This window comes from Tenacibaculum piscium (assembly GCF_021390755.1).
Classification (GTDB): domain Bacteria; phylum Bacteroidota; class Bacteroidia; order Flavobacteriales; family Flavobacteriaceae; genus Polaribacter; species Polaribacter piscius.
On the sequence record NZ_JAJGWR010000003.1, the window covers coordinates 230,686 to 346,028 of the forward strand.

Genomic DNA, 115,343 nt, shown 5'->3' on the forward strand with positions numbered 1-115,343 from the left:
GCGTTCCTTGTGCTAATCCTTGTTTTGGAACTTGGAAATTTTGATGTGTTACTGTTTCAATTTTTCCTTTATGAGAAAGTATTTTATAACTTATATCATCAATTTGTTTGGTCGTTTTATTAATTACTTTATAAGTATAAATGTTGCTAATAATATTACCTTTTTTATGCTGATACAACTGCCCTGGTAATCGTAGAATAGTTGCTTCTACATCATTTCTTAAAAATAACATTCCTATTAAAACAGCAATTAAAATACCTAAAACAGCGGTATAACCTTTCATTCTGGCAGTAAACTCAAAAGGTGTTTTCTTTTCAATATTTTCTTCACTAGCAAAACGAATTAATCCTTTTGGTAGCCCTACTTTTTCCATCATGTGATCGCACTCATCAATACAAGCGGTACAATTCACACACTCTAATTGTGTTCCGTTTCTAATATCAATCCCCGTAGGGCAAACGTTTACACATTGAAAACAATCAATACAATCTCCTTTTCCTGTGGTGGCTCTATCTTCTTTTTTACTGAATTTTCCACGTCCTTTCTCACCCTCTCCACGTACGTGATCATAGGCAACATTAATTGTTTTGTTATCTAATAAAACTCCTTGTAACCTTCCATAAGGACACGCAATAATACATACTTGTTCTCTAAACCATGCAAAGATAAAGTAGAAAACTCCTGTAAAAATCAACAATGAAATTAAGGTACTTACGTTGTCTAGCGGATTACCTGTTACATAGTCAATAACGGTATCACCTCCGATTAAATATGCCAAAAATACATTGGCAATTAAAAAAGAAATGATAAAAAAGATAAACCATTTTAACAGTCGTTTCTTAATTTTCTCAGCATTCCAAGGTTGTTTTTCAAGTCGGATTTGTTTTCCTCTATCACCATCGATCCAATATTCTATCTTTCTAAAAACCATTTCTAAGAAGATGGTTTGCGGACAAATCCATCCGCAGAAAATCCGCCCAAAAACAACGGTAAATAAAATAATAAATACCACGCCGACAATCATCGAAATCACTAATAAATGAAAATCTTGTGGCCAAAAAGGAAATCCGAAAATATTAAATTTTCGTTTGATGACATTGAATAATAAAAACTGATTTCCATTAATTTTGATAAATGGTGCTGCTAATAAAATTGTCAATAAAAAATAACTTACGTACGACCTATATTTATAAAATCGTCCGCTTGGCTTTTTAGGATACACCCAAGCACGCTTACCTTCCTTATTGATGGTACCTATACTATCTCTAAATTGTTCGTCCTTGGGTGTTTCCATGATCAACTATTAAAAAAAATCAATTATACTTATTATTTGTTATTATTTAGATTATTCTACAACAGTTTCTACTGTTGCTTCCACTACTGGTTTAGAATCATCTTTATATAATTCTCCTTGAGGTGCTTTTGGATTTGCTGGCGTAGTACCGTGTAAAGACACAATATAACTTGCTACTTTTTGCATATCGATAGGTTTTAAGGTTTTATTCCAAGCAACCATTCCTTTTCCATCTCTACCTCCGTTAGAAATAGTTGAGAAAATATTTTTAATTCCACCACCTAAAATCCAGTAATTATCAGTTAAGTTAGGACCGATACCTCCACCACCATCAGCAATATGACAGGCAGCACAGTTTAAATTAAAAACTGCTTTTCCTCTTTTTAAATCACTTTCTGATGTTAAAACAGTAACAGTTTCAGCATCAATAACAGCTTCTTTTGAGGTTGATTTATAAGCCGCTAATTCTCTTTTTGCAATGGCTACAGATTCTTCATATTCCATTACTTGCGTGTATCCATCTAAAACTTCAAATCGAACTAAATAAACTACTGCAAAAATTATAGTTGCATAAAATAACCCAACCCACCACGGCGGTAATGTATTGTCTAATTCTTTAATTCCATCATAATTATGGTCAAGAATAATTTCTTGTTCTTTTTCAAGTCCTTTGGCTTTTGTCCATTTTGATATTATTTGCTTTGCCCAAGCTAAATTATCGATATCTTCTGGATTAATTCCTGCTTTAATCATGGCTATTTCTTCCACTTTTTGAACACCAGTAATTGTAAGTACTTCTTTGGCTAAAAGCACTAATCCGAAGGCAATTAATCCTAACCAAACTAATGGATTTTCTAAAATATCATACGGATTTTTGTATGAAGTAATTGCTTTGGCTAATGCAAAAGGTGTTAAAAAAGTAAACAAAAATGATATTGCCGATTGAACTCTTGTATAGTTCTTTGGCATTGCATCATTTGCTTTATTTACAACGGTGTTCGATAATACTTCTTTTAGAAATACCACTAATCCAAAACCTATTGTAATATACCAAACTATCGGATTTTCTAAAAAGTTAAACGGTTCTTTATATGCCTTAAATGCCGCTGCTAAAATAAATGGCATTGAAAAAACAAAAAGAAAAGATACTATTGATTGTATATATTTTTTCATAATAATTTGTTTTAATCATTTAAAGGTAAGTCGCTTACCTTACTTATATATTCTTTTTTAGCTGTAAATACCCACCAAAATAATACCACGAAAAAGGTAAAGAATATTGTTAATGAAATCAAAGGGTATATTTCGATACCTGCAATGCTCTCCATATGATTTTTCACGAATTTTAACATCTGTGTTTTTATTTAGAACTTAATTGTTTTTGAACATCTTTTACTTTAATATCGGTACCTAAGCGTTGTAAATAAGCAATTAAAGCGACAATTTCTCTATCTTTCATTTCGATAAATTCTTGTCCGTTTTCTTCAGCATATTTTTTATCCGAAGCATAGTTTTTAGCAAAATCAGGATCTTGGTGTAAGTTCTCTTGAATTTTAGCTCCTTGTGCATCCATACTTGCTTGTGCGTTTGCAATTTCCTCTTCAGAATAAGGAACCCCTAAAGTTACCATTACCCTCATTTTTGCTTGCGTATCACTTTTATCTAATCGATCTCTAACAATCCATTTATATGATGGCATGATAGAACCTGGTGACGTACTTTGCGGATCGTACATGTGATTTAAATGCCAGCTATCAGAATATTTACTTCCGATTCTATGTAAATCTGGTCCTGTACGTTTAGAACCCCATAAGAACGGGTGATCATATACAAATTCTCCAGCTTTAGAGTATTCTCCATAACGCTCTACTTCCGACCTGAATGGACGTACCATTTGAGAGTGACATCCTACACATCCTTCACGAATATAAAGATCTCGACCTTCTAATTCTAATGGTGAATATGGTTTAACACTTGCTATTGTTGGTATATTCGATTTCACTAATAAAGTTGGTACAATTTGAACAATACCTCCAATTAAAATGGCAATAGTTGCAAAAATTGTTAATTTAATTGGTTTTCTTTCTAACCAAGTATGCCATGCTTCTCCTTTTGTTCTATGTTTAGATACTTTGGTTAACGGAACTGCTTCTGCTAAATCATCCGTAACATCACTTCCTGAACGTATCGTTTGCACCATGTTGTAAATCATCACAAATGCTCCAATAATAAACATACTTCCTCCAATAGCACGCATCCAATACATTGGAATTATTTCTGCTACTGTTTCTAAAAAGTTACCATACGCTAATGTTCCATCAGGATTAAATTGTTTCCACATTGATGCCTGTACAAAACCTGCAACATACATCGGTAATGTATACATAATAATTCCTAAAGTTCCTATCCAGAAATGGAAGTTTGCTAAAGCGGTAGAATATAATTTTGTTTTGAATAATCTTGGTACCATCCAGTAAATCATCCCGAAGGTAAAGAAACCATTCCAAGCTAATGCTCCTACGTGAACGTGTGCAATAATCCAGTCACTAAAGTGTGCAATAGCATTTACATTTTTTAAAGATAACATTGGTCCTTCAAAAGTTGCCATACCGTAACCCGTAATTGCAACTACGAAGAATTTTAAAACAGGATCAGTACGTACTTTATCCCAAGCACCACGAAGTGTTAATAATCCGTTTATCATTCCACCCCAAGATGGCGCTAATAACATAATTGAAAAGGCAACTCCTAAATTTTGAGCCCATGTTGGTAAAGCCGTATATAATAAATGGTGAGGTCCTGCCCAGATATAAATAAATATTAATGACCAAAAGTGAACAATTGATAATCGGTAAGAATATACAGGTCTGTTTGCTGCTTTAGGAACAAAATAATACATCAATCCTAAAAATGGCGTTGTTAAGAAAAATGCTACCGCATTATGTCCGTACCACCATTGTACCAAGGCATCTTGTACCCCTGCGTATACTGAATATGATTTGAAAAAACTTACAGGTAATGCTAAACTATTAAAGATATGTAAAACAGCTACCGTTACAAAAGTTCCTAAATAAAACCAAATAGCAACATATAAATGACGCTGTCTTCTTTGAAGAATCGTCCAAATCATGTTAACTCCAAAGGCTACCCAAACAATTGCAATAGCAATATCGATAGGCCATTCTAATTCAGCATATTCTTTAGAACTACTATATCCTAAAGGTAATGTTATCGCGGCGGCGACAATAATTGCCTGCCATCCCCAAAAATTAAGATTACTTAAAAAATTACTCGCCATACGTGCCTTGAGCAATCGCTGTAACGAATAATAGACTCCTGCATAAATAGCGTTTCCTACAAATGCAAAAATTACCGCATTGGTATGTAATGGTCTTAAACGTCCAAAACTTAACCACGAAATTCCGTCTGTTACATTTGGGAATAAAAACATAAATGCTAATAATAAACCTACCGAGAAACCTACAATTCCCCAAAATAGTGTAGCATAAATGAATTTTTTTACGATTTTATTATCGTAATAAAATTGTTGCATTTCCATAATCTAATTTAATTTAATATCTATTGTTAGTTATTGATTTTCTGTTTCTTCTTTCACTAATTCGTCATCAAAAAGGATACGAACAGAGGGTGTATACGAATCATCGTATTGGCCGCTTTTTACCGAAACAATAAATGCAATAAAAAAAATTAGTGCCACTAAAATACTTAGTGTTAGTAATAAGTAAATAACGCTCATATCTTGCCTGATAATTGTTACACAAAGATAATTGTGAAGATTTTCTTAAAACATGATATTTATCATATAATATACCAAGCAAAGAGTATTAATTTACAATCGAAATTTTGCTAGCCTACTACTAAAGAAATAAAACACTAATTTACAAGTACATAACCATATTTTTAAATAAAAAAAGGTGTTTTTTATATCAATTTATTGCATAAATAATGCAATAAAATTATTTTATAAATGAAAAAAAAAGCTAGAAAAAATAAAAAAGAATTGAACCTATTAACCACCTCTTTTCTTCAAAAATATTTCTTGAATTTCATTATTACAAAAGAAATATAATCTGATGAAAAAAGTAGTTACTATTTTAAAAGAATTCTTCATTTTGATACTATTTAAACAAAAAAGAAGAAAGAAAAAAGAAGAAAAAACAACTAAAGTCGTTGAAAATAAACTAAAAATAGAACAAGAAAAAACAATATTAATTAAAAATATGGTTGCTAAAAAAATAAAAGAATTAGATTTTAAAGAGAAATTAAAGAGCTAAATTTTATTTAATAGCCTCTTTCTTCTCTGCTAATAAAGATTCATATTCTCTAATTTTATCATATAATTTCTGAAGTTCTCTTTGTTGCTCAAAATTAGAAAATAAACCTGCGATAGCATCTATTTTAGGTTCTCTTCTGAAGGCCTCGATATGCACTAAAATATAATCTAATATTACCTCATTTTTTGTATTCTGTAAGCTAATAGGCTTTGTATTTAAAAGCATTTCTCCTTTACCTGTAATAAGCCAATTAAAATTTAAATCAGGGAAATTATCGGAAATTAATACGAGCCATTTTGAATTAATTTCAGTTCCTTTCTTTAAAGCATTTCGTAATGTGCCATCGCTAGCACCTATTATTTTTTCTAACTTACTAACCGCTACATCTTTATATGTTATAAATGCTTTTATTCTAGTTGCTACCATAATTATTCGTAAAAAAATACGTTAATTGTTTTATTGAACGGAAAAAAATACGATATTTGCCGTATCAGAACTACAAATGTACGACTAATAATTTTTAATTAACAGACAAATATTGTTCATATACTAAAGTAACCTTTGTTTATTTGTATAAAATTATGAATTAAATAAAAATTATAGGTATTTGTTAATGAAAGTAATAAAAAAATAATTATTGTTGAAAGAATTAGTTTATCTATTATGGTTATTGTGAAGGGTGCTATAAAAATAAACTATGAATTTCTACTTTTTCAAACCAAGGCTTATTATCAAGCCTTGGTTTTAGTTTTTATAGAATTAATTATATTGATATAATACTTTAAATTGTCATCGAAAACAATTTTGTTTCGGGCTTGTTATTATGCAAACGCTTATCAAACGCCATACAGATATTTCGAACATAGGGTCTTGCTTTTTCAGGAACTGTTAAAGTGTTTCCATCGATAAAAACCAAACTATCAGCGACCATTTCTTGTAATTTTTCTAAAAGGATTTCGATACCTTTAACCTTTAAATTTTCAGCATCCCACGAAGTGGTAAAATGACACATAATATTTAAAATATGCTTTCGGATAACTAAATCTTCTTCGGATAAAATATGTCCTCTAAAAACAGGAATTTCTCCTTCATTCACTATTTTTTGATATTCTTTTACCGTTTTTACATTTTGTGCAAATCCATACCAAGAATCGGATATTGATGACATTCCTAAACCAATCATTAATTGCGTTTTATTGGCAGTATAACCCATAAAATTACGATGCAATGTTTTTTCCTGAGTTGCTTTATATAAACTATCCGATTTTAAAGCAAAATGATCCATTCCTATTTCAACATAACCCATTTCAGCAAATAACTCCTTCCCTATTTCGTATAATTCACGTTTTTCTTCATTTTTAGGTAAATCTTCCTCCTTAAAACCTCGTTGCCCAACACCTTTTACCCAAGGAACATGTGCATAACTATAAAACGAAATTCTATCAGGTTGTAATTCTTTGGTTTTATTAATGGTATGAATTACGTTTTCTTTAGTTTGAAATGGCAATCCAAAAATTAAATCGTGACTGATTGATGTATATCCAATTTCACGTGCCCAACGCGTTGCTTTTTCGACATTTTCAAAAGGCTGTACTCTATGAATTGCTTCTTGTACTTTTAAATTATAATCTTGCACACCGTAACTTACTCGTGTAAAACCAACATCAAACAAGGTTTGTAATTGTGCTTTTGTGGTATTATTTGGATGTCCTTCAAAACTAAATTCGTGCTTCGGATGTTTTTTAGCATTGATAAATAAACCATCAATTAACTTTTTTAAATTTTCTTTTGAAAAAAAAGTAGGTGTTCCGCCACCTAAATGAATTTCCTTGATAATTGGCGTTTCATCGACTAAATTCGTATATAAATTCCATTCTTTTAAAACGGTATCAATATAATCTTCTTCTACTTCATGTCTTTTTGTAATATGTTTATGACATGCACAAAATGTACAAATACTCTCACAAAAAGGCAAATGAATATACACACTAATTCCTTCGGATAAATTGCTTTCTATAAACGATTTTTTAAAGGTTTCAATCCATTTATCTTTAGAAAACGTTTCATTTTCCCAATAAGGAACCGTCGGATAACTCGTATATCTTGGTCCTGGAATGTTGTATTTTTGTATCAGTGAATTCATGTATATTTTTTTAGAATATCAAGTTAATTAGCCTAAAAACTTAGCGGATTAATAATAAATTGATACGCTTTAGCTAAACAACCTTTTTTTAATAATTATCATTTTCAGAAACCCCTTTAGTAACCAAAGAAACTCCTGCTGATGTTCCTAAGCGAGTTGCACCTAGTTTAATATATTTCGCTGCTGTTTCGATATCTTTAATACCGCCAGCCGCTTTTATTTGCACGCTATTTTTAACCGTAAACTTCATTAATTCAACCTGTTTAAAAGTAGCGCCACCTGTACCAAAACCTGTCGATGTTTTTATAAAATTAGCACCTGAATTTACCGCGAGCAAACAAACTGTTTTCAGTTTTTCTTCGGATAAATAACAATTCTCAAAAATTACTTTTAAAACATTATTTCCGATGGCTTTTTTTATCAACCTTATTTCATTTTCAACATAATCATAATCGCTAGCCAACAATTTACCAACATTAATAACCATATCAATTTCTGACGCACCATTTTCAATACAATTAACCGCCTCAAAAATTTTAGCTTCGGTAGTCATTGCCCCTAAAGGAAACCCAATAACAGCGGCTATTTTTACATCAGAATCCACTAAGGTTTCTTTTGCTAATTTCACATAACAGCCGTTTACACAAACGGCATAAAAACCGTATTTAATGGCTTGTTCACACAGTTGTATAATATCGTTATCTGTAGCGGTTGCTTTTAGTAAAGTGTGGTCTATATAGGTATTTAATTGCATCAATTTTATCTCTTTTATACGTTTTCAACTCTTTTTAAAGTATCTGTTTTTGATAATGACAAACGTACAACACTTTCTTCTACTGCTGTTAAATCATGTACTACTTGTGGTTTTAATGAAATTATATCCCCAGCATTTAATTGCTTTATCGCTCCCTCAACGCCAAAATCAATACAACCTTTTATCACCTGAACAATTATTGCAAAAGGTGCTTGATGCGCTTCCATTACTTGTCCTTTTTTAAAAACAATGCGAATTTCTTTTGAAAAACCCGTATCCAATAATAATGATACGGCAGGTTTGTTTTCATTAAACTTAATATCTTCTAAAAATGAGGCTACTTTCATAAGTATTATCTTTTAAATTATTTTATTTTTTTTCCTACTAAATTTGTTGCAATCGTTGTAAATAAAACAATACTAATAGAACTTAACGGCATTAAAATTGCGGCAATCACAGGCTTTAATTGTCCTGTTGTAGCAAAATACAACCCAATTAAATTATAACATAACGACAATATAAAACTATACTTTATTATTTTAATTGCCTTTTTTGATACCTTTATATAATTGCCAATTTCATTAAATTTTGAAGCATCTAAAATAGCATCACAAGCAGGAGAAAACACGTTAATATTTTCTGATAATGAAATTCCAACATTACTTTGTGCCAATGCCCCTGCATCATTTAAGCCATCGCCAATCATAATTACGCTTTGTCCTTTATTTTGTAAATTCTCAACGTAATTTAATTTATCTTCTGGCTTTTGATTGAATAAAAAAGAGGTGTTTTTAGGCAATAAAGTTTCTAAATAAGTCTTTTCGCCTTCATTATCACCAGAAACAACCGCCAAATTATAATTTTCTTCCAATTCAGAAAACAAACTTTTTACGCCATTTCGATACGCATTTTTAAACACATATTTTCCTTTATAAACTCCATCAAAACTAATATGAACGGAAGTATCTAAATTGATTTTTTCATCCGTATTATTTACAAAAGATGATGAACCTATTTTTATAATTCTGTTATTATATGTCGCTTCAATTCCTTTTCCTGTGTACTCTTTAAAGCTTGTAATATCAAGCATTTCAGCAGTTAAAGAACTATACAACATTCTACTTAACGGATGATTTGACGCTCGTAAAGCACTTTTTAAAAGTACTTTTTCTTCGGATGACAATTCGCTTCCTTTATACTCAATTTGATTTTCTTTACTTGTTGTAAGTGTTCCTGTTTTATCAAAAATAACAGTATCAATTGCCGCTAATTGTTCTACAACCGTGGCATTTTTCAAGTAGAATTTCTTCTTTCCAAAAATCCGAAGCATATTTCCTAAAGTAAACGGAGCAGCTAAAGCAATCGCACACGGACACGCAATAATTAACACAGCGGTAAATACATTTAAGGCTTTACTTGAATCATAATACAGCCAAAATGCGGTAGAAAAAAAAGCGATTATTAAAATTGTTACCGTAAAATTTTGACTGATTCTATCTGTTAATGTTTTAAATGAGGAGTTTTTATCTTTCTTAAATACGTCATTACTCCACAATTGTGTCAAATAACTTTGCGAAACCGAACTTAAAACTTCCATTTCTACAACTCCCGATAATTGCTTTCCTCCTGCAAATAATTTATCGCCCGATTTTTTAGCTACAGGAACTGCTTCACCTGTAACAAAACTGTAATCTATTTTGGCATTTCCGTTGATTAAAATTCCATCAACAGGAATTAATTCTTGATTTCTGATTAATAATCTATCGCCTTTTTCAATATCATAAATTTGTACATTTTCTTCTTTTCCTTCGGATGAAATTCGGGTTACCGCAATGGGAAAATAGGATTTATAATCGCGTTCAAATGACAAGAAATTATAGGTTTTCTGTTGAAAAAATTTCCCTAATAATAAAAAGAAAACTAAGCCTGTTAAGCTATCAAAAAAACCAGTTCCGATATCAAAAATAATTTCAGCAGAACTTCGGATAAACAACACAGCAACTCCTAAAGCAATAGGAACATCAATATTTAAAATTTTAGCACGCAACCCTTTATACGCGGATATAAAATAATCCTGTGCAGCATAAAAAACTACAGGTAATGAGAAGAAAAACATCAACCAACGGAATATTCCTTTGTATTGTTCTAGCCAAAAACCAGTTACTTCAAAATATTCAGGAAACGATAAAAACATCACATTTCCGAAAGAAAAACCTGCAATTCCTAATTTATAAATTAAACTTCTATCTACTTTCTTCTTTCCAACTTCGTAATCTTCTAAACTGATGTAAGGTTCATATCCGATGGCACTCAATAATAAAACAATTTCTTTTAACGAAATAATTTCAGAATTATAAGTAATCCGTACTGTTTTTTCAGGGAAATTAACTTGTGCCGAACTAATATTTCGTTGTAATTTGTGTAAATTTTCCAGCACCCAAATACACGAACTACAATGTATGTGTGGTATGTACAGATTCACAACGTGTATATTGCCGTCGTTAAATTCTAGTAGTTTATCTACAATAGGTTGATTGTCTAAAAAGTCGTATTTTCCTTGAATTTCTGTTGGAATTGCTCCAGGATTGTTTTGAAAATCGTAGTAACACGTTAAGTCGTTTTCTGAAAAAATCTCATAAACAGTTTTACAACCATTACAACAAAAAGATTTATCTTCTATTTTAATGGTTTCGGTATCGCATTGGTTACCACAATGAAAACATTTTTCGTTTTCCATATTTACTCTTTTGCCTAGTGCAAAGGTCTTATAAGAATCGCAATTAAAATATGATATATATCAGCTTTTGATTATATTTGAACTAGCCTAACCAAAGACTATTATGAGCAAATGTGAACAATGCATTATTCGTCAATTTAACTCTTTAAAATCACTCACAAAAAATGAATTGATAAGAATTGCTAGTTGTAAAACTTCCAAAGTAATAAAAAAAGGAAGTGTGTTATTTGAAGAAGGAGAACATATAAACGGCGTTTTTTGTATTAAAAGTGGTATTAGTAAGGTTTCTAAAATGAGTGATAACGGAAGAGATCAAATAGTAAATATTGTTCAAAAAGGAGATTTACTTGGTGAACGTAGTTTGATAACTGATGAAGCATCTAACTTAAAAGCCATCGCTATTAACGATATGGAGGTTTGCTTTATCCCTAAGGAAGAGATACTTAACAATTTAGAAACGAATCCTAAATTTACGATGGATGTTCTTAAAAACATGGCATCTTCACTTAAACTTGCCGATAATTTTATTGTTGATATGGCTCAAAAAACCGTAAAACAACGTTTAGCAACGACCTTGTTAAATCTTGAAAAAAAGTTTGAAAAAAACAAAAATGGAGCGTTAGATATTCTTTTATCTCGTGAAGATATTGCCAATATTATTGGTACAGCAACAGAATCTGCTATTCGATTATTATCTGAATTTAAAAAGAAAAAATTAATCGATTTAAAAGGAAAAGAAGTTTTTATTTTAAATATTAGCGAATTAGAAAAAATATCAAAAGGATTATAAAAACTATTTTTATTGATTATTTTTAGCAATCATAATTATCTTTCATAAAAAAAACTCAAAAGTATTAACTTTTGAGTTTTTCATTTTTTGATTATCTTTTTAACCAAAAAATATTTTTTTCACCTTGTGTATATAAAATATCGTACAGCGTATTTTCTTCTAACATTACTTTTAAACGTTCTCTAATTTCGATAAATTTTGTATGTAAAGGACACGGTGAAGTATGGTCACATTGCTTTAATCCTAAAGCACATCCTGTATATATGGCATCTCCATCTAATACCGATACGATGTTACTTAACTTTATTTTCTTCAGATTTACTTCTTCTATAAAAAATCCTCCGTGTGGTCCTTTTAAGGAATTTGCAATATTATTTTTTGTTAAAATTTGTAATATTTTACCTGTAAATGGTTCTGGAGAATTGATTGCATTTGCAATTTCTTTAAGCCCTACTTTTTTCTTTAAACTAGACTGTTCTGCTATATAAATAGCGGCTCTTAAACCATATTCACAAGATTTTGAAAACATATATAATTTTTACAATTTTTTTTTAAAAATATATTCTGATATATTTGAAAGTAAAGATAATTATTTATTTAATAAAAGATAATATTATCTTTTATTAAAATTTAAAAAACAAAGATATTTCTAAAGTATAGAAATATTTTTGTTTTTTTTTAAGCTTCACCTGTTGTTCCTCCAAAGTTCATTGGAATTGGTACTTGTTCATAATCTTTAATTTCACCATTTGCTTGTTCAAATTTTTGAACATTTTCAGCTAATGCTTTTGCAAGTCTTTTAGCATGTTGTGGTGTTAAAATAATTCTTGATTTTACCTTTGCCTTTGGTACACCAGGCATAATATTGATAAAATCAACAATAAATTCTGATACTGAATGATTAATAATTGCTAAGTTACTGTAGGTACCTTCAGCAATATCTTGATCTAATTCAATATTTAATTGTGGTTCTTTCTTGTCTTCCATAATATTAATATAAAAAAAGGCCTCTAAATTTTAGAGGCCTTTGGTATTAAAAATTATAAATTTTTCTCCATTTCTTCCATTGGACCTACAATTTGTCGGTCATACGATCTCATTCCTGTACCTGCTGGTATACGTTTACCTACAATTACATTTTCTTTTAATCCTTCTAAGGTATCAATTTTACCGTTTACTGCGGCTTCATTTAATACTTTAGTTGTTTCCTGGAATGATGCTGCTGATATAAATGATTTCGTTTGTAACGAAGCTCTAGTAATTCCTTGTAAAACTTGTTCAGCTGTTGCTGGTTTCGCTTCACGAGCGGCTACTAAATTTTTATCAGCTCTACGTAAAATAGAATTTTCATCTCTTAATTGACGCGCAGAAACGATTTGTCCTGCGGTTAAATTTTCAGAATCTCCTGCATCTTCAACAACTTTCATTCCGTAGATAGCGTCGTTATCTTTGATAAAGTCATTCTTATGAATTAATTGATTTTCTAGTAATAAGGTATCTCCAGAATCAATAATTCTAACTTTACGCATCATTTGACGTACTACTACTTCGAAATGCTTGTCATTAATTTTTACACCCTGTAAACGATATACTTCTTGAATTTCGTTTACTAAGTATTCTTGTACCGCTGAAGGTCCTTGAATATTTAAAATATCGATAGGCGTTGTAGCTCCATCAGATAAAGGCATACCTGCTTTAATAAAATCGTTTTCTTGAACTAAAATTTGGTTCGATAATTTTACTAAATACTTCGTAATATCACCAGTTTTAGATTCAATAATAATTTCACGATTACCTCGCTTAATTTTACCGAAAGATACAACTCCATCAATTTGAGCAATTACTGCTGGATTCGATGGGTTACGTGCTTCAAATAATTCTGTTACACGTGGTAAACCTCCTGTAATATCGCCTGCTTTACCAGACTTACGTGGAATTTTCACTAACGTATGACCTGTTGGAACTTTATCACCATCGCTAACCATTAAGTGAGCACCTACTGGTAAACTATACGAACGTAACGCATTACCATCGGCATCTTCAATAATTAATGAAGCAATGATTTTTTTGTTTTTAGAATCAATCATAACTTTCTCTTGGAAACCAGTTTGTTCATCAACTTCAACAGAGTAATTAATACCTTGTTCTAAGTTATCAAACTTCACTTTACCTCCAAATTCTGATACAATAACTCCGTTAAATGGATCCCATTGACATACAGCATCTCCTTTTTTGATGGTTTTAATATCTTTATTAAAGATAATAGAACCGTAAGGAATAATATTTGCACTTAATACGATATCGGTTTTCTTGTCAATAATTTTGATTTCTGCCGTACGAGAAATAACGATTTCAATTTCTTTACCTTCGCTATCTTTTCCTTTTACAGTACGTAAATCTTCAATTTTAACGTTACCGTCATATTTTGCAATTAACTTATTTTCTTCGGATATATTTCCTGCTACCCCTCCAACGTGGAAGGTACGTAATGTTAACTGTGTACCAGGTTCTCCAATAGATTGCGCTGCAATTACTCCAACTGCTTCTCCTCTTTGAACTTTATTTCCTGTTGATAACGATTGTCCATAACATTTCTCACAAATTCCTCTTTCAGATTCACAAGTTAATGCGGAACGTACTTCTACTTTATCGATTCCTGAATCTTGAATTATATTGGCTATTTTTGAGGTAATTAATTCCCCAGAAGCAACTAATAAATCATCAGAATTAGGTGCATATACATCTTGTAAAGAAGTACGCCCTGTAATTCTATCAGATAAAGATTCCACGATTTCATCATTTTTCTTTAATGGCGCTACTTCTAACCCTCTTAAAGTTCCACAATCAACTTCGTTTACAATAACATCCTGAGATACATCTACTAAACGACGTGTTAAGTAACCAGCATCGGCTGTTTTAAGAGCCGTATCCGCTAAACCTTTACGAGCACCGTGTGTTGAGATAAAGTATTCTAAAATGGATAACCCTTCCTTAAAGTTAGAAAGAATTGGATTTTCAATAATTTCTCCACCACCAGCGGTCGATTTTTTAGGTTTTGCCATTAATCCACGCATACCTGTAAGCTGACGAATTTGTTCTTTCGAACCACGCGCTCCAGAGTCAAGCATCATAAATACCGAGTTAAATCCTTGCTGATCTTCACGCAAACGTTTCATTGATAACTCTGTTAATCTATTATTGGTAGATCCCCAAATATCAATTACCTGATTGTAACGTTCTTTGTTAGTTAACATTCCCATGTTATAGTTAGATACAATAATATCTACCTCTTTATTTGCTTCGGCAATCATTCCTGTTTTTTCTTCAGGAATAATAATATCTCCTAATGAGAATGATAAACCACCTTCAAAGGCGTATTTATATCCCATATTTTTAATTTCATCTAAGAAATCACCAACAGCAGGAATATTGGTTACTTTTAAAATATCACCAATAATTCCTCTTAATGATTTTTTAGTTAAAACATCATTAATATACCCAGCTTCTTTAGGCACTACCTGATTAAATAAAACTCTACCAACGGTTGTTGCTATAATTCTAGTTACATCTTGTCCGTCTACAACATCGTGTGTACGAACTTTGATACCTGCATTTAAGTCTACTTTTTCTTCATTTAAGGCGATAATTACCTCTTCTGGAGAATAAAAAATTAATCCTTCTCCTTGAATAGGTACTTCAGGAGTTGATTTTCTTTCTTTGGTCATATAATACAGACCCAATACCATATCCTGAGATGGTACCGTTACTGGTGCTCCATTTGCAGGGTTTAAAATATTGTGAGATCCTAACATTAAAATCTGCGCTTCTAAAATAGCTTCAGGCCCTAATGGTAAGTGAACTGCCATTTGATCCCCATCAAAATCCGCATTAAATGCCGAACATGCTAATGGATGTAAACGAATCGCTTTTCCTTCAATTAATTTTGGTTGGAAAGACTGAATACCTAAACGGTGTAATGTAGGTGCACGGTTTAATAAAACTGGATGTCCTTTAATTACATTCTCTAAAATATCCCAAACAACTGGTTCTTTTCTATCTATAATTTTCTTTGCAGATTTTACAGTTTTTACAATTCCTCTTTCAATTAACTTACGAATAACGAAAGGTTTGTATAATTCTGCTGCCATATCTTTTGGCAATCCACATTCAAATAATCTTAATTCTGGTCCAACAACAATTACCGAACGTGCAGAATAATCAACACGCTTACCTAGTAAGTTTTGACGGAAACGACCTTGTTTCCCTTTCAAACTATCAGATAACGATTTTAACGGTCTGTTAGATTCTGTTTTTACTGCTGATGATTTACGTGTGTTATCAAATAAAGAATCTACTGATTCTTGTAACATACGTTTCTCATTACGTAAAATAACCTCAGGTGCTTTAATTTCCATTAATCGTTTTAAACGATTGTTACGGATAATTACACGACGGTATAAATCGTTTAAATCTGAAGTAGCAAAACGACCACCATCTAATGGCACTAAAGGACGTAATTCTGGCGGTATAACTGGTACAGCCTTCATAATCATCCACTCAGGATTGTTTTCTCTATTTTTTTGCGAATCTCTAAAAGCTTCCACAACATTTAAACGCTTTAATGCTTCGTTTTTACGCTGTTTAGAAGTTTCCGTATTTGCTTTATGACGTAATTCAAATGATAAAGCGTCTAAATCAATTCTTTCTAATAAATCGATTAAACATTCAGCTCCCATTTTAGCGATAAACTTAGTAGGATCTGTATCATCTAAATACATGTTTTCTTGTGGAAGTGTATCTAAAATATCTAAATACTCTTCTTCTGTTAAGAAGTCCATTTTATGTAATGGCTCTCCTTCAGCAGTTTTAGCATCACCTGCTTGAATTACTACATAACGTTCGTAGTAAATAATCATATCTAACTTCTTAGATGGTAACCCTAAAAGGTACCCCATTTTGTTAGGCAATGATCTAAAATACCAAATATGTGCTACTGGTACTACTAAATTAATGTGACCTACTCTATCTCTACGTACCTTTTTCTCGGTAACTTCAACTCCACATCGATCACAAATGATTCCTTTATAACGGATTCTTTTGTATTTACCACAGGCACACTCATAATCCTTTATAGGACCGAATATACGCTCACAAAACAACCCATCTCTTTCTGGTTTATGTGTACGGTAATTTATAGTTTCTGGTTTTAAAACCTCACCTCTAGATGCCTCTAAAATAGACTCTGGAGATGCTAAACCAATTGAAATTTTGTTAAACTTTTTAACAGTGTATTTTTCGTTCTTTCTTGCCATAATAAGTAATGGATTCGAATTAAAAATTTGCCTCTAATGAGACGGATATTTAAAATGATTTATCATTAGGCAATCATCAAAGTTGACGATTACCTAATGATATTTCACTGTTTGTTATTCCTCTAATTTAACATCTAATCCTAAACCTTTCAGTTCGTGCATTAATACATTAAATGATTCTGGTAAACCTGGTTCTGGCATCGTTTCACCTTTTACGATTGCTTCGTAAGTTTTGGCTCTACCTAATACATCATCAGATTTAACGGTTAAGATTTCTCTTAATATACTTGATGCACCATATGCTTCTAATGCCCAAACTTCCATCTCTCCAAAACGCTGCCCTCCAAATTGCGCTTTACCTCCAAGAGGTTGCTGCGTAATTAATGAGTACGGTCCAATAGAACGTGCATGCATTTTATCTTCAATCATGTGCCCTAGTTTAATCATATAAATGATTCCTACGGTTGCTGGTTGATCGAAACGTTTTCCAGTACCTCCATCATATAAGTAGGTATGTCCATAACGTGGAATTCCTGCTTGATCGGTTAAGGCATTTATCTGGTCGATGTTTGCTCCATCAAAAATTGGTGTTGCATACTTTTGATCTAATTTTTGACCTGCCCATCCAAGAACAGTTTCATAAATCTGACCAATGTTCATACGCGATGGTACCCCTAATGGATTTAATACGATATCAACAGGTGTTCCGTCCTCTAAGAAAGGCATATCTTCTGCTCTAACAATACGAGCAACAATACCTTTATTTCCGTGACGTCCTGCCATTTTATCCCCTACTTTTAATTTACGTTTTTTAGCTACATAAATTTTAGCAAGTTTTAAAATTCCTGCTGGTAACTCATCACCTACAGAAATCGTAAATTTCTCACGACGCAACGCTCCTTGTAAATCGTTTACTTTAATTTTATAGTTGTGAACTAATTCCACCACTAATCTATTTAAAGTTTTATCAGTAGTCCAAGTTCCGTGTAAGTGTGTAAAATCACCTACAGAGTTTAACATTTTTTGAGTGAATTTTTTACCTTTTGGTAATACTTCCTCTCCTAAATCATTAAATACTCCTTGAGAAGTTTTTCCAGTAATTAAATTGAATAATTTTTCAATTAAAATATCTTTTAAACCTTCAAACTTGTGAACATACGATGCTTCTAAAGTTGCAATTGCTTCTTTATCACGAGCACGTTTTGTTTTATCTTTTACAGCACGTTGGAATAATTTTTTATTAATTACTACTCCTCTTAATGATGGAGAAGCTTTTAATGATGCATCTTTTACATCACCTGCTTTATCACCAAAGATAGCTCTTAATAATTTTTCTTCAGGTGTTGGATCAGATTCTCCTTTTGGTGTAATTTTACCAATTAAGATATCACCAGGATTTACCTCTGCTCCAACACGAATCATTCCATTTTCATCTAAGTCTTTCGTAGCCTCTTCTGAAACGTTTGGAATATCGTTTGTTAATTCTTCAGCTCCTAATTTTGTATCACGAACATCTAATGAATATTCGTCAATATGTATAGAAGTAAAGATATCTTCACGAACCACTTTTTCTGAAATTACAATCGCATCCTCAAAGTTATACCCTTTCCAAGGCATAAAGGCTACTTTCATATTTCTTCCTAAAGCTAATTCTCCTTTTTGTGTTGCATATCCTTCACAAAGTACTTGACCTTCTTCCACTCTATCCCCAACTTTAACAATTGGTTTTAGGTTGATATTTGTACCTTGGTTTGTTTTCCTAAACTTAATTAAGTTATATGAAATATCATCAGATTCAAAGCTTACTAAGCGTTCTTCATCAGATCTATCATACTTAATTTTAATTTTATTAGCATCAACATACTCAACAACTCCAGGACCTTCGGCATTGATTAAAATACGAGAATCTTTTGCAACTCTACGTTCTAATCCTGTACCTACGATTGGTGATTCTGGGCGTAATAATGGAACTGCTTGACGCATCATGTTCGATCCCATTAATGCACGGTTGGCATCATCATGCTCTAAGAAGGGAATTAATGATGCTGAAATAGATGCAATCTGATTAGGAGCAACATCCATATAATCAATTTCAGTAGGTGTTACTACAGGAAAATCACCTCCTTCTCTTGAAATTAATTTATCTCCAACAAAATCTCCAGCTGCATTCACCTCTAAATTAGATTGTGCAAACTTCATTCCTTCTTCCTCTTCAGCACTTAAATATATATGCTCTTGATTAACATCTACATTTCCTTCGATAACCTTCTTATAAGGAGTTTCGATAAAACCTAAATTATTAACCTTTGCAAATACTGCTAAAGATGAAATTAATCCAATATTCGGTCCCTCAGGAGTTTCAATTGGACATAAACGTCCGTAGTGTGTATAGTGAACATCACGAACCTCGAATCCTGCTCTTTCTCTAGATAATCCTCCAGGTCCTAGTGCTGATAAACGACGTTTGTGTGTAATCTCAGCTAATGGATTGGTTTGATCCATAAATTGAGACAACTGGTTCGTTCCAAAAAACGAATTAATAACAGAAGACAACGTCTTTGCATTAATTAAATCAATAGGAGTAAATACCTCGTTATCACGTACATTCATTCTTTCACGAATCGTACGCGCCATACGCGCTAAACCTACACCGAACTGACCTGCTAATTGTTCACCAACAGTTCTTACACGACGGTTAGATAAATGGTCAATATCATCTACTTCTGCTTTTGAGTTAATTAACTCAATTAAGTATTTGATAATGGTAATAATGTCATTCTTAGTTAATACCTTCTGATCAATCGGCTCATTTAACTGTAACTTGGTGTTCATTCTAAAACGCCCAACTTCACCTAAACTATAACGTTGCTCAGAGAAGAATAATTTTTCAATAATTCCTCTTGCTGTCTCCTCATCTGGCGGCTCAGCATTACGTAATTGTCTGTAGACATGTTCTACTGCTTCTTTTTCAGAATTCGTAGGATCTTTTTGTAATGTATTGTGAATGATGGCATAATCAGCCATGTCATTATCTACCTTATGTAATAAGATAGTTTTAGCACCTGCTTCAATTATTTCATCAATATGTTCTTTCTCTATGATGGTATCACGATCGAAAACAATTTCGTTACGTTCAATAGACACTACTTCTCCAGTATCTTCATCTACGAAATCTTCATGCCAAGTTTTTAAAACTCTAGCTGCTAGTTTACGTCCTAATACTTTTTTTAATCCAGCTTTAGAAACTTTAATTTCTTCTGCTAAATCAAAGATTTCTAATATATCTTTATCTCTTTCAAAACCGATGGCTCTGAATAATGTGGTTACTGGTAATTTTTTCTTTCTATCAATATAAGCATACATTACTTGATTGATATCAGTTGCAAATTCTATCCAAGATCCTTTAAAAGGGATTACTCTTGCTGAATACAACTTAGTTCCATTTGCGTGGAATGATTGTCCAAAAAACACACCAGGCGAACGGTGTAATTGCGATACAACAACTCTTTCTGCTCCATTAATAATGAAAGTTCCAGAATTAGTCATGTAAGGAATTGTACCTAAATATACGTCTTGAACAATTGTTTCAAAATCTTCATGTTCAGGATCTGTACAATAAAGCTTTAATCTTGCTTTTAAAGGTACACTGTGTGTTAATCCTCTTTCAATACATTCTTGAATACTATATCTTGGTGGATCTACAAAGTAGTCTAAAAATTCTAATACAAATTGATTACGGGTATCTGTAATCGGAAAGTTATCCATAAAGGTTTTATACAAACCTTCTTCACCTCGCTCATCAGCTTTGGTTTGCAATTGGAAAAAATCTTGGAAAGATTTCACCTGAATATCCAAAAAATCTGGATAATCGGTACCTAATTGCGATGATGCGAAGTTAATTCTTTCAGTAGTTTTTATCGTTGCCAAAAGAGATGCTATTTTTAAATTAAAAATATTATTTTTTGAAACTATCTTGTTTCAATAATGCAATTTTAATTGCTTTGCTGATTTTAAAATCAGCTCTTTATAGTCGTGTTATTGCAATTATATAATTGTAATAAAATAAAGAACGAATATATACACAAAATGGTTTAGGACTAGAAACGAGTGTTTCTAGTGCCTAAACCTTAATTGTTTTATCCCGTATTATAAAATCGGGAGTATAGCTTACTTAAGCTCTACTTCAGCTCCTGCTTCTTCTAAAGATTTTTGAAGACCTTCTGCTTCATCTTTAGTTACTCCTTCTTTGATTGGTGCTGGTGCACTATCAACGATTGCTTTAGCATCTTTTAAGCCTAAACCAGTTAATTCTTTAACTAATTTCACAACTGCTAATTTAGAAGCTCCTGCTGCTTTTAAGATAACGTCAAATTCAGTTTTCTCTTCTGCTGCATCACCTCCTGCTGCTGGACCTGCTACTGCTACTGCTGCTGCTGCTGGCTCAATACCGTACTCATCTTTTAAAATATCAGCTAATTCATTAACTTCTTTTACTGTTAAGTTAACTAATTGCTCTGCGAAATCTTTTAAATCTGCCATTTTAATTGTTTTTAAATTTTATTATTTAGTTTATTAGTGCGCGTAATTATTTCTCTGATAATGTCTTTAAGATACCAGATAATTTGTTACCTCCTGATTGTAATGCTGAAACAACATTCTTAGCAGGCGATTGTAATAATGAGATAATATCTCCAATAAGTTCTTCTTTAGACTTAATGTTAACAAGAGCATCTAATTGGTCATCTCCAACATAAACTGACTCTTCAACAAAAGCTCCTTTTAATAAAGGCTTGTCTGATTTTTTTCTGAACTCTTTAATAACTTTTGCAGGGGCGTTAGACACCTCTGAAATCATCATTGAAGTATTTCCTTTTAAAACATCTGGTAAGTCTCCGAAATCTTTATCAGAAGCTTCCATTGCTTTAGAAAGCAGTGAGTTTTTAACAACAGCTAATTCTACGTCTGCTTTAAAACAAGCTCTTCTTAGGTTAGAAGTAGTAACGGCATCTAATCCAGAAATATCTGCTAAATAGATGGTACTTGTATCTGCTAATCTTGCTGTTAAATCTTGTATTACTTGTAATTTGTCTTCTCTTGTCATAATTAAAAGTTTAAGTGCCTATAATGATATAGATTTTTCATCTACAGCAACACTAGGACTCATAGTTGATGACATAAAAATACTCTTTATATAATCTCCTTTAGCCGCTGTTGGCTTTAATTTAATTAACGTTTGTAATAACTCATTTGCGTTTTCTTGAATCTTCTGAGCATCAAAAGATACTTTTCCGATAGCAGCATGTACAATACCAGTTTTATCAACTTTAAAGTCAATTTTACCAGCTTTTACTTCTTGTACTGCTTTTGCAACGTTCATAGTTACCGTACCTGTTTTTGGGTTAGGCATCAAACCTCTTGGTCCTAAAACACGACCTAAAGGACCTAACTTACCCATAACACTAGGCATAGTTATAATCACATCAACATCAGTCCAACCACCTTTAATTTTCTGAAGGTATTCATCTAATCCAACATAATCTGCACCAGCTGCAATAGCTTCTGCTTCTTTATCTGGAGTAACTAACGCTAATACTTTTACGTCTTTTCCTGTTCCGTGAGGTAATGTTACAACACCACGTACCATTTGATTTGCTTTACGAGGATCTACTCCTAAGCGAACTGCTAAATCAACTGATGCGTCAAATTTTACAGTTGTAATTTCTTTAACCAAGGCTGATGCATCTTTTAAGCTGTAAACTTTAGAGCTATCTACCTTAGAACGAGCTTCTTTTTGCTTTCTAGTAATTGCCATTTCTAATGTATTTTAAAGTTTAAGCAGGTGCATTACCTGTTACGGTTAATCCCATAGAACGAGCAGTTCCAGCTATCATTTTCATTGCAGATTCAACTTCAAAGGCATTCATATCTACCATTTTGTCTTCTGCAATTCCTCGAATTTGATCCCAAGAAACACTTGCTACTTTTTTTCTATTTGGTTCTCCCGAACCTTTCTTAATTTTGGCCGCTTCTAACAATTGTACTGCAGCTGGTGGTGTTTTTACAACAAACTCGAAAGATTTGTCTTTATAAACAGTAATCACAACAGGTAAAACTTTACCTTGTTTGTCCTGTGTACGCGCATTAAATTGCTTACAGAACTCCATGATATTAACACCGGCAGCACCTAAAGCGGGTCCAACTGGTGGCGACGGATTCGCAGCACCTCCCCTAACTTGTAGTTTAACTAATTTACTTATTTCTTTTGCCATTGTTTAAGATTTAAACGACATGTTTAAAATGGAAGCTTTAAACACATCAAAATATAGGTGTAACGATTATATTTTTTCTACTTGCATATAGTTTAGTTCTAATGGAGTTTTTCTTCCGAAAATTTTAACCATTACTTCTAACTTGCGTTTTTCCTCATTAACTTTTTCAACAGTACCGTCGAATCCATTAAAAGGACCGTCAATTACTTTTACTGTTTCACCAGCATTAAAAGGAATTGCGATATTTTCATCTTTAACAGAAAGTTCATCAACTTTACCTAACATTCTATTTACTTCTGATTTACGCATTGGTACAGGTTCACCACCTTTTGTTTCACCTAAAAAACCAATAACACCTGTTACTGATTTTATTACGTGAGGTACTTCACCAGCTAAATTAGCTTCTACCATTACATAACCAGGAAAGTAAACTCTCTCTCGATTAACTTTTTTTCCGTTTCTTACTTGAATAACTTTTTCTGTAGGAACGATTACTTTACTTACGAAGTCAGATAATCCAAAGCGAGCGATTTCCGTCTCAATATAAGCTTTAACCTTATTCTCTTGACCACCAACAGCTCTTACCACATACCACTTCATTACTGAGTCAGTCATCATTAAAACATTTTAAAGAAATTATCTAATCCTGTTTGAAAAACCTTATCTACTCCCGCTACTACTAAAGCAAAAACAATTGTAAATGCCGCAACAATTACAGTAGACTTTTGAGCTTCTTCACGAGATGCCCAAGTCATGTTTGTATTTAATTCCTCAAAAGAACCTTTGATGTACTCTATAAAGTTATTCATTTTATTATCCTTTTAGCGAGTTACAATTCATCATCGTAACTCGCTTTGGTTATGCACGGACGGAGAGATTCGAACTCCCGACAGCTGGTTTTGGAGACCAGTGCTCTACCGCTGAACTACGTCCGTATTTTTTATTTTAAAAAGAAGTCTCTCATTTAAGAGACTTCTTTTTTTTATAGTATAAACTAATAAATTAGTCTAAAATTTCAGTAACCTGACCTGCACCTACTGTTCTACCACCTTCACGGATAGCAAACTGTAAACCTAAGTTTAATGCAATTGGTTGGATTAATTCAACTGTAATAGTTAAGTTATCACCAGGCATAACCATTTCTACACCTTCAGGTAAGAAAATGTTTCCTGTTACATCAGTAGTACGTACGTAAAACTGAGGGCGATAGTTATTATGGAATGGAGTGTGACGTCCACCTTCTTCTTTTTTCAATACATACACTTCAGCCTTAAACTTAGCGTGTGGAGTTACAGAACCTGGCTTACAGATTACCATTCCTCTTTTAATATCTTCTTTAGCAATACCTCTTAATAAGATACCTGCATTATCTCCAGCCTCACCTCTATCTAAGATTTGACGGAACATTTCAATACCAGTAACTGTAGAAGTTAACTTCTCAGTACCCATACCAATAATATCTACAGATTCACCAGAATTGATGATTCCTGTTTCAATACGACCAGTTGCAACAGTACCACGACCAGTAATAGAGAATACATCTTCAATAGGCATTAAGAAAGGCTTTTCAGTTTCTCTTAAAGGCTCTTCAATCCAAGCATCAACAGCAGCCATTAATTCTAAAACAGTATTAACCCATTTCTCTTCACCATTTAAAGCTCCTAAAGCTGAACCTGAAACTACAGGACCATTATCTCCATCGTACTCATAGAAAGATAATAATTCTCTTACTTCCATTTCTACTAACTCAAGTAACTCCTCATCATCAACCATGTCAACTTTATTCAAGAAAACAACCATACGAGGAATACCTACTTGACGACCTAATAAAATGTGCTCACGTGTTTGTGGCATAGGACCATCAGTTGCAGCTACTACTAAAATAGCTCCATCCATTTGAGCAGCACCAGTTACCATGTTCTTTACGTAATCCGCGTGACCTGGACAGTCTACGTGAGCGTAATGACGGTTTTGAGTTGCATATTCAACGTGAGAAGAGTTAATTGTAATACCTCTTTCTTTTTCTTCTGGTGCGTTATCGATTTGATCAAAATCTCTAGCTTCAGAGAATCCTGCATCAGCTAATACTTTTGTGATAGCAGCAGTTAATGTAGTTTTACCGTGATCTACGTGACCAATAGTACCAACGTTTAAGTGGGGCTTCGAACGATCGTAAGTTTCTTTTGCCATGATTATTAATTTTAATTCTTAGTTAAATATATTTAGTGTTACTTTAATTTTAAAAAAACCCTAAAAAAGAGCCAATGATCGGATTTGAACCGATGACCTCATCCCTACCAAGGATGCGCTCTACCAACTGAGCTACACCGGCGTGGATAATTTTAGAGCGAAAGACCAGGTTCGAACTGGCGACATTCAGCTTGGAAGGCTGACGCTCTACCAACTGAGCTACTTTCGCATATTTTTAAAACCTTTGGTCAACAATCAAAAATTGAAGCTTAATGCATTGATTAATCAGTTTTAAAAAAGTGGGGAGAGCAGGATTCGAACCTGCGAAGTCGTAAGACAACGGAGTTACAGTCCGTCCCAGTTGGCCGCTTTGGTATCTCCCCTTGGTATTTGATAAATTAATGAACTTTTATTTTATTGAGCCGATGGAGGGACTCGAACCCACGACCTGCTGATTACAAATCAGCTGCTCTAGCCAGCTGAGCTACATCGGCTTTTTAATTGCCAATAAAACAATCCGCTATTTCTAACGGATTGCAAATGTATAAAGTAATTTTTGTATTTTAAAACTTTTTTGAATAAATTTTTAATTTTTTATTCAATTTTTATTCAACTAACGAACTTCTTTGCTTCTCTTTTGCTTTTTTCAAACTTCTTTTTAAAGAGTCTATCGCAATGTTTACGCCTTCTTCGAAGGTTTTATTTTGTTTTTTAACTACAATTTCGCTTCCAGGTATATTTATTTTTATTTCAGTAATTTTATTTTCTTTCTCGCTTGTATTTTGCACTTTTAAAAACACTTCTGCATCAACTATTTTATCATGAAACTTCTCTAAACCTGCTATTTTCTTTTCTACGTAATCGATCAAACTTTTATCTGCTGTAAAGTTTACTGACTGTGTGAATACTTTCATAATTTTCGAATGTTTATTTTGGGGCTCTAGGATGCGCCTTGTTATACACTTTTTTTATCTGCTCCAAGCTATTATGCGTATATACTTGAGTGGAGGCTAAACTTGAATGTCCTAGTAATTCTTTAACCGAATTTAACGACGCACCGTTATTTAATAAATCCGTAGCAAAAGCGTGCCTTAATATATGTGGGCTTTTTTTTGCTTTTGTTGAGACCCTACTAAAGTACATATTTATTATTCGATACACAAGAGTTTCGTAAACTTTACGTCCTTTTTTTGTTATCAAAAGAGCATCAACACCTTCTAATTGATATTCTTTTTTTACATCTAAATAAAGATATAATGTCTTAATTACTGATGGTAAAAGCATTACATAGCGTTCTTTATTTCTTTTCCCGAGTACTTTTATAGCTTTTTTACTAAAATCAATATCTTTTTCGTTGATATTAATTAATTCTATTCTTCTCATTCCTGTTGAATAGAGTAATTCTACGATTAATTTATTTCTAACTGCTTCAAAATCATCAGCATTATTTAAAAGAGTAATAACAGCTTCTATTTCATTAGTATCAAAAGGCGTTTGTATTTTTTTTTGAACTTTTAAAGCTTTGTGTTTTGCTAAAGGATTTGTTTCAATTTCTGCTATCTTTTGTAAGAAAGTATAAAAAGTTTTTAGGGAGCTTATTTTTCTATTGATACTTCTATTTGAAATTTCTTGATTAACAAGTTGTACGATCCAGGTTCTTATTTGATTGTAATGAACTTCATTTAATTCCTCTTGATTAAATTCGGTAACACAAAAATCTCTAAACGCAATAATATCTACATGATACGCTTTGATGGTATTTTTCGAGTATTTTTTTTCGTATTCTAAGTAGTTAAAGAAAGCAGTTACCAGCATTAATTATGTTGTTTTTTTAAAAAATAAAGATACAAAAAAACCTGTATTGAAATGAATCAACACAGGTTTAGTATTTTTGAATAGTAAGTTATTTCTAGCTTACTTCTTCTTTCGTTCTTAATCCTTGAACGTAAGACGCTTTCTTCATTTGAGCACGTTTCACAACAGACGGTTTATTGAACTGTTTTTTATCACGTAGTTGTCTTAAGATTTTTACATCTCTAAACTTTCGCTTGTAACGTTTTAACGCTCTATCGATATTCTCTCCCTCTTTAATTGGAATAATTAACATATATTAGCACCTCCCTTCATTGTAGTCTCTAAATTTTTATTTTTAGGACTGCAAATGTACTGAGTCTTATTTTAATTAACAATTAATTTAAAGTTATTTTTGATTTAATTTAAAATGCTATTATTAACTTACGGGTTTATATTCTTTTTTATCGATAATCATTTTAGCGATAATTTCTTTTAAAATCTCTGAAGTTCCGCCACCAATAGGTCCTAAACGACTATCACGCAACAAACGTGCTAATGGATATTCCTCCATATATCCGTAACCACCTAATAATTGTAAGGCATCATAAATAACTTCATCTGCTATTTTTGTTGATAGCATTTTACTCATACTTGCTTCTTTCACAACATACGCACCATCATCGAGTCTTTTAGTGATTGAATAATTATATTCTCTACACATATCAACTTTTGATGCCATTTCAGCTACTTTGTGACGCAATGCTTGAAACTGGTCTAATGTTTTACCAAACGCTTCTCTTTCGCTCATATATTTCAATACATAATCGACTGCATATTCGGCTCTTGCATGCGCATTAATTGCCATAATTAAACGTTCTAAAGCAAAATGTTGCATGATATACGGGAATCCTTTTCCTTCTTCTCCCATTAAATTTTCAGCAGGAATTACGACATTATCGAATGCAATTTCTGCGGTATCGGAAGCACGCCAACCTAGTTTATCGAGTTTAGTTGCTGTAATTCCTTGTATATTTCTATCAACTATAAAAATACTCATTCCTTTGTGTTTTTCTTCAAGATTTGTTTTGGCGGCAACTACCAAATAATCAGAATAGACACCGTTTGTAATAAATGTTTTGGAACCATTAATTACATAAGTATCGTCTTTTTTTACAGCATTGGTTCGCATTCCTGCTACGTCACTTCCTCCAAAAGGTTCAGAAATACAAAGGCAACCTATTTTTTCTCCGTTGATACTTGGCGTTAAATATGCTTTTTTGATACGGGCATCTCCTTCTTTATTTAAGTGCGTCATTGCTAAATACGCGTGTGCCCACATTGCGGCAGCGAATCCACCTGAATTTATTTTTTGTAATTCTTCTAAAAATATTACGGTATAAAAAAGGTCTAATCCTAAACCGCCATCTTCTTCTGGTTGATTTATTCCAAAATAGCCCATTTCGCCAAATTTCGTCCAAATAAATCGTTCAATTGTGCCTTCTTTTTCCCATTTATTTATGTGCGGAACTACTTCTTTTTGTAAAAATTCTTTAAAGCTTTCACGAAAAGAAATATGTTCTTCTGTAAAGTACATACTATTCATAATTATATATTCTTTTATACTATTTACTTTTTTGTTTTCTTTGCTTTCTTATTCTGCCTTCAAATATAAAGCTATTCTATCATATTTATCGGCAGGAAAACCAGCTATGTTTTTTATTTCTGATATATTTTGAAGTTCAGCAACTTCCTCTCTGTATTCAAGAATTTTTTTACAAAGTTCGTAGTTGATATGCGGAATTTTCAATATTTCTTTAAATGAAGCGGTATTTATATTGATTTTTATTATTTTTTTTTGAATGTTTGCTGTTTCTTTTCCTGATATATTTTCTGATGAAGAATTATTTTCAGAAAAATTAGAAGAAGAAGAAAGAGAATTTATATTTTTTTTCGCTTGTGATTTATGTCGTTTTACGACCCAATCAGGGAATTTAAAATAGGGGGAAATTTTATGTAATAAGCTATCGGAAATATTGGTTATTTGTTGAAATTCTTTAGATGAGTTTACAAATTTTCGTTGTTTTCTATACTGATGTAATTTATCAATTTCTTCGGGTGTCATTCCGAGTTGATATCCTTTATAATCGGTAATAAAGTTTGGATTAAACGGATATATTTTTGGTTTTTTAGTTGCTAAAGCGATTCTTTTTAAGCTATCGATTTGTTGTTGAAAACTACGTATCTCTGTTGATTTTGTAGCTGTTATATCCGAAGAGAAAGCCGAGGAAAAATCAACAAAAAAATAGATACTTTGTAGAAGTATCAGAAGAATTATCAAAAAGAAAACCCCATTTCTTTGGCGTTTATCATACCAGAAATGGGATTTAAATAGTTTCATTTTTATTATTTTTAATATAAAAATTCTTTATAAATTATTTGTAAGTTATTTGCAAACTTTCTATAAATTTTTAGCTTTAATAGCACTTAAATATTTTGTTAATTCTTCTTTTACCTTCGGATATAAGAAAAATAAACCAATAACATTTGGCACTGCCATTGCAAAAATCATGGCATCAGAAAAATCGGTAACTGCTCCTAAACTTGCTGCTGAACCAATAATTACGAATAAGCAAAATAATATTTTATAGGCATAATCGGCTGCTTTTGAGCGTCCGAATAAAAACATCCAACCTTGTAAACCGTAGTAAGACCAAGATAACATCGTTGAAAAAGCGAATAACACGACCGCCATTGTTAAGATATAAGGAAACCAAGGCAATACCGAAGCAAATGCTTTTGAGGTTGCCAAAACACCATCTGGAGATTTTGTTCCATAGGTCATAATATCGCCATTACTATTGGTTATAATAATAACCAAAGCGGTCATAGTACAAACCACTACGGTATCGATAAAAGGCTCTAATAACGCTACCAAACCTTCCGATGCTGGATATTTTGTTCGTACTGCTGAATGTGCAATTGCTGCCGAACCAACTCCTGCTTCATTTGAAAATGCGGCTCTTTGAAATCCTATAATTAAGACTCCTAAAATACCTCCTGAAATACCTTTTGTATTAAAAGCTCCGTCCCAAATTTGAACAAATGCTCCACCGATTTGAGAAAAATTAGCTACTAAAATAACAACAGCTGCTAAAACGTAAATTCCTACCATAAAAGGCACTATTTTCTCTGTAATATTTCCAATTCTTTTTATTCCTCCGATAATTACGATACCAACTAATATTGACATTACAATACCAAAAGTTAAGGCTGTTGATAAATCATTCGAACCGATCATGCTACCAAATTGTTGTGCTGCCTGATTTGCCTGAAACATATTTCCACCTCCTAAAGAACCACCAACAACCATAATTGCAAAAAGAGCTGCTAATACTTTACCTAATGTTGTTTTACCAACATCGGCTAGACCTTTTCTTAAATAGTACATTGGTCCACCGTAAATAGTTCCATCTTCACCTACATCTCTATATTTTACTCCTAACGTACATTCTACAAATTTTGAAGACATCCCTATTAATCCTGCAACAATCATCCACAAGGTCGCTCCAGGACCTCCTAGAGATAATGCAACGGCAACTCCTGCAATATTTCCTAAACCAACCGTTCCTGAAAGTGCGGCTGTTAATGCCTGAAAATGAGAAACTTCCCCATCAGCACCTTCTACTCTAATGGTTTCAATAGCGTCGCCACCTGGCGTTGGATCGCCTTCCATAACATCCATGGTTACGTGATCAATTTCATCATATTTTCCACGAACAATATTAATAGAAGTTGGAAACAATCGAATATTTACGAATTTAAATAAAACTGTAAATATTAATCCAGAAGCCAAAAGCATAATAATAACTAACGGAACTTCTACATCTCCACCTATTTTAATCGGATAAAAAACGAAACTACCCCAAGCATCTGCAACTGGCTTAAACCCTTCATTTATCTTTTCAGCTAAACCTTTTTCTTGTGCAAATGAGAACATTGGTGCTATCAACATTAATAGCGTTAGAAGTTTTTTATCCATAATTAATTTGTTATTTTAATATTTGTATTGGCTAATATCTTAAAAAAATGAATTTTTGGCAAGTTTTAAGGGATAAATGTGTTTTTTATATTAGTTTTTCCTTAAATATTTGTAAATTTTCTTCAAATGATTTTGGAATAAATTTTAAAACTGATTTCGTATTCGTTAGATCAAACCCTGTTTTCGGCGGTCGCATTGCTTTCTGTCCCAATTCTTTAGTTGAAATTGGTGCAATTAACTGTTTATCTAAATTAAAAACTGTAGCGATTTGTTGAGCGATTTCATAAATACTCAACAAAGTATTTGATGAAATATTAAAAATTCCTGTAATGTCATTATCCATCGCTAATTTGCAGGCTAGTGCTAAGTCTTCAACATAGGTTGGCATGCGATATTGGTCATTTACAATAGTAATTTTCTTATTTTCTTCTAATGATTTTTTAACCCAAAGAACGATATTACTTCGTGACATATCGAACACTTTTCCATAGACCAAAATCGTTCTAAGAATGGTATACTTTATGGTTGATTTTGTTAAGATTTCTTCTGCTTTTAGTTTTGATTTTCCATAATAATTTAACGGATTTGGCACATCAGTTTCTTTGTAAAAACCTTTTTTTCCATCAAAAATAAAATCCGTAGATAGATGAATTAAATGTGTTTTATTTTCTTCTGAAAATGCTATTAAATTTTTAACAGCATCAATATTTAAGGCATCGCAGGCGGTTTTATTATTTTCACAAGCATCGACATTTGTCATTGCGGCGGTGTTAATAATAACGTCTGGTTGGTGTTTTTTTAATTCTTGAAGAAGATTTTTTTTATCAGTAATATCAATAGAAATATATGTAAAATCGGTACGTCCGCTTCTATTTTCACCTCGAGAGAACCCGATTACATTGTATTTATTATTTATTTTATTCTGATGCTTATTTTGATGATTTTCTGCTACTAATAAATTGACTAAAGTTTGTCCTAGCAACCCGTTACTTCCTGTAATAAGTACATTTTTCATTTATATTTCAACAATTATTTTGATTTTTTATGTTATTTTTTTTTTCAATTCTTTGTCAATTATTTGTCAATTCAAGTGATTTTAATCACTAAAAATAAATTAAAATTATATCGAGAATTTGATGTATTTTCTTAAAATAACTCTCGTAATTTAAGCACTTGTTCAGGACGTCCTAAAACGATTAAATTTCCACCTGCTTTTAATTCCAAAGTTGCATCAGGATTTATTATATATTCCTTATTTTCAGTACGATACCCAACTACACTACAGCCTGTTTTTTTTCGTAAATCCAAGTCTAAAATAGTTCTATTTAAATACTCTTTCGGCAAACTATCAATAGCGATTTCTTTCAAATTTGTAGTCGTATCGGCTTCAATGGTTAATCTATCGACAAATTCAATAACATCGGGCGTAACCACTAAAGAAGCCATGTGCGCACCACCTAATTTATCGGGCATTATTACGTTGTCCGCCCCTGCGATTTTAAGTTTACTATACGACGTTTCTTTGGAAGCTCTACTAATTATTTTGCAATTTTTATTTAATTGACGCGCTGTTAATACGACAAATAAATTATCGGCATCTGAAGATAAAACGGTTATTAAATTGGAAGCTTGTAAGATTCCTGCTTTGAGTAAAGTTTCATCGATTGTGGCATCTCCTTCGATGTTTAACAAACCATTTTTATCTAATTTTTTAACAACTTCTTCTATTTTTTCGATAACGACCACTTCTTGATTGTAGCTTTTTAATTTAGAAATTGCTTGTTTTCCGTTTCTTCCGTATCCACAAACGATGGTATGTCCTTTTAGCTTTTTAATTTTTTTTTGCACTTTTTTTATTTTTAGTTGATCAAAGAAATGACCGCTCAATAAATGTTCTGAAAATAATGACACCGCATATCCAAAGGTAAATAAACTGGATAATATTAAGCCAATTGTAAATATTTTCTCTGCAGTTCCAAATGGATGAACCTCCCCAAAACCAATAGTAGTAATGGTAATAATGGTCATATATAAGGCATCAATAAGAGTGTAATTAAACAGGAATATATATCCTAGAACGCCTATGGATAAAATTAATATTGAAAATAAAATTGCTTTATATAATCTTGATTGAAGTAACATTTTTTATAGATTGATGTTTTTTTATTGAAGAATTTTTGAAGAATTTCTAAATTTCACAAATCAAAAACAGAGGTTCTTTTAGTATAAATCATGTCTTTTAATCGTAATAAAAAAGCGAGTGTTAAATATATTCCAAACGATAAACCAACCGTTACAAAGGAAATATAAATAAAAAACAAACGCACATTAGTTGCCCGCATTCCTAATTTATCGGCTAATCGGGAAGATACTGCAAAACCATGACGTTCAAAAAAATGACGCACCGTATGAATAAATTTCATGTTAATTATTTTTATTTTTTCTATTTTGATGTAATTCTATTGTTATTTAATGGCAAGATACCAATTTACACGCATTTATGTAATACATCATCTTTAAAATAAAGATGGTTTCTGTAACTTTGCTTTTGGTAAAAAAACTCAATTTGAAAGCAAAAAATTACATAGAAGTTTACGGTGCAAGAGTTCATAATTTAAAAAACATTGATGTTAAAATTCCTCGTGAAAAATTAGTCGTAATTACAGGATTAAGCGGTAGTGGGAAATCTTCGTTAGCTTTTGACACTATTTACGCCGAAGGGCAACGCCGATATATTGAAACTTTTTCGGCGTATGCTCGACAGTTTTTAGGCGGATTAGAACGCCCTGATGTCGATAAAATTGATGGTTTATCGCCCGTTATTGCTATCGAACAGAAGACGACAAATAAAAGTCCACGTTCAACAGTAGGAACGATTACCGAAATTTATGATTTTTTGCGATTATTATTCGCTAGAGCTTCAGATGCGTATTCATATAATACGAACCAAAAAATGGTTAGCTATGCTGACCAGCAAATAAAAGAATTAATTTTAAAAGATTTCAAGGAAAAACGTATCGCCGTTCTTGCGCCTTTAGTAAACGCTAGAAAAGGGCATTATCGGGAGCTTTTCGAACAAATTTCGAAGCAAGGTTTTGTAAGAGTTCGAGTTGATGGCGACATCAAAGAAATTGAAAAAGGTATGAAACTTGATCGCTATAAAACCCACGATATTGAAGTGGTTATCGATCGTTTAATTGTCAATGAAAAATCAGAAAAACGCTTAGAAGAAACTATTAAAACAGCCTTATATACAGGAAATAATATTTTAATGGTTATTGATGTTGATGCAAACTCTGATGGAATTTCTGATGAAAAACCTCGTTATTTCAGTCGTGAATTAATGTGTCCGACCACAGGAATTTCATATCCAAACCCTGAACCAAATACATTTTCTTTTAATTCACCACGAGGAGCTTGTGCTTGTTGTAACGGACTTGGAATTACTGATGAAATCAATATAAAAAAATTAATTCCTGATGATAGTATTTCTATCAAAAATGGTGGAATTATCCCGTTAGGAACTCAAAAAAATAGTTGGATTTTTAAACAACTTCAAACAATTGCCGACAGACATCATTTTAAATTAACCGATCCAATAGCTAAAATTCCAGCAACGGCAATGGAAATTATCTTGCACGGAGGCAATGAATCTTTTGAAATAAATTCGAAAGAACTTGGCGTAACTAGAAATTATGAAATTGATTTTGAAGGAATTATTGCTTTTATCGAAAATCAATATAAAAATGCCGAAAGTACGACCATAAAACGCTGGGCAAAAGATTTTATGGATGAAGTTACTTGCTCGGTTTGTCATGGAAAAAGACTCAAAAAAGAAGCCTTACATTTTAAAATCATCGATAAAAATATCAGTGATTTAACACAAATGGACATCACTGAATTAGCCAATTGGTTTGAAAATGTTGAAAATGATTTATCAGAAAAACAACTATTAATTGCTTCTGAAATACTCAAAGAAATTCGTACAAGAATACAGTTTCTATTAGATGTTGGCTTGGATTATTTAACTTTAGATAGAACCTCAAAATCATTATCAGGCGGAGAAGCACAACGAATTCGATTGGCAACTCAAATTGGTTCGCAACTCGTGGGTGTTTTGTATATTTTAGATGAACCTAGCATCGGTTTACATCAACGTGATAATGAAAAATTAATAAAATCATTGATAAAACTTCGAGATATTGGAAATTCTGTTTTAGTCGTTGAACACGATAAAGATATGATTGAACAAGCCGATTTTGTACTAGATATCGGTGCAGGAGCAGGAATCCACGGAGGTGAAATTGTAAGCCAAGGAACTTTTGAAGAACTAAAAAAACACCCCACGTTAACGGCTGATTATCTAACTGGGAAAAAAGAAATTTCCGTACCAAAAGAACGCAGAAAAGGAAATGGAAATTTCATCAAACTTTCGGGAGCATCAGGAAATAACCTAAAAAATGTTACCGTAAAATTTCCATTAGGACAAATGATTTGTGTTACAGGCGTTTCTGGAAGTGGAAAATCAACCTTAATTAATGAAACTTTATATCCGATTTTAAATGCACATATTTATCGAGGCGTTAAAAAACCAATGCCTTATCAAAAAATTGAAGGATTAGATTATATTGATAAAGTAATTGCTATTGACCAATCGCCAATTGGTAGAACACCACGTTCTAATCCAGCAACTTATACAGGGACTTTTGGCGAAATCAGAAGTTTATTTGCCAAAACTCCAGAAGCATTAATCAGAGGTTACAAAGCTGGACGTTTTAGTTTTAACGTAAAAGGCGGCCGTTGTGAAACCTGTAAAGGAGGCGGTGTTCGAGTTATTGAAATGAATTTCCTACCCGATGTTCAAGTCGAATGTGAAACCTGTCAAGGAAAACGCTTCAACAGAGAAACTCTAGAGATTCGCTATAAAGGAAAATCAATTTCAGATATTTTAAATATGACTATCGACCAAGCAACCGATTTTTTTGAAGCAATTCCTAAAATACATCGAAAATTACAAACCATTAAAGATGTCGGATTAGGATATATCACTCTAGGACAGCAATCTACCACGCTTTCTGGAGGAGAAGCACAACGTATTAAATTAGCTTCCGAATTATCAAAAAGAGCTACAGGAAATACTTTTTATATTTTAGATGAACCTACTACTGGCTTACATTTTGAAGATATTCGAGTGTTAATGACCGTACTAAATAAACTTGCCGATAAAGGAAATACCGTGTTAATTATCGAACATAATATGGATGTTATCAAACTTGCTGATACTATTATTGATATCGGTATGGAAGGTGGAAAAAATGGTGGCGAAGTCCTAGTAACAGGAACTCCTGAAAAAGTTGCCAAACATAAAACAAGTTATACAGCGAAGTTTTTGAAAAAAGAACTATCTTAGTAAGCTTGCTAAAAAAGTAATTTTAACCACAAAAATTCTACGTAAGCAAGTATCAAATTAATTCTCTAAAAGAAGAAATAATCTATAAAAAAATAAGAATATGAACCCGAATGATGATAGAAAAATAAAAGAAAAATTACAACCAAAAACTTGGAATGAAATAAAAACAAACGACTCTTGGGCAATTTTTAAAATCATGGCTGAATTTGTAGATGGCTATGAAAAATTAAGTAAAATAGGTCCTTCGGTATCTATTTTTGGTTCAGCACGAACAAAACCCGATAGCAAATATTACCAATTAGCCGAAGAAATTGGTTATCAATTGACATTAAACGGCTTTGGAGTAATTACTGGCGGAGGTCCTGGAATTATGGAAGCAGGAAATAAAGGAGCACATCGAGGAAAAGGAGTTTCCGTAGGATTAAACATCGATTTACCTTTCGAACAACACGATAATCCTTGGATTGACCAAGGGAAAAGCTTAGATTTTGATTACTTTTTTGTCCGTAAAGTAATGTTCGTCAAATACTCACAAGGTTTTGTTGTAATGCCTGGAGGTTTTGGAACTATGGACGAATTATTTGAAGCAATTACCTTAATTCAAACCCATAAAATTGGACGTTTTCCAATTATTTTAGTTGGTACAAAGTTTTGGGGAGGATTGCTAGATTGGATTAAAAACACCCTCTTAGAAGAAGGAAATATCAACGAAAAAGACTTGAATTTATTTAGAATCGTAGATACTGCTGAACAAGCCGTAGATCATTTAAATAAATTCTATGCCAAACATCAACTAAAACCAAATTTCTAAAAAAAAATAAATTTAGAACAAACTTAAAAATATAAAAACATAAAATGACAAGGAGATAAAAAACCTTGTCATTTTATGTTTACTGTAATTACTACTCTTATTTTTTTATTTTTCATCTGATAATTTTTTTATAACCTATCAGAAAAAAAACGATGCTATAAAATAAAATTTATTAAGCAATATTTATTGCGAATACTGCAATAAAAAATACTTTTAATGATATTTATTTAATATTACTCAATAAAAGTAGTGATTTTTAAATATCAACTAAAAAAACTATCTTTGTAAGCATACCAAAATTAAATAATTATGACCCCAAATACCAAAGTAGCTGATACGCAACAACTTTCTTTTGAAGATTTTAAAAAAGAAGTTTTACGGGATTATAAAATAGCACGCATCAGTAGAGAATGTAGCTTGTTAGGACGTAGAGAAGTACTCACAGGAAAAGCAAAATTTGGGATTTTTGGAGATGGTAAAGAAGTACCACAATTGGCAATGGCAAAGGCGTTTAAAAATGGTGATTTTAGATCGGGATATTACCGAGATCAAACCTTTATGATGGCAATTGATGCATTAACACCACTACAATTTTTTGCAGGATTATACGGACATACCGATATTCAACTCGAACCTATGTCGGCAGGTAGGCAAATGGGCGGACACTTTACAACACATTCCTTAGATGAAAACGGAAACTGGAAAAATTTAACTGCTCAAAAAAATTCGTCTGCTGATATTTCACCAACAGCAGGACAAATGCCCCGATTATTAGGACTCGCACAAGCATCTAAAATTTATCGAAATGTAAAAGGATTGGAAAATTTTACTGATTTTTCAAACCAAGGAAACGAAGTTGCTTGGGGAACTATCGGAAATGCAAGTACTTCCGAAGGATTATTTTTTGAAACAATCAATGCTGGAGGCGTTCTACAAGTGCCAATGGTGATGAGTGTTTGGGATGATGAATACGGAATTTCGGTACACGCAAAACATCAAACAACTAAAGAAAGTATTTCTGAAATTTTAAAAGGATTTCAAAAAGAAAAAAATACCAACGGATATGAAATTTTTGTAGTAAACGGATGGGATTATACCCAATTAATAGAAGTTTATAAAAAGGCATCAAAAATTGCGAGAGAACAACATACTCCTGTATTAATACACGTAAAAGAATTAACACAACCACAAGGACATTCCACCTCTGGCTCACATGAACGCTACAAATCAACAGAAAGATTACAGTGGGAACAAGAGTTTGACTGTATTTCACAAATGAGAAAATGGATTTTAAATTTTGAATCCAAAAATGAAAATGACCAAAATAACACTGTTTTAAAACTTGTAGCATCCGAAGAAGAATTAATAACGATTGAAAAAGAAGCTAAAAAAGAAGTTAGCCTCGCCAAAAGAAATGCTTGGAGCGCATACACAAATGAAATAAAATCGGAAGTTGCTACGGCAATTCATTTATTAGAAAAAGTAGCCGAAAAAAGTAATAATAGCTCGTTTATCACCAAATATAAAAACGATTTAGCAAAAATTATTGAACCGCTTAGAAAAGACGTGCTAATAGCAACTCGTAAAAGTTTGCGATATCTGAAAGATGAAAATTTTGAAGAAAAAAAAGCACTTCAAAATTTTATTATCACTTCAATTAAAGCAGGTGCTGATAAATTTTCTTCGCACTTACTAAGCGAAACAACAAGTGCTATCGAAAATAACAAAGCCATTGCACCAACCTATGCTCCTGAAAAAAATTTAGTAGATGCACGTATTATTATGCGTGATAATTTTGATGCAATTCTTAAGAAATATCCTGAAACTTTAATTTTTGGGGAAGATGCAGGATATATTGGTGATGTAAATCAAGGATTGGAAGGTTTGCAAGAAAAATATGGCGAATTAAGAGTGTCCGATACAGGAATTCGAGAAGCGACCATCATCGGACAAGGTATTGGAATGGCAATGCGTGGTTTACGTCCAATTGCAGAAATTCAATATTTAGACTATTTATTATATGCTTTACAAATTATGAGTGACGATTTAGCAACACTTCGTTATCGTACTTTTGGAAAGCAAAAAGCACCGTTAATTATCCGAACTAGAGGACATCGTTTAGAAGGAATTTGGCATTCTGGTTCACCAATGGGCGGAATTATTAATAATATTCGTGGAATTCACGTGTTAGTTCCTAGAAATATGACCCAAGCTTCAGGATTTTACAATACCTTGTTAGAAGGAGATGATCCTGCTTTAGTTATCGAATGTTTAAACGGATACCGATTAAAAGAAGAACTACCCGTCAATTTAGGAGAATTTAAAACACCAATAGGTGTGGTGGAAACCATCAAAAAAGGAACCGATATTACGGTAATTTCTTATGGTTCTACCTTGCGAATTGTCGAGGAAGCATCCAAAGAATTAGCGCAAGTTGGTATTGATATCGAAATTATTGATGCACAAAGTTTACTTCCTTTTGATATCAATCACGACACCGTAAAATCAATCATAAAAACAAATCGTTTATTAGTAGTTGATGAAGACCTTCCTGGTGGAGCATCAGCGTATTTATTACAAGAAATTATTGAAAATCAAGACGGATATAAATATTTAGATAGTAAACCACAAACTTTAACTGCAAAAGCTCACAGACCTGCTTACGGTACCGATGGCGATTATTTTTCAAAACCATCAGCTGAAGATATTTTTGAAAAAATATATGCTATTATGAATGAAGCTAATCCTACAAAATTTAAAGATTTATACTAAATTTTCAATTTTTGTAAACGCTTTTTTAGCTTTTATTGGATAAAACCTAAACCTCATTAATTTAAAATTAATGAGGTTTTTTATAATGTATAAATTATTTAAACCACTTTAAACTGCGTTACAAAATCATCAGAAATATCTTTATAACTATTGGTACAATAAATATGATTGATATTTTCTTTTAACTCATCAAAACCATAATTAAACTGTCCGTGTGTTACGTATAAAAATACTTTGGTTGCTCCTTGATTTTTCAATTCTTTGGCCAAAAAATTAAAAGTTCTTCCGCCATCAGCTAAATCATCCACAATTAAACATTCTTTATTTTTAACATCTCCTTGAATTGTTATTTTTGGTACTCCTGCTATTCGTACTTTATTTGATGGAATTAAATCTGCTTCTAATTTTTCTGCTATTTCGTGTGTTGTTTTGTAGGCTCCTGCATCTGGACTTATCAATATTGGATTTCCAATAACATTATATACTTTTTTTACAAACTCATAACTTTTTATTTCTATTGAATTATCAATCAACGCTAAACTTATTGAACTGTGCGGATGCAAAATCTCCACTTTATCAAAACCCATTGAATTTATAAAATTAGCAATTACTTTTAAATCAAAAGATTCTTTTTCATTAAATCGTCTATCAGATCGTTGCCCTATCAAACAATAAATAGTTAAAATAGCAGTAGCAGTTTTATGTAAGATATTCTCAGCATCCCAAGCTTCTTTTATCGATGCAATACGAAATAAATCCTCATAACTATTTCCCCTTATTTTAACATGTAAATTTCCTTTTTCAATAATTTTAGAAGTTACTTGTCCGTCATTAAATTTCTTTATTTCGTATTTCATAACTTATTTTTTAAACTAAAACAGTACTATTTATATTTTGATTGATGCGTTCTCTAACCTCATTTAAGGTTACAGTATTGTAAAATTGACCATCTTTATAAATTTCTTTTAACTCACCTTCATTTTCTTGAGCTACTGAAACTTGATCAATTAAACGATATTCTCCATTCTCTATAACAACTTTAACCAAACCTTTTGCTGATTTTTTAATTCCATCATCCGTAATTGGGTCTTTAAATATTTCTCTTCTTTCGCCATTAACAACAACCGAAGTTGCTTTCATAGCAAAACCAAAAGTATCTCTCGTATTATATTGATACGTAAATGAACCGATTCCTAAAACAACATTTGTACTTGCAAAACCTTTATCGTGTAATTGTTTACAAATCTGTTCGGCTCTTTCAGTGGTGATGCTATCGCCATAAATAGCACCAATATGAGTGTCCAATACTTTAAAACCTTGTTCGTTTATAGTTCCTCCAAAAATATTCCATAATAATTCTACTACGCCTTTTTCTCGTGGAGTATTTCCGTTTAAATCCTTATTTTCACCACAAATAATAGCAACAGGATCTCCGCTATCTGGTCGAATTACTAATTTTCCATCTCTACTTAAAACTTCCGATTTTAAAATTGGTAAATACGTTGTTAATACTTTCCATAAATCCCAAGTATCGCTTACTACAGATAAAATTCCTGTCGGATATGTTTTCATTAATTCTCTAAAAGTTCCTATTTCATCATCCTTTGTTCCTGCACACATCACCGAATGTTCTGTTGCATTTACCGAACCGATAACAAAACCCGTTGCTTTATAATATTTTCTCAAACTACTAATTACTGGCAAAGTATCCGAACCTAAAAAAACACTTGCATGCCCCATTCCAGATAATACTGCACTTTGTAAACCTCCCATTCCTCTCATTGAAAAATCGTGTCCTTGAAAGTCGATAAATCCTATATTTTCTTCATCAGTTAAAGTTGCCCATTTTTTAAAAATCCTTTTATATCGTAACGCAATTGAAGCAGAAGTCATCGGTTGCCATAACATCGTTGAAAGAATGGTTTCTAAAAAATTAGTTACCCAATAAAATTCTTTTACCGTATTTACAACCGTTAACATTGGTACTCTTACGGGTATTTCTACACCTTCTTTTATTGATTTTACTTTGATAGGTAAATATTGTAAATCATGCAATTTTTCATAATGAGAAACATCATAATCTGTTCCTAAATATAAAGAAAGCTCTTCTTTTATTTCTTGACAAATTGCATCTTTTGGTTTGCTAAAAAAGTTTGCTTCAAAATAATCATGTAACCAAGTAATTACATATTGTTGTCCAAACGAAACTATTTTTTCACATCCTTTTGGCGCATATTTATTACTTCTTGGTGTCCAATTAGAATATACTTCTTCTGTTCCTTTCGGGTATTGTTGGTGATGTCCTGTTTTGTAACCGTCTGTTAATAATAATCCGTTCATAGTCTTGGTTATTTATTGTTAATTTGCGTAATTATGACACAAATATATTTCATATTATTGAATCCTGCAATTAATTTGCGTAAAAAGAACACTAAATGTATTTTTAACTGTTTAAATATCGAAAATAATTCCTTCTTTTTTTAGTTGAAAAAATCGTTTTTCATTAAATTGAAACAGTTTAGCAGGTCGTCCTGAGCCTTTTGATGTTTTTTCATCTAATTCATCTAAAACATTTAAATGCATTATTTTTTTTCGGAAATTTCGTCTATCAACAGCTCTTCCTAAAAGTGTTGAATAAAGTTTTTCTAAATCTGAAAAAGGAAATTTACTTTCTAATAATTCAAAACCAATAGGTTCATAGGTGATTTTTGCACGCAAACGATTTATTGCTTTATCTAAAATTTCTTTATGATCAAAAGATAATTCTGGTAATTCATTAATAGAAAACCATTGCACTTCCTCTGCATCAGTGCTGGCTTTCAGTTTAAAATAATTTGGTTTTACAAGTCCGAAATAAGCAACCGTTACCACTCTTTTTCTAGGGTCTCTTTCTGGTTGACCAAAAGTATATAATTGCTCTAAATAATTTATTTTAACACCTGTTTCTTCTGATAGTTCTCTTTCAACAGCCGTTTCTAACGATTCATTTTCGAGTACAAAACCACCTGGAATTGCCCATTTTCCTTTAAAAGGTTCATACTTTCTTTTTATCAATAATATAGAAATACTTCCCGCTTCATATCCAAAAACTACGGCATCTACCGAAAGCATTATTTCTTGTTGTGTCATTATGTGTTATTTATACGCAAAAATACATTATTTACCCAATACATAGGCTAGCCACTCCTATTCAAATACAAAGAACACTAAAGATTAAATCAACTCAAGCAGTTATTTTTATAAAAGCAGTTGTATTTTTGCTTGATAAAAAAATCAAAAAAGATGAATACTATAGAAAATTTAAAATGGCGTTACGCTGTTAAAAAATTCGATGAAAATAAATCACTTTCAGAAATACAAATAACTACTTTAAAAGAAGCCTTTAATTTAACCGCTACTTCTTTCGGATTACAGCCTCTTAAAATGGTGGTTATTCAAAATAAAGAAATCCAACAAAAATTAGTAGCACATTCTTGGAATCAGCCACAAATAGCACAAGCTTCTCATGTATTGGTTTTATGTATTCCTAAAAAATATGAGGTATCGGAAGTGGAGGCTTATTTTTCATTGGTAAAAAAAGTAAGAAATACGCCTGATGAAATTTTAGAGCCGTTTAAAAAAATGCTAACAGATACTATTAGTAGTAAAACTCAAGAAGAATTAACCATTTGGAATAAAAATCAAGCCTATATTGCATTAGGAAATTTACTGACCGTAACGGCAAATGAACGCATTGATTCTTGCCCAATGGAAGGTTTTATCCCTGAAAAATACGATGAAATTTTAGAGTTAGACAAACATAATTTAACATCGGTATTAGTATTACCTGTTGGTTTTAGAGCTGAAGATGATTATATGAAAGACCTAAAAAAGGTTCGTAAAAACATAGAAGACATCATTATTGAAATGTAATTTAATACTTACAAGTTATGAATTACGATAAACTAAATTAGTACTTTCGTAATTCATAACTCGTAATTAAATTATATGCAACCACTACATATAATACTCCTTATTCTTGCCTACTTTGGAGTATTAATTTTGATATCTTACCTTACAAGTAAATCGGCAAATAACAACACTTTTTTTAAAGCAGATAATTCTTCACCTTGGTATTTAGTCGCCTTCGGGATGATTGGCGCTTCACTTTCTGGCGTTACTTTTATTTCCGTTCCTGGCTGGGTTGAAGGTCAGCAAATGAGTTATATGCAAATGGTTTTTGGCTATGTGGTAGGGTATGCCGTAATTGGTTTGGTGTTACTTCCGCTTTATTATCGATTAAATTTAACATCAATATATACTTATTTAGAAGACCGTTTTGGAAGTTATTCCTATAAAACGGGTGCTTCTTTTTTCTTATTATCAAGAACTATTGGTGCGGCTTTTCGGTTGTTTTTGGTTGCCAATGTTTTACAATTAATTTTGTTTGATGCTTACGGAATTCCGTTTTGGGTAACCGTAACGATTACCATTTTATTGATTTGGTTATACACTTTTAAAGGCGGTATAAAAACCATCGTTTGGACGGATACTTTACAAACTTTATTTATGTTAATTGCCGTTGGTGTTTGTATTGTAATGATTAAAGATGCCATGGAAATCGACAGTTTATTTACGTATATATCTGAAAGTAAATCGGCTAAGATGTTCTTTTTTGATGATATAAAAGCAGGGAATTATTTTTGGAATCGGTTTTTATCTGGAGCATTTATAGCAATTGTTATGACAGGTTTAGATCAAGATATGATGCAGAAAAATTTAACCTGTCGTAATTTAAAAGATGCTCAAAAAAATATGTTTTGGTTTACGATTGTTTTAGTAATCGTTAATTTTTTCTTTTTAGCTTTGGGTGTTTTACTTACAGATTATGCAACTATTAACGGATTAGACGCACATAAAGATCAATTATTTCCGATGATTGCCATGAGTGGCGATTTAGGTTTAGCGACTTCTTTATTCTTTTTATTAGGATTAATTGCTGCTGCGTATTCAAGCGCAGATAGTGCGTTAACCTCCTTAACCACCTCTTTTAGTATTGATATTTTAGAGATTGATAAAAAAACAGATGAACAAGAAAAAGAGAAAATCCGTAAAAAAATACATATTTTATTTTCATTTATATTAATCGCCACTATTTTAATTTTCAAATATTTTATTAAAGATGCGAGTGTAATTGCTAAAATATTTCAATTTGCGGGTTATACTTATGGTCCTTTATTAGGATTATACGCCTTCGGATTATTTACAAAACTGACTATTAAAGATAAATTAGTTCCTATCATTTGTATTGTATCTCCTATTTTCACATTTTTAATAAGCTATTTTAGTAAGACATTATTCAATTTCGACTTCGGATTTTTCGTATTAGTTTTAAACGGATTGCTTACTTTCTTCGGATTATTAATGATAAAAACATCAAAATAAATTAAAATATTTCTTAAAAAAAACAGATAAAAATCTAAAATGCCGAAAAAAGGAAAAGCCAAAAACACCGTTAATAAAGCGAAACATACTCGCTTGATGAAGCAAAAAGAGAACAAAGTAAAACTTGCGAAACAACAAAATAAAGAACGTTTAAAAGCATTGGTTAAAAAAATGAACGAACAGAACCAACAAAAAGAGCAAAACAAATCAGAATAAATAGCGCTTTTATTTTATTAAGAAAACAATAACAAATTATCCTATTTCTATACTGTATCTTAGCAAGGTGAAAAAAAAATTAAACATAAAAACAATACAAAATATAATTCCTCTTTTAGGACTTGTACTATTATTGTTAATTTCACCTTGCAAGATTCGTAATTTTGTAGAAGCAAAACTTGGTTTTCCGACAACACAGGTTATCAACAAAAGCAAAACAACGATTACTATTTCTTGCAATAATGCTGCACTTCCCCAAAGTAAATTAATCAAATTTAACACTTGTTTTAAATATCTACCACTTGTTTTTGTAGGTTTTAAAAAAGTACCTAAAATTACTGATACCTCTAACCTATCTACTCAATTTCGAGAAGCTAGAAATTATTCAGCGACTACGATTCCACTTTATATTTTATATCAAAAATTTACCAATTACCTATAATTAATAAGTTTTTTTTGAAATAAGACATCAGTAAAAACTGATATTATCATAATTTATAAACTTGAAATTAGCTACAAATCATGTAGTCATATTTCAGGTATTGCCTCGTTTACTTTTTTTAGTAGCAATCAAAATTTAAAATTTTCAAAACATGAAAAATTCAATTCTACATATAACAACAATTTTCCTTTTTTTAATTACGATAACACAAATACAAGCACAAAAAACTAGCACAAAAAACAACTATGTTGTACTTACTAAAAACAGTAAGCAACTCGAACCAATATTACTAACTGCTAATGAATTAGCCAAAGAAGATGGTTTTAAATATGGCAATTTTCATGTCATTATTTGCGGAAAAACGGTAAGTGATATTCCTAAGAATGATGCTTTTAATAAGTTACTAATAACCGCTAAAAAACAACATGTAAAAGTGTTTGTTTGTGGTATTTCTTTAGATAAATTAAAAATAAAGAAAAGTGAATTACCTGAAAATATAACAATCACTAAAAATGGTGTTTTATATGGATTTCAGTTGATAAAAAAAGGATTTATTTCATTAACAATATAAAAAGGATATAATGAAAAATATCAATATAAAAAATGATGCAGGACTTTTAGTACTCGCAATAAGATTGGTAATTGGTTGGACATATTTTTCAGCTTTTTGGAGAAGAACCATTTTAGCAAACAAACTAGATCCTGAAGTTGCGGGGTATATTGGTGAAAAATTTAATCACTTTTTACCTAATGCACTAGGCATAAAACCTATTATTCAGTATCTCGTTGAAAATCCAGATATGCTATGGTTAAACATGGTTATTTTTACTATTATTGAAGGAATTGTTGGCCTGTTTATTATCTTCGGATTATTTACCCGAATAATGAGTATTGGCGTATTTTTCTTAGCAATGGGAATTCTTCTTGGTTCAGGATGGATTGGCACTACTTGTCTGGATGAATGGCAAATTGGAGTACTCGGTATTGCAACTGGTTTTGTCTTATTTTTAACAGGAAGTGGTACGTATTCATTAGATAATTATCTGATTAAAAATAATTTTTCTATAACCAAAAAGAACTGGTTTGCTTGGTTAGCATCAGGAATTTTACCAATTAAAGACACTATATTTCCAAAAGTTGTACTCATTGGTTCACTGTTTATTTTAGGAATGACATTGATGACAAATCAAGTATTTCACGGCGGATTATGGGGTACGCTTCACAACAAATCGGTAAAACCAACACTTGAAATTACACAAGGTAAAATAAAAAATAATATTCTTTCTTTTGATGTTTTTAGAACTGAAGGCGTTGATGTTTACGGCTCTTGGACCATCGCTATTGAATTATTTGATACACAAAAAAATACTATTTTTAAGTATAATCAAAAAGATTTAGCTTCCTTTAAAAAAGAAAATATTTCCAATTATTATATTGCCAAAATAAAACCAGCAAAGCATAGTTTGATTATTCCTTTAGGAGCAAAAGCAACACTACGCTTTAAAAAAGATATATTAAACACACTATCAAAAGGAATATACACTGTAAAAATTACAGATATTAGTGGTGCATACTGGGAACATAAAATTTCTAAAAACTAAAATAGTTAATACTTTCCTTTATTCTTTAATCAAGTTAGCTCAAAATACTATTAAAATAGTATTTTGAGTTTTTCTATAATTTAATTTGCTGATAAAAGCATTAAAAACGATTTCTAGTTATGAATTTCGAAATTAAACGACTTAAAAACATTACAGATACTTATTTTTCAGAAGCTTGGAAACTTTATCAAGAAGCTTTTCCTGAAGAAGAACGACGCTTATTAGACACACAAATTATCATCTTAAAAAATTCAAAATATCATTTTGAAGTGATCCTTCATGAAAATAAATTTATTGGTTTTTTACTCTGGTGGAATTTTGAATCATTACATTTTATAGATCATTTTGCCACGGATTCAATCCATAGAAATAAAGGATATGGTAAAAAAATACTTGAAAATTTTATAAAAAATAGCCGTAAAACTGTTTTATTAGAAGTAGAATTACCAAATAGTAAAATCAATAAACGTAGAATACAATTTTATGAACGAATTGGTTTTCAACTAAATTCACATTATTATGAAACCCCCGCTTTATCAGTAGGAAAAGAAGCTTTTCAATTACTTTTAATGTCATATCCTAGCCTTATTTGCTCAAAATATTTTGAGAAATTTACCACAATATATCAACCTATTATTTTTAAAAATAGGTAAAAAAAAACGGTTTTAAATTTTAATCGATTAGATAACTTGTTTAACAACTTGTTTTTATATAATTTTGTAGCTTGATTTTAATCTTATTTTTTAAGATAAAATAATAAGATTAAAAATTCAGCCTAAAATAAATAGGCAAAAAACAATTAAAGATTGTTAAATATCAAAATGAAATTTTTGAAAAGCATATTACGTCTTCCTTTTTTCAGTACTTATTATTACCATATAATGAGTACTCGGATAGGCTATGCATATATTTTAAATTAAAAATACTATATACTACCAAAACCTAAAGCCCGAGCATTTTGCTCGGGCTTTTTTTTATGCAAAAAAAATGGATACAATCAACAAATTAAAAGAAAATGTAGCAATTATTCTTCCTGAAAAAGGTCTCGAAGAAAAACTACAAGAAGTTAGCAAAGAAAATCGAAAATTAATTATTAAACTTGGGTTTGATCCTACTGCGCCAGATCTTCACTTAGGACATGCTGTGGTCTTAAAAAAATTAAGAGAATTTCAAGATTTAGGACATCATATAATAATATTAGTTGGAAGTTTTACCGCAAAAATTGGTGATCCTACTGGAAAGAATAAAAGTAGAAAACCGTTATCAACCAAAGAAGTGCAGTATAATTCCGAAACTTATTTACAACAATTAGCTAAAATTATTGAGCTATCAAAAGCTGAAATTGTTTATAATTCTGAATGGCTAGAAACACTTTCTTTTTCTGATGTTATTCAACTTTTATCGAAAGTTACGGTTGCTCAATTAATGCATCGAAATGATTTTAACAAACGGTTTACAGAAAACACCCCAATTGCTATGCATGAATTAGTATATCCTATTTTACAAGGATATGATTCTGTAAAAATAAAAGCGGATATTGAAATGGGCGGAACCGATCAACTTTTTAACTGTACCATGGGAAGACAAATCCAGCAAAGCTTTAATATGAGTCCGCAAATAATAATGTGTATGCCATTATTAAGAGGTTTAGATGGTAAAGAAAAAATGAGTAAATCACTCAACAATACCATTGGATTAACTGATGAACCAACTGATATTTTTGGTAAAACAATGTCTATTTCTGATGATTTAATTCCCGAATTTTTAAAGCTTACAGCTGATTTTTCAGTATTAGAAAAACAAGCAATTTTAAAACGATTAAGTACGGGAGAAAATCCTATGGAAATTAAAAAAATAATCGCTAAAAATATTATTAAACAATATTATAATGAACAAGTAGCAAAAGATGCTGAACTTTTTTTTATCAATCAATTTCAAAGCAAAAAAGCCGAAAATAAAGCATATCATCCTGTAAATTTAAAATCGATTCAAGCAAAAGAAAATATCATTACGTTAACTAATTTATGTAGTTTCTTAAAGAATGATTTAACAAAATCTGCCATTAAAAGACTTATTATAAGTGGAGCGATTCAAGTCAATAGTCAAAAAATAACCGATCCGCAAACCAATATTTCACTAATCAAAGAAATGAAAATTAAGATAGGAAAAAGAAGTTTTTATGAATTGAAATAACAAAAAATCCCAAGCCATAAAGCTTGGGATTTTATCAAATAATTTAAAAATTATTATTCGTTATTTTTTTATGATTATATGATTATTTATCAATCGATCCTAAAACACGTTTCATAAAAGTATTCAATGCTTCTTTTTTAGGAGTACCATCTTTTATCATTTTATCAACTTCAATAGCTCCGTACATATTGGAAATTAACTCACCAATAACGTCTAATTCTTCATCTTTTAAAGATGGAACTTCTGTTAAAGCCTCTAAAGTTTCAATAGTTTCTAAGATATAATCTTGGTCATTTTCTTCAATAAAAGAAGTTAAATGTTTTATTACAGGTAATTTCATACGGCTATTTTTAAGGTACTTTAATTATACAACTTCGTTGATTAATTCTTTTAAAGAATCAAATTTATTGGTTTGTACTTGATTTACAAATTTACCATCAACAAAAGTTGCAAAGGTTGGTAAATTACTAACGTCTGCTAATTTTCTACTTTCAGGAAATTTCTCGGCATCAACAATTAGAAATGTAATTTCTTGATTTTCAGAAGCTAATTTTTTAAATTTCGGCTTCATAATACGACAATTTCCACACCAAGTTGCCGAGAATTGCACTGCTACTTTTTTGTTACTTGCTACTAAATCCGCTAAGTTATCTTGACTTAATTCTTGTATCATAATTTGTTGTTGTTAGAAAGGAGTTCGTGTATTTTAATCCCCCAATTTAGTACACGAACTTATTTCCTTTCAATAAAATAATAATTATTTTTTTAGTGAGAAGCTAAATATTCAGCTGTTCCTTTTGCATTTGGTTTCATGGCATCTTTCCCTTCTTCCCAGTTTGCAGGACATACTTCTCCATTTCTTTGAACGTGTGCATACGCATCGATTAAACGTAAAAATTCGTTTACGTTACGACCTACTGGCATATGATTAATTCCTTCATGAAAGACAGTTCCTTCTTCGTCGATTAAATACGTAGCTCTATATGTTACGTTATCGCCAACTACTTGTACGGTTTGTGTTGCTTCGTCAAAAACCTCATCAGTAATATCTAAAATACCTAAAATTGATGATAAGTTACGGTTGCTATCCGCTAATAAAGGATATGTTACGCCTTCGATTCCTCCATTATCTTTTGATTGATTTAACCAAGCAAAGTGAACTTCAGGAGTATCACAAGAAGCACCGATAACCATCGTGTTTCTTTTTTCAAATTTACCTAAAGCTTCTTGAAAAGCATGTAATTCGGTTGGGCAAACAAATGTAAAATCTTTTGGATACCAGAATAACAATACTTTTTTATTGTTTTTCACAGCTTCTTCGAATACATTTATTTTGAACGTATCTCCCATTTCGTTCATTGCATCTACACTTAAATTTGGAAATTTTTTACCTACTGCTGTTGCCATTTTTTTATATTTTATTGGTTATAATTTATTTTTACTACTACAAATATACCAAGCAAAACGGCTAAAAAATAAAAATATTGATGGTAATTTTTTATATTAGTATCAAGTTTACTTATACCTAAACTAACAAACTATCAGTTTTTACTATTAACCTGATTTACCTCATTTAACTCAAAAAAAGAGTTTATAGATACTCCTGTAAATATAACGAAACAAGTATCTTTATCAAAATAAATACGCTTCAATAAAAAATATTTTTAATAAAATAACATTAAATTTACCATAAACTATTGATATTCTTTTTACAATACTATTTTATAAGTCTAAACTATCTTTAGAGCTAACATTTATTTCTATTGAGTTAATAAATACCTTGATATATGAATATCTTTGTAGTGTAAATAATTAATAACCTTTAAAACAATATAATTATGAGTAATGAAAACAATAACAATATTCTTGGGGTATTAACAGGTATAGCTATTGGTGCTGGACTTGGGATTTTATTTGCTCCAGATAAAGGAAGTAAAACGAGAACAAAAATTGCAGAAGGTGCAATTGCGGCAAAAGATACTGTTGAAACCGAAGCTGCACATTTAAAAGATACTGTTGTCGAAAAAGCGGAAACACTTAAAGATTCTGTTGCCGACACGTTACATTCTAAAGCGAGTACTTTAGAAGAAAAACTAGATGTTATCGTTTCCGATGCTAGTTATAAAGCAGATGATTTGATTTCAAATCTAGAGGAAAAGTTAAAAATATTAAAAGATAGAAATAAAAAACTACAAACAAAATAATGTCTGTTTTAAAATCACTGCATGCGACTTCTGAAAAAGCGATAGAAAAAGGAGAAGAGTTTTTAAAAAATTCTGAAGAATATTACAAACTTAAAATTTTTCAGGTATTAACTTCTTCTCTTAGCATGATTTTCAATTTTGCGATAATAGGAATATTCATTCTTATTGCTTTTATATTTTTAGCGGTAGCATTATCAATGGCTATAAATAGTTATTTTGATCATAAAATTTCAGGACATATCGTGGTTGCTTTATTATTTTTATGCTTCGCTCTTGTTTCCTACTTTTCCAGAAATCGTATGGAAAATTTAGTTATTAAAAGTTTATCTAAGAAATATTTTGACGATGAAGAAAGTTTATAATAATAACAGAGAAGTAGCACGTGATTTAAAGAAATTAAAGCTAAAACGAGATATTTCTTTCGAAGAAATAAAACTTGTAAAGAAACAATTTAAAGATGATGTTTCTTTAAGTAAATGGGTACAGAGTTTCGTTCAAATACTAAGTAAATTAAGTGCTTATAATATTGCGAAAAAAATCATAAAGTAAGAGGCTGTTTAAAATCTCACCTAAAACTGTTTTACAGCATAAAATAACTAATTACGGATTCAGTTGCTTTCCCAAATAAAGCACCCTTCATCCAAAAAGCAGCGTTTATAATCTTATAAACGTTGCTTTTAAATTTTACTATTTTATTTACTGGCAAATAATTTTACATCATTTTCTGATATTTCTTTTTCACCTAAGATGATTAAGCGTTCTACGACGTTTCGTAATTCTCGAATATTTCCAGTCCAGTCATATTCTTGGAGTAATGTAATGGCTTGTTTTGAAAATTCTTTTTTAGGTGTTCCTTGTTCTTCTGATATTTTTTCAGTGAAGAAATCGATTAATAATGGAATATCAATTCTTCTATCATTTAATGCAGGGACTTTTATTAAAATAACGGCTAAACGATGGTATAAATCTTCTCGAAAACGTCCTTCGGCGATTTCATTTTTCAAATTTTTATTGGTTGCTGCAACAATTCGCACATTTACTTTGATATCTTTATCAGAACCGACACGTTGTATTTTATTTTCTTGCAAAGCTCGCAGTACTTTTGCTTGTGCCGATAAGCTCATATCGCCAATTTCGTCTAAAAAAATAGTTCCTCCATTTGCGGCTTCAAATTTCCCTGCACGATCTTTATTTGCACCTGTAAAAGATCCTTTTACGTGTCCAAAAAGTTCACTTTCTATGAGTTCTGATGGAATTGCGGCACAATTTACTTCAATCATGGGTGCTTTTACTCTATCTGATTTTTCATGTAGCCAATGTGCGACTAATTCTTTTCCTGTTCCATTTGGTCCAGTAATTAAAACGCGTGCATCGGTAGTGGCTACTTTTTCGATAATTTCTTTGATGTGCGTAATTTCAGGACTCTCGCCAATCATTTCATAATTTTTGCTGACTTTCTTTTTGAGTCGTTTATTTTCAACAACCAATTCTTTTTTATCCAACGCATTGCGAACGGTGTTTAATAAACGATTTAAATCTGGTGGTTTCGAGATATAATCAAACGCTCCTAAACGCATAGTATTTACGGCGGTATCTAAATCTCCATGTCCAGAAATCATGACCATTGCGGTTTCAGGTTTTATTTTTTTAGCTTTTTCTAACACCTCAACGCCGTCCATTTTTGGCATTTTAATATCACATAAAACCAAGTCATAGTCATTGTTTTTAATCATTTCGAGTCCGATTAAGCCATCTTGGGCTTCTTCTACCTGATACGTTTCATTTTCTTCTGAAATAATTTTTTTTAAAACCCTACGGATTGCCGATTCGTCTTCTATGATTAATATTTTACTCATCTATTTTGTGGATGTTATGTTTGCTGATATTATTTTTACTACTATTTATTAAAGTATCAAAATACAATAATTACGCCATAAAGCTATTGGTAATTTCTGTTAATTTCACAGATAATTTTACCCATAATTTCACCAATAACTTATTGTTTAATAATATGAATATCTCGTTGTGGAAATGGAATTGAAATTTGATGTTCTCTAAATAATTCATCAATTGTAAAACGCAAATCACTTTTAGGAATTTGTGCCTGAAAGCTATCGTTTAAAGTGAATATTAATTTAAAATCTAAAGAACTATCTCCAAAATTTTCAAAAATTACTAAAGGAGCAGGATGTTGATATATCTTCGGATGTTCGTTTGCTGCTTTTAATAATAATTCTTTTACCAACTGAACATCGCTTCCGTAGGCAACTCCAACGTTTACACTTTCGCGAGTTGTAGTTCCGTTTTGTGTCCAATTGTATAAACTATTTGTTAAATATTTATGGTTAGGAATAACCAATACTCTATTATCAATAGTTACGGCGCGAGTTGTTCTTAATTTTATTTCTTCTACTCTACCGACTTTTCCATCTAATTCGATAATATCACCAACATGCACACTTTGATCTACAATAATAAAAATACCTGATATTATATCCTGAAAAAAAGTTTGCAACGCCAAACCAACACCAATTAATAATGCTGCCGAAGCTGCAAAAATAGCGGTTACGTTTACTCCTAATGAATTTAAAGTAGTTAAAAAGATAATAATATATAACAACCAACTAGCAAAAGAGAAGACGGTATTAAACTTATTTTCATCTTCATTTTGGAGTCTTTTTTTTACAAATTTCTCAAAATATTTTAATAAAAAAGAGGCTAGAATAAGTACGATTAAAAGCATTAAAAGAGCTTTAATGCTGATGCCAATTTCTTTATTAAATTGAAACGTATAGTTTAATATTTTATTAAGTTCTTTCATGAAAATAAAATTAAAATAAATTGTTGATTTTAAACATAAAAAAAGCAGTTATTTTAAGATAACTGCTTTTTTGTATTTAAGTAGCATATTTTAATTACTATATCGAATCCATTTCCATAAATCTTTATAGGTTGGTTTTTTCCCGTACATTAAAATCCCGACTCTATAAATTTTTGCAGCAAACCACACAACGCCAATAAAAGTAGCGATTAACAATAGCATCGATAGCGCGATTTCCCACCAAGCAACGCCGAAAGGCACACGCATCAGCATCACTATTGGCGATGTAAACGGAATGTATGAGAAAATAACAGATACAGGACCGTGCGGATCGTTAATTACGGTAAATGCGCCTACATAAACCGCCAACATTAGTGGCATCATGATTGGCATTACAAATTGTTGAGTATCCGTTTCGTTATCAACAGCAGCACCGACAGCGGCAAATAATGAACTATATAACATATATCCCGCTAAAAAATAAAAGATAAATAAGAAAAATAAGGTAAACCAAGGTAATTTTCTAATCTCTAAGAATAACTCGGCTTTATCTCCCATGAATGCTTGCATTTTTGCGACTTGATTGGCATCAATATTTTTTGAAAAAACCTGTGAAGCATCAATTCCGATAAACAAAGAAACGCCTATCGCTCCTATCAAAAGTAAAATCCCCCAGATAAAAAATTGTAATAATCCAGCCGAAGCATTTCCGATAATTTTACCAAGCATCAATTGAAACGGTTTTACTGATGATACAATTACTTCGATAATTCTACTGGTTTTTTCTTCAATCACGCTACGCATTACCGATGTTCCGTAAATGATAACAAACATCATTAATAAGTATCCCGCTAGCGTTCCTACGCCGATTTTCATACTATTAATCATTTTTGATGATTTTTCACCAGAGAAATTATACATTTTGATATCCGAAGAAATTTTAGAGGCTTTTATTTTTTCCAGATTGATGCCTAATTGCTTCATTTTCAAATTTCGTAAATGAGTATTTACGTTGTATTCAATATTTTCGATAGTCGTTAAACCAGGACTTTCTTTGGAATAAAACTCGACTGATTTGGCTAATAATTCTAGGCTATCTTGTTTTGGAATCACTAAAACGCCAAAATGCTCGCCTGCTTCTACTTTCTTTTTAGTTTGCTCGACACCAAAGGCGGTAAAATCTTGATATTTTATGGTTTCGGTATCTTTAAAATCTTCTTTAGAAAAAACACCTGAATTATCGATATATACGATTTCTTTAATTTTCTGGTCATTTTGTTTCATCAAAAAAATAACCAATATAATCATGGCAATCATTATTACAGGACTTAAAAAAGTCATCATAATAAACGATTTATTTTTAACTTTCGCTTTAAATTCACGCGCGATAATTAATTGTAATTTACTCATTTTTCTAGCTATTTTTTTGTACTGCTTGAATAAAAATATCGTTGGCAGTTGGTATTAATTCTACAAAATGTTGCACTTGTCCTTGGGTGGTTAAAAATGCTAACAAATCGTTTGCAGAATTATTTTTTGTTAGTTGTACTTTTAATTTTAAGCCGTCATTTAACAGTTTAAAATCGGCAGGAAAAACCTTAAAATTTTGTTTTAGTTTTGCTTCTACTTCCGATGGATTTTGAGTTTCTAATCCAATTTGAAAAGTATTGGTTCTAAATTGACGTTTGATATCGTGTAATTTTCCATCTAATATTTTATTTGATTGATGAATTAAGGCAATTTCATCGCACATTTCTTCGACAGATTCCATTCTGTGGGTTGAAAAAATAATCGTTGCCCCTTCGTCACGCAATTGCAAAATTTCTTTGGCGATTAATTGGGCATTTATCGGATCGAAACCAGAGAAAGGTTCATCAAAAATTAATAATTTAGGCTGATGCAACACCGTAACAATAAATTGTACTTTTTGTGCCATTCCTTTTGATAATTCTTCTAATTTTTTATTCCACCAACTGCTAATTTCAAATTTATCGAACCAATATTTAAGCCGTTTTTTAGCTTCGGATTTACTCATTCCTTTGAGTTGTGCCAAGTACAAAGCTTGTTCGCCTACTTTCATTGATTTATATAAACCACGTTCTTCGGGTAAATATCCGATATTTTCTATATGATGCGGGGCTAATTTTTCGCCATCTAAAATTACTTCACCGCTATCGGGCATCGTTATTTGATTGATGATTCTAATTAAGGATGTTTTTCCTGCTCCATTAGGACCGAGTAAACCGAACACACTTCCTTTCTCGATACTAAGTGATACATTATTTAACGCAGTATAATCGCCATAACGTTTGACTACATTTTTAATTTCTAATAAATTACTCATTCTTTTTATAGTTGATTTTTTTGATGATTTTTTTAATAGTTTTTGATGATTTTACAATATATAAAAGTTGTATTTTAAAAGCTAGTAACACAAACTTACATCTTTTTATACGGATTAGTCATAACTTTATAGTAAACGTTACAGTAAAGTTTCGACTAAAGTTTACAGTTTAAATAAATGTTAAATTTACTATGCGTGCATAACTTTTAGTGTAAAATACTATGCACGCATAATAAATTTCTGTATCTTTGGACGAACATGGATAAAAATAAATCAATCGATCATCAACTAAGAGCCACTTGGCAAGCGGTTGCAAAAATGTACAATGAACAAGCTGCAAAGCATGACAGTACTATGGCAACAGCTTTTGTTTTGTTAAATATCGATTTTGAAACAGGAACTCCTTCCACCGCATTAGGTCCTTTAATGGGCATGGAACCCACTAGCCTTTCTCGTTTACTAAAAACAATGGAAGATAAAGGTATTATCTGCAGAGAAAAAAACCCAAATGACGGAAGAAGTGTTATTATTAAATTGACAGCTTACGGTAAAGAAATGCGTGAAATATCAAAAGGACATGTGTATCAATTTAATAATCAAGTAAAAAAACATCTTACGGAAGAAGAATTAAACCTTTTTTTTAAAGTAACAACAACCATAAATAAACTTATTACAGAAAAGAAAGTGTATATTGATAGCATCAAAAAAACTGTATAAAAACCTAAAAACAAATGACAAGAAGAATTAAAAAAGTAGCAATTATCGGTTCGGGGATTATGGGAAGCGGTATTGCATGTCATTTTGCCAACATTGGCGTTGAAGTCTTATTATTAGACATCGTTCCTAGAGAACTTAACGACAAAGAAAAAGCAAAAGGACTTACGTTAGAAGACAAAGCTGTTCGTAATCGTTTGGTTAATGACGCTTTAACGGCTTCTTTAAAATCGAAACCATCGCCAATTTATGCTCAAAAATTTGCTAGTAGAATTACCACTGGTAATTTAGAAGACGATATTGCAAAAGTTGCCGATGTTGATTGGATTATGGAAGTTGTTGTAGAACGATTAGATATTAAAAAAATCGTTTTTGAAAAATTAGAAAAATACCGTACTCCTGGTACTATTATTTCATCTAATACTTCAGGAATTCCTATCAAATTTATGAACGAAGGAAGAAGTGAAGATTTTCAAAAGCATTTTGCGGTAACTCACTTTTTTAATCCTCCACGTTATTTAAAATTATTTGAAGTTGTTCCTGGTCCTGATTGTAAACAAGAAGTTACTAACTTTTTAATGGATTATGGTTCTAAGTTTTTAGGAAAAACGTCTGTTTTAGCTAAAGATACGCCTGCTTTTATTGGTAACAGAATTGGAATCTTTGGAATTCAATCCTTATTTCATCAAGTAAAAGAATTGGGTTTAACCGTTGAAGAAGTTGATAAATTAACAGGTCCTGTAATTGGTCGTCCAAAATCGGCAACTTTTAGAACTGTTGATGTTGTAGGTTTAGATACTTTAGTACACGTTGCCAACGGTATTTACGAAAACTGCCCGAACGACGAAGCACACGATTTATTCAAATTGCCAAGTTTCATCAATACCATGATGGAAAATAAATGGTTAGGAAGTAAAACAAAACAAGGTTTTTATAAAAAAGTAGTAAACGCCGAAGGGAAAAAAGAAATTTTAACCTTAGATTTAGATACGATGGAATATCGTGCTTCAAAACGTGCGAAATTTGCTACTTTAGAATTAACAAAAACAATAGACAAACCAATTGACAGATTTAAAGTGTTAGTTGGCGGAAAAGATAAAGCGGGAGAATTTTACCGTAAAAACTTCGCAGCAATGTTTGCGTATGTTCAAAATAGAATTCCAGAAATTTCTGATGAATTATATAAAATTGACGATGCCATGAAAGCTGGTTTCGGTTGGGAAAATGGTCCTTTCGAAATTTGGGATGCCGTTGGTATCGAAAAAGGTATCGAATTAATGAAAGCCGAAGGAAACCAACCTGCTGCTTGGATTAGCGAAATGGTTGCAAATGGGCAAAAATCTTTTTACACGATTAAAGAAGGCGCAACGTATTTTTATGATGTTCCTAGTAAAACTCAAACTAAAAAACCAGGACAAGATGCATTTATCATTTTAGATAATATCAGAAAAACTACCGAAGTATTTAAAAACTCAGGTGTTGTTATTGAAGATTTAGGTGACGGTATTTTAAACTGTGAATTTCAGTCTAAAATGAACACCATTGGTGGCGATGTTTTAGCAGGATTAAACAAAGCTATTGATTTAGCTGAAAAAGATTTCCAAGGATTAGTTGTTGGTAATCAAGGTGCAAATTTCTCGGTTGGAGCAAATATCGGAATGATATTTATGATGGCTGTGGAGCAAGAATATGACGAATTAAACATGGCTATCAAGTATTTTCAAGATACGATGATGCGTATGCGTTATTCTTCAATTCCTACAATTGCAGCTCCTCACGGAATGTCGTTAGGTGGTGGTTGTGAATTATCATTACATGCCGATAAAGTGGTTGCTGCTGCGGAAACTTACATGGGATTAGTTGAATTCGGTGTTGGCGTTATCCCTGGTGGTGGTGGTTCTAAAGAAATGGCTTTAAGAGCTTCTGATACTTTTCATGAAGGAGATGTTCAATTAAACGTATTGCAGGAATATTTCTTAACCATCGGTATGGCAAAAGTAAGTACTTCTGCTTATGAGGCTTTCGATTTAGGCTTATTACAAAAAGGAAAAGATGTTGTTGTAGTAAACAGAGAACGTCAAATTGCACAAGCTAAAAAACACGCCGTATTAATGGCGGAAGCTGGTTATACACAACCTGCACTTCGTAAAGATGTGTTAGTTTTAGGAAAACAAGCCTTAGGTGCTTTTATGGTCGCTACCGATTCTATGCATGCAAGTAGATTTATATCAGAACACGACCAAAAAATCGCTAATAAGCTAGCGTATGTAATGGCTGGTGGAGATTTATCAGAACCAACAAGAGTTTCTGAACAATATTTATTAAACCTAGAGCGTGAAGCATTTTTAAGTTTAACAACCGAGCGTAAATCATTAGAACGTATTCAGCAAATGTTGAAAACAGGAAAACCATTACGTAACTAGACTTCACCCTAAAACATCAGAAGAAAAATGAAAACAGCATATATAGTACAAGGATATAGAACCGCTATTGGAAAATCAAAAAAAGGGGTATTTCGCTTTAAAAGAGCCGATGAATTAGCGGCAGAAACCATCCAATATTTGATGGAAAATTTACCCGATTTCGACAAAACTCGTATTGACGATGTTATTGTTGGTAACGCAATGCCTGAGGGTTCGCAAGGATTAAATATGGCACGTTTAATCTCTTTAATGGGATTAAAAATTGATGACGTTCCTGGAGTAACCGTAAATCGTTTTTGTTCATCAGGATTAGAAACTATTGGTATGGCAGTGGCTAAAATACAGTCAGGAATGGCAGAATGTATTATCGCTGGTGGTGCTGAAAGCATGAGTTCTGTACCAATGACAGGTTTTAAACCAGAATTAAACTACGATTTAGTTGCTGATGGTCATGCAGATTATTATTGGGGAATGGGAAATACTGCGGAAGCGGTTGCTGAAAAGTATAATATTTCTCGTGAAGACCAAGATGAATTTGCGTTAAACTCACATTTAAAAGCATTAAGAGCGCAAGCTGAAAATCGTTTTCAAGATCAAATAGTGCCGATTGAAGTGGAAGAAACGTATGTAGATGCAAACGGAAAAAAAGCGACTAGAAAATATACAGTTACAAAAGATGAAGGACCTCGTAAAGGGTCAAATATTGCTGGTTTAGAGCGTTTACGCCCTGTGTTTGCTACAAACGGAAGTGTTACCGCTGGTAACTCATCGCAAACAAGTGATGGAGCAGCATTTGTAATGGTAATGAGTGAAGATATGGTGAAAGAATTAAACATCAAACCAATTGCTCGTATGGTAAGTTATGCCGCTGCTGGTGTACCGCCAAGAATTATGGGTATTGGTCCAGTTGCAGCAATTCCAAAAGCATTAAAGCAAGCAGGATTAAAACAAGAAGACATCAGTTTAATTGAATTGAACGAAGCTTTTGCTTCTCAATCATTAGCCGTAATTCGTGAATTAGGATTGGATGCAGACATCATCAATGTAAATGGTGGTGCAATTGCTTTAGGACATCCTTTAGGTTGTACAGGAGCTAAATTATCTGTTCAATTATTTGATGAAATGCGCAAGCGTAACATGCAAGGAAAATACGGAATGGTAACCATGTGCGTAGGTACAGGGCAAGGTGCTGCTGGTATTTTCGAATTCTTAAACTAAACTAACAATTAAAAAAAACAAAAAATGGCAGATTTATTAAGAGGAGGTCAATTCCTTGTTAGAGAAACAAAGTGTGAAGACGTTTTTACTCCTGAAGATTTTACCGAAGAGCAAAAAATGATGAAAGAAGCGGTTATGGAATTTAATGACCGTGAAATTATGCCTCATAAAGCTCGTTTTGAAGCAAAAGACTATGCATTAACGCAAGAAGTAATGGGAAAAGCTGGAGAATTAGGTTTCTTAGGCGTTTCTGTTCCTGAAGCCTACGGCGGATTAGGAATGGGATTTGTTTCTACCATGTTAACGTGTGATTATATTTCAAGCGGAACAGGTTCTTTTAGTACTGCTTTCGGGGCACACACAGGTATTGGAACAATGCCAATTACTTTATATGGAACAGAAGCTCAAAAACAAAAATATGTTCCAAAATTAGCAACAGGTGAATGGTTTGGTTCGTACTGTTTAACAGAACCAGGTGCTGGTTCAGATGCTAATTCAGGAAAAACAACTGCAACATTATCTGAAGACGGAACACATTATAAATTAAACGGACAAAAAATGTGGATTTCAAACGCAGGTTTTTGTAACGTTATGATTGTTTTTGCTCGTATTGAAGATGATAAAAACATTACTGGTTTTATTGTTGAATATGACAAAGACAATAACAATGGTATTATTTTAGGTGAAGAAGAACATAAATTAGGAATCCGTGCTTCTTCAACTCGTCAGGTATTTTACAATGACACAATTGTGCCGATTGAAAATATGTTATCAGCAAGAGGAAATGGTTTTAAAATTGCCATGAATGCCTTAAATATTGGTCGTATTAAATTAGCCGCTGCTTGTTTGGATTCTCAAAGAAGAATTACCAGTATCGCAATTAATTACGCAAACGAACGTAAGCAATTTAAAACTTCAATTTCAGAATTTGGAGCTATCAAAATGAAATTAGCAGAAATGGCTACCAATGCGTATGTGGGAGAATCGGCATCGTATAGAGCTGCTAAAAATATTGAAGACAGAATTGCATTACGTGAAGCGGAAGGAAATACGCATCAAGAAGCGGAATTAAAAGGAGTTGAAGAATATGCTATTGAATGTTCTATTTTAAAAGTGGCTGTTTCTGAAGATGTACAAGCGTGTGCTGATGAAGGAATTCAAATTTTTGGAGGTATGGGATTCTCGGAAGAAACTCCTATGGAATCGGCTTGGAGAGATGCGCGTATTGCTCGTATTTATGAAGGAACAAACGAAATTAACAGATTACTTTCTGTTGGAATGTTGGTTAAAAAAGCAATGAAAGGTCATGTAGATTTATTAAATCCTGCAATGGCTGTTGGGGAAGAATTATTAGGTATTCCTTCTTTTGATACGCCTGATTATTCTGAATTATTTGCGGAAGAAAAAGAAATGGTTGCTAAATTAAAGAAAGTTTTCTTGATGGTTGCCGGATCTGCAATTCAAAAATTTGGTCCAGAATTAGAGCAGCACCAACAATTATTAACGGCTGCTTCTAATATTTTAATTGAAACTTATATGGCAGAATCTGCTATTTTGAGAACTGAAAAGAACGCTAAACGTTTTGGTAAAGATTCTCAAAAAGAACAGATTGCAATGACGCAATTATATTTATATAATGCGGTAGATATTATTATCAAAAATGCTAAAGAAGGAATTGTTTCTTTTGCTGAAGGTGATGAACAACGCATGATGTTAATGGGCTTAAAACGTTTTACAAAATACGCAAATCAGCCAAACGTAATCGGATTACGTAATATGATTGCAGAAAAATTAAAAGCAGAAAATAAATACTGTTTCTAGGAAAATATTAAAAAAATCTTCTTTAACTTTTCATAATGGGTTTTAGAATTTAGTTGTTTGTTTAGAAGGTTGTCAAATTAATTTTTGACAACCTTTTTTTATTCATCATTAATTTAATAAATTAACAAACAATAATTTTTTACAAAAACAATCCATGCAAATTACAACAAACTTTGATGCTGGTAATATTACCGTAGTATCGCAACAAGAAAACACGACACAATTAAAAATACGTAAAGACACCAACTCTCATTTTTTTCAATGGTTTAATTTCAAAATTACCGATGTTATTGTAGGAGAAACCTATAATTTCTGTATTGAAAATGCCAGCGAAAGTGCTTTTGCCGATGGTTGGGAAGATTATAAAACAACGGCTTCTTACGATGCTAAAAATTGGTTTCGTTTACAAAACACCGAATATAAAAATGGCAAACTTTACTTTAGCATTACGCCAACTCAAACCGAGGTTGATTTTGCCTATTTTACGCCTTTTACTTACCAGCAACATCTTAATTTAGTGGCAACTGCAACTAAAAGTCCTTTATGTACAACCACTATTTTAGGGGAAACTATTAACAAAAAACCTATTGAATTGTTACAATTCGGAACTCCTAGTGCCGATAAAAAAAATATCTGGATTATTGCACGTCAGCATCCTGGCGAAAGCATGGCGGAGTGGTTTATCAAAGGAATTGTGGATCGTTTTGTTACTAAAAATATTTCTGAAGATACAACGATTGAAAAATTAGTAGAAACTTGCTGTTTTTATATCATTCCGAACATGAATATTGATGGAAGTATTGCAGGAAACTTGCGTGTAAATACCTTAGGAATTAATTATAATAGAGTTTGGGAAAACCCGAATAAAGCTACTGAGCCAGAGGTTTATTATTGCAAACAAAAAATGCAAGAAACAGGTTTAGATTTTTTATTAGACGTTCATGGCGATGAAGCAATTCCTTATAATTTTGTAACCAGTTTACAAGGAATACCAAGCATTACTGATAAAATTTTATCCGAAGAAATTCGTTTTAAAAAGGAATGGATGTCGGTAAATCCTGAATTTCAAGATGTGTATAAATACGAAAACAGCGCACCAAACGAAGCAAATTTAGCCGTTTGTTCGAATCAAATTGGTGAACTTTTTAAAACACTTTCTTTTACCTTAGAAATGCCTTTTAAAGACAACAACGATCTTCCTGATGCCGAAAAAGAATGGTCGGGTGAACGTTCGGAAGTTTTAGGTGCTTCTTTTTTAACAGCTTTAGAAGGATTTTTATCAGAAACAAAATAACAGAGTATCAAAATATAAATTAAAAATATAATGAAATCGATTTTTAAAATAAATTTTGAAATTAATGATATTGCTAAATTAAAAGATGAATTTTTTTTTGATAAAAAATCAAATACGGCAGCAATCAGTGAAGATGATATCGCAACTATTTTATCTGAATTAACGGCATTAATTATTGATTTAAAAAAGAAACATAAAATATATCAATTTAATTATACCATTGGTTTAATCGATGAAAATAATAAAATTGATGCGCCAAAACTATTATTTACTGATGAAAAAACACTTTTTAATGAAGTGTCAAAATACAGCGCTTTAACATCGGCAACAATTAAATATCTTGAAGCAACTGACCATGGAGAATATGATTCGAGAATTTGGGAAGATTGCGAAAATCCGTTAGGAACACAAGCTATTTTATCATTAGTTACTAAAGATAAAAAATGGATGCCTGAATATATCGATTTTTTAAGAACCTGTGATTTAGACCACGAAGTAAATCAGGGTGGCGATATAGAAGAACTAATTGAACAATACGGATGGTGCAAAGAAACAGCTACCCTTGCGATTGCTCGATTAATAACCTGTTGCGGGCAACATGGAAGTGACCAATTTGAAGATTTATTAGAGGCTGGTCTTTCTGATTATATTCAAGAAAATAAACAATTATTTCTTGAAAAATTGATGGAAGAATTTAAATATGCTTTAGATAGTGATAGTTGTTATTCACCAAGTTTAAATGCTTCAAAAGAAGATTATTTAAATGAATATTTTGAATATGTTGAGGTTCTTACTAGCGTGCTTGATAAAAATGATTTTGATAAAATCAGCAAAGATTTATTAGCTATTTGGACTGATTTTAATGAATTTTGATAAGTTTTTGATAAAAAAAGAGCGTTTACAAAACATGTAAACGCTCTTTTAAATTTTTATTTTTTTTAAAAAAAGATATTGCTATTTATTTTAAAGCACCTAAGTAACGCTCTGCATCTAAGGCTGCCATACATCCTGAACCCGCTGCTGTTACTGCCTGACGGTATTCTTTATCTTGAATATCACCTGCTGCAAAAACTCCTGGTAAATTTGTTTTGGTCGATTTTCCTTTGGTAATTAAATACCCAACTTCATCCATATCTAAAACACCTTTAAATAAATCTGAATTTGGTTTGTGTCCGATAGCGATAAAAACACCTGTTACCGCAATTTCTTTTTTCTCGTTCGTTTGATTGTTAATAGCACGAACGCCTTCAACAACCTTATCGCCTAAAATTTCGTCTATTTCGGTATTGTATAATACTTCGATATTAGTTGTTTTATTCACACGATGTTGCATTGCTTTTGATGCTTTCATGTAATCTTTTCGAACTAATAAGGTCACTTTATTACAGATATTCGCTAAATAAGTTGCTTCTTCGGCAGCGGTATCTCCTGCTCCAACGACAACGACATCTTGTCCTTTGTAGAAAAAACCATCACAAGTAGCACATGCCGAAACTCCACCACCAATTAGGCGTTGTTCACTTTCTAAACCTAAATATTTAGCCGTTGCTCCTGTTGAGATTATAATTGTTTCTGCTTCTATTTCAATAGATTCATCAACAATTACTTTGTGGATTCCTCCTATTTCGGTACTTAAATCAACTTTTGTAACCATTCCAAAACGAACGTCAGTTCCAAAACGTTCTGCTTGTTTTTGCAAATCATTCATCATTGCAGTTCCATCTGTTCCATTTGGATATCCAGGAAAATTATCAACTTCTGTGGTGGTGGTTAACTGCCCTCCCATTTGCATTCCTGTGTACATTACAGGTTTCATATCTGCTCTTGCAGCGTATATTGCAGCAGTATATCCTGCTGGTCCTGAACCAATAATCAAACATTTTATTTTTTCTGCCATCATCTATTTTTTTTGTATTACAAATGTAATTTTTTTTGACATTTAATGTCTTTTTTTAACATCTATTTTGATAATACATTCATAATTGAAAATGATAATAGTCTCAAAATAAAATATTTTTTTATTTTTTATTAATTTTTTTGATATTTTCTTTGATATGTAGTTATTTATTGTATATTTGCAGTCCGATAACCGTACGGGGTGTAGCGTAGCCCGGTCATCGCGCCTCGTTTGGGACGAGGAGGTCGCAGGTTCGAATCCTGCCACCCCGACTTAAAACCTTAATAATCTTGCTAGATTGTTAAGGTTTTTTTTGTGCTCTTTATTTTGATTAAAAGTTAACGGATTCGATTTCTTATTTTTCTCTGATATTTTTTTCAGATGAAATTTAAACAGGCTCTTAGCAATCATTTTTATTATATAATAAATCATCAAACAAAATAGCTTCTAATTTTTCTGATGAAGTTTCATCTAATATTGTTTTTTCTAATATGACTTTAAATTGTTTTTTAGTGTTTGGACTTATCCAAGTTCCATAAAATGAATTATTTTGTTTTTGTAAAAATAATGCTCCCGAAAAATTATCTTCAACCATTGCGTATTTCTTGTTTTGTTTATCGGTGGTAATATTTAAAAGAATCCATTTTTTTTGATTATCATATTTATACATCGCATTTAAAATTGTTAAATTTCCGCCACACGGATGTTCTTGTTCGTTTATATACAGTGTTATTTTAATACTTCCATTTAAAGTTCCTTTGTATAATTCTTTTTGATTTTTCTCTTGATATCTTTCTTGATATATTTCTTGAAATTTGTCTTGATTTTTGTCTTTACAGGGTAAAAATAATACTGCGAGGAATAGAATGATAGTTTTCATTTTATTAGTTTTTTATATTTTATATTAAATAACATCAATAATTTTTTCTAAAATATGATGTATTACGCCAACTATAATCACGATTATACTGAAAAATAGAAAACGAATACGAGTTAATTTCGCTTTATTTTTAAATTTTTTCTTCAGATAAAAAACATCAAGAATAACATATAGCAAAGCAATAATACTTCCAATACTTAAACCTACATGAAATAATACAACATCATAAATCCAATCAAAAACGTTAAGAATTCCTATTGATGATGATTTTGGTTTTGCTCCTAAAACAATTCGCATATATCCAATTCCTGATAAAAGAGATAAAATAACCCAAAAAAAATAATCCCGAATTTGATATACTAATTTCATAAAAACTACACATTTCTTAAAACGAAAAAGTACTATTTTATTTTTTCTTATTGACTTAAATTAAGCTTTAAGTTTACGTAAATTTGTTTTTTATGGATTTTTAGCTATAAACAGCACTTTATTTACTATCAATTATGGAAAAAACAACACTTAGAAAAATATATAAACAAAAAAGAGCCGAATTAACTTCACTAGAAATAGCAGTATTTCAAGAAAGTATTTATCAGCAAATTTTCAACTCAGAAATAATTGATTTCAATGCGATAAACAATGTTCATTTATTTTTATCGATGCGAAAATTTAAGGAAATAGATACGCAACCTATTATTAATTTTTTCAGAAGTAAAGGAAAAAAAATAATTGTTAGTCAATGTAATTTTGCTGATGATTCGCTCACACATTTTTATTTAGAAGAAAATACTGAATTAATTTTAAATAAATTCGGCGTTCCCGAGCCTGTAAATGCTACAGAAGTTGCTGTTACAGAAATTGATTTGGTTTTTGTGCCGATGTTAATTTCTGATAAAGAAAATTACAGAGTTGGTTACGGAAAAGGATTTTACGATCGTTTTTTAGCCAATTGTAGAGAAGATACTAAAACAATCGGGCTTAATTTCTTTCCGCCAATCGCCAAAATTTCCGATTGTAATGAATATGATATTCCGCTTGACAATATTATATTTCCGATATAAAACATAAAAAATCCCGTAAAATTTTACGGGATTTTTTATGTTTTATCTATTTTTTAAAATGTTTTTCAGAAAAAATCAGGAATAAATTATCCGTTCATCGAAATTAAAAATTCTTCATTATTTTTAGAAAGTCGAATTCTATCATTAATAAACGTCATTGCTTCCACTGGGTTCATATCTGCTAAATATTTACGCAATACCCACATACGTTTTACGGTTTTTGGGTCTAACAATAAATCATCACGACGCGTACTCGATTTAATTAAATCAATCGCTGGATAAATTCTACGGTTTGAAATATTACGATCTAATTGTAGTTCCATATTTCCAGTTCCTTTAAATTCTTCAAAGATAACCTCATCCATTTTCGAACCAGTTTCGGTAAGTGCCGTTGCGATAATAGTTAACGAACCACCATTTTCAATATTACGCGCCGCTCCAAAGAAACGTTTTGGCTTATGCAAGGCATTGGCATCAATACCTCCTGATAAAATTTTACCTGAAGCAGGTGCAACGGTATTGTAAGCTCTTGCTAAACGTGTAATTGAATCTAATAAAATAACCACATCATGTCCACATTCTACCAAACGTTTTGCTTTTTCTAAAACGATATTAGCAACACGAACGTGTTTATCGGCAGGTTCATCAAAGGTTGAAGCAACTACTTCTCCACGAACATTACGTTTCATATCTGTAACTTCTTCGGGTCTTTCATCAATTAACAAAACAATTTGATACACTTCAGGATGATTTGCTGCAATAGCATTTGCGACATCCTTTAATAACATTGTTTTACCTGTTTTTGGTTGTGATACAATCATACCACGTTGTCCTTTTCCGATAGGAGAAAATATATCAATAATTCTAGTAGATAAAGAGCTTCCTTTTTCGGCTAGATTGAATTTTTCATCTGAAAATAAGGGTGTTAAATGTTCGAAAGAAACTCTATCACGAACAATATTTGGATTTAAACCGTTAATTTTTGAAACTCTAATTAGTGGGAAGTATTTTTCGCCTTCTTTCGGCGGACGGACATTTCCAAGAACGGTATCTCCTGTTTTTAGTCCGAATAATTTTATTTGAGATTGAGAAACGTAAATATCATCGGGTGATGATAGGTAATTATAATCTGATGAGCGTAAAAATCCATAACCGTCAGGCATCATTTCTAGCACGCCTTCACTTTCGATAATTCCATCAAATTCAAAATCGGGATCTCGATATTTGTTACCGCTTTTATGAGTTGTTTTTTGTTGATTTTTATGTTGCGGTTTTTTCCCTGCTTCGACTACTGCTCTTGGTCTTGGCGTTGGTTTTGGTATTGGTTTTTTGGAATCTGTTTGTGTTCTCGGATTTGGAGCTTGTTTTTTTGTAGCTTCCACGACTGCTCTTGGTCTTGGTCTTGAAATTATTTTTTTAACGGCTGCTTTTGAATCTTTTTCTTCAGCAACATTTTTTTCAATTTCAGTTGATTTGTTAAGCTCTTTTGTTGGGCTATTTTTAATTTTTGAAACAGGAGTTACTTTATTGGCTACTGTTTTTTGAACATTTTCGATGTTTTCAACTTTTTCTGCGTTTTCAACATTTTGAACATTTTGAACGTTCTCAAGATTATTTTCAACAGCTACATTTTTATTTTCTTGTTGCTTTTCTTGTTCTTGTTGTGTTTGTTCCAAAATTTTTTCTTTGGATGATTTTTCTATTCTTTTCCGCTTCGGTTTTTCCGCTATTGCTTCAGGTTGATTGACACTAACTTGGGGTTGTGCTTCTAAAATTTTAGAAACTAAATCTAATTTTTTTAATTGACTTACTCTAGTTAACCCTATCGTTTTTGCAATTGCTTGTAAATCTATTAATTTTTTAGTTTTTAATTCGGAAATATCGAGCATTCGTGAAATTATTAAGTTGTATAATCCTTAGTTTAAGAAAAAGGATTTAATTGTATTTAAATTTTTATGATTTCAAATTATATAGGAACTATATAATTATGTTATTGTGCAGGTACTTATCTGACAAATATATACAAATATTTTAACTTGTAATATTTCTTTTTAAAAAAATAAATATTATATTTGCTATCCAATCTTAAATATGATACAAAGAAAACAATCTTTATACTTATTCATTGCAGGAATTTTGTCAGGTATTTTACCTTTTGTGTTTAGTCTTTGGACTACACAGTCAGCTATTTCTGTGTATATAATTGATTTATTCTCTAGTGTTTCGCTGTTAGAAAAAGCGACGCCTATCTTATTTTTGATGTCTGCTTTACTATCAATTGTAACCTTATTTTTATTTAAGAAAAGGGAATTACAATTTGTTTTAGGGCGTTTAAATATTTTGATTAATCTTTTTTTAGTAGGTATTTTGATTTATCTATCACAAACATTATCTGGAGAGGCTTCGGTTTCCGAGAAAGGTATTGGGATGTTCCTTCCTATTCTTGTTATTTTGTTAGTAGTTTTAGCAAATAAAGCCATCAAGAAGGATGAAGATCTTGTAAAATCTGTAGATAGAATTCGATAATCCTAATATATATTTTAGTGCGACAAAAACCGAGGTGAAGACCTCGGTTTTTACATTTTCACTCTTTATTATTCTTTATTATTCTTTTAAAATTTAACGTTTAGTTTAGCATTTATTTTTTTCCTAATTCGATAACTTCCATATTGAGAATTTCGCCTTTATCCAATTCAAAACGAAGCATTGTTCTTATTTTATGAAACCCATATTTTCCTGATGCTCCTGGATTTAAGTGTAATAAATTAAATTTTTGGTCGTACTGAACTTTTAAAATATGAGAATGTCCACTAATAAATATTTTAGGTGATTTCTGCTGTAATTCTTCCCGAACTCTGGGTTTGTAGGCGTTTGGATATCCCCCGATATGTGTTATCCAAACCGAAACATCTTCCACTATAAATCGATTATCTAACGGAAATTCTGCTCTTGCATTATTATCATCAATATTTCCATAAACGGCTCTTAGTGGCTTGAGTTTTTTTATGGTATCAGTTACTTTTAAATCGCCAATATCGCCTGCATGCCAAACCTCATCGGCTTGTTTTACAAACTTCAAGATTTGATTATCAATAAAACTATGCGTATCGGAAAGTAATAGTATTTTTTTCATCAATACAAAATTACTCAAATCAACAAGAAATCAGGTGAATATTTCATAATTTAGCCATTTAAATTTCGTGTTTTTTGAGATATTTTATTGAATTAGCGTATAAAGGAAAAAAGTATCATGGTTGGCAAATACAACCTGATGCCGTATCAGTACAAGAAAAAATAAACAAGGCAATTAGCACTGTTTTAAGAGAAAATATTATGATTACAGGCGCAGGAAGAACCGATACTGGCGTACACGCTTCGCAAATGTTTGCTCATTTTGATACCGATGCTATCTTAACTAATCAATTTGCGTTTCGATTAAATGCACTTTTACCTGATGATATTGTAATTTTTAACTGTAAATTGGTGCATGATACTGCACACGCTCGTTTCGATGCCACGAGTCGAAGTTATGAATATAAAATTTGGCTCGGTAGAAATCCTTTTTCGTTAGATACTTCTTGGCAATTATACAATCAGCAATTAAATATTGATTTGATGAACCAAGCAGGAGCGATTTTATACAAGCATCAAGATTTTGAATGTTTTTCAAAAGTAAAAACAGACGTACATACTTTTAATTGTGATATTACCAATGCTGTTTGGAAATTAAACGGCAATGAATTAACGTTTCATATTAGTGCCAATCGATTTTTAAGAAATATGGTTCGAGCGATTGTCGGTACTTTAATTGATGTTGGAACAGGCAAAATAAGTCTGGAAGATTTTAAGAAAATTATCGAACGTAAAAACAGAAGTAACGCAGGAACATCAGCACCTGCAAAGGGATTATTTTTAACAAAAGTTGCCTACGATTATATCTAATTAACAGATACTATTTGGCAAAAAAATAAATAACAAATAAATAACGTGAGCAAAACAACAGGAAAAGCATTTGATATTAAAATTTTTGTAAGACTGATGAGTTTTGCAAAAAAATACCGTGTACGATTTATTCTAGCTTCCATCTCTACGATACTTTTGGCACTATTTGCGGTACTAAGTCCCGTTATTTTAATGCGTGCTATTGATGATTTTGTCGCTCATAAAGACCCTACACGATTATTATATTACACCATCGCAATGCTTGTTACCTTATTAATACAGGTATTTTTTCAATTTAGTTTTATTTACAATGCGAATTGGGTTGGTCAGCATATTATTAAAGACATCAGAACGAAAACGTTTCGAAAAATAATGTCTTTTAATATGCGTTATTTTGATAATTCATCGGTTGGAAAACTGGTAACTCGTGTGGTTTCTGATGTTGAAACAATTGCGAATTTCTTTACGCAAGGTGTTTTTATGATTATTAGCGATTTATTAAAAATGATCGTCGTTATCATCGTGATGTTATACACCAACTGGAAACTTGCGCTTATCGCCTTGGCAACCTTACCGATTTTAATTTATGCCACCAAATTATTTCAGATAGCCATAAAAGCTACTTTTCAAGATGTTCGTAATCAGGTAGCCAACCTCAACGGATTTGTGCAAGAAAGAGTTACGGGAATGAAAATTGTACAGCTTTTTAATCGTGAAAAAATTGAGTATAAAAATTTTATTGAAATTAACGAAAAACATAAAAAAGCACATATTAAAACGGTTTGGTACTACTCTATTTTTTTTCCAATTGCTGAAATATTATCATCGATTGCGATTGGTTTAATCGTTTGGTACGGCGGATTACAAGTAATTGAAGATAACGCAGTGTCAGTTGGAGCTATTATTGGTTTTATCAAAATGGCACAAATGTTATTCAGACCGCTTCGTCAAATTGCAGATAAATTTAATCAACTTCAAATGGGAATTGTGGCTGGAGAACGTGTATTTTCTATTATTGATACCCAAAGTAGTATTGCTAAAAATGGTGAAATCACCACTGCGAGTTTACAAGGAAACATCCGTTTTAAGGACGTACATTTTAGTTATATTAAAGGAGAAGAAATTTTAAAAGGTATTTCTTTTGATGTTAAAAAAGGAGAAACCGTTGCGATTGTTGGAGCTACGGGTGCAGGAAAATCAACAATTATTAATTTGATAAATCGTTTTTATGAAATAGATAGCGGTGCTATTTATTTAGATGATATACTAGTTGAAGAATACGAAATTAATGCATTGCGAGAAAAAATAGCCGTTGTTTTACAAGATGTATTTTTATTTTCTGATACTATTTTCAATAATATTTCCTTAAAAAATGAAACTATTTCTTTGGAGGAAGTAAAACAGGCTGCCAAGCAAATTGGAATTCATGAATTTATTATGAGTTTGCCCAATAATTATGGCTATAATGTGAAAGAACGTGGCGGTATGTTATCTTCAGGACAGCGTCAATTGATTGCTTTTTTGCGTGCGTATGTAAGCAAACCAAGTATTTTAATTTTAGATGAAGCGACATCTTCGGTGGATTCTAATTCGGAAAAAATGATTCAATTTGCTACGGATAAAATCACCAAAAATCGTACTTCGATTATCATTGCTCACCGATTAGCGACTATTAAAAAAGCTGATACAATTATTGTTATGGATAACGGTCGGATTGTTGAAGTAGGAAATCAAGCATCACTTTTACGTAAAAAAGATGGTTATTATAAGAATTTATATAAAAAGCAATTTAAAACTAAAATTATCTAAAATTATTTTGTAAATAGTTTGTTTACAATGCGCAATACAATACATTTGTGCATATCAATCTATAAACTAAAAAATCATAAAACGATGAAAAAAGTAATTTTAACTATGTGTGTTGCTGGAGCATTATTAGCAACTTCTTGTGATAAGGCTAAAGAAAAAGCAAAAGACGCTACTGATGCTACTGTTGAAGCTGCAAAAGATGCTGCTGATGCTACTTCTGATGCTGCTACAAAAGCTGTAGATGCTACTGCTGATGCTGCAAACAAAGCTGTTGACGCTACTTCTGATGCTGCTGCTAAAGTTGCTGAAGGTGCCGAAGACGCTGTTGATGCTGTAAAATCTGCAATTGAAGGAGTTTCTATTCCTGAATTTAAAGATCCTAAAGTTGGTGAGTATTTAAGCTCATATGCTAACTATGCTAATGATTATATCGCTGCTAAAGGAGATGTAGTAAAAAATGCAAGCTTAGCTAAAAAAGGTGCTGAATTAGCTGCTGAAGGAAAGAAAATAGTTTCTTCTTTAGATGCTGAAGGAAAAAAGAAATTTAACTCAGTAATGAGCGCTATCCAATCTAAAATGGCTCCTGCTAAATAATTTTAGATTTTTATACAAATTAAAAGCTCGCAATTTGCGAGCTTTTTTTATGTTCTTAAATCATTTTGTAATCTTGTTAATAATTCTTCTTGGGTTTTATACAACACAAATTCACCATTATTTATATACGATATTTCACCTGTTTCTTCGGATACTAACAAACAAATAGCATCTGTTTTTTCGGTAACGCCAATAGCAGCTCTGTGCCGTAATCCGAAACGAGCAGGTATTTTTGTACTGTTAGAAACAGGTAAAATAACACGAGTCGCTACAATAAAATTATCTCGAATTACCGTTGCTCCATCATGCAATGGACTATTTTTATAAAAGATACTTTCTAAAATTGCTTCATTTACTTGTGCATTCATTGTATCACCTGTATTGATTAAAAAATCAAGATTATTTGTTTTTTCAATAACAATTAAAGCGCCTGTTTTTGTTTTTGACATGCTAATACATGCCTGTAAAATTGTTTGAATATCAATATCTACTTCGGGAGTAAGTTCGCTTTGCATAAATTTTAACTGATGTAAAAAACTTTTTTTTGCTGAAAAATTAGTCGTTCCTATCATCAATAAAAACTTTCTGATTTCTTGCTGAAAAACAATAATTAACGCAATAACACCACCCGATAATAAATATCCTAAAATCCCGCTCAACATTTCCATATGAAGTGCTTGTGTTATCTTCCAAATTAAGAAAATAAACGTAATTCCGATAACAATATTAATCGCCACCGTACCTTTTAATAGCTTATAAATGTAGTATAACAAGACGGCAACTAAAATAATATCAAGCACATCGAGAAACGAAAAATCAATAAAACGTAAATTCATTACTTGTAATTATTTTTATGAAAATTTAAGCTCATTCGTTTTTAAAATCATGAAATTTCTTGAAGTTTTTCGACAATTTTAACTGCTTCAACGGCTTGTTTTACATCGTGAACTCTTAAAATTTTTGTACCATGTAATAAAGCGATAGTATTTGCAACGGTTGTAGCGTTTAAAGCTTCTTTTGGTGAAATTTCTAAAACTTTATATAACATTGATTTTCGTGAAATGCCTGTTAAAATTGGTACTTCTAAACTTTTAAATAAGGATAACTTTTTTAACAATTCGTAATTATGTTCGTTTGTTTTTCCAAATCCAAAACCGACATCAATAATAACATCGTTTACTTTTAAAGCTCGAAGTGTCGCTAATTTTTCGGCAAAAAATGAAATTATTTCTTTTACAATATCCTGATAAACAGGATTTAATTGCATATCCTGTGGTGTTCCTTGCATGTGCATCATAATATATGGCACTTGTAATTCTGCTATAATTTCAAACATTTTGGCATCTAAAATACCCGCAGAAATATCATTAATTATGGAAGCTCCTGCTTGAATCGCTTCTTTTGCGACCTTACTTCTAAAAGTATCAACGGAAATTATAATTTGAGGAAAATGCTTTTTTAATAATTTTATGACAGGAATAATTCGGGCTAATTCTTCCGATTCCGAGACTTTTTTTGCATTGGGTTTTGACGAATACGCACCGACATCAATAAAAGTTGCACCTTCATCTAACATTTTTTTTGTTTGATTCAAAATTTCTTTTTCATCGTTATAGTTTCCACCATCAAAAAAAGAATCGGGCGTAATATTTAAAATTCCCATCACCTTAGGCGTTGTTAAATCGATTAGATTTCCGTTGCAATTAATTGTCATGCTTATTAATTTTTATATCTTTTTAACTATTTTCAGAAGTTCAAAAAGGTTTTAAGCAGTTTTAAGAACTCTTTAAAACGATTTTAAGAGTAAAAATACGCGAAATCGCTGTAATATTTACTACTTTTGAAGGATTACTTATTAAAAAATAAAATGCAAAAAACGTCCAAACAATACGATGCCGTAACAGAAGAATGTAAGAATTTGTTTATCAAAAAGATGAGCGATTATGGCTGTGCTTGGCGAATTTTAAGACTTCCGTCATTAACTGACCAGATTTTTATCAAAGCACAACGCATCCGCCAATTACAGGAAAATACTGAGCGAAAAGTAGATGAAGGCGAAAAATCAGAATTTATTGGGATTATCAATTATGCAATTATGGCACTGATTCAACTCGAATTAGGCGTTGTTGAAAAACCCGATTTAACCACAAAAAAAGCCGTTGATTTATATGATAAACATATCAAAATAAGTAAAGAATTGATGGAAAATAAAAACCATGATTATGGCGAAGCATGGCGAGAAATGAGAATTTCATCTTTAACCGATTTAATTCTTCAAAAATTACTTCGCGTAAAACAAATTGAAGATAATCAAGGAAAAACCTTAGTTTCTGAAGGAATTGATGCCAATTATCAAGATATGATTAATTATGCTATTTTTGCATTAATTCTTCATTCAGAATTAGCTACAAATTAGCTATGAATTAACATTTTAACTTAAAACATACATACTATTATGATTTTAAAAATAATCACCCATATTTCAAGAATATTAGTCGGATTTTTATTTATTTATTCAGGATTTGTAAAATTAGTCGATCCTATTGGTTCTCAATATAAATTTGAAGAATATTTCAGTGAAGATGTTTTAAATTTAGAATTTCTAATTCCATTTGCCTTACCATTTTCCATTCTTTTAATTGTTATTGAATTGATTTTAGGCGTAATGCTTTTAGTGGGTTACAAACCTAAATTAACGGTTTGGAGTTTATTTGGAATTAATTTGGTTTTCTTATTTCTAACTTGGTATTCCTACACGTACAACAAAGTTACCGATTGCGGTTGTTTTGGTGATGCTTTAAAATTAACACCAAAAGAAACCTTCTATAAAAATATTGTATTTATGGTTTTTATCGGTATTTTAATCCTCGGATTACGATATATTAAGCCATTATTTTCCAATAAAATAGGATTAATGACGACTTATACAGCGTTGTTAGTATCCTTTGGAATTGTGTATCAGGTTTTAGAACATTTGCCAATTATTGATTTTAGAGCCTACGCCGTAGGAACTGATATTGCACAAGGCATGAAATATCAAGAAGGTGGTGATAATATTCCGCCAATCCATGATTTTATGATTGAAACGGATGAAGGAGATTTATTAGAAACGATGTTATCTAAAGAGAAAGCGATGTTAATTATCATGTCTAATTTTGATAAATCTGAAAAAGAAGGGATTGTAGCGGTATCAGAAATTGCAAATACTGCCAAGGCAAAAGGCTATGAAATTTATGTATTAACGGCTTCTTATATTGAAGATTTAGCCCTTACTCAAAAGGAATTTAACATGCCATATACCTTTGGTTTTTGTGATGAAACGGCGTTAAAAACAGTGATTCGAGCAAACCCAGGAATTGTTACGGTTGAAAAAGGAATTATTGTAGGCAAATGGAATTGGACAGATGCCGAAGATGTTACTTTAAAATAACAACTTTATGTTTTTTTAGATAACAAAACCTCATCCTTTCGGTGAGGTTTTGTTATTTTAGCAAAGAGCTGATTTATCAAAAATATTTAACAACAAAATGAAACAATTATTACTCGTTTTTATTGGCGGTGGCTTTGGAAGTGTTTTACGATTTTTAATCGGAAAACTTTTAAATAATCAACAAACAGGAATTCCGTATGGTACTTTTACCGCAAATATTTTAGGAAGTTTACTGATTGGTTTTATTTTAGGAGTTGCTGCTAAAAATGATACAGTAACCCAAAATCATACGTTGTTATTAGCCACTGGTTTTTGCGGTGGATTTACTACTTTTTCAAGTTTTGCGTATGAAAATCATGTATTTCTAAAAGCAGGCGATTTTACAACATTTGCCTTTTATACCATTGCGAGTTTTATCGTAGGATTTTTAGCTGTTTTTGCAGGAATATTCTTGGTTAAATTTAGTTAAATTTATTTAAAAATTAAAAAAATAACAGATTATGAACGAATTAATAGACTATTCATCTACTGAAAAGTACGCAATTATTACGCTTAAAAACGGAAAAGTAAACGCCATTTCTCACGAAGTAATTGATTCTTTAAATAAATTTTTAGACAAAGCAGAAACTCAAAAAAAAGTGGTTATTTTAACAGGACAATCGGGCATTTTTTCTGCTGGATATGATTTAAAAAGTATGACAACTTCACCAGAATCTGCTTTAGAATTGGTAACAAAAGGTTCAACTTTATCGCACAGAATGTTATCATTTCCATTTCCGATACTTGTAGCTTGTACAGGTCATGCCATTGCAAAAGGCGCATTTTTGTTACTTTCTTCGGATTATAGAATTGGTGCAAAAGGTGCTTTTAAAATAGGATTCAATGAAGTATTAATTGGAATGACCATGCACAATGCAGGAATTGTAATTGCCAAAGGTCGTTTAACGCCTACGTATTTGAATCGAAGTGTCAATAATTCGGAAATGTACTCGCCAGAAGATGCGGTAACTGCTGGTTTTTTAGATACAATTGTTCCTGAAAATCAGGTATTACCAACGGCGATTAAAATTGCAGAAATGTTTGCAACATTAAACCCAAAAGCACATCATCAAACTAAATTAAAAGTTCGAAAAACAGTTTTGAAATCTTTGGAAAAAGCCATCAAAAAAGATAGTAAAGAAGGCTTAAATCCGCCATCAAAATAAAAAAAATTATTTCGTATGGGTGAACAACCTATGTGTTCGCCCATTATAATCTCTTTTTTGCTGATTACATTCTATATTTTTCTACTATTTTTTTTCGAGTTTGAAAATCTTCACCATAAAAAAGAATATATTTCGTTTTAATATTTTTTCCAAAAGCCGTATCTTCAAATTGAAGAAACAACTTATCAACATACATTTTTCGATTATTTACCATCGTATAAACATGCCCATTTTGAGCCTTATCAATGGTTAAATAAAAAAATAGCGCATCAGTAGCAACAAGCCTAAATTTATATAAATTAACGGCTAATCTTTCTATAATAACACCGTATGCTAATTTTTTCTGCAAGGTTGTTAACTCTTTTTTACTTCCATCTTTCGCATACAAAATACGATATTCTTTTATTGGAAACTCTTTATTTACAAAGGCTTCATTCCTATTGATATCATATAAATAGGTATTATAATTATTGCTATGTTGAATGTAAAAAAGAAGGTTTTTTGTTTTTTCTGGCACAGGATAATTTTCTTGAGCAAGAATTGTATCACTATAAAATACTAGAAAAACAGCCAAAAAATAATTTAGGAATAACAAAAAAGAAGGGTTTATTTTTTTCATTATATTTTGATTATTTCTTGACTGTTTATTGACTGTTTTAGATTATTTATAAGGATAAAAAAATTACTCAAAAGCTTTGATAATTGTTTCCATTTTAACTTTTAATGTTTGGTCATGAGGCGTTATTGGTGGAATTTCATCATGTATATTTAAAAGCTGATACACTGCCATTTGTGCTGCTCGAATCGAGTATTCGACTGTAAAAACGACATCATCAGGAATTTCAACAAATTGACTTACAAAAGCTAAATTTTTAGAATTTTTAGGCACAGGTAAAGGTCTATCTCCTTTTTTTCGAGGCATAAACATACTGGTAATATACGGCATACGGCACGGAATACAAATCGCATTGGCAAATACGGTATCGTAATCAAATTTTAAATGTCCGCAAAGTTCTTGAAGAATTTCTTCACCTGAACATTCCGTCATTGGTTTTGCTACAAAATTTCCGACACGATCGGGATGCAATCCATACGCCCAAAAAACCTGTACTTCCGTAGGTTGATTTCGATAATGTGGTTGACTATTTAAAGCAAAACTTAAAAACCAATTCGAATCTTTAAGCGTAACTTGGCTTCCTGTTCCTGCTTTATTTCCTGAAAAAGCTTCCATTTTATCAAAAAAAGCGGTGTCTTTTAAGGTAACCGTAAAGGATTCCCACGAAGTTTCTGGAATACTTGAATTAAAGTTTGCTGGATTTCCAAATTCTGGATGTTTTTGAGCTAATTTTTCCCAAAGCTCCCAACCTTTACTTATTTTTTTGGTCAATGGTTTTGGAGATTTTTTCATAGAACCAAGGCTATACGCATCGGTCATCGAACCATTTTGAAAAAATACAACATCATTTTCTTCGACACTAATTTGATGTTTTTTTTCGGCTTCTAGATACTCAAAACCAGTAGCAACAATTTCTTTATTTTTATTAATTTCGGTTTGTAAATCGGTTACGGTACAGCCTTTTTTAAAATTCACGCCTTGTAATTCGAGCCAAATTTCCAAAGGACGAATCATCGAATCGTATTGATTATAAACCGTACGTCTTACGCCCGACATAGTTTCTACTTCGGAAAACTCTTGCATAAATCGATGCAAATAGCGTTTAAATTCTACAGCACTATGCCAAGGAGAAAAAGCAAAAGTAGTACGCCACATAAACCAGAAATTAGTTTCAAAAAAAGAAGGCGAAAGCCAATCTGAAATGCACGTATTTTCTAATTTTTCTTCAGATGCTTCACTTAATTTGAGTAATTCTATTCTATCAGATATTGAAAAACCTAATTTTGAAGCATCAATAATTGCTCTATTTTTATCGATAAGCCGTGCTTTTGCGTCGGATTTTATACGCTCATTAAACGTACGTGTTTCTTCATATACCGATTTATTAGGATCCGTTAGTGAAGGAATTGTTTTAAACAACGCCCATGTACATTCATAAATATTCATGGTTAGCATACGAGCTCCACGCATAATGTAACCATTTTCAGGATTTCCAAAAGCGTCCATGCTCCCGCCTAAATTCGGTAAACTTTCAAAAATTGTAATATTATTTGCTAACAATTTTCCATCTCTGATTAAAAAAACAGCTCCTGCTAATGAACCGATTCCACCACCAATGAAATATGCTTTTTGATTTTCTGGATTTGTATTCATTGAAAATTGTGTTTTAATTTTATTTTGATATTAACTTAAAAAATCATCTTCTTTATACGCTGGATTCGGATATGTATAAAAACCTTCACCAGTTGAAACGCCTAATTTATTGGTATCGATAAAATTTTCTTTTAAAAATTCGGTTGTTTTAATTTTCAACGGGTTTTTTGATTTTTCAGAAGCCATTTTATTGATATTATACACGGTATTAATTCCGACAATATCTAAAATTGCAAAAGGTCCGATGGGTGCTCCTGTAGCTTTCATCCAAGTTTTATCGATAGTTTGAGGCTCGGCAACTTCCTTTACTAAAAGATCGGTAGCCGCACCTAAAAAAGGCACTAATAACGAGTTCAAAATATAACCTGGTTGCTCTTTCTGCAAAGGTAATGCTAACATTCCAATGGCTTTTGCAAAAGCTACCACATCGTTAAATATTTCAGGATTTGTTGCTGAATGTCCCATAATTTCTGCCGTATTATTTCTCCAAATATCATTGGCAAAATGAAGCGCTAAAAACTGAGAAGGACGCCCTGTAACCTCAGCAAACTGACTCGGCAAAAGTGTAGAGGAATTAGTTGCAAATACCGTTTTTTTAACGGCAACTTTTGCTAGTTTTGTATAAAAATCTATTTTAATAGCTGGATTTTCTGGAACAGCTTCAATTAATAAATCGGCATCTTTTACGGCATCTACTAAATTTGAACTGTATTTTAAATTATCAAAAGCAACAGCCAAATCAGCATCCGAAGCGTTTAAATCTCTTTGAAAAGCTTCACACATTTTTGGAAATTTAGCTTTTGCCTTTGCTAACATTTCATCGTTAATATCGTAAACGGTTACGTTAAATTTATGAAAAGCTGCTTGAAATGCTATTTGATAGCCTAAAACGCCACTTCCTGCTACAGTAATATTTTTGTAATTCATCTTGTGTATTTTTTTGAAATTTGATAAAAAAGAGATTTGATAAACAACAAATCCCTTTTTTTTATTATGAATTAAATAATTATGAATCTGTTTAAAAATTAAATTAAAACTGAATTCTCGTCATGCTGAATTTATTTCAGCATCGCATCAACAGGAGAACTACGGCAAATCAGGATGTGAAACTGAAATAAATTCAGTTTGACGGATTCGATTCCTTATTTTTATGTTATATTTTTTTTTCAGAGGAAATTTAAACAGACTCTATGATTTTAATTTAAAGATTTTTTGCCCAATCTTGTAATTTTTCAAATTGTTCTGCAATAAAAGATTCATGATGTTCTTCTGGTGCTTCTTCAACATCAATTGGTAAAATATGTTCAAAATAAGTATTTTTTAACACGCGTTTTAAAATACTTTCTCCAGGAAAAGGTTTATTATCATTTAAAGCTTTCGTCGCTTTTAATATTTGACGAATATCATATTGAGTTGAAGCAATATCTGGTACTTGTTTGTTTGAATTTATCAATTTATAAACCGCTGTTCTTGCGGTTCTTACTGATGATTCTACCGTAAAAACAACATCATTATTCGTTTCTACAAATTGTCCGACAAGTCCTAAATTTTTACATCCGTTAGGCACAATTTGAGGTCTATCGCCAGTAGCTCTAGGCAAAAACATTGACGTAATATACGGCATAAAAGCAGTGCGAACAATCGTATTTTCTATCACATTTTCAAGTTGATTTTCTAAACCTAAATGAAAACATAATTCTGATAAAATTTCATTTCCTGTACATTGAGGCATCCTTTTTTGTACATGATTTCCTTCTTTATCAATATATAAAGCATACACCCAAACCACTAAAATATCGTCGGGTTGCGTTGGATAATGCGGTTGGCGATTAATGGTAAAACTCATCAACCAATTAGAATCGGTAATGGTTACAATTCCTCCTGTGGCTGCCTTTCCTGAATACGGATCGTTTACACAATATTCTTTAAATTTTTCGGTCAAATCGGAAGGGCGACACGTTAAGGTTGCCGATTGCCAAGCCGATTTTTCTATATTTCCACAAAACTTTTCAGGTTTTCCAAAATCAGACGATTTCGCAGCTAAATTTTTCCATAATTTCCAACCGTCACTTTTTCCGCTTTGGCTGTTATCAATAGTTTCAATCGCTGGTTTTGTGTTCGTTCCATACGACGTATCTTCGGTCATAGAACCTGTAGTAACAATTACATAATCGTTTTTTGTTACAGGAATAACGACATCTTTACCGTTTTGTTCGGTGATAATTCCTTGTACAACTTTGCCTTCGGTATTAATTCGGATGTCTAAATCTTTTACAAGCGTATCAAACTGAATGGTTACGCCTTTCGATTTTAAATGTTCGGTTAAAGGTTTTACAAACGTATCATATTGATTGTATTTCGGGAAAACTAAGCATGATAAATCTTTCATTCCGTCAAGAGTATGTAAAAAACGGTGCATGTATAATTTACATTCTAATAAACTATGCCAGTTTTCAAAAGCAAACATGGTACGCCATAAAAACCAAAAATTACTTTGTAAAAATGATTCACTAAAATAATCTTCAATAGATAAATCGTTTAATTCTTCTTTCTTTTTCAACAATAATTTTACAATAGCAAGTTGGTCTTTTTTATCCAAACCGAATTTGCTAAAATCTTGAATTTCTCCTTTATTATGAATTAATCGCGCTTTTGAATAATTCGGGTCGTTGTCATTTAACAAACGATATTCGTCTAAAACACTATAAGGAGCGGGCATTTCAAGGGCTGGAATGTCTTGAAAAATATCCCATAAATTTTCATAGGTCATTTCCATTTCTCGTCCACCTCGGATAATATAACCCTCTTCGGCATTTCCTGCACCGTCAAGCGAACCGCCTTCTACTGATAATTTATCTAAAAAAACAATGTTTTCTCCTGAAAAATGTCCGTCTCTAATAAAATAATAAGCCGCTGATAATCCTGCAATTCCACTTCCTACAATATAAACTTTGCTATCTTTAAATGATTTTGAAGGAATCCCTTTATTTCGCTGATAATTTCCTGTTAAATCAGCAAAAGGCATCGGAATATCTTTTGAATTATGAACTACATCTTTACTCGCATCTGGAGTGTGATTTACCTTTCCTAGAAAAGGAGAAACATTTAATACTTTGTCAAATTTTGAAGTGTCTTTTTTCATTTCAGATAGTATTTAATTGAGTGTTTAATTCTTTGTTATCCAAAGTTACCACTATCCTTAAATTAACTTGTATCCCAAAATTCAGCAATAGTATCCTTAAATTATAGTTTCTTACTTTTTAGTATTTCTGTATGAAGATGGCGAACTTGTTGTTTGTCGTTTAAAAAATCGCCCAAAAGCCGAAATAGAATTAAATTGAAGTTGATACGCAATTTCAGAAATTGATAAAGCAGGATTTCCTAATAAAACTAACGCTTCTTTTAGCAAAGCTTCTTCAATAATTTGATGTGGTGTTTTTCCAACATTTTTCTTAGTAATTTCGATTAAATATTTATTAGAAATACACAATTCACTGGCATAAAAACCAACTGATTTCTCTTCTAAAATACATTCTTGTACCAATTTATTAAAACGCAGATAAATAGTTGTTTTTACATCTTTACAAGCTATTATATTTGGTGTTTTCTGTTGGATAATTTCGGCAATTTCTAAAAGCAGATTAAAAATTAAAACACGAATCATTTGTTTGGTAAATATACTTTTACACTGTTCTTTTTCTTTTATCGTATTGATAATTTTCAATAAATTTTGCGTATTTTCTTCCGATGTATGCAACACCGAATACGAACTTTGTTGAAACAACGCCATTTTTTCAATAATAAACGGATCGGAAATATTGGTCAGTAAAAAATTCTTTTCAAAAAATACGGTTTGAATTTTAAAATTAGGACTTGCATTTAAAAAATGGACAATCGTAGAAGGCGCAGAACAAAAAACACTCCCCTTTCTTATTTTATAATTAATGGCATTAATTTCTAAATCAATTTCGCCATCTGTGCAAATGCAAAAGGCGTAATAATCCATGCGAAATGGATTTTCTGGAAATTTAAAAATTGATTTTCCCGAAGATATATAATAAGAGTTATGACAATCAATATTAAAAAAAGAAAGGGTGTCTTGTAAATTTTCGTAATTTTTCTGATTTTTCATTAATTCGTTTTATTGATTTTTTTCAATTTAAAAAATAGCCTCTAAAAACAATTTTAAAAATAAACTATTTGAGAGCGATATTCTTACTTAAATTTATAAAAAATAAAGCTGATTTCAAAAACATCAATAAAGAAAATGAATAATCATTCTTTTTTGTATCTTGCGGAATAGAAAAGTATAAAACTCAAATGATGATGACAAAAAAACAACGATTTTGGAATGTATTAAAAATACTTCTAGCAGTATTTATGATATTTGGCGGTGTACAACATTTTATAAAACCAACTTTTTACCTGCCTTTTGTGCCTTCATTTTTACCGTTTCCGATAACGATTATTTATCTATCAGGAATTTTAGAAATTGGTTTAGGAATATTATTATTTTTGAATAAGAAATATGCAAAAATGGGCGCTTTAGGAATATTTTATTTGATGCTTTTATTTTTACCTATTCATATTTGGGATGTATTCTCTTCCACTCCTGCGATTGGTTCACATACGGCAGCGTTAATTAGAGTTCCTTTTCAATTTTTATTTATCGCTTGGTCTTGGAAAATATATAAAGAAATTTCTAACACTATTGTTATCAACAATAATTAAAAAATTACAAGAAGTAAAAAATCATAAAAACGCTAAATTCCAGTGATTTTTTTCTTTCAAAGAAATTGTATCGAGAGCTTTTTTAACTTTAAAATTCATCAACATAAAAAAGTTCAATTTCTCGATACAATTCTCGATGTATTTTTACTTTTTATATGCCTTTACGCCTGCATTTATTTCGATATCTAAATAATTATCTCTTGGTGTGATTGGGCAAGAATACCGATTACTATACGCACAATACGGATTGTAAGCTTCATTAAAATCAATCAAAATAGTGCCGTTTTGAGTTTCATCGGTCGTTAAAACATCGATAAAACGACCGCCTTCATAACTTGTTTTTCCATTTGTTTTATCAAAAAAAGGCAAAAATAAATGATTTTGAAATTTTTCACTCGGTTTTATATCCTTATAAATAGCGAGTTCAAAATTTTTATCAGCAATTTTAAACGAAACAATTCCATATTTTTTGTAAACCACAACCGTTCCTTTTGTCGTTGGAAAATGAAAATTCGGAGCATCGGGCGTTTTAACGATTTTTGCCGTAACTTTATATATATCATCAATTTTGAAAAAATCCAATCCTTTAAATTTTCGCAAACCTCTTTTGGTTAAAGGTGATTTTGACGCATCTTTAAACTCAGAATTTAGTTCTTTTTGAAATGCAGAATTTCCTAAAACTTTTCTTTTCTGCTGACTATTACAAGATTGTAACACGATTACAAAAATAATTACTAAAATTTTTCTTATACCACTATTCATACCTAATAACTGATTGTTTATTTTATTAAAATATCTTAAAATTATCAGTAAATATAACCAAGAATAACTAGCTTTCAAAGCTACTTTACCTCTTAATTTCCTACTTAATTAACCGTATTATTAATATGAAATTACCCTAATCTGTTAAAGTTCTGCTAATAAATCTTATATTTAAATATAAAATACTTATATTTAGCTTAACAAAATCGATAGTTGCGTAATAAAAAGAGCCGTTCTTACTATAATGAACTATATAAAGAAAATTTATATATAAATAAAACAATTGTATTGTTTTGTTACAAGTTAATAAAAGATTAATATATATTTGCCCCCCATTTTATTTTAGTTTTTAATCTTTTTTTGACCAAAATTAATTACGAAACTAGAATTTTAAAGGATAATTTAATTAAATAAGTAAGTATTTTATGAATTCAGAATTAATTAGTAAAGCAGACGAATTTGAACACCGAAAATTCAAATTTATTACTACTAGTGATAGAATATTAGCTTCAAGAGAAGTAAAATCTCTAATACTAGAGATAAACGAAGTATATAAAGAAACCAAAGATGTTGCGTTAATGGATGCAATGAAACGATTAACTGTTGTAAAACAACGAATTGAAAAACGATTAAAAGGGAAACCTTTAACTGCATAAATTTAAAGACAATAAATGTAACGTAATCTACGTTTATTGTTATATTGAATAGTTTACTCATCATTTATTATTCTTGATACTATTTATTCTTGAAAAAAAGTTCTAGCCTAATGCTAGAACTTTTTTAGTTATTTTTAGTTTTCGTATTCCTTTTTTCAGAAGTTTTTTTATTTTTTTTTAAAAAAATAAAACACGTATTCACATATAAAACAATGAGTTAACAAATCAGAAGAAAAAATAACATAAAAATCATCTAAAAAAATAAAAAAAAGTTTGTCAGTTTCTAAAAAGATACTATATTTGCATCGCTTTTAAGGGCAAACAAGCCGATGTAGCTCAGCTGGCTAGAGCAGCTGATTTGTAATCAGCAGGTCGTGGGTTCGAGTCCCTCCATCGGCTCAAAATAAAATAAAAAGTGCTAACTTAACGGTTAGCACTTTTTTTATGCCCTTATTTTCCTAATTTTTTCCCTAAATTTGCTTTCATTATTTAGCTTAATAAAACACGCCTCCATGAAAAATATATTTGTAATCGGTATCGCTGGCGGAACCGGTAGTGGTAAAACTACTGTTGTAAACAAAATAATTAATGAACTTCCACAAGATGAAGTATGTATTATTTCTCAAGATTCTTACTATAGTGAAACCGAAAACTTAAGCTATGAAGAACGAACCAATATTAATTTCGACCATCCTAGAGCCATCGATTTTGAACTGCTCGTTACACATCTAAATAAGCTGAAAAATAATCAAATTATTGAACAACCTATTTATTCATTCGTTACGCACAATAGAACTAAAGATACCGTAAAAACACATCCAAGAAAAGTTGTTATTGTAGAAGGAATCTTAATTTTTAATAGCGAAAAACTAAGAAATCTTTGTGATATAAAAGTTTTTGTACATGCTGATGCTGATGAACGACTCATAAGACGAGTTCGTAGAGATATTAAAGAAAGAGGTCGTGATGTTGACGAAGTTTTAAGCAGATATCAAAATACGCTTAAACCAATGCATCAACAATTTATTGAACCTACAAAAAATTATGCCGATATTATTATCCCCAACGATAAACATAATAATGTGGCTATTGATATTGTTAGAACCGTAATCAGCGAACGTTTATAATGATGAATCTAAAATCAATAAAAAATAAAATACCCTTTAAAATAGCAACAAATACCTATGTTATTATTTTAACCATATTTATTACATGGATGCTTTTTTTTGATGAAAATTCCTACCTAACTCACCGAGAATTTAATAAAGAAATTGAAAAATTAGAAGTTTGGATTGACTATCATCAAAAGAAAATTAGTGCCGATAAAAAAACAATACAAAATCTTCAAAATTCTATCGAATTGCAACGCTACGCACGTGAAAAATATTTGATGAAAAAAGAAAATGAAGATATTTATATTATAGAATTTGATACAATTCCAAAATAATGAGCGATTATTTATTTAACGAATTCAACAAAAGTAGCCCCGCACAATGGAAACAACAAATTCAGGTGGCACTCAAAGGAGCTGATTACAATACCCTGCTTTGGAAAACCGACCAAGGAATTACGGTTAAACCTTTTTATACTAAAGAAGATCAGACAAATACAGTAATAAACATGCCCGAAAAAGGCTTTACTATTTGTCAATCAATTTATATTACAGCCATCGAAGAAGCTCGTATTTTTGCTATCGATTCGTTAAAGAAAGGGGCAAAAGCCATTGAATTTAAAGCCAAAAAACCCTTCGACTATAAAACTCTTTTAAAAGATATTGACTTAAAAAATACCACACTTTATTTTAATTTTAAATTCTTAGATGCCAATTTTGTTCTCGAATTAGCAACATTTATCAACAGTGAAAAATGTTATTTTAATATCGATATTATTGGTAATTTAGTTGCCACTGGAAATTGGTTCAATAACACAAATAACGATTTTAAAGAATTTGAAAAAATTATATCAAAAATAAAGAATAGCGTTTGTATTCATACTTCGATATATCAAAATTCAGGAGCAAATTACACGCAACAACTCGCCTATGCACTTGCACACGCCAATGAATATTTGAATTATTTTGGAAGTGAAATCGCTCATAAAATACATTTTAATTTTTCGGTAGGAAGTGATTATTTTTTTGAAATCGCAAAACTTAGCGCCTTTCGAATTTTATGGAACGCCCTTTTAAAAGAATATAATGTTGAAAATCAACAAGCACATCTATTTGTACAACCAAGTTTACGCAATAAAACATTGTACGATTATCATATCAATATGGTGCGTACAACTTCGGAATGTATGAGTGCGATTTTAGGCGGTGCCGATACAATTAGCAATGTTTCTTATGATGATTTTTTTAATCATTCTAACGAATTTACACAACGAATTGCTAGGAATCAATTGCTTATTTTACAGCAAGAAAGTGGTTTTGCAGAAGCTCAAAATTTTGCAGATGGCACGTATTATATCGAATCGATTACCCAACAATTAGTACAAAATGCCCTGACCGTTTTTAAAACAATCGAAAAAGGAGGCGGTTTTTTAAAACAATTAAAACAAGGGATTATTCAACGAAAAATTAGAGAATCAGCAACAAAAGAACAAGAAAATTTTGATGCTGGAAAACTTGTTTTGATAGGTTCTAATACAATACAAAATCCGAAAAATCGAATGAAAAATAAAATACCGCTTTTCCCTTTTGTACGAATCAGACACGAAAAAACACGTATTCAACCTATTATTCAAAAAAGAATCACTGAAAAATTAGAACAAAAACGCTTAGAAAACGAATAAAAAATCAGCAAAAAATATAAAGAAAAGTAAAAAATAGTAAATAACGAGCTATAAGTAGTAAGTAGAAAATAAAAATGAGTAGAAAAGACGTATCAAATATACAAGTACAACAACCTAAAAAATCCGACGTTACACACAAACAACATGAGGATTTTATTGCAGGAATACCTCCTTATTTACGAGGTACTTCTCCAACAATGTATCTTGAAAAACCTTGGATAATTCATCAGGAGAGCTTGAAAAAATCAACGAATTCAAACCAAAAAGAAGCCCTAAAAACTCCTGAAATTGAAATCGCCTACGCTTTATCCGAAGGGTTAGAACAGCTACAAAAAAACGTAAAAAAAGGCATCAATATTGATGCTATTGCTCCAAAAATAACCTTCTCTTTTGAAGTTGGCATGAATCATTTTGAAGAAATTGCAAAAATAAGAACCGCTAGAATGTTATGGGCGAAAATTGTACAACAATTTAACCCGAAAGATGCAAAATCATCGATTTTAAACCTACATTGTGAAACAAAAAATGCTTCAAATTTTTCTTTGATTGATGACCAACCTTTTAATAACATCACTCGAACCACTATTCAAGCAATGGCGGCTGCTTTTGGAGGTACGCAAAGTTTACACACACATTCATTCGATCAAGCAACGGCTTTACCAAATGATTTTTCAGCACGAATTGCTCGAAACACACAACTTTTTTTACAAGAAGAAACCCATATCACCAAAACAATTGACCCTTGGGCTGGAAGTTATCATTTAGAAAAATTAACAGAAGATATCGCCCATAAAGCATGGAAATTAATTACCGAAATTCAAGAACTCGGAGGCATTAATAAAGTCAAAAAATAAGCCCAAAAATAAGCCGAAACTATGAAAATACAATTTATCGATAGAAAATCTGGAAACTTAATCACCGAAACACCACCTGGTGAAGGTTTTTTGAAATTATTATATCATAATCCGTTTGGTAAAATGGCACTTTTACCGATCGTGAAACGTAAATTTTTATCCGCTTATTATGGCAAATTAATGGACAAACCGAATTCTGTTACCAAAATTGATGATTTTGTAAAAGAATTAGACATCAATATGAATGAAGCCGAAAAATCAATAGAAAAATATACCTCTTTTAATGATTTTTTCTACAGAAAATTAAAACGTGGCGCACGCCCTATTGAAAACGGATTCGTTTCCCCTGGTGATGGAAAAATGTTAGCTTTTGAAAATATTGCCGATATCAATAATTTCTTTGTAAAAGGACGAAAATTTACCCTAAAAGAATTTTTAGCCGATGATATATTAGCCGAAAAACATGAAAATTCTTCCTTAATTATTTTACGATTAGCTCCGAATGATTATCATCGCTATCATTTTCCGTTTAAAGGAATACCGTCGAAAATGACCAAAATTAAAGGTAGTTATTTCTCCGTTTCTCCCTACGCATTGGCATCGAATTTTACCAAAGTTTTTTGTGAAAATAAACGAGAATATTGCATTTTATCATCCCAAGAAAAAGGAGATATTATTGTAGCTCCTGTTGGCGCTACGATGGTCGGAACGATTATTAGCACCTATCAAAAAGAACAACCCGTAAAAAAAGGCGACGAAATGGGCTATTTTGCCTTCGGTGGCTCAACAATTGTTTTAATTATTGATAAAAATAAACTCAAAATAGATGCCGATATCCTTAAAAATACCAAAAATCATATAGAAACTTTTGTGAAAATGGGCGAAAAAATAGGCGTTTAAAACTTGCTACTTTAACATTTCATTACATTTAAAAATGATGAAAACAGTAACCTTTTAAAACTTTAATCCGTAAATTCGCAGAGTTTTATACTTAGCCAATCATTAGCCAATTTACAGATGAAAAAAATCTTTGACATTCTTTACTCTACTCGCTTAACAGCAGTATTACTTTTAGTATTTGCCCTATCTATGGGAATTGCCACTTTTATAGAAAATGATTTCGGAACACAAACCTCTAAAGCTTTAGTTTACAATACTTGGTGGTTTGAATTAATTATGCTCTTTTTTGTTGTCAATTTTTTTGGAAATATTTTCAGATACCGTTTATACAGAAAAGAAAAATGGTCGGTATTATTATTTCATATTTCTTTTTTATTGATTTTAATTGGTGCAGGAATTACACGCTATATTAGTTACGAAGGTTTAATGATTATTGATGAAGGAGAAACTACCAATACTTTTTTTTCTGATACCAATTACTTAAATGTTATCGTAGATAATAATGCGTTTCAAAAGGAAATCAATAACAAATTATTACTTTCTGCTTGGGGAAATAACTCCGCAGAATTTACCGAAACTTTTCAACCAACAAAAGAAGAAAAAAAGCACGAAATAAACTATAAATTAGTAGATTATATTCCTTGGTCTGAAGAAAAATTAGTGCTAGATGAAAATGGTATTGAGCATTTATTTTTCGTAGAAAGTTCAAGCGGAAGCAGACATGAACATTATATCAAAAGAGGAACTACTCAAAATATTCATAATATTTTGGTTAGTTTTGATGTTAGTAACAACAATGCTTCAGTGAATTTTTTTTATGAAGATGGTAGTTTAAAAATGATCTCTAAAAACAATGGAGAATGGCTTCGAATGGCCGATAAAAAAAGAGGTGAAATTGTAAAAGATAGTGTTCAACAGTTTCAATATTTAACATTACATACTATAAAAGGATTACAATTTGTAATTCCTAAATCGCCTGAAAAAGGTGCTATGCAAACACTTTCAGGAGAAAAAGACAACAAAAAATACGATACTGTTATTTTTGATATTACTGCAAACGGAGAAACTAAAAGAGTTAATTTTTATGGAGGTCAGTTTAATGTAGATAATATTGAAGAATTTAACTTGGGTAAGTTACATTTTAGAGCTTGGTATGGTGCTAAAAAACGACAAACTCCTTTTAATATTAAGTTAAACGATTTTCAATTAGAAAAATACCCTGGATCTGAAAGTGCGGCAGCTTATGCTAGTGAAATAACTGTTATTGATAAAGATGAAACTTTTGATTTTAGAATTTTTATGAATAATATTTTATATCATAAAGGATATAAACTTTTTCAGTCGAGTTATAAAATTGATGGAGAAAATGAACAAACTCATTTATCAATAAACCATGATTTTTATGGTACCTGGGTTACTTATATCGGTTATTTTTTACTATTTTTTGGTTTAATAGTATCTTTATTCATTAAAAATACTCGTTTTGATGACCTTAAAAAATCCTTAGAAAAAATTCGTAATAAAAAAATAAAACTAACGGTAATTGCCGTATTCTTTTCATTGGTTAGTTTTGGTCAACAGGATTCTCATCAACCAAAACAAATTACCGAAGCACAAATAGATTCTATTTTAATTGCGAACAAAGTAAATGACAAACATGCCGATTTATTCAGTTCTTTAGTTATTCAAGATGTTGGTGGACGTATGAAACCCGCACATACTTTTGCTTCTGAATTGGTTAGAAAAGTAGCACATAGTAATAAATTTAAAGATTTAGATCCTAGTCAAATTTTGCTTTCTATTACAGAAAATCCAATGCTTTGGTTAAATGTTCCTTTTGTATATTTAGAAAAAGGAAATACACAAGTTAGAGATCTTTTAGGAATTTCTAAAGAAGTAAAATATGCTCGCTTTATTGATTTTTACAATAAAGATGGTTCTTCAAAAATCAGCAAATTAGTAGTTGCTGCTCAAAAGAAAAAAATTCAAAATAAATTTGAAACAGATATTATAAAAATTGAACGTAGAGTTTGGTTGCTATCACAAGCCTTAGGAGGCGGTATGTTACGTATTTACCCAATTCCTAATGACCAAAATAACAAATGGGTTTCGCAACCAGAAACGCTAGAAGCAAATTTTAAAGGAACAGATTCTGTTTTTGTACGTCAGTCGTTACCTGTGTATTTACAACTGCTACAAGCTTCAAGAAAATCGGGAGATTATACAGAAACCAACAAAGTTTTAGAAGGAATTAAGAAATTTCAACAAAAATTTGGTGCAGAAGTAATTCCTTCAAAAAATAAAATTGATTTAGAAATTTCTTACAACGAACTAAATATTTTTGTAAAAATTTCTAAATACTACGCATATATAAGTTTACTTTTAATTGTATTTGTTTTCTTCCAAATTTTCAACAACAAACCATGGGTAAACTATGTGGTAAAATTATTGATAGGAATTGTAATTTTATTATTTATTTTCCATATTGCAGGTTTAACAATGCGTTGGTATATTAGTGGAAATGCTCCTTGGAGTAATGCTTATGAAGCCGTTATATTTGTTGGTTTAGCCACCATGTTTTTTGGTTTAATTCTAGGGAAAAATTCATCTCTAACAATTGCTGCTACTACTTTTTTGGTGTCAATTATTTTATTTTTTGCACATCAAAACTGGTTAGATCCTGAAATTGCCAACCTGCAACCCGTATTAAATTCTTGGTGGTTGTATGTTCATGTTTCAATAATTTCAGCAAGTTATGGTCCTTTCTTTTTAGGAATGATTTTAGGAGTTTTTGCTTTGATATTAATCATCTTTACCAATAAGAAGAATAAAGATAAAATGGATATACATCTTAAAGAATTAACCATTATAAACGAAATGGCTTTAACTGTCGGCTTGGTAATGCTTACCGTAGGAAACTTTTTAGGTGGTATGTGGGCTAACGAAAGTTGGGGGCGTTATTGGGGATGGGATCCTAAAGAAACTTGGGCGTTAATATCTATTATGGTGTATGCTTTTGTTTTACATATGCGTTTAATTCCTGGATTAAGAGGAAGATATACCTTTAACTTATTCTCAATTATAGCCAATACATCAATTATGATGACTTTCTTTGGTGTTAATTTTTACCTTTCAGGCTTACATTCTTACGCTAGTGGCGATAAAGTAATTACGCCTACATCAGTATATTGCTTTGTTTCTTTTGTTTCTATACTTGGTTTGTTAGCTTGGTTTAAGAATAAAAAATATTATAAAAAATAAACTACTTATTCTTTTAAGATAAAAATGTACTTTTACAAATTGATAAAAAAATAAAAATGTTCAATAAAAATATAAAACTAATTGTAGCTGGATTAATATCAATATGGGCTATTTATGAATTTTTACAAATTCATATAATGAATGGAATTTCGATTCTTTTACTTGCTGGTATTTTCGTGTTTTTTTACTTTAAAAATGAATTTATTTTACTTGCTTTTATGCAATTGCGTAAACAAAATTTTGAAGGAACTAAAAAATGGTTAGACTGTATTAAAAATCCAGAAACGGCATTAATTCCAAAACAAGAAGGATATTTTAATTATCTACACGGAATTATGTTGAGTCAAACAAACATTACACAGGCAGAAAAATTCTTAAAGAAAGCCGTAAAACTTGGTTTAGCAATGGATCATGATTTAGCGATGGCGAAATTACAATTAGCAGGAATTGCCATGACTAAACGTAGAAAAAGAGAGGCAACAATTCTAATGAATGAAGCTAAAAAACTAGACAAACATGGCATGTTAAAAGAACAAATGCAAATGATGAAGAAACAAATGGCTAAAATTTAAGTTTTATTTTGTATTTTTAACATTTAATAAACATATAATGCCAAAAAAAATTGCTTTAAAGTTTTTTGAACGATACGCCTCTAGGTGGATTGTTTTAAGTATTGACATCATTTTAGTCTGTATTTCATTCATACTAGCGTACTCTGTACGTTTTAATGCTAGTTTGAATTTTGATCTTAATCATTTATATTATCAAATTCCTTTTATCGCATGTATAGCGCTTATAAGTTTTCTTATCGTGGGCTCCTACCGAGGTATTGTAAGGCATACAGGAACAAGAGATGCTTTTAATGTTTTTTTAGGCGTTAGTTTACTTTTTTTAACCGCAATTTCTATTGTTTTAATTAATAATTTATTTGCTATCGTTCCTAGTTTTACGATTCCTATATCAATTTTGATTATTCATTATTTGATTTCAATTTTAGCATTAATTATTAGTAGATATATTTTTAAAGCTTTTTTTGAAATGATATCTACTGAACTAAGTAATACTTCAAATGTCCTTATTTACGGCGCAGGAGATTCAGGGTTAGCCACTTACGATGCTCTAAATAGAGAAACAAAATACAGTTATAAAATTATTGGCTTTATTGATGATAATGAAAAAAAGGCAGGAAAAAAGATTAATCAGGTTAATATTTACAATCGTAAAGTTATCAACAAAGAATTTATAGAAAATAAACAGATTGATGAAGTTATTATTTCTATTCAAAATATAAAATCTGAAAAACTACTTTATCTTACAGATACTTTATTTGATTTAGGCGTAAAAGTTAAAATTGTCCCACCTATTTCAAAATGGATTGATGGCGATTTAGAAGCAAATCAAATTAAAACGGTAAAAATAGAAGATTTACTAAACAGAAAACCTATTTCTATTGAAAATCCGATTGTTAAAAAAGACGTAAATAATAAGGTCATTTTAGTAACAGGAGCGGCTGGTTCAATAGGATCCGAAATTTCAAGACAATTAAGTGCTTACCAGCATAAACATTTAGTACTAATTGATCAAGCCGAATCTGCTCTATACGATCTTCAACAAGAACTTATTCAAAAAGGCAGACAAAACATCACTTCTATCGTTGCAGACGTTAGAGATGAAACAAGAATGTCTAAAATTTTTGAACAATATAAACCACAGAAAGTGTTTCATGCAGCAGCTTATAAACACGTTCCTTTAATGGAAATGACTCCTTATGAAGCTGTTAAAATAAACATTGCAGGAACTAAAAATATTGCCGATTTATCCATAAAACACCAAGTAGAACGTTTTGTTATGGTTTCTACGGATAAGGCAGTAAATCCTACAAATGTAATGGGAGCAACTAAAAGAGTTGCCGAAATGTACATCAGTTGTTTAAGTAATGATACAAGTCATCATACTAAATTTACCATTACACGATTTGGAAATGTTTTAGGTTCTAACGGCTCTGTAATTCCTCTTTTTAAACGTCAAATTGAAAATGGCGGTCCTTTAACAGTTACTCACAAAGATATTACACGTTATTTTATGACTATACCAGAGGCTTGTTGCTTGGTTTTAGAAGCAGGAACTATGGGAAATGGTGGTGAAATTTATATTTTCGACATGGGGAAATCTGTAAAAATATATGAAATAGCCAAAAGAATGATTCATTTATCTGGATTAAAATTTCCAGAAGATATTGATATCAAAATAACAGGATTACGCCCTGGCGAAAAACTGTACGAAGAGCTTTTAGCTGATGGTGAAAATACAGCGCCTACCTATCATGAAAAAATAATGATTGCTAAAAACCAAAAAATAAATACTATTTTTATTAGTGATCGGATTTCTAATTTATGTATAACTAATAAGAATCATGATAATCAGAAAACAGTACAATTGATAAAAGAAATTGTTCCTGAATATAAATCTAAAAATTCTATTTATGAAGAGTTAGATACTAAAGTTATTTAATTTCAAAAATTATTATTTTTACTGATTATAATAAAAAAAACATTCCGATATTTTAGTTAAAAAGCTAAATTATCGGAATGTTTTTTTCTGTTTTTAAGGATTAAAATTAACAATATTTAACAATTCTTTCCAATGCCATTCCTCTTGATCCTTTTATCAAAATAGTACTTTCTTTTATAGGATTTTTTTGTAAATATTCTTTTAATACTTCAAAACTTATAATTTTTTGATACTTTTTTTCATATTTTATTTGACACCTTATTTCGGTCTGATTAAAGTTTTCACCTACAAAGAACGCCTTATCAAAATTAAAACTAAGCGTTAAATCAACAATAGCTTGGTGAGCTGTTTTACTATAATTTCCTAACTCAAACATATCGCCTAAAATAACTATTTTTTGTTTTTCTTTCAAGTTATTAAAGCTTTCTAGCGCAACTTTCATGCTCGTTGGATTAGCATTATATGCATCTAAAATAATACTGTTATTTTGAGTTTCAATAACTTGTGAACGATTATTTGACGAAGTATATTTTTCAATAGCTTCTTTAATTTTTTCTTTAGATATCTTAAAATAATGTCCTATTGTGATGGCTGCTGATATGTTTGAAAAATTATAATCTCCTATTAAATTACTTTGTATTTCTAATGATTCGAAAGATAATTTCACATGAGGATTTGCCGTTATAAAATCAATAGATTTTTCAAACAAAACAGTATTTGCATTTTTAGTTTTTTCTATCTGAATAGCATCTTTTGGATTTACAAAAATATTTTTATTGTTTTTGATAAGAAAATCATATAGTTCTGATTTTGCTTTTACAACACCTTCTAAAGATCCAAAACCTTCTAAATGTGCGCTTCCAAAATTAGTGATATATCCAAAATCTGGCGTTGTTATTTCAGTTAAAAAAGCGATTTCTTTAGGATGATTTGCTCCCATTTCAACAATTCCTATTTCGGTTTGGTTTGTCATGGAAAGTAAGGTTAAAGGAACTCCAATATGATTATTTAAATTCCCTCGAGTGGCAATCGTGTTATATTTTGATGATAATACAGTATTAATTAACTCTTTGGTTGTTGTTTTTCCATTGCTACCTGTTATCGCTATAATAGGTATTCCTAACTTTTTTCGATGATAGCTCGCCAAATCTTGTAGTGTTTTTAATACATCTTCCACTAAAATAGTTTTATCAGAGGTTTTAAATGCTATCTCATCAATAATAGCAAATTTAGCTCCTTTTTTTAATGCCTGTTCAGCAAACTTATTTCCATTGAAATTAGCTCCTTTTAAGGCAAAAAATAAGGTGTTTTCTCTAATATTTCGAGTATCTGTATCAACGAAACCATGTTGAATATATAAGGTATATAAATCGGCTATCTTCATAATGTAAAAATAAAAAACCTCATTGAAAGTTCAATGAGGTTTTTTGTATAAAAATTTAATTTTCTATGTTTATTTATCTTGATTTAGTTGAAAATTTTGGCGTTGGTCTCTTACGCTTGTTCAACATCATTGGTCCCATTTTATCAGTAGCACATCTAAATCCGATAAAATTAGTAGCCATATATTCTGGGAAATATCTTCTTTGTGCAGGATCTAACCAGTATTCTCTATCTGCCCAAGCACCTCCTTTATAAACTCTAGATTTATCACTAACTAAAGTTGATCTAGTTTTTGAGTCGTATTTATAATTATTAATTACATTTCCTAAAGAATCTCTATCTGCTTCTGGTTTTTCAGGTGAATTATACATTCTAGACATTTCACCTAATTGTTCCTTATCTAGTTCATAATCTTTTGAAGATGCTTGATCTCCATCTCCTAAACTTGAATTATTTGCTAAATTATAGTTTCTTCTCATGTAGGTATCTTCCTTTGTAATAGGAATAAACTTAACACTACCTGGTAATTCTTTCGGTACGATTCTTCCATTTTCAAGGGTATCGTATTCTATTTCGCCTATTTCATCACCAACAATAACAACTTTACCATTTTGGTCGATTAATTTTTTGGTAAAAATATTTCCTCTAAAATAGTTGAAATCATTTGCTTCAGAATCAATAATAGGACGGTATACATCTTGTACCCATTCAGCTACGTTACCTGACATATCAAATAACCCAAAAGCATTTGGAGGATAACTTGCTACAGCATTTGGAATATCTGATCCATCACTACTCCAACCTGCAATACCACTATAATCTCCTTTTCCTTGTTTAAAGTTTCCTAACTGATCTCCTCTTCTTCTTTTATCTCTATCACGGGTATATTTACCGTTCCAGGCATATTTTTTTCTTCCACGGATATTGTTATACTCACGATTTTCAAAAATTGCTTTTGCAGCATATTCCCACTCTACTTCTGTTGGAAGTCTAAATTTTTGTGCTAAAATACCATCTGAAGAAGTAACTTGTCTTCCTGAAAATTTATCTTTATCAGGTTTAGGAGCTCCTTTTTTTCTTGGTACAGGAAGTCCTTTTTTATAAATTGTAGAATCTCCATCAAACAACGCATACGGATTGGTTAAATACGTATCGGTATCAAAGTTATTTTTACCTCTAAAACTTAATGAATCTTCTTTAAAAATATTTTTGATAACACCTTTATCCATTAATATTTTTAAGTTTACCGCATTGGTACGCCATTTACAGTATTTATTAGCCTGTAACCAGCTAACACCAACAACAGGATATTCTGCATACGAAGGGTGTCTTAAATAACTTTCAGATAATAAATTCGTGTTTCCTAATCCTTTTCTCCAAACTAACGTATCTGGTAAAACAGATTGATAAATATTTTTAAATTGAGGTTCTTCTGGAGGGAAAACATCTTTCGTATATTGCATGAATAAACCATATTCTGCATTTGTAACTTCTGTTTCATCCATATAAAAAGAACGAACGTGCATTTTTTTAGGCGTTGTGTTCCAGTCGAACATAACATCATCTTGCACTAATCCCATAGTGAAACTTCCTCCTTCAATGTGAGTCATTCCTGGGGGTACATCTTTACCTTCTTTATCTTCTCCTTTTATATAACTCCCGTAATCAGGGTCATTAAAGTTCCAACCTGTTAGTGAAGATTTACTTGAACCACCACCGTTGCTTTTACAAGAAGTAATAAACAAAGTAGCGATAACCAATAAACTAAATAATTTTAACGTACTTTTCATGTATTTTTAACTATTTTAAGGCTGGTGCAATTTACAATATTTCTAATTCCTTACAACTAATTTATTTATAAATTGATGTATAATGGGTTTACACTAGCGTAATTATAAAACGACTTTGTTTTATATTTAGTACTACGAAATTAAGAAAAAGATTAAATATTTCACATTAATATGTATTATTTTATAATTAAGGCTTCGTAAATAAACGTAATCTAGCTAAAAATACATAATTTTTATGTAAAAATAGTTAAAAAACAATAACATTATATAATAATTCATTTTTATAGCCGTTTGATTGTGGAGAATAAATCAAAAATTTTTAACTTTTTTTTAAGAATACCATATATTTGCTAAACTAAACAACCAAACTTCACATGAAAAAATTATCATTTTTTTTGTTTTTCACTTTTTTTGCCCTTCAAGTAAAAGCACAAAATTCACAGATTACAACGGCGACTCCTTTTTTATTAATTTCATCTGATGCTCGTGCTGGTGGTATGGGAGATGTAGGAGTTGCAACCTCTGCGGATGCTTTTTCTATTTTTCATAATCCTGCGAAAACAGCTTTTAATAAAAATAAAATAAGCATCGGTTTAAATTATACGCCTTGGTTACGAGAATTAACGAACGATGTTTTTGTAGGAAATTTTTCGTACGTAAATCGATTTAAAGAAACTGCTGCTTGGGGAGTTGATGTTAAGTATTTTTCTCTTGGTGAAATACCACTAAACGAAATAAATAACGGAAAAATAGTAGATTTAGGTTATAAAAACCCAAGTGAATTTGCTATTTCAGGGATTTATTCGATGAAATTAAGTGAAAAATTTTCGATGGGTATTGGCTTAAAATATATTAATTCGAATTTAGATTCTAGTAATAGTGATATTGATGCTGTAAATTCATTTGGCGTAGATGTATCAGGATATTATCAATCAACAGAAAGAAATTACGGAAATTTTAATGGTCGTTACCGTTTAGGTTTTAACATCGCAAACATCGGTCCTAAAGTTGAATACACACCTGGACAAGAACATTTTATACCTACGAATGCTAAATTAGGAGGTGGTTTCGATTTTATTTTGAATAGCAATAATATTGTAGGATTAAACTTAGAATTTACCAAATTATTAGTTCCTTCAAGTAGTGGCGTATCTACTAGAGGTTGGTTTGAAGGAATGTTCACTTCTTTAGGTGATAGAGATTTTAGCGAAGAACTACAAGAAACAACATGGGCATTAGGAGCGGAATATTTATACAAAAATTCATTTGCACTTAGAGGAGGTTATTTTCACGAAAATAAAGAAAAAGGACAACGTCAATTTTTAAGTTTAGGAACAGGTTTTACCGCCAAAGCTTTTACGTTAGATTTATCGTATTTAATTAATACATCAGAAATTAATAATCCTTTAGAAAGTACTTTACGTTTTTCATTGTCGTTTGATTTAGGTGAAATTTATGATGATTATTAAACGTACTTTTTAATCAAATTAACTAATTTTAGTTCAAATATTATTTTATATTACATAAAAAAAGCAGTCTATATTATATAGGTTGCTTTTTTAGTCTGATAATTAAAAATATTGTTTCAATTATTTATGTTTATGTATTTATGGAAAAAATAGAAATCAAAACTTCAGTTACCGTTTATAATAGCCTACCTGAATTATCCGAAGAAGATAAAAACTTAATGAATACTGCAATTTTGGCAAGAGCAAATGCCTATGCTCCGTATTCTAAATTTAAAGTTGGAGCTTCTTTTTTACTAGAAAACGGACAAATAGTATCAGGAAATAATCAAGAAAATGCGGCGTATCCTTCTGGAATGTGTGCCGAAAGAGTCGCTGTTTGGAAAGTTGGTTCGGAATTTCCTGGGATAAAAATTAAAAAACTTGCCATTACTGCCGCTTCTGAAAATGCAATTGTAAATAAACCAATCGGGCCTTGTGGCGCTTGCAGACAAACGCTATCAGAATATGAAATTAATCAAAAAGAACCGATAGAAGTGTTATTTATGGGCGAAATTGGTAAAATTGTAAAAACAACATCGCTACTTTCGTTGCTTCCATTTTCTTTTGATAGCGAATATTTGTAATTTTACCGACCTACAATATTTGAATATCAAGAAAAAATTTAAGAATAACAACACGCTTAAAAAAGAACCTTTTTTTTTGAAAATTAACAATTAAAAGCCTCTTTTTTAAGAAATCTATAATTATAAAAAATAGGAAACTAATTAAAGTGTTTTTCTAATTTAAAATGCTTTACTTGTATCTCTTTATAAAAAGAGTACGAAAAAAACAACCAAAATAATCAAAATGACATCAGCAGTAATTACAGGAACAGGATCATTTATTCCTTCGATAAAAAAGGAAAACAGTCAGTTTTCAGAAAATTTATTTTTGAATGCTGATGGTTCTTCTTTTGATAATACCAATGACATTATTATTGAAAAATTCAAATCAATAACAGGAATTGAACAACGCCGTTATGCTAAAAATGAGTATTCTTCCTCTGATTTAGGCTATTTTGCCGCTAAAAAAGCCATTGAAGATGCCAATATAAATCCAGAAGAATTAGATTATATTATCGTTGCTCATAATTTTGGAGATATAAAAAAAGATACCATTCAAAGTGATATGCTACCGAGTTTGGCAAGTCGTGTAAAACACTTGCTAAAAATAGAAAACCCAAATTGTGTTGCGTACGATATTTTATTCGGATGTCCTGGATGGGTACAAGGTGTTATCCAAGCACAAGCCTTTATTAAAGCGGGAATTGCCAAAAAATGTTTGGTTATCGGAAGTGAAACATTATCAAGAGTTATTGACGCGCACGACAGAGATTCCATGATTTATAGCGATGGTGCAGGTGCCTGTATTTTAGAGGAAAAAGAAAATACTACTAGCGGAATTTTAAGCCACGCTACCCAAAGTTTTACCAAAGAAGAAGCCTATTTTTTATTCTTCGGAAAATCTTTTAATAAAAATTTAAACACTTCTGAAAAAGAGATCCACTACATAAAAATGCACGGACGTAAAATTTATGAATTCGCTCTTACCAATGTGCCAATAGCCATGAAAACAGCTTTAGATAAAAGTGGTATTGAAATTGACGAGGTTAAAAAAATATTTATCCATCAAGCAAATGAAAAAATGGATGAAGCAATTATCAAGCGTTTTTATCGATTGTATAAAAAACCAGTGCCCGAAAAAATAATGCCAATGAGTATCCGTACCTTAGGAAATAGCTCTGTAGCAACCGTACCAACACTCTTAGATTTAGTTTTAAAAGGAAATATCGAACATCAAGAAGTAAAAAAAGGTGATGTTATTATGTTAGCCTCGGTAGGTTCGGGAATGAATATAAACGCTATTGTGTATCGTTATTAAATGAGAAAACTTAAAATTTAAAAAACTTGAAAAAAATCTAAAATCAAATACTTAAAATCTAAAATCTAAGTACTATTTTTGCGTATGCAACAACACAACGTACTTATTTTAGATTTCGGATCGCAATACACACAACTTATTGCACGCCGTGTTAGAGAATTAAACATATACTGTGAAATTCATCCGTATAACAAAATTCCTACAAACTTAAACGATTTTAAAGCCGTAATACTTTCTGGTAGCCCGAATTCTGTTCGTGCAGAAGGAGTCTTACATCCTGATTTATCAGAAATTAGAGGCAAAAAACCTGTATTAGCTGTTTGTTATGGAGCGCAATATTTAGCCCACTTTTCTGGTGGATTAGTAGCACCTTCAAACACCAGAGAATATGGTAGAGCTAATTTATCTTTTGTAAAAAATGGTGAAACGTTCTTTAAAGGAATTTCAACAGGAAGCCAAGTTTGGATGAGCCATTCAGACACTATTAAAAACTTGCCAACCAACGGAGTTTTATTAGCCAGCACTACTGATGTAGAAAATGCAGCCTATAAAATTGAAGGAGAATCAACATATGCGATTCAGTTTCACCCAGAAGTATATCATTCTACCGATGGAAAACAATTGTTACAAAACTTTTTAGTTGACATCGCTGATGTAGCTCAAACTTGGACTCCTGATTCATTTGTTGATGAAACAGTAGCAGATATTAAAGCAAAAGTAGGTAACGACAAAGTAGTTTTAGGATTGTCTGGAGGAGTAGATTCTACCGTAGCCGCTGTATTATTACACAAAGCAATTGGCGATAATTTACACTGTATTTTTGTAAATAATGGACTATTACGTAAAAATGAATATACCGATGTATTAAAACAATACGAAGGTATGGGCTTAAACGTAAAAGGCGTAGATGCTTCGGAACGTTTTTTAAGCGAACTGGCTGGATTAAGTGATCCTGAAGAAAAACGTAAGGCTATTGGTAAAGCTTTTATTGATGTTTTTGATGCTGAAGCAAATCAGATTGAAAACGCAAAATGGTTAGCACAAGGAACTATTTATCCTGATGTTATTGAATCTGTTTCTGTAAATGGAGGACCATCAGCAACCATTAAAAGTCATCATAATGTAGGTGGTTTGCCTGATTTTATGAAACTAAAAATCGTAGAGCCATTACGAATGATTTTTAAAGATGAAGTTCGCCGTGTAGGTGCTTCTATGGGAATTGATAAAGATTTATTAGGGCGTCATCCTTTTCCTGGTCCTGGATTAGCAATTCGTATCTTAGGTGATATCACTAAAGAAAAAGTACGTATCTTACAAGAAGTTGATGCTGTTTTTATCAACGGATTAAAAGAAGATGGATTATATGACAAAGTATGGCAAGCTGGCGCAATTTTATTACCTGTAAACTCTGTTGGAGTTATGGGAGATGAAAGAACATATGAAAAAGTGGTTGCCTTACGTGCCGTAGAAAGTACCGATGGTATGACCGCAGATTGGGTAAATTTACCATACGAGTTTTTACAAAAAACATCAAACAAGATAATAAATAATGTAAAAGGTGTTAACAGAGTTGTGTACGATATCAGCTCGAAACCACCTGCAACAATTGAATGGGAATAAAATTCTTATAACAAAAAACTAGATGAAGAAATTACAATTTTTACTTTTAATTTGTATTTTAACCTTTACCATTTCCTGTGGTCAGCAGAAAAGATACGTGTCTTATAAAGTTCAAAAGGGAGAAACAATGCGAGACATTGCCAAACGATTGAACATGAAAACCAGAGATTTATTACGTTTAAATCCTGATGTTGATAGAAAACCAACTGCCAATACAGTAATCGTAATTCCGAATACGGAAACTAAAAAAGTAATTTCTTCTTCTACTAAAAATAGTAAGAATACCGATGCGCAAAAAGTTAGTACAGATACGAATGAAAAACAGGTAAATCCGTTAAAAGAAAAAGTAACAGAAACACCCGATACAAGTAAATTAGTTTATCAACAAACAGTATATGAATACCAAACACATACCGTAAAGGCTAGTGAAACTGTTTATAGAATCACCAAAAAATATAATATATCTAAGGATGATTTAATTAAATGGAATCCTGATTTTCCTGAAATCAGCAACAATACAATAAGTATTGGTCAGATTTTAAAGGTAAAACCAATTGCAAAAACAATCGCTGTTGATAAAGAAACAATTCTTAAAAACTTTTTAACACATACCGTTAAAACTAAAGAAACGGTATACAGTTTAACACGTTTTTATAATATTTCTAAGGATGCTTTAATTCAATTAAATCCTGAATATCCAGCCTTAAAAAACAATGAATTATCAACTGGTCAATTATTAAAAATAAAACCAATTGAAGCGGTAAACTCAAGCGATAATTACGCTTTTTATAAAGATAATATTAAAGAAGATATCGCCATTAATCTAGCTATTTTACTTCCTTTTAGAGCAAAAGAGTATAGTAATATGACGGCTGTTGATATCTTTAGTCAAGAAAAAAATAGTTCGGCAAAATTAGCCAATATGGTTACTGATTTTTATTTAGGAGCTGAAATGGCTGTCGATTCTATAAAAAAACAACATATTACTGTAAATCTAAACCTTTTTGATACTGGAAATAGAGGCAAGAATATTGCATCAATTTTAGCTAAAAATAGCTTAGAAAATACCGATGTTGTTATCGGTCCTTTTTATTCTGATAAAGCAGAAATTGTTGCTAGTAAAGTAAAGTCTCCAGTAATTTTCCCTCATTTTTCTAGTAATCAGGATAAATTTTCAGGTTCAAAACTTGTTAAAACAGCTCCCGATAAAAATAGTTATACGGATTATTTAATCTCTTATTTGAAAGAAACGTATAATGGAGAACAAATTTTTGTGGTAGGTGATGGAAAAACAGCCTCAAATAGCAAAATCAATAAAATAGTTTCACAATTAAAAACACATGATTCTATTACAAATATTCATGTTTTAAAACCGACAAAAGGTTATATAAAGAGAGCATTATTTACACGTAAAATGACCTCAAAAAAACGTAATTGGGTACTTATCACTTCTGATGATAATGTTGCTATTGCCGATGTTTTAAATAGCATGATTGGAGTTCCTGATAATATAAAGTTACAAGTTTTTGCCATAGAAAAACATAATGCTTACGAAAAATTAGAAAACAATAAATTAGCGAGTGTTAATTTCACCTATGTATCTGATTCTTATGCTGATGATTCTTCAAAAGATGTAACTATTTTCAATAAAAAGTATTACAAAAAAAACAATACAATTCCTTCGGATTACGCCATTAAAGGTTTTGATATTACTTATGATGTTTTAATGAGATTAGCTTCAGGAAAAGCCTTAACAAATACTTTTAAAGAAGGTGTTTCACTTCGTTTGGAAAACAAATTTGATTATCATAAAAAAATGTTTGGAAGCACTAGTAATAAAGGATTGTTTATGGTAAAATATAACAAAGATTTAAGTTTAACCAGACTTAAATAAAGAGTTCAAAATAGTAAAACTTCAACAAGATACATTATAAAAAAAGCGCCCATTTAAAATGGGCGCTTTTTTATTTTATCTAACCATTCTTGATTTTCTAAATACCAAAGAATTGTTTTTTGAATACCTTGCTCAAATTGTAAAGATGGCTTCCAACCCAACTCATTTTTAAGTTTTGAAGCATCAATTGCATAGCGATAATCGTGCCCTGCCCTATCGGTTATATGCGTTATTAAATTATTTGAAGTTCCTGGTTTTCTCCCTAATAAAGCATCTACTTCTTTGATTAAAAGCTTTATTAAATCAATATTTTTCCACTGATTATCGCCACCAATATTATATGTTTCGCCTGTTTTTCCTTGATGAAAAATTACATCAATTGCACTTGCGTGGTCTTCTACATAAAGCCAATCTCTAATATTTTCGCCTTTTCCATAGACTGGCAATGGTTTATTATTACAGATATTATCAATAAATAATGGAATTAATTTTTCTGGAAATTGATTCGCCCCATAATTATTCGAGCAGTTAGAAATTACAATCGGCAAACCATAAGTATCATGAAAAGCTCTTACAAAATGATCAGATGAAGCTTTTGATGCCGAATATGGCGAGTGCGGATCATAAGCAGTTTCTTCAGTAAAAAGACCTGTTTCGGCTAAACTTCCGTACACTTCATCGGTAGAAATATGATAGAATAATTTATCATCAAAATTATCTTTCCAGCTATTTTTGGCATTTTCTAACAGATTTAATGTTCCAAAAACATTGGTTTTCACAAATGAAAATGGGTCAGAAATAGAGCGATCAACATGCGATTCTGCCGCCAAATGAATAACCGAATCTATTTTATAATCTTCAAAAATATTTTTGACTAAAGTTTCGTCACAAATATCTCCTTTGATAAAAGTGTAGTTTAAATTACCTTGAACATCTGTTAAATTATCTAGATTTCCTGCGTAGGTTAAAGCATCTAAATTAATAATTTGATATGTTGGGTATTTATTCGAAAATAATCGAACAACATGTGAACCAATAAATCCTGCACCGCCTGTAATTAAAATACTTTTCATTAAAAGAATTGTTTATAAGATAAGTTTCAAATTTACAATTCTTAAAGTATTAAATTAAAAAGGCGAATCAAAGTTTTCAAACGTTCCTAAAATTTCATCTTTTGCTGATAAAATTATTTTTTCTTGATTTATATTCCAATCGATATTAAGTGTTTTATCATTCCATAAAATACCGTCTTCATGCGAAGGAGCATATTTATTATCTACTTTATACGAAAAAATAGCTTCTTCGGATAAAACCACAAAACCATGCGCAAAACCTCTTGGCACAAATAATTGTTTTTTATTTTCTTCGGATAACAAAACCGTAATATGCTTGCCAAAAGTTGGCGATTTTTTACGTAAATCGACTACAACATCTAATACTTTTCCTTTATTACATCGTACTAATTTTGCTTGTGCAAAAGGTGGTTTTTGAAAATGCAAACCTCTTAAAACGCCAAAAGTAGATTTTGATTCATTATCTTGAATAAAATTAGTCAAGCCTATATTTTCGCTAATATTTGCATTAAATTTTTCTTGATTAAACGATTCGTAAAAATATCCTCTTTCATCTTTAAAAATTTTTGGTTCGATAATAACCACATCAGAAAGTGCTGTTTTGATAAATTTCATTTAAACTTTATTAGCCTTTATTAGTTCTCTTTTACTAAATTTAATAAATACTGTCCGTAGCCGTTCTTTTTTAAGGGTTCGGCAAGTTCACGCACTTTTTCTTTTGAAATATATCCCATATATAAAGCTATTTCTTCTAAACAAGCTACTTTTAAACCTTGTCGTTTTTCGATGGTTTCAATAAACTGACTTGCCTCTAATAACGAATCGTGTGTACCTGTATCTAGCCAAGCGAAACCACGTCCCATAAGTTGAACTTTTAGTTGTTTATCTTCTAAATATTGTTGATTTACAGACGTTATTTCTAATTCACCTCTTTCTGAAGGAACTACTTTTTTTGCTATTTTAATAACATTATTCGGATAAAAATACAAGCCAACAACGGCATAATTTGACTTCGGATTCTCTGGTTTTTCAATAATTGATATTGCGTTACCATTATCATCAAAATCAACAACTCCATAGCGTTTTGCATCTTTTACATAATAGCCGAAAATAGTTGCTTTTTTATCATTTTGAACATTATTTATTGCCGAAGCTAACATTTCTGGCAATCCGTGACCGTAAAAAATATTATCGCCTAAAATTAAACAAACATCATCGTTTGCTATAAATTCTTCACCAATAATAAAAGCTTGTGCTAAGCCATCTGGAGATGGTTGTTCTGCGTATTTTAGAGTGATTCCTAAATCGCTTCCATCGCCTAATAATGTTTTGAAGTTAGGTAAATCGGTTGGGGTTGAAATTATTAAAATTTCGGTGATTCCTGCAAGCATCAAAACCGATAACGGATAGTAAATCATCGGTTTGTCATAAACAGGAAGTAATTGTTTTGATACACCTTTTGTTATCGGATATAAGCGTGTTCCTGATCCGCCTGCTAAAATTATGCCTTTCATTTTTTTATGATAATATCGTCTAATTTATAAAAAATAAGCTCAAGAATTACCTTGAGCTTATTTTTTATATACTTTATTTCTATTTTTTTAGTAATTATTTTTTCAATAATTTATGGACAGCTTCTTGAATTCTGTTTCTATCATCAGCTGTTAAATTAGAACCTGAAGGCAAACATAATCCATCATTAAATAATTTTTCTGATACATCAGTTCCGTAATAATCCGTATTTTCAAAAACAGGTTGCAAATGCATTGGCTTCCATAAAGGACGAGATTCTATATTGTCTTCTAATAAACTTAATCTTAAATCTTCTCTAGAAAACCCTGTGATAGTTTGATCAACAATAATGGCACTTAACCAATGATTTGAATAATAATCTTTAGTTGGTTCTTTAAAAACAGTTATCCCTTCAATATTTTTAAATAAACCTTGATAAAACTCATTGTTAGCTCTTCGATAACCGATATGTTTATCTAAAACTTCCATCTGCCCTCTACCAATACCTGCTACAACATTACTCATTCTGTAATTATAACCTACTTCAGAATGTTGATAATGTGGGGCATCATCTCTTGATTGTGTTGCTAAAAAGATGGCTTTTTGTTTGTTTTTTTCTGATTTACAAACTAAAGCACCACCTCCTGATGTGGTAATAATTTTATTTCCGTTAAACGATAATATTCCAAAATCGCCAAAAGTTCCACATTTTTGACCTTTATAAGTAGCTCCTAATGCTTCGGCGGCATCTTCAATTAAAGAGATACCATATTTTTTTGAAACTGCTAAAATTTCATCCATTTTTGCAGGCATTCCATATAAATGAACCACAATAATAGCTTTTGGTTTTTTACCTTTTGATATTCCTTTTTCAATAGCTTCTTCTAATGCTATCGGACACATATTCCAAGTATCTTTTTCACTATCAATAAAAATAGGATTTGCACCTTGATATTTTATAGGATTTGCTGATGCTGAAAATGTCATACTTTGACAAATAACTTCATCATTTAAGCCAACTTCTGATAATATTAAAGCTAAATGTATTGCAGATGTTCCTGAAACTAAACAAGCAACATTTGAATTTTCACCGATATAATTTTCTAAATCTTTTTCAAATCCGTTTACATTTGGTCCTAGTGGCGCTATCCAATTAGTATCAAATGCTTCTTGTACGTATTTTTGTTCTGAACCTCCCATGTGTGGAGAAGATAGCCAAATTTTATCCATTATTTTTTTCTTTATATTTTATAATTCTACCTGGACTCCCAACAACAACTGCATAATCAGGAACATCTTTAATAATTACAGTTCCTGCACCAATAGTAGCCCATTTTCCTATTTTAACACCAGGGATTACAATAGCTCCTGCTCCAATATGAGTTCCTTCTTTAATTAAGACAGCTCCTGTTATTGTTGCGTTTGGTGATATATGAACATAGTTTTCAATAATACAATCATGTTCTATAATTGAACCTGTATTAATAATACAGTGTTTTCCTATTTTAACATCAGCATTAATAACTGCTGATGGCATTACGACAGTACCTTCTGCTATTTTTGCTGATTTTGAAACAGTAGCTGTTACATCAATTAAACTTATAAATTTTATATTTAATTTATTTGCTATTTTTTTTCTAATTTCATTATTTCCTATTGATATAATAAAATTTTCTGTGTCAACTGATTTTATTTCTACTGATTTTATAACCGAAATATTATGTAACACTTCTAATTTTGGATTATCATCAACAAAGGTAAGTACCTCAATATTGTTATTTATCGCAATATCTTTAATTACCTTTCCATGACCACTAGCACCAAATAAACAAATTTTTTTATTCATTACCTAAAAACTTTGTTGTAGTAGCTTCTCCTTCTTTACTAATTCCTTCTGATTTAAATACTTTTAAAAAGGTTTTAAAAAATATTTTCACATCTGAAATAAAAGAAAGGTTATCTACATATTTAACATCATATTCAAATTTTTTCTTCCAACTAATTGCGTTACGCCCATTTATTTGTGCTAAACCTGTTATACCTGGTCTTACATTATGTCTTCTTTGCTGACTTTTACTATATAATGGCAAATATTCTATTAATAAAGGCCTTGGACCTATTAAACTCATATCCCCTTTTAAAACATTTAATAATTGTGGAAGTTCGTCTAATGATGTTTTACGAACAAAATTACCAACTTTTGTTAACCTAAGTTCATCTGATAATAAATTTCCTTCATTATCTTTCTTATCATTCATTGTTTTAAACTTAATAACCTTAAATATTTTTTCTTTTTTACCAGGTCTTTGTTGAAAGAAAAAAGGTTTTCCATTGTTGTAAATGCTCAATAAAATTAACACAATTATAAATATTGGACTTAGTAAAACTAACGCCACTAAAGCAATTAGAAAGTCGAAAACACGTTTAATATAGTTTTTATACATTATTTAATTCTTGTTTAAATGTTTACCTAAAGCTTTAATCCTGTAACAATATCTGCAAATTGAGCACAAAGAATACTTTTATCGTATTTTGTTTCTGCTAAATTTCGAGAATTTTGAGACATTATTTCTCTCTCTTTTATATTATTTTTTAAGAATATAATCTTATCAGCTAGCTCTTGAGGATGTTTAGGGTTTGCATAAAGTCCACAATTATATTTTTCTACTAAATCTTTTGTCCACCCTGCCGAATTTACAAGTATAGGTTTTCCTGCAGATAATGAATCGAATAATTTATTTGGTGAATTTGTATATAAAATAGGTAAATCTAAAAAACTAACTATTGAAACATCACAAAAATTGACAATTTCAGCCGTTTCACTCATTGCAAATCTTCCTAAAAACTTAACATTTGTTAAATTGTTAGATTCACATTCTTTTATCAAATCTGCCTCTGTAGCACCACCACCTATAAAGATAAACTCAATTTCATTATTATCTTTTAAAAGTTTTGCTGTATTTATAATCGTGTGTGCACCATTTGCAAGACCTAAAGCACCAAAGTGAATCACTTTAAATGACTCTTTTTTTAAATTAAGGCTTTCTAATAATTTAAAATTTTTTTCTCTAGGGAAAAAAGCATCTATTTTAGCCATATTAGGAATCATAGATACCTTTTTTTGACTAACAAATTTTAAAACTCCTTTTTCCATTCCTGGAGAAAGTGCTATAATATGTAATGCTTTTTTGTATATTATTTTTTCAAACCCAATAGCTAATTTTTGTAAAAATTTATTATTTAAACCCCCCATTTGAATAGGTACTTCAGGCCATAAATCTCTAACTTCAAAAAGATAAGGGATTTTCTTAAAAAACTTTAATACCAATGCTGGAAAACCGATAGTTAAAGGCGTAGATGTTGCGATAACTAAATCAACATTTTTTACTTTAAGAGCTACAGATGTAGACTTAATCATAAAGCTAAAAAATGATTTTAACCTTGTTATTATACTCATTTTTTGATTATAAGGTACCTTTAGGTAAATTACATCAATTCCATCAATATTTTGTTTTTTTACTTTTTCTTCAATCTGACTACTTGTTGTTAACATAGTAACAGAGTGTCCTTTCTTTAAAAGTTCTTTCGCTATCCAATAAGACCTAGTTCCTCCTGGCTCTTTAGGTGTCTTAAAGTATTGGTGTATATATAATATATTCATTTTAGCTTATTGTATTATTAAAATTCTATATGTTTTTTTAGCAATTTATTTTTTGACTAACTGCTCTCTATAGATTCCAATCATTTGTACTACATTTTCTTTCCAATCATATAGTTTCTTAACTTTTTCTCTACCTGCTTT

At 31.1% G+C, this 115,343-nt stretch carries 108 protein-coding genes, 7 tRNA genes and 1 pseudogene (2 of these 116 only partly in view); 48 read left to right on the forward strand and 68 right to left on the reverse strand.

Annotation, left to right across the window (positions count from 1 at the left end):
* The 5 genes in view from ccoG to ccoS are tightly spaced (at most 51 nt apart) and all read right to left on the reverse strand, a layout consistent with a single transcriptional unit that may run on beyond the window.
* Positions 1-1,294, reverse strand: partial view of a cytochrome c oxidase accessory protein CcoG gene (gene ccoG, locus L0U72_RS07280; protein WP_193706358.1) — the 5' portion only. It extends 128 nt beyond the left edge of the window; 1,294 of the gene's 1,422 nt are visible here — the first part of the coding sequence; it begins with the start codon at positions 1,292-1,294; the stop codon falls past the left edge of the window.
* 51 nt (positions 1,295-1,345) lie between these two features.
* A complete protein-coding gene (locus L0U72_RS07285; RefSeq protein ID WP_233861369.1) occupies positions 1,346-2,467 on the reverse strand; it encodes a cbb3-type cytochrome c oxidase N-terminal domain-containing protein in 1,122 nt (373 codons plus the stop codon).
* A gap of 11 nt (positions 2,468-2,478) precedes the next feature.
* A complete protein-coding gene (locus L0U72_RS07290) occupies positions 2,479-2,646 on the reverse strand; it encodes a CcoQ/FixQ family Cbb3-type cytochrome c oxidase assembly chaperone (protein WP_233883595.1) in 168 nt (55 codons plus the stop codon).
* 8 nt (positions 2,647-2,654) lie between these two features.
* Positions 2,655-4,853, reverse strand: a complete 2,199-nt coding sequence (gene ccoN / locus L0U72_RS07295) for a cytochrome-c oxidase, cbb3-type subunit I (RefSeq protein WP_233883597.1) — start codon at positions 4,851-4,853, stop codon at positions 2,655-2,657.
* A 30-nt stretch (positions 4,854-4,883) separates the two neighbouring features.
* Positions 4,884-5,051, reverse strand: coding sequence for a cbb3-type cytochrome oxidase assembly protein CcoS (gene ccoS / locus L0U72_RS07300; protein WP_101916694.1), 168 nt, complete (start codon positions 5,049-5,051; stop codon positions 4,884-4,886).
* Positions 5,052-5,388: 337 nt separating this feature from the next.
* On the opposite strand from ccoS, the gene L0U72_RS07305 reads away from it, so the two are divergent.
* On the forward strand, positions 5,389-5,589 hold the full coding sequence (locus L0U72_RS07305) for a hypothetical protein (protein WP_101916695.1): 201 nt from the start codon (positions 5,389-5,391) through the stop codon (positions 5,587-5,589).
* A 3-nt stretch (positions 5,590-5,592) separates the two neighbouring features.
* On the opposite strand, the gene L0U72_RS07310 is transcribed toward L0U72_RS07305, so the two are convergent.
* From L0U72_RS07310 to L0U72_RS07330, 5 genes are all read right to left on the reverse strand, one after another.
* Positions 5,593-6,015: a hypothetical protein gene (locus L0U72_RS07310; protein ID WP_101916696.1), complete on the reverse strand. Its 423-nt coding sequence runs from the start codon at positions 6,013-6,015 to the stop codon at positions 5,593-5,595.
* 355 nt (positions 6,016-6,370) lie between these two features.
* Positions 6,371-7,732 (reverse strand): oxygen-independent coproporphyrinogen III oxidase, encoded by a 1,362-nt coding sequence (gene hemN / locus L0U72_RS07315; RefSeq protein ID WP_233898774.1) that lies wholly within the window; start codon positions 7,730-7,732, stop codon positions 6,371-6,373.
* 88 nt (positions 7,733-7,820) lie between these two features.
* On the reverse strand, positions 7,821-8,486 hold the full coding sequence (deoC, locus tag L0U72_RS07320) for a deoxyribose-phosphate aldolase (RefSeq protein ID WP_233898775.1): 666 nt from the start codon (positions 8,484-8,486) through the stop codon (positions 7,821-7,823).
* A 14-nt stretch (positions 8,487-8,500) separates the two neighbouring features.
* Positions 8,501-8,833, reverse strand: coding sequence for an AraC family ligand binding domain-containing protein (locus L0U72_RS07325; RefSeq protein WP_058885590.1), 333 nt, complete (start codon positions 8,831-8,833; stop codon positions 8,501-8,503).
* Positions 8,834-8,850: 17 nt separating this feature from the next.
* The gene (locus tag L0U72_RS07330) at positions 8,851-11,223 is read right to left on the reverse strand and encodes a heavy metal translocating P-type ATPase (RefSeq protein WP_233898776.1); all 2,373 of its coding nucleotides are present in this window, start codon (positions 11,221-11,223) and stop codon (positions 8,851-8,853) included.
* A gap of 103 nt (positions 11,224-11,326) precedes the next feature.
* On the opposite strand from L0U72_RS07330, the gene L0U72_RS07335 reads away from it, so the two are divergent.
* On the forward strand, positions 11,327-12,013 hold the full coding sequence (locus L0U72_RS07335; protein WP_233898777.1) for a Crp/Fnr family transcriptional regulator: 687 nt from the start codon (positions 11,327-11,329) through the stop codon (positions 12,011-12,013).
* 91 nt (positions 12,014-12,104) lie between these two features.
* Here the strand turns inward: L0U72_RS07335 and L0U72_RS07340 are convergent, their stop codons facing one another.
* From L0U72_RS07340 to L0U72_RS07460, 25 genes are all read right to left on the reverse strand, one after another.
* A complete protein-coding gene (locus tag L0U72_RS07340; RefSeq protein WP_101916701.1) occupies positions 12,105-12,542 on the reverse strand; it encodes an RrF2 family transcriptional regulator in 438 nt (145 codons plus the stop codon).
* Between the two features lie 149 nt (positions 12,543-12,691).
* A complete protein-coding gene (locus tag L0U72_RS07345) occupies positions 12,692-13,000 on the reverse strand; it encodes a DUF3467 domain-containing protein (RefSeq protein WP_101916702.1) in 309 nt (102 codons plus the stop codon).
* A gap of 53 nt (positions 13,001-13,053) precedes the next feature.
* The gene (gene rpoC / locus L0U72_RS07350; protein ID WP_233883606.1) at positions 13,054-17,325 is read right to left on the reverse strand and encodes a DNA-directed RNA polymerase subunit beta'; all 4,272 of its coding nucleotides are present in this window, start codon (positions 17,323-17,325) and stop codon (positions 13,054-13,056) included.
* Positions 17,326-17,439: 114 nt separating this feature from the next.
* Positions 17,440-21,252: a DNA-directed RNA polymerase subunit beta gene (gene rpoB / locus L0U72_RS07355; RefSeq protein WP_233883608.1), complete on the reverse strand. Its 3,813-nt coding sequence runs from the start codon at positions 21,250-21,252 to the stop codon at positions 17,440-17,442.
* Between the two features lie 240 nt (positions 21,253-21,492).
* A complete protein-coding gene (gene rplL / locus L0U72_RS07360; protein WP_233883611.1) occupies positions 21,493-21,864 on the reverse strand; it encodes a 50S ribosomal protein L7/L12 in 372 nt (123 codons plus the stop codon).
* A 46-nt stretch (positions 21,865-21,910) separates the two neighbouring features.
* A complete protein-coding gene (rplJ, locus tag L0U72_RS07365; RefSeq protein WP_233898778.1) occupies positions 21,911-22,426 on the reverse strand; it encodes a 50S ribosomal protein L10 in 516 nt (171 codons plus the stop codon).
* A gap of 18 nt (positions 22,427-22,444) precedes the next feature.
* Positions 22,445-23,137 carry a 50S ribosomal protein L1 gene (gene rplA / locus L0U72_RS07370; RefSeq protein ID WP_233898779.1) on the reverse strand — a complete coding sequence of 231 codons (693 nt, stop codon included), beginning with the start codon at positions 23,135-23,137 and terminating at the stop codon, positions 22,445-22,447.
* Positions 23,138-23,156: 19 nt separating this feature from the next.
* Positions 23,157-23,594 (reverse strand): 50S ribosomal protein L11, encoded by a 438-nt coding sequence (rplK, locus tag L0U72_RS07375; RefSeq protein WP_233897373.1) that lies wholly within the window; start codon positions 23,592-23,594, stop codon positions 23,157-23,159.
* A 66-nt stretch (positions 23,595-23,660) separates the two neighbouring features.
* Complete coding sequence (gene nusG, locus L0U72_RS07380; protein WP_101916709.1) at positions 23,661-24,212, reverse strand: transcription termination/antitermination protein NusG; 552 nt, start codon at positions 24,210-24,212, stop codon at positions 23,661-23,663.
* On the reverse strand, positions 24,212-24,403 hold the full coding sequence (gene secE / locus L0U72_RS07385; RefSeq protein ID WP_101916710.1) for a preprotein translocase subunit SecE: 192 nt from the start codon (positions 24,401-24,403) through the stop codon (positions 24,212-24,214). Before secE ends, nusG begins: the two co-directional genes overlap by 1 nt.
* A 54-nt stretch (positions 24,404-24,457) precedes the next feature.
* Positions 24,458-24,529: transfer RNA gene (locus L0U72_RS07390), tRNA-Trp, on the reverse strand.
* A gap of 67 nt (positions 24,530-24,596) precedes the next feature.
* Positions 24,597-25,784, reverse strand: coding sequence for an elongation factor Tu (gene tuf, locus L0U72_RS07395; protein ID WP_233898780.1), 1,188 nt, complete (start codon positions 25,782-25,784; stop codon positions 24,597-24,599).
* Positions 25,785-25,853: 69 nt separating this feature from the next.
* Positions 25,854-25,926: transfer RNA gene (locus tag L0U72_RS07400), tRNA-Thr, on the reverse strand.
* Between the two features lie 14 nt (positions 25,927-25,940).
* Positions 25,941-26,013 (reverse strand) — tRNA-Gly (locus L0U72_RS07405).
* 71 nt (positions 26,014-26,084) lie between these two features.
* Positions 26,085-26,167, reverse strand: a tRNA-Tyr gene (locus L0U72_RS07410).
* Positions 26,168-26,204: 37 nt separating this feature from the next.
* Positions 26,205-26,278, reverse strand: a tRNA-Thr gene (locus tag L0U72_RS07415).
* A gap of 111 nt (positions 26,279-26,389) precedes the next feature.
* Positions 26,390-26,698 (reverse strand): ribosome hibernation-promoting factor, HPF/YfiA family, encoded by a 309-nt coding sequence (hpf, locus tag L0U72_RS07420; RefSeq protein ID WP_101916712.1) that lies wholly within the window; start codon positions 26,696-26,698, stop codon positions 26,390-26,392.
* A gap of 13 nt (positions 26,699-26,711) precedes the next feature.
* Complete coding sequence (locus L0U72_RS07425) at positions 26,712-27,599, reverse strand: tyrosine-type recombinase/integrase (protein ID WP_233898781.1); 888 nt, start codon at positions 27,597-27,599, stop codon at positions 26,712-26,714.
* Between the two features lie 94 nt (positions 27,600-27,693).
* Positions 27,694-27,891 carry a 30S ribosomal protein S21 gene (gene rpsU / locus L0U72_RS07430; RefSeq protein WP_028888499.1) on the reverse strand — a complete coding sequence of 66 codons (198 nt, stop codon included), beginning with the start codon at positions 27,889-27,891 and terminating at the stop codon, positions 27,694-27,696.
* A gap of 123 nt (positions 27,892-28,014) precedes the next feature.
* A complete protein-coding gene (locus L0U72_RS07435) occupies positions 28,015-29,181 on the reverse strand; it encodes an acyl-CoA dehydrogenase family protein (RefSeq protein WP_233898782.1) in 1,167 nt (388 codons plus the stop codon).
* Between the two features lie 48 nt (positions 29,182-29,229).
* Positions 29,230-29,976: a helix-hairpin-helix domain-containing protein gene (locus tag L0U72_RS07440; protein ID WP_233861363.1), complete on the reverse strand. Its 747-nt coding sequence runs from the start codon at positions 29,974-29,976 to the stop codon at positions 29,230-29,232.
* A 60-nt stretch (positions 29,977-30,036) separates the two neighbouring features.
* The gene (locus tag L0U72_RS07445) at positions 30,037-31,617 is read right to left on the reverse strand and encodes an alanine/glycine:cation symporter family protein (RefSeq protein ID WP_233897370.1); all 1,581 of its coding nucleotides are present in this window, start codon (positions 31,615-31,617) and stop codon (positions 30,037-30,039) included.
* Between the two features lie 85 nt (positions 31,618-31,702).
* Positions 31,703-32,632 (reverse strand): SDR family oxidoreductase, encoded by a 930-nt coding sequence (locus L0U72_RS07450; RefSeq protein ID WP_233898783.1) that lies wholly within the window; start codon positions 32,630-32,632, stop codon positions 31,703-31,705.
* Positions 32,633-32,763: 131 nt separating this feature from the next.
* Positions 32,764-33,759, reverse strand: coding sequence for a potassium channel family protein (locus tag L0U72_RS07455; RefSeq protein WP_101916718.1), 996 nt, complete (start codon positions 33,757-33,759; stop codon positions 32,764-32,766).
* A 53-nt stretch (positions 33,760-33,812) separates the two neighbouring features.
* Positions 33,813-34,040, reverse strand: a complete 228-nt coding sequence (locus L0U72_RS07460; protein ID WP_101916719.1) for a PspC family transcriptional regulator — start codon at positions 34,038-34,040, stop codon at positions 33,813-33,815.
* 104 nt (positions 34,041-34,144) lie between these two features.
* Here L0U72_RS07460 and uvrA point away from each other — a divergent pair, with 104 nt between their 5' ends.
* The 3 genes from uvrA to L0U72_RS07475 all read left to right on the forward strand — a co-directional run bounded on the left by uvrA (position 34,145) and on the right by L0U72_RS07475 (position 40,610).
* Positions 34,145-37,027 (forward strand): excinuclease ABC subunit UvrA, encoded by a 2,883-nt coding sequence (gene uvrA / locus L0U72_RS07465; protein ID WP_394801454.1) that lies wholly within the window; start codon positions 34,145-34,147, stop codon positions 37,025-37,027.
* 100 nt (positions 37,028-37,127) lie between these two features.
* Positions 37,128-37,838, forward strand: coding sequence for an LOG family protein (locus L0U72_RS07470; RefSeq protein WP_101916720.1), 711 nt, complete (start codon positions 37,128-37,130; stop codon positions 37,836-37,838).
* Positions 37,839-38,147: 309 nt separating this feature from the next.
* Positions 38,148-40,610 carry an alpha-ketoacid dehydrogenase subunit alpha/beta gene (locus L0U72_RS07475; RefSeq protein WP_233898785.1) on the forward strand — a complete coding sequence of 821 codons (2,463 nt, stop codon included), beginning with the start codon at positions 38,148-38,150 and terminating at the stop codon, positions 40,608-40,610.
* 98 nt (positions 40,611-40,708) lie between these two features.
* Here L0U72_RS07475 and L0U72_RS07480 read toward each other — a convergent pair whose 3' ends face one another.
* From L0U72_RS07480 to L0U72_RS07490, 3 genes are all read right to left on the reverse strand, one after another.
* Complete coding sequence (locus L0U72_RS07480) at positions 40,709-41,467, reverse strand: phosphoribosyltransferase family protein (protein WP_233898786.1); 759 nt, start codon at positions 41,465-41,467, stop codon at positions 40,709-40,711.
* Positions 41,468-41,477: 10 nt separating this feature from the next.
* Positions 41,478-42,950: a nicotinate phosphoribosyltransferase gene (locus tag L0U72_RS07485; RefSeq protein ID WP_233898787.1), complete on the reverse strand. Its 1,473-nt coding sequence runs from the start codon at positions 42,948-42,950 to the stop codon at positions 41,478-41,480.
* Positions 42,951-43,061: 111 nt separating this feature from the next.
* A complete protein-coding gene (locus tag L0U72_RS07490; protein WP_233898788.1) occupies positions 43,062-43,739 on the reverse strand; it encodes an NUDIX hydrolase in 678 nt (225 codons plus the stop codon).
* Positions 43,740-43,892: 153 nt separating this feature from the next.
* On the opposite strand from L0U72_RS07490, the gene L0U72_RS07495 reads away from it, so the two are divergent.
* The 8 genes from L0U72_RS07495 (at position 43,893) to tyrS (ending at position 50,486) form a co-directional block, all read left to right on the forward strand.
* Positions 43,893-44,522 (forward strand): NAD(P)H-dependent oxidoreductase, encoded by a 630-nt coding sequence (locus tag L0U72_RS07495; RefSeq protein ID WP_233898789.1) that lies wholly within the window; start codon positions 43,893-43,895, stop codon positions 44,520-44,522.
* A 75-nt stretch (positions 44,523-44,597) separates the two neighbouring features.
* Entirely contained in the window at positions 44,598-46,034 is a 1,437-nt protein-coding gene (locus L0U72_RS07500) for a sodium:solute symporter (RefSeq protein WP_233898790.1), read from the forward strand.
* A gap of 39 nt (positions 46,035-46,073) precedes the next feature.
* A complete protein-coding gene (locus tag L0U72_RS07505) occupies positions 46,074-46,250 on the forward strand; it encodes a hypothetical protein (protein ID WP_193706350.1) in 177 nt (58 codons plus the stop codon).
* 67 nt (positions 46,251-46,317) lie between these two features.
* A complete protein-coding gene (locus tag L0U72_RS07510; protein ID WP_233898791.1) occupies positions 46,318-46,692 on the forward strand; it encodes a hypothetical protein in 375 nt (124 codons plus the stop codon).
* A gap of 151 nt (positions 46,693-46,843) precedes the next feature.
* On the forward strand, positions 46,844-47,263 hold the full coding sequence (locus L0U72_RS07515; RefSeq protein ID WP_233898792.1) for a DsrE family protein: 420 nt from the start codon (positions 46,844-46,846) through the stop codon (positions 47,261-47,263).
* Positions 47,264-47,273: 10 nt separating this feature from the next.
* Positions 47,274-48,293: a TQO small subunit DoxD gene (locus tag L0U72_RS07520; protein WP_233898793.1), complete on the forward strand. Its 1,020-nt coding sequence runs from the start codon at positions 47,274-47,276 to the stop codon at positions 48,291-48,293.
* A gap of 119 nt (positions 48,294-48,412) precedes the next feature.
* A complete protein-coding gene (locus L0U72_RS07525) occupies positions 48,413-48,946 on the forward strand; it encodes a GNAT family N-acetyltransferase (protein ID WP_233898794.1) in 534 nt (177 codons plus the stop codon).
* Positions 48,947-49,280: 334 nt separating this feature from the next.
* Complete coding sequence (gene tyrS / locus L0U72_RS07530; protein WP_233898795.1) at positions 49,281-50,486, forward strand: tyrosine--tRNA ligase; 1,206 nt, start codon at positions 49,281-49,283, stop codon at positions 50,484-50,486.
* 82 nt (positions 50,487-50,568) lie between these two features.
* On the opposite strand, the gene L0U72_RS07535 is transcribed toward tyrS, so the two are convergent.
* The 3 genes from L0U72_RS07535 to L0U72_RS07545 form a co-directional block, all read right to left on the reverse strand.
* Entirely contained in the window at positions 50,569-50,826 is a 258-nt protein-coding gene (locus L0U72_RS07535; protein WP_101916732.1) for a DUF6952 family protein, read from the reverse strand.
* Positions 50,827-50,850: 24 nt separating this feature from the next.
* Positions 50,851-51,159: a thioredoxin family protein gene (locus L0U72_RS07540; protein ID WP_233898796.1), complete on the reverse strand. Its 309-nt coding sequence runs from the start codon at positions 51,157-51,159 to the stop codon at positions 50,851-50,853.
* 92 nt (positions 51,160-51,251) lie between these two features.
* Positions 51,252-51,893 (reverse strand): peroxiredoxin, encoded by a 642-nt coding sequence (locus L0U72_RS07545; RefSeq protein WP_233883644.1) that lies wholly within the window; start codon positions 51,891-51,893, stop codon positions 51,252-51,254.
* 431 nt (positions 51,894-52,324) lie between these two features.
* Between L0U72_RS07545 and L0U72_RS07550 the strand changes: the two genes are divergently transcribed.
* From L0U72_RS07550 to L0U72_RS07560, 3 genes are read left to right on the forward strand one after another with little or no spacing between them, the layout of a single operon-like run.
* Complete coding sequence (locus tag L0U72_RS07550; RefSeq protein ID WP_233883646.1) at positions 52,325-52,690, forward strand: YtxH domain-containing protein; 366 nt, start codon at positions 52,325-52,327, stop codon at positions 52,688-52,690.
* Entirely contained in the window at positions 52,690-53,052 is a 363-nt protein-coding gene (locus tag L0U72_RS07555; protein WP_101916736.1) for a hypothetical protein, read from the forward strand. The genes L0U72_RS07550 and L0U72_RS07555 overlap by 1 nt, the downstream gene beginning before the upstream one ends.
* On the forward strand, positions 53,036-53,239 hold the full coding sequence (locus L0U72_RS07560) for a hypothetical protein (RefSeq protein ID WP_101916737.1): 204 nt from the start codon (positions 53,036-53,038) through the stop codon (positions 53,237-53,239). The genes L0U72_RS07555 and L0U72_RS07560 overlap by 17 nt, the downstream gene beginning before the upstream one ends.
* A gap of 143 nt (positions 53,240-53,382) precedes the next feature.
* Here L0U72_RS07560 and L0U72_RS07565 read toward each other — a convergent pair whose 3' ends face one another.
* The 4 genes from L0U72_RS07565 to L0U72_RS07580 all read right to left on the reverse strand — a co-directional run bounded on the left by L0U72_RS07565 (position 53,383) and on the right by L0U72_RS07580 (position 57,855).
* Positions 53,383-54,546: a sigma-54-dependent transcriptional regulator gene (locus tag L0U72_RS07565; RefSeq protein ID WP_101916738.1), complete on the reverse strand. Its 1,164-nt coding sequence runs from the start codon at positions 54,544-54,546 to the stop codon at positions 53,383-53,385.
* A gap of 140 nt (positions 54,547-54,686) precedes the next feature.
* Positions 54,687-55,511 (reverse strand): mechanosensitive ion channel family protein, encoded by an 825-nt coding sequence (locus L0U72_RS07570; RefSeq protein WP_233861350.1) that lies wholly within the window; start codon positions 55,509-55,511, stop codon positions 54,687-54,689.
* Positions 55,512-55,601: 90 nt separating this feature from the next.
* Entirely contained in the window at positions 55,602-56,921 is a 1,320-nt protein-coding gene (locus L0U72_RS07575) for an ABC transporter permease (protein WP_233897355.1), read from the reverse strand.
* Between the two features lie 4 nt (positions 56,922-56,925).
* On the reverse strand, positions 56,926-57,855 hold the full coding sequence (locus L0U72_RS07580; protein ID WP_101916741.1) for an ABC transporter ATP-binding protein: 930 nt from the start codon (positions 57,853-57,855) through the stop codon (positions 56,926-56,928).
* Between the two features lie 258 nt (positions 57,856-58,113).
* Here L0U72_RS07580 and L0U72_RS07585 point away from each other — a divergent pair, with 258 nt between their 5' ends.
* The 6 genes from L0U72_RS07585 to L0U72_RS07610 all read left to right on the forward strand — a co-directional run bounded on the left by L0U72_RS07585 (position 58,114) and on the right by L0U72_RS07610 (position 66,198).
* On the forward strand, positions 58,114-58,572 hold the full coding sequence (locus L0U72_RS07585) for a MarR family winged helix-turn-helix transcriptional regulator (RefSeq protein ID WP_101916742.1): 459 nt from the start codon (positions 58,114-58,116) through the stop codon (positions 58,570-58,572).
* Between the two features lie 14 nt (positions 58,573-58,586).
* Positions 58,587-60,992 (forward strand): 3-hydroxyacyl-CoA dehydrogenase/enoyl-CoA hydratase family protein, encoded by a 2,406-nt coding sequence (locus L0U72_RS07590; protein WP_233898797.1) that lies wholly within the window; start codon positions 58,587-58,589, stop codon positions 60,990-60,992.
* 27 nt (positions 60,993-61,019) lie between these two features.
* Positions 61,020-62,210 (forward strand): acetyl-CoA C-acyltransferase, encoded by a 1,191-nt coding sequence (locus tag L0U72_RS07595; RefSeq protein ID WP_233898798.1) that lies wholly within the window; start codon positions 61,020-61,022, stop codon positions 62,208-62,210.
* 24 nt (positions 62,211-62,234) lie between these two features.
* Positions 62,235-64,031 (forward strand): acyl-CoA dehydrogenase family protein, encoded by a 1,797-nt coding sequence (locus L0U72_RS07600; RefSeq protein WP_233883657.1) that lies wholly within the window; start codon positions 62,235-62,237, stop codon positions 64,029-64,031.
* Positions 64,032-64,185: 154 nt separating this feature from the next.
* Complete coding sequence (locus L0U72_RS07605) at positions 64,186-65,325, forward strand: M14 family metallopeptidase (protein WP_233898799.1); 1,140 nt, start codon at positions 64,186-64,188, stop codon at positions 65,323-65,325.
* A 30-nt stretch (positions 65,326-65,355) separates the two neighbouring features.
* Positions 65,356-66,198, forward strand: a complete 843-nt coding sequence (locus L0U72_RS07610; protein ID WP_233898800.1) for a hypothetical protein — start codon at positions 65,356-65,358, stop codon at positions 66,196-66,198.
* 85 nt (positions 66,199-66,283) lie between these two features.
* Here L0U72_RS07610 and trxB read toward each other — a convergent pair whose 3' ends face one another.
* The gene (gene trxB / locus L0U72_RS07615) at positions 66,284-67,222 is read right to left on the reverse strand and encodes a thioredoxin-disulfide reductase (RefSeq protein ID WP_233861344.1); all 939 of its coding nucleotides are present in this window, start codon (positions 67,220-67,222) and stop codon (positions 66,284-66,286) included.
* Between the two features lie 197 nt (positions 67,223-67,419).
* Here trxB and L0U72_RS07620 point away from each other — a divergent pair.
* Positions 67,420-67,494: transfer RNA gene (locus tag L0U72_RS07620), tRNA-Pro, on the forward strand.
* Between the two features lie 128 nt (positions 67,495-67,622).
* On the opposite strand, the gene L0U72_RS07625 is transcribed toward L0U72_RS07620, so the two are convergent.
* Entirely contained in the window at positions 67,623-68,102 is a 480-nt protein-coding gene (locus L0U72_RS07625; protein ID WP_233861343.1) for a hypothetical protein, read from the reverse strand.
* Positions 68,103-68,126: 24 nt separating this feature from the next.
* A complete protein-coding gene (locus tag L0U72_RS07630) occupies positions 68,127-68,471 on the reverse strand; it encodes a hypothetical protein (protein WP_233898801.1) in 345 nt (114 codons plus the stop codon).
* 134 nt (positions 68,472-68,605) lie between these two features.
* Between L0U72_RS07630 and L0U72_RS07635 the strand changes: the two genes are divergently transcribed.
* Complete coding sequence (locus tag L0U72_RS07635) at positions 68,606-69,163, forward strand: 5-formyltetrahydrofolate cyclo-ligase (RefSeq protein WP_233898802.1); 558 nt, start codon at positions 68,606-68,608, stop codon at positions 69,161-69,163.
* A gap of 86 nt (positions 69,164-69,249) precedes the next feature.
* Here the strand turns inward: L0U72_RS07635 and rho are convergent, their stop codons facing one another.
* Complete coding sequence (rho, locus tag L0U72_RS07640; RefSeq protein WP_233898803.1) at positions 69,250-71,052, reverse strand: transcription termination factor Rho; 1,803 nt, start codon at positions 71,050-71,052, stop codon at positions 69,250-69,252.
* A 202-nt stretch (positions 71,053-71,254) separates the two neighbouring features.
* Here rho and L0U72_RS07645 point away from each other — a divergent pair, with 202 nt between their 5' ends.
* Positions 71,255-71,689, forward strand: a complete 435-nt coding sequence (locus tag L0U72_RS07645) for a DUF4293 domain-containing protein (RefSeq protein WP_101916753.1) — start codon at positions 71,255-71,257, stop codon at positions 71,687-71,689.
* 112 nt (positions 71,690-71,801) lie between these two features.
* Here the strand turns inward: L0U72_RS07645 and L0U72_RS07650 are convergent, their stop codons facing one another.
* On the reverse strand, positions 71,802-72,296 hold the full coding sequence (locus tag L0U72_RS07650; RefSeq protein WP_233861339.1) for a metallophosphoesterase family protein: 495 nt from the start codon (positions 72,294-72,296) through the stop codon (positions 71,802-71,804).
* A gap of 74 nt (positions 72,297-72,370) precedes the next feature.
* Between L0U72_RS07650 and truA the strand changes: the two genes are divergently transcribed.
* The 3 genes from truA (at position 72,371) to L0U72_RS07665 (ending at position 75,508) form a co-directional block, all read left to right on the forward strand.
* Complete coding sequence (gene truA, locus L0U72_RS07655; RefSeq protein ID WP_101916755.1) at positions 72,371-73,105, forward strand: tRNA pseudouridine(38-40) synthase TruA; 735 nt, start codon at positions 72,371-72,373, stop codon at positions 73,103-73,105.
* A gap of 45 nt (positions 73,106-73,150) precedes the next feature.
* A complete protein-coding gene (locus tag L0U72_RS07660; protein WP_233898804.1) occupies positions 73,151-74,914 on the forward strand; it encodes an ABC transporter ATP-binding protein in 1,764 nt (587 codons plus the stop codon).
* 84 nt (positions 74,915-74,998) lie between these two features.
* Positions 74,999-75,508, forward strand: a complete 510-nt coding sequence (locus L0U72_RS07665; RefSeq protein ID WP_233897347.1) for a hypothetical protein — start codon at positions 74,999-75,001, stop codon at positions 75,506-75,508.
* A 47-nt stretch (positions 75,509-75,555) separates the two neighbouring features.
* On the opposite strand, the gene cdaA is transcribed toward L0U72_RS07665, so the two are convergent.
* Positions 75,556-76,344 carry a diadenylate cyclase CdaA gene (gene cdaA, locus L0U72_RS07670; RefSeq protein ID WP_101916757.1) on the reverse strand — a complete coding sequence of 263 codons (789 nt, stop codon included), beginning with the start codon at positions 76,342-76,344 and terminating at the stop codon, positions 75,556-75,558.
* Between the two features lie 47 nt (positions 76,345-76,391).
* Positions 76,392-77,222 (reverse strand): dihydropteroate synthase, encoded by an 831-nt coding sequence (gene folP / locus L0U72_RS07675; protein ID WP_101916758.1) that lies wholly within the window; start codon positions 77,220-77,222, stop codon positions 76,392-76,394.
* Positions 77,223-77,375: 153 nt separating this feature from the next.
* On the opposite strand from folP, the gene L0U72_RS07680 reads away from it, so the two are divergent.
* From L0U72_RS07680 to L0U72_RS07695, 4 genes are all read left to right on the forward strand, one after another.
* Positions 77,376-77,924 (forward strand): DUF1599 domain-containing protein, encoded by a 549-nt coding sequence (locus tag L0U72_RS07680; RefSeq protein WP_233883671.1) that lies wholly within the window; start codon positions 77,376-77,378, stop codon positions 77,922-77,924.
* Between the two features lie 39 nt (positions 77,925-77,963).
* Positions 77,964-78,938: a MauE/DoxX family redox-associated membrane protein gene (locus L0U72_RS07685; protein ID WP_233898805.1), complete on the forward strand. Its 975-nt coding sequence runs from the start codon at positions 77,964-77,966 to the stop codon at positions 78,936-78,938.
* A gap of 97 nt (positions 78,939-79,035) precedes the next feature.
* On the forward strand, positions 79,036-79,407 hold the full coding sequence (crcB, locus tag L0U72_RS07690; protein WP_101916761.1) for a fluoride efflux transporter CrcB: 372 nt from the start codon (positions 79,036-79,038) through the stop codon (positions 79,405-79,407).
* A 31-nt stretch (positions 79,408-79,438) separates the two neighbouring features.
* Positions 79,439-80,143 carry a crotonase/enoyl-CoA hydratase family protein gene (locus L0U72_RS07695; RefSeq protein ID WP_233898806.1) on the forward strand — a complete coding sequence of 235 codons (705 nt, stop codon included), beginning with the start codon at positions 79,439-79,441 and terminating at the stop codon, positions 80,141-80,143.
* A 64-nt stretch (positions 80,144-80,207) separates the two neighbouring features.
* On the opposite strand, the gene L0U72_RS07700 is transcribed toward L0U72_RS07695, so the two are convergent.
* From L0U72_RS07700 to L0U72_RS07720, 5 genes are all read right to left on the reverse strand, one after another.
* A complete protein-coding gene (locus L0U72_RS07700; protein WP_233898807.1) occupies positions 80,208-80,762 on the reverse strand; it encodes a DUF4833 domain-containing protein in 555 nt (184 codons plus the stop codon).
* Positions 80,763-80,825: 63 nt separating this feature from the next.
* Entirely contained in the window at positions 80,826-82,412 is a 1,587-nt protein-coding gene (locus tag L0U72_RS07705) for an oleate hydratase (protein WP_233898808.1), read from the reverse strand.
* A 30-nt stretch (positions 82,413-82,442) separates the two neighbouring features.
* Positions 82,443-83,339, reverse strand: a complete 897-nt coding sequence (locus L0U72_RS07710; protein WP_233898809.1) for a 3-hydroxyacyl-CoA dehydrogenase — start codon at positions 83,337-83,339, stop codon at positions 82,443-82,445.
* A gap of 274 nt (positions 83,340-83,613) precedes the next feature.
* Positions 83,614-85,554 (reverse strand): oleate hydratase, encoded by a 1,941-nt coding sequence (locus tag L0U72_RS07715; RefSeq protein WP_233883681.1) that lies wholly within the window; start codon positions 85,552-85,554, stop codon positions 83,614-83,616.
* A 111-nt stretch (positions 85,555-85,665) separates the two neighbouring features.
* Positions 85,666-86,544: a helix-turn-helix domain-containing protein gene (locus tag L0U72_RS07720; RefSeq protein ID WP_101916766.1), complete on the reverse strand. Its 879-nt coding sequence runs from the start codon at positions 86,542-86,544 to the stop codon at positions 85,666-85,668.
* Between the two features lie 188 nt (positions 86,545-86,732).
* On the opposite strand from L0U72_RS07720, the gene L0U72_RS07725 reads away from it, so the two are divergent.
* Complete coding sequence (locus L0U72_RS07725) at positions 86,733-87,143, forward strand: DoxX family protein (protein WP_233898810.1); 411 nt, start codon at positions 86,733-86,735, stop codon at positions 87,141-87,143.
* Between the two features lie 144 nt (positions 87,144-87,287).
* Here the strand turns inward: L0U72_RS07725 and L0U72_RS07730 are convergent, their stop codons facing one another.
* Positions 87,288-87,905 (reverse strand): DUF1684 domain-containing protein, encoded by a 618-nt coding sequence (locus L0U72_RS07730; protein ID WP_233898811.1) that lies wholly within the window; start codon positions 87,903-87,905, stop codon positions 87,288-87,290.
* Positions 87,906-88,330: 425 nt separating this feature from the next.
* On the opposite strand from L0U72_RS07730, the gene L0U72_RS07735 reads away from it, so the two are divergent.
* From L0U72_RS07735 to L0U72_RS07780, 10 genes and pseudogenes are all read left to right on the forward strand, one after another.
* Positions 88,331-88,561, forward strand: a complete 231-nt coding sequence (locus L0U72_RS07735) for a hypothetical protein (RefSeq protein WP_101902682.1) — start codon at positions 88,331-88,333, stop codon at positions 88,559-88,561.
* A 325-nt stretch (positions 88,562-88,886) separates the two neighbouring features.
* Positions 88,887-88,960: transfer RNA gene (locus L0U72_RS07740), tRNA-Thr, on the forward strand.
* 77 nt (positions 88,961-89,037) lie between these two features.
* Positions 89,038-89,688, forward strand: coding sequence for a uridine kinase (udk, locus tag L0U72_RS07745; RefSeq protein WP_256444160.1), 651 nt, complete (start codon positions 89,038-89,040; stop codon positions 89,686-89,688).
* Positions 89,688-90,008: an FtsB family cell division protein gene (locus L0U72_RS07750; RefSeq protein WP_101916767.1), complete on the forward strand. Its 321-nt coding sequence runs from the start codon at positions 89,688-89,690 to the stop codon at positions 90,006-90,008. The genes udk and L0U72_RS07750 overlap by 1 nt, the downstream gene beginning before the upstream one ends.
* Positions 90,008-91,354 carry a methylmalonyl-CoA mutase subunit beta gene (locus tag L0U72_RS07755; RefSeq protein ID WP_233898812.1) on the forward strand — a complete coding sequence of 449 codons (1,347 nt, stop codon included), beginning with the start codon at positions 90,008-90,010 and terminating at the stop codon, positions 91,352-91,354. The genes L0U72_RS07750 and L0U72_RS07755 overlap by 1 nt, the downstream gene beginning before the upstream one ends.
* 74 nt (positions 91,355-91,428) lie before the next feature.
* Positions 91,429-92,196: pseudogene (locus L0U72_RS07760) on the forward strand (methylmalonyl-CoA mutase family protein); the annotation flags it as partial.
* A 33-nt stretch (positions 92,197-92,229) separates the two neighbouring features.
* Positions 92,230-93,108, forward strand: coding sequence for an archaetidylserine decarboxylase (asd, locus tag L0U72_RS07765; RefSeq protein ID WP_101916770.1), 879 nt, complete (start codon positions 92,230-92,232; stop codon positions 93,106-93,108).
* A 117-nt stretch (positions 93,109-93,225) separates the two neighbouring features.
* Positions 93,226-96,369, forward strand: coding sequence for a cytochrome c biogenesis protein CcsA (ccsA, locus tag L0U72_RS07770; RefSeq protein WP_233898813.1), 3,144 nt, complete (start codon positions 93,226-93,228; stop codon positions 96,367-96,369).
* Positions 96,370-96,425: 56 nt separating this feature from the next.
* Positions 96,426-96,941, forward strand: coding sequence for a DUF2892 domain-containing protein (locus L0U72_RS07775; protein WP_233898814.1), 516 nt, complete (start codon positions 96,426-96,428; stop codon positions 96,939-96,941).
* 37 nt (positions 96,942-96,978) lie between these two features.
* Positions 96,979-98,880 (forward strand): polysaccharide biosynthesis protein, encoded by a 1,902-nt coding sequence (locus L0U72_RS07780; protein WP_233897335.1) that lies wholly within the window; start codon positions 96,979-96,981, stop codon positions 98,878-98,880.
* Positions 98,881-98,986: 106 nt separating this feature from the next.
* Here the strand turns inward: L0U72_RS07780 and L0U72_RS07785 are convergent, their stop codons facing one another.
* Positions 98,987-100,264, reverse strand: coding sequence for a UDP-N-acetylmuramoyl-tripeptide--D-alanyl-D-alanine ligase (locus L0U72_RS07785; protein WP_233898815.1), 1,278 nt, complete (start codon positions 100,262-100,264; stop codon positions 98,987-98,989).
* 73 nt (positions 100,265-100,337) lie between these two features.
* Positions 100,338-102,053, reverse strand: a complete 1,716-nt coding sequence (gldJ, locus tag L0U72_RS07790) for a gliding motility lipoprotein GldJ (RefSeq protein WP_233883691.1) — start codon at positions 102,051-102,053, stop codon at positions 100,338-100,340.
* A gap of 374 nt (positions 102,054-102,427) precedes the next feature.
* Between gldJ and porV the strand changes: the two genes are divergently transcribed.
* From porV to L0U72_RS07815, 5 genes are all read left to right on the forward strand, one after another.
* Entirely contained in the window at positions 102,428-103,522 is a 1,095-nt protein-coding gene (gene porV / locus L0U72_RS07795) for a type IX secretion system outer membrane channel protein PorV (protein ID WP_101916776.1), read from the forward strand.
* A 140-nt stretch (positions 103,523-103,662) separates the two neighbouring features.
* Positions 103,663-104,145, forward strand: coding sequence for a cytidine deaminase (cdd, locus tag L0U72_RS07800; RefSeq protein WP_233883692.1), 483 nt, complete (start codon positions 103,663-103,665; stop codon positions 104,143-104,145).
* Between the two features lie 223 nt (positions 104,146-104,368).
* Positions 104,369-105,442 carry a 3-oxoacyl-ACP synthase III family protein gene (locus L0U72_RS07805; RefSeq protein WP_101916778.1) on the forward strand — a complete coding sequence of 358 codons (1,074 nt, stop codon included), beginning with the start codon at positions 104,369-104,371 and terminating at the stop codon, positions 105,440-105,442.
* Positions 105,443-105,526: 84 nt separating this feature from the next.
* Positions 105,527-107,062 carry a glutamine-hydrolyzing GMP synthase gene (guaA, locus tag L0U72_RS07810; protein ID WP_233861333.1) on the forward strand — a complete coding sequence of 512 codons (1,536 nt, stop codon included), beginning with the start codon at positions 105,527-105,529 and terminating at the stop codon, positions 107,060-107,062.
* A gap of 22 nt (positions 107,063-107,084) precedes the next feature.
* Positions 107,085-108,956, forward strand: coding sequence for a LysM peptidoglycan-binding domain-containing protein (locus tag L0U72_RS07815; protein ID WP_233883694.1), 1,872 nt, complete (start codon positions 107,085-107,087; stop codon positions 108,954-108,956).
* A gap of 53 nt (positions 108,957-109,009) precedes the next feature.
* Here L0U72_RS07815 and rfbB read toward each other — a convergent pair whose 3' ends face one another.
* From rfbB to L0U72_RS07855, 8 genes are all read right to left on the reverse strand, one after another.
* Positions 109,010-110,029 carry a dTDP-glucose 4,6-dehydratase gene (gene rfbB, locus L0U72_RS07820; RefSeq protein ID WP_233898816.1) on the reverse strand — a complete coding sequence of 340 codons (1,020 nt, stop codon included), beginning with the start codon at positions 110,027-110,029 and terminating at the stop codon, positions 109,010-109,012.
* A 54-nt stretch (positions 110,030-110,083) separates the two neighbouring features.
* Complete coding sequence (gene rfbC / locus L0U72_RS07825) at positions 110,084-110,644, reverse strand: dTDP-4-dehydrorhamnose 3,5-epimerase (protein WP_233898817.1); 561 nt, start codon at positions 110,642-110,644, stop codon at positions 110,084-110,086.
* 20 nt (positions 110,645-110,664) lie between these two features.
* Entirely contained in the window at positions 110,665-111,543 is an 879-nt protein-coding gene (rfbA, locus tag L0U72_RS07830; protein WP_233898818.1) for a glucose-1-phosphate thymidylyltransferase RfbA, read from the reverse strand.
* Between the two features lie 94 nt (positions 111,544-111,637).
* On the reverse strand, positions 111,638-112,774 hold the full coding sequence (locus L0U72_RS07835) for a DegT/DnrJ/EryC1/StrS family aminotransferase (RefSeq protein WP_233898829.1): 1,137 nt from the start codon (positions 112,772-112,774) through the stop codon (positions 111,638-111,640).
* A complete protein-coding gene (locus L0U72_RS07840) occupies positions 112,764-113,387 on the reverse strand; it encodes an acetyltransferase (RefSeq protein WP_233897330.1) in 624 nt (207 codons plus the stop codon). The genes L0U72_RS07835 and L0U72_RS07840 overlap by 11 nt, the downstream gene beginning before the upstream one ends.
* On the reverse strand, positions 113,380-113,985 hold the full coding sequence (locus tag L0U72_RS07845; protein ID WP_233898819.1) for a sugar transferase: 606 nt from the start codon (positions 113,983-113,985) through the stop codon (positions 113,380-113,382). The genes L0U72_RS07840 and L0U72_RS07845 overlap by 8 nt, the downstream gene beginning before the upstream one ends.
* Positions 113,986-114,011: 26 nt before the next feature.
* On the reverse strand, positions 114,012-115,202 hold the full coding sequence (locus tag L0U72_RS07850; protein WP_233898820.1) for a glycosyltransferase family 4 protein: 1,191 nt from the start codon (positions 115,200-115,202) through the stop codon (positions 114,012-114,014).
* 45 nt (positions 115,203-115,247) lie between these two features.
* A protein-coding gene (locus tag L0U72_RS07855) for a glycosyltransferase family 4 protein (RefSeq protein ID WP_233897328.1) crosses the window boundary here: on the reverse strand, positions 115,248-115,343 show its end. 1,008 nt of this gene lie beyond the right edge of the window; the window shows 96 of its 1,104 coding nt (coding positions 1,009-1,104); its start codon lies off the right edge, out of view; the stop codon is at positions 115,248-115,250.

Excerpts from the sequence above, each read along its gene's own strand:
- L0U72_RS07285 (WP_233861369.1), bottom strand. The coding sequence starts at position 2,467 with ATGAAAAAATATATACAATCAATAGTATCTTTTCTTTTTGTTTTTTCA.
- L0U72_RS07290 (WP_233883595.1), bottom strand. The coding sequence starts at position 2,646 with ATGTTAAAATTCGTGAAAAATCATATGGAGAGCATTGCAGGTATCGAA.
- ccoN (WP_233883597.1), bottom strand. The coding sequence starts at position 4,853 with ATGGAAATGCAACAATTTTATTACGATAATAAAATCGTAAAAAAATTC.
- ccoS (WP_101916694.1), bottom strand. The coding sequence starts at position 5,051 with ATGAGCGTTATTTACTTATTACTAACACTAAGTATTTTAGTGGCACTA.
- L0U72_RS07305 (WP_101916695.1), top strand. The coding sequence starts at position 5,389 with ATGAAAAAAGTAGTTACTATTTTAAAAGAATTCTTCATTTTGATACTA.
- L0U72_RS07310 (WP_101916696.1), bottom strand. The coding sequence starts at position 6,015 with ATGGTAGCAACTAGAATAAAAGCATTTATAACATATAAAGATGTAGCG.
- hemN (WP_233898774.1), bottom strand. The coding sequence starts at position 7,732 with ATGAATTCACTGATACAAAAATACAACATTCCAGGACCAAGATATACG.
- deoC (WP_233898775.1), bottom strand. The coding sequence starts at position 8,486 with ATGCAATTAAATACCTATATAGACCACACTTTACTAAAAGCAACCGCT.
- L0U72_RS07325 (WP_058885590.1), bottom strand. The coding sequence starts at position 8,833 with ATGAAAGTAGCCTCATTTTTAGAAGATATTAAGTTTAATGAAAACAAA.
- L0U72_RS07330 (WP_233898776.1), bottom strand. The coding sequence starts at position 11,223 with ATGGAAAACGAAAAATGTTTTCATTGTGGTAACCAATGCGATACCGAA.
- L0U72_RS07335 (WP_233898777.1), top strand. The coding sequence starts at position 11,327 with ATGAGCAAATGTGAACAATGCATTATTCGTCAATTTAACTCTTTAAAA.
- L0U72_RS07340 (WP_101916701.1), bottom strand. The coding sequence starts at position 12,542 with ATGTTTTCAAAATCTTGTGAATATGGTTTAAGAGCCGCTATTTATATA.
- L0U72_RS07345 (WP_101916702.1), bottom strand. The coding sequence starts at position 13,000 with ATGGAAGACAAGAAAGAACCACAATTAAATATTGAATTAGATCAAGAT.
- rpoC (WP_233883606.1), bottom strand. The coding sequence starts at position 17,325 with ATGGCAAGAAAGAACGAAAAATACACTGTTAAAAAGTTTAACAAAATT.
- rplL (WP_233883611.1), bottom strand. The coding sequence starts at position 21,864 with ATGGCAGATTTAAAAGATTTCGCAGAGCAATTAGTTAACTTAACAGTA.
- rplJ (WP_233898778.1), bottom strand. The coding sequence starts at position 22,426 with ATGACAAGAGAAGACAAATTACAAGTAATACAAGATTTAACAGCAAGA.
- rplA (WP_233898779.1), bottom strand. The coding sequence starts at position 23,137 with ATGGCAATTACTAGAAAGCAAAAAGAAGCTCGTTCTAAGGTAGATAGC.
- rplK (WP_233897373.1), bottom strand. The coding sequence starts at position 23,594 with ATGGCAAAAGAAATAAGTAAATTAGTTAAACTACAAGTTAGGGGAGGT.
- nusG (WP_101916709.1), bottom strand. The coding sequence starts at position 24,212 with ATGATGACTGACTCAGTAATGAAGTGGTATGTGGTAAGAGCTGTTGGT.
- secE (WP_101916710.1), bottom strand. The coding sequence starts at position 24,403 with ATGAATAACTTTATAGAGTACATCAAAGGTTCTTTTGAGGAATTAAAT.
- tuf (WP_233898780.1), bottom strand. The coding sequence starts at position 25,784 with ATGGCAAAAGAAACTTACGATCGTTCGAAGCCCCACTTAAACGTTGGT.
- hpf (WP_101916712.1), bottom strand. The coding sequence starts at position 26,698 with ATGAAAGTATTCACACAGTCAGTAAACTTTACAGCAGATAAAAGTTTG.
- L0U72_RS07425 (WP_233898781.1), bottom strand. The coding sequence starts at position 27,599 with ATGCTGGTAACTGCTTTCTTTAACTACTTAGAATACGAAAAAAAATAC.
- rpsU (WP_028888499.1), bottom strand. The coding sequence starts at position 27,891 with ATGTTAATTATTCCAATTAAAGAGGGAGAGAATATCGATAGAGCGTTA.
- L0U72_RS07435 (WP_233898782.1), bottom strand. The coding sequence starts at position 29,181 with ATGAATAGTATGTACTTTACAGAAGAACATATTTCTTTTCGTGAAAGC.
- L0U72_RS07440 (WP_233861363.1), bottom strand. The coding sequence starts at position 29,976 with ATGAAACTATTTAAATCCCATTTCTGGTATGATAAACGCCAAAGAAAT.
- L0U72_RS07445 (WP_233897370.1), bottom strand. The coding sequence starts at position 31,617 with ATGGATAAAAAACTTCTAACGCTATTAATGTTGATAGCACCAATGTTC.
- L0U72_RS07450 (WP_233898783.1), bottom strand. The coding sequence starts at position 32,632 with ATGAAAAATGTACTTATTACAGGAAGTAACGGGTTGCTAGGACAAACT.
- L0U72_RS07455 (WP_101916718.1), bottom strand. The coding sequence starts at position 33,759 with ATGTTACTTCAATCAAGATTATATAAAGCAATTTTATTTTCAATATTA.
- L0U72_RS07460 (WP_101916719.1), bottom strand. The coding sequence starts at position 34,040 with ATGAAATTTATTCATACGGTGCGTCATTTTTTTGAACGTCATGGTTTT.
- uvrA (WP_394801454.1), top strand. The coding sequence starts at position 34,145 with ATGGTTTCTGTAACTTTGCTTTTGGTAAAAAAACTCAATTTGAAAGCA.
- L0U72_RS07470 (WP_101916720.1), top strand. The coding sequence starts at position 37,128 with ATGAACCCGAATGATGATAGAAAAATAAAAGAAAAATTACAACCAAAA.
- L0U72_RS07475 (WP_233898785.1), top strand. The coding sequence starts at position 38,148 with ATGACCCCAAATACCAAAGTAGCTGATACGCAACAACTTTCTTTTGAA.
- L0U72_RS07480 (WP_233898786.1), bottom strand. The coding sequence starts at position 41,467 with ATGAAATACGAAATAAAGAAATTTAATGACGGACAAGTAACTTCTAAA.
- L0U72_RS07485 (WP_233898787.1), bottom strand. The coding sequence starts at position 42,950 with ATGAACGGATTATTATTAACAGACGGTTACAAAACAGGACATCACCAA.
- L0U72_RS07490 (WP_233898788.1), bottom strand. The coding sequence starts at position 43,739 with ATGACACAACAAGAAATAATGCTTTCGGTAGATGCCGTAGTTTTTGGA.
- L0U72_RS07495 (WP_233898789.1), top strand. The coding sequence starts at position 43,893 with ATGAATACTATAGAAAATTTAAAATGGCGTTACGCTGTTAAAAAATTC.
- L0U72_RS07500 (WP_233898790.1), top strand. The coding sequence starts at position 44,598 with ATGCAACCACTACATATAATACTCCTTATTCTTGCCTACTTTGGAGTA.
- L0U72_RS07505 (WP_193706350.1), top strand. The coding sequence starts at position 46,074 with ATGCCGAAAAAAGGAAAAGCCAAAAACACCGTTAATAAAGCGAAACAT.
- L0U72_RS07515 (WP_233898792.1), top strand. The coding sequence starts at position 46,844 with ATGAAAAATTCAATTCTACATATAACAACAATTTTCCTTTTTTTAATT.
- L0U72_RS07520 (WP_233898793.1), top strand. The coding sequence starts at position 47,274 with ATGAAAAATATCAATATAAAAAATGATGCAGGACTTTTAGTACTCGCA.
- L0U72_RS07525 (WP_233898794.1), top strand. The coding sequence starts at position 48,413 with ATGAATTTCGAAATTAAACGACTTAAAAACATTACAGATACTTATTTT.
- tyrS (WP_233898795.1), top strand. The coding sequence starts at position 49,281 with ATGGATACAATCAACAAATTAAAAGAAAATGTAGCAATTATTCTTCCT.
- L0U72_RS07535 (WP_101916732.1), bottom strand. The coding sequence starts at position 50,826 with ATGAAATTACCTGTAATAAAACATTTAACTTCTTTTATTGAAGAAAAT.
- L0U72_RS07540 (WP_233898796.1), bottom strand. The coding sequence starts at position 51,159 with ATGATACAAGAATTAAGTCAAGATAACTTAGCGGATTTAGTAGCAAGT.
- L0U72_RS07545 (WP_233883644.1), bottom strand. The coding sequence starts at position 51,893 with ATGGCAACAGCAGTAGGTAAAAAATTTCCAAATTTAAGTGTAGATGCA.
- L0U72_RS07550 (WP_233883646.1), top strand. The coding sequence starts at position 52,325 with ATGAGTAATGAAAACAATAACAATATTCTTGGGGTATTAACAGGTATA.
- L0U72_RS07555 (WP_101916736.1), top strand. The coding sequence starts at position 52,690 with ATGTCTGTTTTAAAATCACTGCATGCGACTTCTGAAAAAGCGATAGAA.
- L0U72_RS07560 (WP_101916737.1), top strand. The coding sequence starts at position 53,036 with ATGAAGAAAGTTTATAATAATAACAGAGAAGTAGCACGTGATTTAAAG.
- L0U72_RS07565 (WP_101916738.1), bottom strand. The coding sequence starts at position 54,546 with ATGAGTAAAATATTAATCATAGAAGACGAATCGGCAATCCGTAGGGTT.
- L0U72_RS07570 (WP_233861350.1), bottom strand. The coding sequence starts at position 55,511 with ATGAAAGAACTTAATAAAATATTAAACTATACGTTTCAATTTAATAAA.
- L0U72_RS07575 (WP_233897355.1), bottom strand. The coding sequence starts at position 56,921 with ATGAGTAAATTACAATTAATTATCGCGCGTGAATTTAAAGCGAAAGTT.
- L0U72_RS07580 (WP_101916741.1), bottom strand. The coding sequence starts at position 57,855 with ATGAGTAATTTATTAGAAATTAAAAATGTAGTCAAACGTTATGGCGAT.
- L0U72_RS07585 (WP_101916742.1), top strand. The coding sequence starts at position 58,114 with ATGGATAAAAATAAATCAATCGATCATCAACTAAGAGCCACTTGGCAA.
- L0U72_RS07590 (WP_233898797.1), top strand. The coding sequence starts at position 58,587 with ATGACAAGAAGAATTAAAAAAGTAGCAATTATCGGTTCGGGGATTATG.
- L0U72_RS07595 (WP_233898798.1), top strand. The coding sequence starts at position 61,020 with ATGAAAACAGCATATATAGTACAAGGATATAGAACCGCTATTGGAAAA.
- L0U72_RS07600 (WP_233883657.1), top strand. The coding sequence starts at position 62,235 with ATGGCAGATTTATTAAGAGGAGGTCAATTCCTTGTTAGAGAAACAAAG.
- L0U72_RS07605 (WP_233898799.1), top strand. The coding sequence starts at position 64,186 with ATGCAAATTACAACAAACTTTGATGCTGGTAATATTACCGTAGTATCG.
- L0U72_RS07610 (WP_233898800.1), top strand. The coding sequence starts at position 65,356 with ATGAAATCGATTTTTAAAATAAATTTTGAAATTAATGATATTGCTAAA.
- trxB (WP_233861344.1), bottom strand. The coding sequence starts at position 67,222 with ATGGCAGAAAAAATAAAATGTTTGATTATTGGTTCAGGACCAGCAGGA.
- L0U72_RS07625 (WP_233861343.1), bottom strand. The coding sequence starts at position 68,102 with ATGAAAACTATCATTCTATTCCTCGCAGTATTATTTTTACCCTGTAAA.
- L0U72_RS07630 (WP_233898801.1), bottom strand. The coding sequence starts at position 68,471 with ATGAAATTAGTATATCAAATTCGGGATTATTTTTTTTGGGTTATTTTA.
- L0U72_RS07635 (WP_233898802.1), top strand. The coding sequence starts at position 68,606 with ATGGAAAAAACAACACTTAGAAAAATATATAAACAAAAAAGAGCCGAA.
- rho (WP_233898803.1), bottom strand. The coding sequence starts at position 71,052 with ATGCTCGATATTTCCGAATTAAAAACTAAAAAATTAATAGATTTACAA.
- L0U72_RS07645 (WP_101916753.1), top strand. The coding sequence starts at position 71,255 with ATGATACAAAGAAAACAATCTTTATACTTATTCATTGCAGGAATTTTG.
- L0U72_RS07650 (WP_233861339.1), bottom strand. The coding sequence starts at position 72,296 with ATGAAAAAAATACTATTACTTTCCGATACGCATAGTTTTATTGATAAT.
- L0U72_RS07665 (WP_233897347.1), top strand. The coding sequence starts at position 74,999 with ATGAAAAAAGTAATTTTAACTATGTGTGTTGCTGGAGCATTATTAGCA.
- cdaA (WP_101916757.1), bottom strand. The coding sequence starts at position 76,344 with ATGAATTTACGTTTTATTGATTTTTCGTTTCTCGATGTGCTTGATATT.
- folP (WP_101916758.1), bottom strand. The coding sequence starts at position 77,222 with ATGACAATTAATTGCAACGGAAATCTAATCGATTTAACAACGCCTAAG.
- L0U72_RS07680 (WP_233883671.1), top strand. The coding sequence starts at position 77,376 with ATGCAAAAAACGTCCAAACAATACGATGCCGTAACAGAAGAATGTAAG.
- L0U72_RS07685 (WP_233898805.1), top strand. The coding sequence starts at position 77,964 with ATGATTTTAAAAATAATCACCCATATTTCAAGAATATTAGTCGGATTT.
- crcB (WP_101916761.1), top strand. The coding sequence starts at position 79,036 with ATGAAACAATTATTACTCGTTTTTATTGGCGGTGGCTTTGGAAGTGTT.
- L0U72_RS07695 (WP_233898806.1), top strand. The coding sequence starts at position 79,439 with ATGAACGAATTAATAGACTATTCATCTACTGAAAAGTACGCAATTATT.
- L0U72_RS07700 (WP_233898807.1), bottom strand. The coding sequence starts at position 80,762 with ATGAAAAAAATAAACCCTTCTTTTTTGTTATTCCTAAATTATTTTTTG.
- L0U72_RS07705 (WP_233898808.1), bottom strand. The coding sequence starts at position 82,412 with ATGAATACAAATCCAGAAAATCAAAAAGCATATTTCATTGGTGGTGGA.
- L0U72_RS07710 (WP_233898809.1), bottom strand. The coding sequence starts at position 83,339 with ATGAATTACAAAAATATTACTGTAGCAGGAAGTGGCGTTTTAGGCTAT.
- L0U72_RS07715 (WP_233883681.1), bottom strand. The coding sequence starts at position 85,554 with ATGAAAAAAGACACTTCAAAATTTGACAAAGTATTAAATGTTTCTCCT.
- L0U72_RS07720 (WP_101916766.1), bottom strand. The coding sequence starts at position 86,544 with ATGAAAAATCAGAAAAATTACGAAAATTTACAAGACACCCTTTCTTTT.
- L0U72_RS07725 (WP_233898810.1), top strand. The coding sequence starts at position 86,733 with ATGATGATGACAAAAAAACAACGATTTTGGAATGTATTAAAAATACTT.
- L0U72_RS07730 (WP_233898811.1), bottom strand. The coding sequence starts at position 87,905 with ATGAATAGTGGTATAAGAAAAATTTTAGTAATTATTTTTGTAATCGTG.
- L0U72_RS07735 (WP_101902682.1), top strand. The coding sequence starts at position 88,331 with ATGAATTCAGAATTAATTAGTAAAGCAGACGAATTTGAACACCGAAAA.
- L0U72_RS07750 (WP_101916767.1), top strand. The coding sequence starts at position 89,688 with ATGATGAATCTAAAATCAATAAAAAATAAAATACCCTTTAAAATAGCA.
- L0U72_RS07755 (WP_233898812.1), top strand. The coding sequence starts at position 90,008 with ATGAGCGATTATTTATTTAACGAATTCAACAAAAGTAGCCCCGCACAA.
- asd (WP_101916770.1), top strand. The coding sequence starts at position 92,230 with ATGAAAATACAATTTATCGATAGAAAATCTGGAAACTTAATCACCGAA.
- ccsA (WP_233898813.1), top strand. The coding sequence starts at position 93,226 with ATGAAAAAAATCTTTGACATTCTTTACTCTACTCGCTTAACAGCAGTA.
- L0U72_RS07775 (WP_233898814.1), top strand. The coding sequence starts at position 96,426 with ATGTTCAATAAAAATATAAAACTAATTGTAGCTGGATTAATATCAATA.
- L0U72_RS07780 (WP_233897335.1), top strand. The coding sequence starts at position 96,979 with ATGCCAAAAAAAATTGCTTTAAAGTTTTTTGAACGATACGCCTCTAGG.
- L0U72_RS07785 (WP_233898815.1), bottom strand. The coding sequence starts at position 100,264 with ATGAAGATAGCCGATTTATATACCTTATATATTCAACATGGTTTCGTT.
- gldJ (WP_233883691.1), bottom strand. The coding sequence starts at position 102,053 with ATGAAAAGTACGTTAAAATTATTTAGTTTATTGGTTATCGCTACTTTG.
- porV (WP_101916776.1), top strand. The coding sequence starts at position 102,428 with ATGAAAAAATTATCATTTTTTTTGTTTTTCACTTTTTTTGCCCTTCAA.
- cdd (WP_233883692.1), top strand. The coding sequence starts at position 103,663 with ATGGAAAAAATAGAAATCAAAACTTCAGTTACCGTTTATAATAGCCTA.
- L0U72_RS07805 (WP_101916778.1), top strand. The coding sequence starts at position 104,369 with ATGACATCAGCAGTAATTACAGGAACAGGATCATTTATTCCTTCGATA.
- guaA (WP_233861333.1), top strand. The coding sequence starts at position 105,527 with ATGCAACAACACAACGTACTTATTTTAGATTTCGGATCGCAATACACA.
- L0U72_RS07815 (WP_233883694.1), top strand. The coding sequence starts at position 107,085 with ATGAAGAAATTACAATTTTTACTTTTAATTTGTATTTTAACCTTTACC.
- rfbB (WP_233898816.1), bottom strand. The coding sequence starts at position 110,029 with ATGAAAAGTATTTTAATTACAGGCGGTGCAGGATTTATTGGTTCACAT.
- rfbC (WP_233898817.1), bottom strand. The coding sequence starts at position 110,644 with ATGAAATTTATCAAAACAGCACTTTCTGATGTGGTTATTATCGAACCA.
- rfbA (WP_233898818.1), bottom strand. The coding sequence starts at position 111,543 with ATGAAAGGCATAATTTTAGCAGGCGGATCAGGAACACGCTTATATCCG.
- L0U72_RS07840 (WP_233897330.1), bottom strand. The coding sequence starts at position 113,387 with ATGAATAAAAAAATTTGTTTATTTGGTGCTAGTGGTCATGGAAAGGTA.
- L0U72_RS07845 (WP_233898819.1), bottom strand. The coding sequence starts at position 113,985 with ATGTATAAAAACTATATTAAACGTGTTTTCGACTTTCTAATTGCTTTA.
- L0U72_RS07850 (WP_233898820.1), bottom strand. The coding sequence starts at position 115,202 with ATGAATATATTATATATACACCAATACTTTAAGACACCTAAAGAGCCA.